102 protein-coding genes (2 of these 102 running past the window's edge) are annotated in these 113,418 nt (G+C 67.5%); 41 read left to right on the plus strand and 61 right to left on the minus strand.

What is annotated here, in order from left to right; translation table 11 throughout:
* The 4 genes from chrA to CAL26_RS13045 form a co-directional block, all read right to left on the minus strand.
* Positions 1 to 202, minus strand: the beginning of a protein-coding gene (gene chrA / locus CAL26_RS13030) for a chromate efflux transporter (protein ID WP_094847337.1). 983 nt of this gene lie to the left of the window's left edge; the window shows 202 of its 1,185 coding nt (coding positions 1-202); the start codon lies at positions 200 to 202; its stop codon lies off the left edge, out of view.
* Positions 203 to 261: 59 nt separating this feature from the next.
* Positions 262 to 591, minus strand: coding sequence for a hypothetical protein (locus CAL26_RS13035; protein WP_094847338.1), 330 nt, complete (start codon positions 589 to 591; stop codon positions 262 to 264).
* Between the two features lie 409 nt (positions 592 to 1,000).
* Positions 1,001 to 1,945, minus strand: a complete 945-nt coding sequence (locus CAL26_RS13040) for an ABC transporter substrate-binding protein (RefSeq protein ID WP_094847339.1) — start codon at positions 1,943 to 1,945, stop codon at positions 1,001 to 1,003.
* A gap of 13 nt (positions 1,946 to 1,958) precedes the next feature.
* A complete protein-coding gene (locus CAL26_RS13045) occupies positions 1,959 to 3,101 on the minus strand; it encodes an esterase (protein ID WP_218831548.1) in 1,143 nt (380 codons plus the stop codon).
* Between the two features lie 176 nt (positions 3,102 to 3,277).
* Here CAL26_RS13045 and CAL26_RS13050 point away from each other — a divergent pair, with 176 nt between their 5' ends.
* Entirely contained in the window at positions 3,278 to 4,312 is a 1,035-nt protein-coding gene (locus tag CAL26_RS13050) for a CorA family divalent cation transporter (protein ID WP_094847340.1), read from the plus strand.
* 14 nt (positions 4,313 to 4,326) lie between these two features.
* Here CAL26_RS13050 and CAL26_RS13055 read toward each other — a convergent pair whose 3' ends face one another.
* The 5 genes from CAL26_RS13055 to CAL26_RS13075 form a co-directional block, all read right to left on the minus strand.
* Positions 4,327 to 4,575, minus strand: a complete 249-nt coding sequence (locus tag CAL26_RS13055; RefSeq protein ID WP_094847341.1) for a hypothetical protein — start codon at positions 4,573 to 4,575, stop codon at positions 4,327 to 4,329.
* 83 nt (positions 4,576 to 4,658) lie between these two features.
* Complete coding sequence (gene ppk2, locus CAL26_RS13060) at positions 4,659 to 5,576, minus strand: polyphosphate kinase 2 (RefSeq protein ID WP_094847342.1); 918 nt, start codon at positions 5,574 to 5,576, stop codon at positions 4,659 to 4,661.
* Between the two features lie 54 nt (positions 5,577 to 5,630).
* Entirely contained in the window at positions 5,631 to 6,710 is a 1,080-nt protein-coding gene (locus tag CAL26_RS13065) for a mandelate racemase/muconate lactonizing enzyme family protein (protein ID WP_094847343.1), read from the minus strand.
* Between the two features lie 7 nt (positions 6,711 to 6,717).
* Positions 6,718 to 7,749: a Bug family tripartite tricarboxylate transporter substrate binding protein gene (locus CAL26_RS13070; RefSeq protein WP_094847344.1), complete on the minus strand. Its 1,032-nt coding sequence runs from the start codon at positions 7,747 to 7,749 to the stop codon at positions 6,718 to 6,720.
* Between the two features lie 85 nt (positions 7,750 to 7,834).
* Positions 7,835 to 8,725, minus strand: a complete 891-nt coding sequence (locus tag CAL26_RS13075) for a TauD/TfdA dioxygenase family protein (RefSeq protein ID WP_094847345.1) — start codon at positions 8,723 to 8,725, stop codon at positions 7,835 to 7,837.
* Between the two features lie 93 nt (positions 8,726 to 8,818).
* Here CAL26_RS13075 and CAL26_RS13080 point away from each other — a divergent pair, with 93 nt between their 5' ends.
* The 3 genes from CAL26_RS13080 to CAL26_RS13090 all read left to right on the plus strand — a co-directional run bounded on the left by CAL26_RS13080 (position 8,819) and on the right by CAL26_RS13090 (position 12,354).
* A complete protein-coding gene (locus tag CAL26_RS13080; RefSeq protein ID WP_094847346.1) occupies positions 8,819 to 9,742 on the plus strand; it encodes a LysR family transcriptional regulator in 924 nt (307 codons plus the stop codon).
* A 153-nt stretch (positions 9,743 to 9,895) separates the two neighbouring features.
* The gene (locus CAL26_RS13085; protein ID WP_094847347.1) at positions 9,896 to 10,915 is read left to right on the plus strand and encodes a hypothetical protein; all 1,020 of its coding nucleotides are present in this window, start codon (positions 9,896 to 9,898) and stop codon (positions 10,913 to 10,915) included.
* Positions 10,915 to 12,354, plus strand: a complete 1,440-nt coding sequence (locus CAL26_RS13090) for an MBOAT family O-acyltransferase (protein WP_094847348.1) — start codon at positions 10,915 to 10,917, stop codon at positions 12,352 to 12,354. Before CAL26_RS13085 ends, CAL26_RS13090 begins: the two co-directional genes overlap by 1 nt.
* Positions 12,355 to 12,386: 32 nt before the next feature.
* Here the strand turns inward: CAL26_RS13090 and CAL26_RS13095 are convergent, their stop codons facing one another.
* From CAL26_RS13095 to CAL26_RS13110, 4 genes are read right to left on the minus strand one after another with little or no spacing between them, the layout of a single operon-like run.
* Positions 12,387 to 13,217, minus strand: coding sequence for an anti-sigma factor family protein (locus CAL26_RS13095; RefSeq protein WP_094847349.1), 831 nt, complete (start codon positions 13,215 to 13,217; stop codon positions 12,387 to 12,389).
* Entirely contained in the window at positions 13,214 to 13,771 is a 558-nt protein-coding gene (locus tag CAL26_RS13100; protein WP_218831588.1) for an RNA polymerase sigma factor, read from the minus strand. Before CAL26_RS13100 ends, CAL26_RS13095 begins: the two co-directional genes overlap by 4 nt.
* A gap of 36 nt (positions 13,772 to 13,807) precedes the next feature.
* On the minus strand, positions 13,808 to 15,280 hold the full coding sequence (locus CAL26_RS13105; protein WP_094847351.1) for a YncE family protein: 1,473 nt from the start codon (positions 15,278 to 15,280) through the stop codon (positions 13,808 to 13,810).
* Positions 15,277 to 15,924: a DUF305 domain-containing protein gene (locus CAL26_RS13110; RefSeq protein ID WP_094847352.1), complete on the minus strand. Its 648-nt coding sequence runs from the start codon at positions 15,922 to 15,924 to the stop codon at positions 15,277 to 15,279. The genes CAL26_RS13105 and CAL26_RS13110 overlap by 4 nt, the downstream gene beginning before the upstream one ends.
* A gap of 207 nt (positions 15,925 to 16,131) precedes the next feature.
* Here CAL26_RS13110 and CAL26_RS13115 point away from each other — a divergent pair, with 207 nt between their 5' ends.
* Positions 16,132 to 17,079 carry a motility protein A gene (locus CAL26_RS13115; RefSeq protein ID WP_094847353.1) on the plus strand — a complete coding sequence of 316 codons (948 nt, stop codon included), beginning with the start codon at positions 16,132 to 16,134 and terminating at the stop codon, positions 17,077 to 17,079.
* Positions 17,076 to 17,954 carry an OmpA/MotB family protein gene (locus CAL26_RS13120; protein WP_094847354.1) on the plus strand — a complete coding sequence of 293 codons (879 nt, stop codon included), beginning with the start codon at positions 17,076 to 17,078 and terminating at the stop codon, positions 17,952 to 17,954. Before CAL26_RS13115 ends, CAL26_RS13120 begins: the two co-directional genes overlap by 4 nt.
* A 4-nt stretch (positions 17,955 to 17,958) precedes the next feature.
* On the opposite strand, the gene CAL26_RS13125 is transcribed toward CAL26_RS13120, so the two are convergent.
* Entirely contained in the window at positions 17,959 to 18,654 is a 696-nt protein-coding gene (locus tag CAL26_RS13125; protein ID WP_094847355.1) for an MBL fold metallo-hydrolase, read from the minus strand.
* A gap of 223 nt (positions 18,655 to 18,877) precedes the next feature.
* On the opposite strand from CAL26_RS13125, the gene CAL26_RS13130 reads away from it, so the two are divergent.
* Entirely contained in the window at positions 18,878 to 19,687 is an 810-nt protein-coding gene (locus CAL26_RS13130) for an alpha/beta fold hydrolase (protein WP_094847356.1), read from the plus strand.
* Between the two features lie 140 nt (positions 19,688 to 19,827).
* Here the strand turns inward: CAL26_RS13130 and CAL26_RS13135 are convergent, their stop codons facing one another.
* The 4 genes from CAL26_RS13135 to CAL26_RS13150 all read right to left on the minus strand — a co-directional run bounded on the left by CAL26_RS13135 (position 19,828) and on the right by CAL26_RS13150 (position 23,965).
* Positions 19,828 to 20,745, minus strand: coding sequence for a hypothetical protein (locus CAL26_RS13135; RefSeq protein WP_218831549.1), 918 nt, complete (start codon positions 20,743 to 20,745; stop codon positions 19,828 to 19,830).
* A gap of 116 nt (positions 20,746 to 20,861) precedes the next feature.
* Positions 20,862 to 21,863 (minus strand): Bug family tripartite tricarboxylate transporter substrate binding protein, encoded by a 1,002-nt coding sequence (locus CAL26_RS13140; protein ID WP_256988397.1) that lies wholly within the window; start codon positions 21,861 to 21,863, stop codon positions 20,862 to 20,864.
* Positions 21,864 to 21,989: 126 nt separating this feature from the next.
* Complete coding sequence (locus tag CAL26_RS13145; protein ID WP_094847357.1) at positions 21,990 to 22,802, minus strand: citryl-CoA lyase; 813 nt, start codon at positions 22,800 to 22,802, stop codon at positions 21,990 to 21,992.
* Positions 22,799 to 23,965 carry a CaiB/BaiF CoA transferase family protein gene (locus CAL26_RS13150; RefSeq protein WP_094847358.1) on the minus strand — a complete coding sequence of 389 codons (1,167 nt, stop codon included), beginning with the start codon at positions 23,963 to 23,965 and terminating at the stop codon, positions 22,799 to 22,801. Before CAL26_RS13150 ends, CAL26_RS13145 begins: the two co-directional genes overlap by 4 nt.
* Before the next feature lie 137 nt (positions 23,966 to 24,102).
* Here CAL26_RS13150 and CAL26_RS13155 point away from each other — a divergent pair, with 137 nt between their 5' ends.
* The gene (locus tag CAL26_RS13155) at positions 24,103 to 25,080 is read left to right on the plus strand and encodes a LysR substrate-binding domain-containing protein (protein ID WP_094847359.1); all 978 of its coding nucleotides are present in this window, start codon (positions 24,103 to 24,105) and stop codon (positions 25,078 to 25,080) included.
* 9 nt (positions 25,081 to 25,089) lie between these two features.
* Here the strand turns inward: CAL26_RS13155 and CAL26_RS13160 are convergent, their stop codons facing one another.
* From CAL26_RS13160 to CAL26_RS13170, 3 genes are all read right to left on the minus strand, one after another.
* Complete coding sequence (locus CAL26_RS13160) at positions 25,090 to 26,202, minus strand: amidohydrolase family protein (protein ID WP_094847360.1); 1,113 nt, start codon at positions 26,200 to 26,202, stop codon at positions 25,090 to 25,092.
* Positions 26,203 to 26,375: 173 nt separating this feature from the next.
* Complete coding sequence (locus tag CAL26_RS13165; protein ID WP_094847361.1) at positions 26,376 to 27,575, minus strand: NADH:flavin oxidoreductase/NADH oxidase; 1,200 nt, start codon at positions 27,573 to 27,575, stop codon at positions 26,376 to 26,378.
* Between the two features lie 99 nt (positions 27,576 to 27,674).
* A complete protein-coding gene (locus CAL26_RS13170) occupies positions 27,675 to 29,150 on the minus strand; it encodes an aldehyde dehydrogenase (RefSeq protein ID WP_094847362.1) in 1,476 nt (491 codons plus the stop codon).
* A 109-nt stretch (positions 29,151 to 29,259) separates the two neighbouring features.
* Here CAL26_RS13170 and gcvA point away from each other — a divergent pair, with 109 nt between their 5' ends.
* Positions 29,260 to 30,183, plus strand: a complete 924-nt coding sequence (gcvA, locus tag CAL26_RS13175) for a transcriptional regulator GcvA (RefSeq protein WP_179283349.1) — start codon at positions 29,260 to 29,262, stop codon at positions 30,181 to 30,183.
* A gap of 20 nt (positions 30,184 to 30,203) precedes the next feature.
* Here gcvA and CAL26_RS13180 read toward each other — a convergent pair whose 3' ends face one another.
* Positions 30,204 to 31,562, minus strand: coding sequence for an MmgE/PrpD family protein (locus CAL26_RS13180; RefSeq protein ID WP_094847364.1), 1,359 nt, complete (start codon positions 31,560 to 31,562; stop codon positions 30,204 to 30,206).
* Positions 31,563 to 31,771: 209 nt separating this feature from the next.
* Here CAL26_RS13180 and CAL26_RS13185 point away from each other — a divergent pair, with 209 nt between their 5' ends.
* The 9 genes from CAL26_RS13185 to CAL26_RS13225 all read left to right on the plus strand — a co-directional run bounded on the left by CAL26_RS13185 (position 31,772) and on the right by CAL26_RS13225 (position 40,921).
* Entirely contained in the window at positions 31,772 to 33,235 is a 1,464-nt protein-coding gene (locus CAL26_RS13185; RefSeq protein WP_094847365.1) for an FAD-dependent oxidoreductase, read from the plus strand.
* Positions 33,236 to 33,285: 50 nt separating this feature from the next.
* Positions 33,286 to 34,299: a Bug family tripartite tricarboxylate transporter substrate binding protein gene (locus CAL26_RS13190; protein ID WP_094847366.1), complete on the plus strand. Its 1,014-nt coding sequence runs from the start codon at positions 33,286 to 33,288 to the stop codon at positions 34,297 to 34,299.
* A 6-nt stretch (positions 34,300 to 34,305) separates the two neighbouring features.
* Positions 34,306 to 35,673 carry an MmgE/PrpD family protein gene (locus tag CAL26_RS13195; protein ID WP_094847367.1) on the plus strand — a complete coding sequence of 456 codons (1,368 nt, stop codon included), beginning with the start codon at positions 34,306 to 34,308 and terminating at the stop codon, positions 35,671 to 35,673.
* A 117-nt stretch (positions 35,674 to 35,790) separates the two neighbouring features.
* Positions 35,791 to 36,564: an ABC transporter ATP-binding protein gene (locus tag CAL26_RS13200; protein ID WP_218831550.1), complete on the plus strand. Its 774-nt coding sequence runs from the start codon at positions 35,791 to 35,793 to the stop codon at positions 36,562 to 36,564.
* A 14-nt stretch (positions 36,565 to 36,578) separates the two neighbouring features.
* Positions 36,579 to 37,349, plus strand: a complete 771-nt coding sequence (locus tag CAL26_RS13205; RefSeq protein WP_218831551.1) for an ABC transporter ATP-binding protein — start codon at positions 36,579 to 36,581, stop codon at positions 37,347 to 37,349.
* 26 nt (positions 37,350 to 37,375) lie between these two features.
* Positions 37,376 to 38,587: an ABC transporter substrate-binding protein gene (locus tag CAL26_RS13210; RefSeq protein ID WP_094847368.1), complete on the plus strand. Its 1,212-nt coding sequence runs from the start codon at positions 37,376 to 37,378 to the stop codon at positions 38,585 to 38,587.
* Between the two features lie 10 nt (positions 38,588 to 38,597).
* Complete coding sequence (locus CAL26_RS13215) at positions 38,598 to 39,467, plus strand: branched-chain amino acid ABC transporter permease (RefSeq protein WP_094847369.1); 870 nt, start codon at positions 38,598 to 38,600, stop codon at positions 39,465 to 39,467.
* Between the two features lie 9 nt (positions 39,468 to 39,476).
* Positions 39,477 to 40,397, plus strand: coding sequence for a branched-chain amino acid ABC transporter permease (locus CAL26_RS13220; RefSeq protein ID WP_094847370.1), 921 nt, complete (start codon positions 39,477 to 39,479; stop codon positions 40,395 to 40,397).
* Positions 40,398 to 40,417: 20 nt separating this feature from the next.
* The gene (locus tag CAL26_RS13225) at positions 40,418 to 40,921 is read left to right on the plus strand and encodes a GAF domain-containing protein (protein WP_179283351.1); all 504 of its coding nucleotides are present in this window, start codon (positions 40,418 to 40,420) and stop codon (positions 40,919 to 40,921) included.
* Between the two features lie 83 nt (positions 40,922 to 41,004).
* On the opposite strand, the gene CAL26_RS13230 is transcribed toward CAL26_RS13225, so the two are convergent.
* The 3 genes from CAL26_RS13230 to glf are packed head-to-tail and all read right to left on the minus strand — an operon-like array spanning position 41,005 to position 46,450.
* Positions 41,005 to 42,792, minus strand: coding sequence for an ABC transporter ATP-binding protein (locus tag CAL26_RS13230; protein ID WP_094847372.1), 1,788 nt, complete (start codon positions 42,790 to 42,792; stop codon positions 41,005 to 41,007).
* 3 nt (positions 42,793 to 42,795) lie between these two features.
* Positions 42,796 to 43,950, minus strand: a complete 1,155-nt coding sequence (locus CAL26_RS13235) for a beta-glucosidase (RefSeq protein ID WP_094847373.1) — start codon at positions 43,948 to 43,950, stop codon at positions 42,796 to 42,798.
* Between the two features lie 13 nt (positions 43,951 to 43,963).
* A complete protein-coding gene (gene glf / locus CAL26_RS28815) occupies positions 43,964 to 46,450 on the minus strand; it encodes a UDP-galactopyranose mutase (RefSeq protein ID WP_094847374.1) in 2,487 nt (828 codons plus the stop codon).
* A gap of 287 nt (positions 46,451 to 46,737) precedes the next feature.
* Between glf and CAL26_RS13245 the strand changes: the two genes are divergently transcribed.
* On the plus strand, positions 46,738 to 47,952 hold the full coding sequence (locus CAL26_RS13245; RefSeq protein ID WP_094847375.1) for a diguanylate phosphodiesterase: 1,215 nt from the start codon (positions 46,738 to 46,740) through the stop codon (positions 47,950 to 47,952).
* 37 nt (positions 47,953 to 47,989) lie between these two features.
* Here CAL26_RS13245 and CAL26_RS13250 read toward each other — a convergent pair whose 3' ends face one another.
* The 8 genes from CAL26_RS13250 to CAL26_RS13285 form a co-directional block, all read right to left on the minus strand.
* Entirely contained in the window at positions 47,990 to 48,982 is a 993-nt protein-coding gene (locus CAL26_RS13250) for a Bug family tripartite tricarboxylate transporter substrate binding protein (protein WP_094847376.1), read from the minus strand.
* A 27-nt stretch (positions 48,983 to 49,009) separates the two neighbouring features.
* Positions 49,010 to 49,942 (minus strand): SMP-30/gluconolactonase/LRE family protein, encoded by a 933-nt coding sequence (locus CAL26_RS13255; RefSeq protein WP_094847377.1) that lies wholly within the window; start codon positions 49,940 to 49,942, stop codon positions 49,010 to 49,012.
* Between the two features lie 53 nt (positions 49,943 to 49,995).
* Complete coding sequence (locus tag CAL26_RS13260) at positions 49,996 to 50,964, minus strand: Bug family tripartite tricarboxylate transporter substrate binding protein (protein WP_094847378.1); 969 nt, start codon at positions 50,962 to 50,964, stop codon at positions 49,996 to 49,998.
* Positions 50,965 to 50,992: 28 nt separating this feature from the next.
* Entirely contained in the window at positions 50,993 to 52,063 is a 1,071-nt protein-coding gene (locus CAL26_RS13265) for a cyclase family protein (protein ID WP_094847379.1), read from the minus strand.
* A gap of 15 nt (positions 52,064 to 52,078) precedes the next feature.
* On the minus strand, positions 52,079 to 52,990 hold the full coding sequence (locus CAL26_RS13270; protein ID WP_256988400.1) for a hydroxyacid dehydrogenase: 912 nt from the start codon (positions 52,988 to 52,990) through the stop codon (positions 52,079 to 52,081).
* Positions 52,991 to 53,031: 41 nt separating this feature from the next.
* Positions 53,032 to 53,715 (minus strand): RraA family protein, encoded by a 684-nt coding sequence (locus tag CAL26_RS13275; protein ID WP_179283352.1) that lies wholly within the window; start codon positions 53,713 to 53,715, stop codon positions 53,032 to 53,034.
* 72 nt (positions 53,716 to 53,787) lie between these two features.
* Complete coding sequence (locus CAL26_RS13280; RefSeq protein ID WP_094847382.1) at positions 53,788 to 54,798, minus strand: Bug family tripartite tricarboxylate transporter substrate binding protein; 1,011 nt, start codon at positions 54,796 to 54,798, stop codon at positions 53,788 to 53,790.
* A gap of 63 nt (positions 54,799 to 54,861) precedes the next feature.
* Positions 54,862 to 55,824, minus strand: a complete 963-nt coding sequence (locus tag CAL26_RS13285; RefSeq protein ID WP_256988630.1) for a Bug family tripartite tricarboxylate transporter substrate binding protein — start codon at positions 55,822 to 55,824, stop codon at positions 54,862 to 54,864.
* A gap of 102 nt (positions 55,825 to 55,926) precedes the next feature.
* Between CAL26_RS13285 and CAL26_RS13290 the strand changes: the two genes are divergently transcribed.
* Complete coding sequence (locus tag CAL26_RS13290; protein ID WP_094849854.1) at positions 55,927 to 56,664, plus strand: IclR family transcriptional regulator; 738 nt, start codon at positions 55,927 to 55,929, stop codon at positions 56,662 to 56,664.
* Between the two features lie 67 nt (positions 56,665 to 56,731).
* Here CAL26_RS13290 and CAL26_RS13295 read toward each other — a convergent pair whose 3' ends face one another.
* The 4 genes from CAL26_RS13295 to CAL26_RS13310 form a co-directional block, all read right to left on the minus strand.
* Entirely contained in the window at positions 56,732 to 57,652 is a 921-nt protein-coding gene (locus CAL26_RS13295) for a 2-hydroxyacid dehydrogenase (RefSeq protein ID WP_094847384.1), read from the minus strand.
* 63 nt (positions 57,653 to 57,715) lie between these two features.
* Positions 57,716 to 59,188, minus strand: a complete 1,473-nt coding sequence (locus tag CAL26_RS13300) for an FAD-dependent oxidoreductase (RefSeq protein WP_094847385.1) — start codon at positions 59,186 to 59,188, stop codon at positions 57,716 to 57,718.
* Between the two features lie 18 nt (positions 59,189 to 59,206).
* On the minus strand, positions 59,207 to 60,775 hold the full coding sequence (locus CAL26_RS13305) for an ABC transporter substrate-binding protein (RefSeq protein WP_094847386.1): 1,569 nt from the start codon (positions 60,773 to 60,775) through the stop codon (positions 59,207 to 59,209).
* A 39-nt stretch (positions 60,776 to 60,814) separates the two neighbouring features.
* Positions 60,815 to 61,450, minus strand: a complete 636-nt coding sequence (locus CAL26_RS13310; RefSeq protein WP_094847387.1) for a helix-turn-helix domain-containing protein — start codon at positions 61,448 to 61,450, stop codon at positions 60,815 to 60,817.
* Between the two features lie 143 nt (positions 61,451 to 61,593).
* On the opposite strand from CAL26_RS13310, the gene CAL26_RS13315 reads away from it, so the two are divergent.
* The 7 genes from CAL26_RS13315 to CAL26_RS13345 all read left to right on the plus strand — a co-directional run bounded on the left by CAL26_RS13315 (position 61,594) and on the right by CAL26_RS13345 (position 70,253).
* Positions 61,594 to 62,535: an ABC transporter permease gene (locus tag CAL26_RS13315; protein WP_094847388.1), complete on the plus strand. Its 942-nt coding sequence runs from the start codon at positions 61,594 to 61,596 to the stop codon at positions 62,533 to 62,535.
* Positions 62,532 to 63,398, plus strand: coding sequence for an ABC transporter permease (locus tag CAL26_RS13320; protein WP_094847389.1), 867 nt, complete (start codon positions 62,532 to 62,534; stop codon positions 63,396 to 63,398). The genes CAL26_RS13315 and CAL26_RS13320 overlap by 4 nt, the downstream gene beginning before the upstream one ends.
* Positions 63,391 to 64,437: an ABC transporter ATP-binding protein gene (locus CAL26_RS13325; protein WP_094847390.1), complete on the plus strand. Its 1,047-nt coding sequence runs from the start codon at positions 63,391 to 63,393 to the stop codon at positions 64,435 to 64,437. Before CAL26_RS13320 ends, CAL26_RS13325 begins: the two co-directional genes overlap by 8 nt.
* The gene (locus tag CAL26_RS13330) at positions 64,434 to 65,417 is read left to right on the plus strand and encodes an ABC transporter ATP-binding protein (protein WP_094847391.1); all 984 of its coding nucleotides are present in this window, start codon (positions 64,434 to 64,436) and stop codon (positions 65,415 to 65,417) included. The genes CAL26_RS13325 and CAL26_RS13330 overlap by 4 nt, the downstream gene beginning before the upstream one ends.
* An 85-nt stretch (positions 65,418 to 65,502) precedes the next feature.
* Positions 65,503 to 66,366: a DODA-type extradiol aromatic ring-opening family dioxygenase gene (locus CAL26_RS13335; protein WP_094847392.1), complete on the plus strand. Its 864-nt coding sequence runs from the start codon at positions 65,503 to 65,505 to the stop codon at positions 66,364 to 66,366.
* A 227-nt stretch (positions 66,367 to 66,593) separates the two neighbouring features.
* The gene (locus CAL26_RS28650) at positions 66,594 to 68,549 is read left to right on the plus strand and encodes an alpha/beta fold hydrolase (protein WP_256988402.1); all 1,956 of its coding nucleotides are present in this window, start codon (positions 66,594 to 66,596) and stop codon (positions 68,547 to 68,549) included.
* A 45-nt stretch (positions 68,550 to 68,594) separates the two neighbouring features.
* Positions 68,595 to 70,253, plus strand: a complete 1,659-nt coding sequence (locus CAL26_RS13345) for a PqiB family protein (RefSeq protein ID WP_094847393.1) — start codon at positions 68,595 to 68,597, stop codon at positions 70,251 to 70,253.
* Here the strand turns inward: CAL26_RS13345 and CAL26_RS13350 are convergent, their stop codons facing one another.
* Positions 70,254 to 71,972 carry an ATP-binding protein gene (locus CAL26_RS13350; RefSeq protein ID WP_094847394.1) on the minus strand — a complete coding sequence of 573 codons (1,719 nt, stop codon included), beginning with the start codon at positions 71,970 to 71,972 and terminating at the stop codon, positions 70,254 to 70,256. It lies immediately after the preceding gene.
* Positions 71,959 to 73,482 carry an ATPase domain-containing protein gene (locus CAL26_RS13355; RefSeq protein WP_094847395.1) on the minus strand — a complete coding sequence of 508 codons (1,524 nt, stop codon included), beginning with the start codon at positions 73,480 to 73,482 and terminating at the stop codon, positions 71,959 to 71,961. The genes CAL26_RS13350 and CAL26_RS13355 overlap by 14 nt, the downstream gene beginning before the upstream one ends.
* Positions 73,483 to 73,665: 183 nt before the next feature.
* Between CAL26_RS13355 and CAL26_RS13360 the strand changes: the two genes are divergently transcribed.
* Together CAL26_RS13360 and CAL26_RS13365 are read left to right on the plus strand one after the other, a co-directional pair.
* On the plus strand, positions 73,666 to 74,817 hold the full coding sequence (locus tag CAL26_RS13360; RefSeq protein ID WP_256988404.1) for a zinc-binding metallopeptidase family protein: 1,152 nt from the start codon (positions 73,666 to 73,668) through the stop codon (positions 74,815 to 74,817).
* A 54-nt stretch (positions 74,818 to 74,871) separates the two neighbouring features.
* Positions 74,872 to 76,548 (plus strand): VRR-NUC domain-containing protein, encoded by a 1,677-nt coding sequence (locus CAL26_RS13365; protein ID WP_256988405.1) that lies wholly within the window; start codon positions 74,872 to 74,874, stop codon positions 76,546 to 76,548.
* On the opposite strand, the gene CAL26_RS13370 is transcribed toward CAL26_RS13365, so the two are convergent.
* A complete protein-coding gene (locus CAL26_RS13370) occupies positions 76,532 to 76,834 on the minus strand; it encodes an ArsR/SmtB family transcription factor (protein ID WP_094847397.1) in 303 nt (100 codons plus the stop codon). The genes CAL26_RS13365 and CAL26_RS13370 overlap by 17 nt on opposite strands.
* A gap of 101 nt (positions 76,835 to 76,935) precedes the next feature.
* Between CAL26_RS13370 and CAL26_RS13375 the strand changes: the two genes are divergently transcribed.
* A complete protein-coding gene (locus tag CAL26_RS13375; RefSeq protein ID WP_094847398.1) occupies positions 76,936 to 78,039 on the plus strand; it encodes an NADH:flavin oxidoreductase/NADH oxidase in 1,104 nt (367 codons plus the stop codon).
* On the opposite strand, the gene CAL26_RS13380 is transcribed toward CAL26_RS13375, so the two are convergent.
* The gene (locus CAL26_RS13380; RefSeq protein ID WP_094847399.1) at positions 78,026 to 79,249 is read right to left on the minus strand and encodes an MFS transporter; all 1,224 of its coding nucleotides are present in this window, start codon (positions 79,247 to 79,249) and stop codon (positions 78,026 to 78,028) included. The genes CAL26_RS13375 and CAL26_RS13380 overlap by 14 nt on opposite strands.
* A 138-nt stretch (positions 79,250 to 79,387) precedes the next feature.
* Here CAL26_RS13380 and CAL26_RS13385 point away from each other — a divergent pair, with 138 nt between their 5' ends.
* Positions 79,388 to 80,365, plus strand: a complete 978-nt coding sequence (locus CAL26_RS13385) for a LysR family transcriptional regulator (RefSeq protein ID WP_094847400.1) — start codon at positions 79,388 to 79,390, stop codon at positions 80,363 to 80,365.
* 13 nt (positions 80,366 to 80,378) lie between these two features.
* Here CAL26_RS13385 and CAL26_RS13390 read toward each other — a convergent pair whose 3' ends face one another.
* From CAL26_RS13390 to CAL26_RS13450, 12 genes are all read right to left on the minus strand, one after another.
* Positions 80,379 to 81,887, minus strand: a complete 1,509-nt coding sequence (locus tag CAL26_RS13390) for a carotenoid oxygenase family protein (RefSeq protein WP_179283353.1) — start codon at positions 81,885 to 81,887, stop codon at positions 80,379 to 80,381.
* Between the two features lie 98 nt (positions 81,888 to 81,985).
* Positions 81,986 to 82,663 (minus strand): glycosyltransferase, encoded by a 678-nt coding sequence (locus tag CAL26_RS13395; protein ID WP_094847402.1) that lies wholly within the window; start codon positions 82,661 to 82,663, stop codon positions 81,986 to 81,988.
* Positions 82,660 to 83,244, minus strand: coding sequence for a class I SAM-dependent DNA methyltransferase (locus CAL26_RS13400; RefSeq protein ID WP_094847403.1), 585 nt, complete (start codon positions 83,242 to 83,244; stop codon positions 82,660 to 82,662). The genes CAL26_RS13395 and CAL26_RS13400 overlap by 4 nt, the downstream gene beginning before the upstream one ends.
* Positions 83,241 to 83,999 (minus strand): PIG-L deacetylase family protein, encoded by a 759-nt coding sequence (locus tag CAL26_RS13405; RefSeq protein WP_094847404.1) that lies wholly within the window; start codon positions 83,997 to 83,999, stop codon positions 83,241 to 83,243. Before CAL26_RS13405 ends, CAL26_RS13400 begins: the two co-directional genes overlap by 4 nt.
* Positions 83,987 to 85,069 carry an acyl-CoA/acyl-ACP dehydrogenase gene (locus CAL26_RS13410; protein ID WP_094849856.1) on the minus strand — a complete coding sequence of 361 codons (1,083 nt, stop codon included), beginning with the start codon at positions 85,067 to 85,069 and terminating at the stop codon, positions 83,987 to 83,989. The genes CAL26_RS13405 and CAL26_RS13410 overlap by 13 nt, the downstream gene beginning before the upstream one ends.
* Positions 85,070 to 85,187: 118 nt before the next feature.
* Positions 85,188 to 86,165, minus strand: a complete 978-nt coding sequence (locus CAL26_RS13415) for a Bug family tripartite tricarboxylate transporter substrate binding protein (protein ID WP_094847405.1) — start codon at positions 86,163 to 86,165, stop codon at positions 85,188 to 85,190.
* A gap of 1 nt (position 86,166) precedes the next feature.
* Positions 86,167 to 87,204, minus strand: coding sequence for a uroporphyrinogen decarboxylase family protein (locus CAL26_RS13420; protein WP_094847406.1), 1,038 nt, complete (start codon positions 87,202 to 87,204; stop codon positions 86,167 to 86,169).
* Positions 87,205 to 87,303: 99 nt separating this feature from the next.
* On the minus strand, positions 87,304 to 88,203 hold the full coding sequence (locus CAL26_RS13425) for a dioxygenase family protein (RefSeq protein ID WP_094847407.1): 900 nt from the start codon (positions 88,201 to 88,203) through the stop codon (positions 87,304 to 87,306).
* Between the two features lie 26 nt (positions 88,204 to 88,229).
* Positions 88,230 to 89,534 (minus strand): oxalate/formate MFS antiporter, encoded by a 1,305-nt coding sequence (oxlT, locus tag CAL26_RS13430; RefSeq protein ID WP_094847408.1) that lies wholly within the window; start codon positions 89,532 to 89,534, stop codon positions 88,230 to 88,232.
* A 143-nt stretch (positions 89,535 to 89,677) separates the two neighbouring features.
* Entirely contained in the window at positions 89,678 to 90,631 is a 954-nt protein-coding gene (locus tag CAL26_RS13435) for a 2-hydroxyacid dehydrogenase (protein ID WP_094847409.1), read from the minus strand.
* A 227-nt stretch (positions 90,632 to 90,858) separates the two neighbouring features.
* On the minus strand, positions 90,859 to 91,167 hold the full coding sequence (locus CAL26_RS13445) for a DUF3253 domain-containing protein (RefSeq protein ID WP_094847411.1): 309 nt from the start codon (positions 91,165 to 91,167) through the stop codon (positions 90,859 to 90,861).
* Between the two features lie 25 nt (positions 91,168 to 91,192).
* Entirely contained in the window at positions 91,193 to 92,014 is an 822-nt protein-coding gene (locus tag CAL26_RS13450) for an IclR family transcriptional regulator (RefSeq protein WP_094847412.1), read from the minus strand.
* A gap of 145 nt (positions 92,015 to 92,159) precedes the next feature.
* Here CAL26_RS13450 and CAL26_RS13455 point away from each other — a divergent pair, with 145 nt between their 5' ends.
* The 3 genes from CAL26_RS13455 to CAL26_RS13465 all read left to right on the plus strand — a co-directional run bounded on the left by CAL26_RS13455 (position 92,160) and on the right by CAL26_RS13465 (position 96,119).
* Complete coding sequence (locus tag CAL26_RS13455) at positions 92,160 to 94,142, plus strand: metallophosphoesterase (protein WP_256988406.1); 1,983 nt, start codon at positions 92,160 to 92,162, stop codon at positions 94,140 to 94,142.
* Positions 94,143 to 94,205: 63 nt separating this feature from the next.
* A complete protein-coding gene (locus CAL26_RS13460) occupies positions 94,206 to 95,195 on the plus strand; it encodes a Bug family tripartite tricarboxylate transporter substrate binding protein (protein ID WP_094847413.1) in 990 nt (329 codons plus the stop codon).
* A gap of 126 nt (positions 95,196 to 95,321) precedes the next feature.
* The gene (locus CAL26_RS13465) at positions 95,322 to 96,119 is read left to right on the plus strand and encodes a transporter substrate-binding domain-containing protein (protein WP_179283354.1); all 798 of its coding nucleotides are present in this window, start codon (positions 95,322 to 95,324) and stop codon (positions 96,117 to 96,119) included.
* An 18-nt stretch (positions 96,120 to 96,137) separates the two neighbouring features.
* Here CAL26_RS13465 and CAL26_RS13470 read toward each other — a convergent pair whose 3' ends face one another.
* Positions 96,138 to 97,013 (minus strand): helix-turn-helix domain-containing protein, encoded by an 876-nt coding sequence (locus tag CAL26_RS13470; RefSeq protein WP_094847415.1) that lies wholly within the window; start codon positions 97,011 to 97,013, stop codon positions 96,138 to 96,140.
* Positions 97,014 to 97,141: 128 nt separating this feature from the next.
* Here CAL26_RS13470 and allB point away from each other — a divergent pair, with 128 nt between their 5' ends.
* Both allB and CAL26_RS13480 read left to right on the plus strand, forming a co-directional pair.
* Positions 97,142 to 98,506 (plus strand): allantoinase AllB, encoded by a 1,365-nt coding sequence (gene allB, locus CAL26_RS13475; RefSeq protein ID WP_094847416.1) that lies wholly within the window; start codon positions 97,142 to 97,144, stop codon positions 98,504 to 98,506.
* On the plus strand, positions 98,499 to 99,923 hold the full coding sequence (locus CAL26_RS13480) for an MmgE/PrpD family protein (RefSeq protein WP_094847417.1): 1,425 nt from the start codon (positions 98,499 to 98,501) through the stop codon (positions 99,921 to 99,923). Before allB ends, CAL26_RS13480 begins: the two co-directional genes overlap by 8 nt.
* Here the strand turns inward: CAL26_RS13480 and CAL26_RS13485 are convergent.
* The 6 genes from CAL26_RS13485 to CAL26_RS13510 form a co-directional block, all read right to left on the minus strand.
* Positions 99,920 to 101,254, minus strand: coding sequence for a sulfatase family protein (locus CAL26_RS13485; protein ID WP_094847418.1), 1,335 nt, complete (start codon positions 101,252 to 101,254; stop codon positions 99,920 to 99,922). The genes CAL26_RS13480 and CAL26_RS13485 overlap by 4 nt on opposite strands.
* Positions 101,255 to 101,260: 6 nt before the next feature.
* Entirely contained in the window at positions 101,261 to 102,220 is a 960-nt protein-coding gene (locus tag CAL26_RS13490; protein WP_143277427.1) for a Bug family tripartite tricarboxylate transporter substrate binding protein, read from the minus strand.
* Between the two features lie 41 nt (positions 102,221 to 102,261).
* The gene (locus CAL26_RS13495) at positions 102,262 to 103,590 is read right to left on the minus strand and encodes an arylsulfatase (protein WP_256988408.1); all 1,329 of its coding nucleotides are present in this window, start codon (positions 103,588 to 103,590) and stop codon (positions 102,262 to 102,264) included.
* Positions 103,591 to 103,774: 184 nt separating this feature from the next.
* The gene (locus CAL26_RS13500; protein ID WP_094847420.1) at positions 103,775 to 104,686 is read right to left on the minus strand and encodes an NAD(P)-dependent oxidoreductase; all 912 of its coding nucleotides are present in this window, start codon (positions 104,684 to 104,686) and stop codon (positions 103,775 to 103,777) included.
* 66 nt (positions 104,687 to 104,752) lie between these two features.
* A complete protein-coding gene (locus CAL26_RS13505; RefSeq protein ID WP_094847421.1) occupies positions 104,753 to 106,060 on the minus strand; it encodes a cation:dicarboxylate symporter family transporter in 1,308 nt (435 codons plus the stop codon).
* 39 nt (positions 106,061 to 106,099) lie between these two features.
* Entirely contained in the window at positions 106,100 to 107,113 is a 1,014-nt protein-coding gene (locus CAL26_RS13510) for a Bug family tripartite tricarboxylate transporter substrate binding protein (protein WP_256988409.1), read from the minus strand.
* A gap of 116 nt (positions 107,114 to 107,229) precedes the next feature.
* On the opposite strand from CAL26_RS13510, the gene CAL26_RS13515 reads away from it, so the two are divergent.
* The gene (locus CAL26_RS13515) at positions 107,230 to 108,507 is read left to right on the plus strand and encodes a LysR family transcriptional regulator (RefSeq protein ID WP_094847423.1); all 1,278 of its coding nucleotides are present in this window, start codon (positions 107,230 to 107,232) and stop codon (positions 108,505 to 108,507) included.
* Entirely contained in the window at positions 108,504 to 109,379 is an 876-nt protein-coding gene (locus CAL26_RS13520; RefSeq protein ID WP_094847424.1) for an amidohydrolase family protein, read from the plus strand. The genes CAL26_RS13515 and CAL26_RS13520 overlap by 4 nt, the downstream gene beginning before the upstream one ends.
* A gap of 80 nt (positions 109,380 to 109,459) precedes the next feature.
* Here the strand turns inward: CAL26_RS13520 and CAL26_RS13525 are convergent, their stop codons facing one another.
* On the minus strand, positions 109,460 to 110,251 hold the full coding sequence (locus tag CAL26_RS13525) for a GntR family transcriptional regulator (RefSeq protein ID WP_094847425.1): 792 nt from the start codon (positions 110,249 to 110,251) through the stop codon (positions 109,460 to 109,462).
* A 216-nt stretch (positions 110,252 to 110,467) separates the two neighbouring features.
* Here CAL26_RS13525 and CAL26_RS13530 point away from each other — a divergent pair, with 216 nt between their 5' ends.
* The 3 genes from CAL26_RS13530 to CAL26_RS13540 all read left to right on the plus strand — a co-directional run.
* Positions 110,468 to 111,094, plus strand: coding sequence for a cadmium resistance transporter (locus CAL26_RS13530; protein WP_179283356.1), 627 nt, complete (start codon positions 110,468 to 110,470; stop codon positions 111,092 to 111,094).
* Positions 111,095 to 111,332: 238 nt separating this feature from the next.
* Entirely contained in the window at positions 111,333 to 112,775 is a 1,443-nt protein-coding gene (locus CAL26_RS13535) for an ABC transporter substrate-binding protein (RefSeq protein WP_094849859.1), read from the plus strand.
* 1 nt (position 112,776) lies between these two features.
* Positions 112,777 to 113,418: the 5' portion of an ABC transporter permease gene (locus CAL26_RS13540; protein ID WP_218831552.1), read on the plus strand. It continues 339 nt past the right edge of the window; 642 of the gene's 981 nt are visible here — the first part of the coding sequence; it begins with the start codon at positions 112,777 to 112,779; the stop codon falls past the right edge of the window.

Below are 113,418 nucleotides of genomic sequence, written 5' to 3' on the forward strand. Positions count from 1 at the left end.
CGATGGTCATGCCGACCTTGCTGCTGGCGGGGCCGGGCAGGAATTGGCTCAACGCGACGATATCGGAATACGTGTGTTCGTCCAGCCATTTGCGGCGTTCGACGAATTCGCCGCGAAAGTACCCCAGATGGGCAACCGGGCCGCCGAAGGACGTCAATCCAAGGCGCAGAAACAGCAGGAAAACGTCGATCCAGGCGGGCATCGTTGCAGGGTTTCAGTGGCGGTGCGTCTATATAGCACAGCCCCATGACCCCGCGACGGCTAAGGCCGGGTGGCCGTGGCCGATCCGGCGGCTGCGGTGGGGGCGCCCGCCGGCATGGCCCCGGGCTGCATCTCGATGTTCAGCCACCGGTCTCCCGGCTCGCCGCTGAGCGTTCGGGCCGTGCCGGGGAGCAGGTGGTACTCGGTGCGTTGCGTGTTCTCCGATTCCACGAACAGCACGATCTCCTGCTCGGTCGTGTTTGTCAGGTATATCTGCTCGGACGTCACGGAGAGGCTGGGCACGACCGCCGCGGCGGTCTGCGCGTTGGCCGCGCAAGAAATGGACAAGGCGAAGGCAAGCGCCACGGGGCGGTGCAAATGGCTGCGCATGATGTGGACCTCGATGTATCCAGCGATGGACCTACGGGGTGCGGCAGCGGCGCGAATAGGGCGACCGGCCGCGTTGTGTCGCGGCGCTGGCGCATAAGCAGCGACGGCACGCCAGGCCGGCGCCGATTACACAGCGCGTCCCGGCCGGGAACAATTGCGACTTCGCTCAGTGGGCCCTGACAGCGGGCCGTGGCGACCGTGCGAGGCCATCCCTTATGGCACATCCCTACGCCGACGCGCCCGGTTGCGACCTCCGGAAAATTCATGCTTTTATAAGTAAAAGGTAGCCAACCGCCCCGACGCCGGTCGCTTTTGGGGACGGCGGCCGCACCGGGCGAGGTGCGCACGGCGTGCAAAGCGCGTCCGGATGGCACGTGATGCACGAGAACGCCTGTGGGCATGCCGGCCCTTATCGCCCGGCGTCGCGGGCCACGCTGGTATCGAGCATCCGCGCCAGTTCCTGCCGCGTGCGCGGCGCGCGCTGCTGTACGCCCGCCGCCCAGGGCTCCATGTCGGTCAGCACCGTCATCAGCGATTCCGTATCCAGCCGGGCCGGAAAGCGGAATTGCGGCCATGCCTTTTCGATCACGGGCACGGGCGCGTTGACGGCCTTGGACAGGGCCGGCCAATACTTGCGCGGATGGGCGCTCAATTCCCCGGACACGTCGGCGATCGTCTTCACCGACCGCACCAGCGCCTCGCGCCGCCGCGGGTCATTCAGTACCGCCGTGGTCGTATTCAGGTTGAACCGCTCGAAGTAGGCGTGGGGCGGCTTGCGCGGATCCGTCATGACGATCGCATCCTTGCCGAGCTGGTCGATGGCGTTCTGCGGGTGAGGCTCCCACATCGCCATCGCGTCGGCCTGGCCCTGGACCAGGGCGGGCGGCATGGCTTCCGGTTCGAGCTTGACCGGCGTGACGTCGGCCAGCGTCAAGCCGGCCGATTGCAGCATGACGCGCAGGAAGTACTCGGAAGACGTCGCCGGCGTATAGGCGACGCGCTTGCCGCGCAGGTCGGCGATGCGGTGTACGCCGGCGCTGCGGCGGCCAACCATCCGGTAATGGCATTCGGCCAGCGTCAGGATTATCCGCAGCTGCGGCTGCAGCACCGCGCTGAGCGTCGCCTGGGTTTCGCTGCCGGTGGCGGCGTCGGCCTGGCCACCCACCAGCTGCGCCGACGCCGCGCGCCCGTTCGGCAGGCGCACCACGCGGATGCCGGGCGGATTGCCGATCAGCAGGGGGCCGCTTTCTATCGTGGTCTGGTTGACCGCGACCGGCATCAGGCCATCGTCGGCGCGCGCCGCCGACCACAGCGGGGCCGTCGCCAGCAGACCCAGTAATTGGCGTCTTTGCATCGTCGTCTCCTGCTCAACCGGCGGAACCCGCGGTGCGTGGGCGCGGCTGTTTTTCGATATTGCGGTCGATCCAATCCAGCAACCAGTCGGCGACCTTCAGGCTGTTGCGGTCCTGCATCAGCATGTGGGAGTTGCCGCGGAAGCCGACCTGCGGCAGTTCCACGAGCCGCGCGTTGCCGCCGGCCTTGGCGACCGCATCGATGAATTCGCGGCATTTCTGCAGCCGGGGCGCCCAGCGCGGGGCGATTTCGACGTTGTCGCCATAGACCACCAGGATGGGCAGCCGCGTGTAGGGCTTGAGATCGCCGGTCGCCGCGGGGCATACCGTCGGCTCGATCGCGACGATGCCGGCTATCCCCTCGGCACTGATCGCAGCCGTCTGGAAGGGGTAGACGCCGCCCTGCGAATGGCTCATCAGGATCGTGCCGCGCAGTTGCCGGGCCAGGGTCGACAGATTGGGCACGGTGGGATTGGGCGACGGCAGGGCCGCGAACCAGTCGGGCACCAGCTGCTTCCACAGTTCGGCCTGGGCTTCCAGGGGAAAGGCCAGGTTGGGGTAGGGCTTGGGATACTCCGGACCGAAGCGGAACACGGTCCAGGCTTCCTCATGCCCGGCCGCGAACAGGGCGGGCAGGGTGTCGGGCGCCGTCTTGCCCATCTTCACGCTATTGATGGCGGATGGATCGAAGGCCGAGCGCCCGCGCGCGACCTGGTCGATGGTGTACGTCGCGTAGCCTTTGCGGACGAAGTATTCCTGCCAACCCATGCGGCCGTCCGGCGTGGTTTCCCAGGTCTTGCCGGTCAGGCAGCAGCCATGGATCAGCGTGATGGAATAGCGCCTGGCGCGCGGCGGTATCTGGTAGCTGACGTACATCTGGTCGACGGTGATGGTGCCTTCGGCGCCGCGTCCGGGCGCCGTCGACAAGGTGTCCGAGCGCACCTCGCGGCCGCCGACGAAGAAGCTGCCCTGGGCTTGCAGGGTCAGCGGCTTGCCCGTGCTTGTGCTCGCGGGCGGGGCGGCCATGGCGCCGGCCATGGCCACCATGGCGAGCGCCGCCGTGGCGACCCGTGCCACGATCCCGCGCGCGGCGGCTTTCCACGCGACGCCGCGCACGGCGTCCTTCCATTGAATACCGAACGTCTCTCCAAACGTCATGGTCCTGTCTCCGTTGTTGTTTTCGTTATCCGCGGCGCCTGCGGCGCCGTCGGTACCCGCAAGGGTACAGTCGCCGGCTGACAACACACTTAGGGCGGATGCGTTGTCATACTGGCGTCATGGGGCAACGGTATTGATGGCGCCTGTTTCACCGACTCCCACCGGTACGCCGCCCCATGGATACTACCGTCCGCACGGATCCGCTCGCCAGCCGCAAGCGCTTGCTTACCCTTTCGGCCGGACCCGGGGGCCTGATCTGCGCCTTTCGTTTCGGTGGCGGACAGCCCGTGCGGCTGAACTGGGCCGACATCCAGGACGGCGCGCCCGCCGGGCCCGGGGAATTCACCTGGATCCACCTGAAGATCGCCGACAGCCGCATCCATGACTGGCTGGAGCACGCGCAGGATATTCCGGAGGCCGCCCGTCATTTCCTGGCGGGCCGCGACAGCCGTCCGCGCCTGCACGTCACCGACTACGGCGTGCACGGCCTGCTGGTGGACCTGAAGATGGACGCCGACGCGCAGGACGATGAAAAAGGCGTGCTGCATTTCTTCATGGACGGCACGCGCCTGATCACCGTGCGCACCCGCGCGCTGCGATCCACCGACAAGCTGCGCCGCCTGATCGAGGAGGGCGCCGACTACGATTGCACGCTGAATCTGCTGGCCGGTCTGCTGCAGTGCCTGCACGAAGGCTTCCAGGAAAAGCTGGAGGCCTTGACCGACGAGGTCGACGATATCGAGGCGTCCGTGCTGTCGGACCGGCGCGAGGCCGACCGCAGCGCGCTCAGCGCCGTGCGCCGCCAACTGGCGGAGTTTCGCCGCTACATCAATCCCGAGCGGAACATCCTCGGACGCCTGTGCACCCTGGGCCACGATTGGGCCGACAGCGATGCGCGCGACCACCTGGCGCAGGTCATCGACGGCTTGCACGGCCTGGCCGGCACCATCGACGCCCTGTACGAACGCGCCAAGCTGCTGCAGGAAGAGATCGCCTCGCAGATGGCCGAGGAGATGAACCGCAACCTGATGGTGCTGTCCGTCCTGACCGCCTTGCTGATGCCCGGCACCCTGCTGTCCGGCATCTTCGGCATGAACATGGCCGACGTGCCTGGGCTGCAGACCCCCGGCGCGTTCTGGTGGGTCCTGGGCCTGATGGGGGCGCTGGGCGCCGGGATGCTGTTGCTGCTGAAGAAACTGCGGCTGTTCTGACGCCCGGAACAGGCTCAGAACAGGTGCCGCAGCGCCCAGTACAGCAGGCCCGACAGCAGCATCGCGGCCGGCAGGGTCAGCACCCAGGCCAGCGCCAGGTTGCGCAGCGTGGCCAGTTGCAGCCCCGACCGGTTGGCGGCCATGGTGCCGGCCACGGTCGCCGTGACCGGGCCGGTCCGCTGGTCGAAGCGCGGCCGCGCGGCCTGGCGGTGCGCGGCGCCCTGCGAGGACGGCAGCGCCGCGGTGTCGGATGCGGTATTCATGGATGTACCTTTTCAGGCGGGGAAGAACCCGCGCGGCGCGCCGGCACCTGCCGCGTATGGGCGGGGCGGGCGGCGCGGGACGGTCAATAGCGTTCGGGGACCATCATCTCGGGCGGGACTGGATGACGGACGTAGTCGGCGTGGCGTTCGCGCGGCGGCAGGACGATGCCGGGACGTTCGACCTCGTGGTATTGCATCTGCGTCAGCAGGTGCGCGATGCAGTTCAGGCGGGCGCGCTTCTTGTCCACCGCCTGCACCACCCACCAGGGCGCTTCATCGATGTGGGTGCGTTCCAGCATGGTTTCCTTGGCGCGCGTGTAGGCTTCCCAACGGCGCCGCGATTCCAGGTCCATGGGGCTGAGCTTCCACTGTTTCAGCGGATCGTTGATGCGCCCCAGGAAGCGCAGGTGCTGCTCTTCGTCGGTGATCGAGAACCAGTACTTGATCAACTGGATGCCGGAGCGGACCAGCATCTTTTCGAATTCCGGCACGGTGCGGAAGAACTCTTCGTACTGTTCGTCGTTGCAGAAGCCCATGACGTGCTCGACGCCCGCGCGGTTGTACCAGCTGCGGTCGAACAGGACGACTTCGCCGGCGGCCGGCAGGTGCGACACGTAGCGCTGGAAATACCACTGCGTGCGTTCGCGGTCGTTGGGCGCGGGCAGGGCGGCCACGCGGCAGACGCGGGGGTTCAGGCGCTGGGTGATCCGCTTGATCACGCCGCCCTTGCCGGCGGCATCGCGGCCTTCGAAAAGGATCACCACCTTGTGCCCGGTGGCGACGACCCAGTTCTGCAGCTTGACCAGTTCGCCCTGCAGGCGGAACAGCTCGCGGAAGTAGGTGCGCCGCCAGGCTTTCTCCTCGTCCGTGGGCATGTGGGCCGGTTCGCCCTGCAGCTCCTCGAAGGTGCGGTCTTCCAGCTCCAGCTCGAGCTCTTCGTCGTAGTGGTCCGCCAGGTCACGGTGTATGCGCCGTACCAGTTCCTCGTCTATCCCGTTCACGTCCTGCTCCCTGTTTGCTGCAAGGGATGCTATGACGCTCGAATGACAACGAAGTTACCGCGGTGGCGTGTGAAAGGCCTGCTCCTGCACCAGGTGGTCGCGCAGCGCGGCACGGTCCACCGTTGGATGGTATCCGGCCGGCAGCAGGATGCCGCCGTCCTGGAAGCGCAACGGGTTTTCCAGCAGCCGTTCGCGGGCTTTCAGGAAGCCGTTCATTTCGCCGGCGTTGTCGATCGCCGCGACCGCGACGCAGGCTTCCATCCAGCAGGCGATTTCCAGCGACACCCCGTCGCCGAGCACCGGCACCATGCCCAGGGCGCGGATGCGCCCCAGCGCGGCGCACAGATCGTCCAGGCGGCCGATCTTCTTCAGCTTGAGCTTGACGTAGCCGACATTGGGAATGGCGCCGGCCCGGTCGATATCGTCGACCCCGTAGATGGACTCGTCCAGCATGACCGGGACCGTGGAACGTTCCGCCACCGCGGCATTGCCGGTCCAGTCGTCCGAGGCGCACGGCTGTTCGAACAGTTCTATCCCGGCCGGATCGAGGCGCGACGCGAAACGGATGCCGTCCGCGCTGTCGTAGCCGCGATTGGCGTCCAGCCGCAGGGTCGCGCGCCCGGCGGCGACGCGCTGGATGCGTTGCACGCGTTCCAGGTCCCGGCGCCAGTCGAAGCCCACCTTCACCTTCAAGGTACGGAAGCCTTGTTCGACCAGTTGCCCGATCTCGTCGCGCAACGCGTGTTCCTCGTCCTCCTGGCAGGGGGCGAGCAGGGGCACGGACGCATCCTCGCGCACCTGCAGCAGGGCGTGCCCGGCCAGCATGTCCAGCGCGCCATACATCGCGCTGCAGACGCCAGGCAGGCGCGCGGCATGGCCGTCGACCACCGTGCGTGCCTGCGCCAGCGTCATGCCGGGTATGCGGCGCCCCATGTCGAGCAGGGCCTGCCATGAATCGGCGCGCGATTCCGTGGTGTATCCCACGGACACCATGCATTCGCCCCAGCCCACGCCGCCGCCGGCGTGGATCTCGACGACGTACGGGTCGAACATCACTTTGTCGCCCGTCGACAGCTTGTAGGGCACGGTCAGGGGGAAGGCGACCTGCCGCACCGCGGCGTATTCCACTTTCATGCGGACGCTACTCCATTGTTTTGATGCCGGACGTGCGCACGATGCCGGCCCAGCGGTCGATCTCGCTCTTCAGGTATGCGGCGGAAGACGCGGGCGTGGAGTCCGCCGTGACCTCGATGACCAGGCTTTTCAGCTTGTCGGCGGTCGCCGGATCGGACAGGGCCGCATTGATGGCCTTGTTCAGCTTGTCCACAATGGGCATGGGCGTGTTCGCCGGCACGAACACCATGTTCCACGTCGATGCGTCCACGCCGGGAATGCCTGCTTCGGCGATGGTCGGCACGTCGGGCAATTCCGGCGACCGGTGATTGGCCGCGATGCCGATGGCTTTCAGCGAACCATTGCGCACCAGCGACATCGCCGAACTCGCCGTTTCGAAGGTGTAGAGGTGGCGCTTGGCGATCATGTTCTGGTGCGCCGGGCCGGAGCCGGTATACGGCACCACGAACGCGTCCACGCCCGCCTGGCGGTTGAAGAACTCCGTCACCAGGTGGGTGGCGCTGGCGTAGCCCGACGTCGCGTAGCTGTACTTGCCCGGCGCCGCCTTCAAGGTCGATACCAGTTGCTGGATGGTGGCGGGTCCATCGGGCGCCACCAGCACGAGCGCGGGACAGGACCCCACCAGCGCGACCGGCTGCAGGTCCTTGATGGCGTCGTACGCCAGTTTCCGGTACACGGACGGGGCGACCGCGATGGACGCGGTGCCGAACAGGATGGTGTATCCGTCCGGCGTTTCCCGCGCGGCCTGCGCCACGCCGATATTGCCCGCGGCGCCGCCTCGGTTCAGGACGATCACCGACTGGCCGAGCTGGCGGCCGAGCTTGTCGGCCAGCACGCGGGCGAAGACGTCCGTCGGGCCGCCCGGCGCGAAGGGAACGATCATGTTGATCGTGTGCTGCGGGTAGGCGTCGGCCCGGGCCGATGCGGCCGCGACGCCCAGGCACACGGCCAGGACGGCGTGCGCCAGAAGGCGCGCGGTCAGGGGCACTGGTAGGTGTGCGCACGGCCCGCGGCCGGGCAATGCCGCTTTCTTGTCCATGCTGCTGTCTCCTCTCGTTTCGCCGCCGCGAGGGCGGGGATGTCATCGCGGGCGCCCTCTGCGGGGCGCGCCGCCGCACGGCGGATCACGCCGCCAGGCGTTCGCCGATCTGCGTGCGATACATCAGGCGCCGGCTCGACGCGTCGAAGGCGTCGCGCTGGTGCATGGTGCAGCGGTTGTCCCACAGGATGGCATCGCCGACCTGCCAGATCTGCGTCCACTTGGCCTCCGGCCGCGTGGAGCGCGCCCACAGCTCATCGAGCAGGGCTTCGCTTTCTTCCAGCGGCAGGCCCACCAGGTAGGCGTTGCGGCGGCGCCCCAGGAACAGGCACTTGCGTCCCGTGACCGGGTGCACCTTGACCACGGGATGAATGGCGCCCACCGTATCGCGGGGATCGGTGACGCGCGCATAGCCTTCGCGCAGCTCTCCGGTGCTGTTGATGCTGGCGTCATGCACGCATTTCAGGTTTTCGACGCGCTGTTTCAGCGCGGGCGGCAGGTCTTCGTAGGCCTTGTACATATTGACGAAACTGGTGCCGCCGCCGGCCGGCGGGATTTCCAGCGAGTACAGGCAGCTGGCCTTGGGCGGCACGTCCTTGTAGGTCATGTCGGAATGCCATTCCGCCTCGCCCGCGCCCAGCCCGCCGATGGGCTTGCCGTCGACGATGATATTGGAAATCACGTTGATTTCCAGCGGCAGGTCATTGGTGCCGCCGCGTATCGAACCCTTGACCGGCCGCTTGTCCAGCGGCCCCAGGGCGCTGGAGAAGGCGATCAGGTGTTCGGCGGCCAGGCCGGGGTTGCCGCGAAAGCGCAGCACCAGGTGATCGGCCCAGGCCTGCTCGATCACCGCGAGCGCTTCCGCGGTTGGGGCGCGCCGCATGTCGTAGCCGACGATGTCGGCGCCCAGCGCGGCGCCGGTGGGGACCACGGTTATTTTGCTGCCTTGCGGTAAAGCGTTTGCCTGCGCGCTCATGGGGTGTCTCCTTGCGTGTGCCATGGAGCCACTGTAGTAAAGTCGGGTTGATTCGTGAATTTTCATTTTTCTATATATCTATTCATTAAATTTATGAGTATCACGATCAAGCAGCTCGAGGCATTCGTGGCCGTCACCAACACGCTGAGCTTCAGCAAGGCGGCCGCCATCGTGCATCTTTCGCAACCGGCGCTGAGTTCGAACATACGGCGGCTCGAGGAGACGATAGGCGCGCGGCTGTTCGACCGTGATACGCGCACGGTGGCGTTGACGGCGGTGGGCACCGAATTCGCCGCCATCGCGCGCGGCCTGCTGGATAACGTCGAGCATGGGCTGGCCCACATCCGCCGTCATGCCGCCGGTGAGCGCGGCAGCCTGTCGCTGGCAATGGCGCCGTCGCTGGCCGCCAGCTTCCTGCCAGGCATCATCGGCGCCTACGCGGCCGCCTATCCTCAGGTCGACCTGCGGCTGTACGACGTGCTGTCTGACGAGGCCGTGGAACTCGTGCGCACGCGCGCGGTGGACCTGGCCCTGACGCCGCGTCGGGACGACGCCAGCGACCTGTTGCAGCGCGACGTGCTCATGGATGATCTGGTGGTGCTGTGCGCCGACCGCCATGCGCTGGCGGCGCGTCGCGGCATCACCTGGGAAGACCTGGTCGCGTACCCGCAGATTGCCAAGAAGGGCGGCAGCGGCGTGCGCCACATCATCGACAGGGAATACCTGAAGCGGGGACTGTCCTTCGTGCCCGCCTACGAGGTCGAGCACGTGGCCACCATGATCGGCCTGATCGTCGCGGGCCTGGGCTATGGCGTGTTTCCGCGCTCGACCACCGCGTCCTTCAACATGGACGGTCTGGTGCTGCTGCCGTTCTCGGCGCGCGTGCGGCCGCGCAGGCGCATATCGGCGACGACCCTGAAGTCCCGGTCTCCCAATGCCGCGGTGGAGACCTTCGTGCGCCTCTGCCGTGAGAAAGCCAGGCAGGCGGCTCATGCGAATGCCGGATGGAAAGGATGAGCCGCGGCATGCCAGGATGCAGCCAAATCGCTGTACCTGACAAAATGTAAAGCGACCGGCTTGGGTAGCGCTCGATACGACTTGGCCGTTTTTGCGGCGGCCGGGGAGGAACGGCGACCTCCCTGGCTCAGGTCGAAAGGAAGCGCGTTCATCATGCAAGACGAAAACGTGGAGTCCCTGAGCGCCATGAGCATGGCGCTGGAGGGACAGGCGGCGGCTGCGCGCGCCGCCACGCCGGCCAGGGCGCTGACGCGCTTCCTGCTGATGGCGGCGGCGGTGTGGGTGCTGCTGGATGCCTGCTACCAGGCCCTGCCGCTGATCCGTCCCGGCGCCGACGTGGTGCTGGAAGCCAAGTTCGAGTCGCTGGTCAAGGCGCGCATGTTTTCTTCGGAAGACCGGGCGCGGATCCTGGTGTTCGGCAACAGCAAGACGCTGGCCGGCTTCCGGCCGGAACAGTTCGACGCGGCCTTCAAGCCGGGCGTGCATTCGTACAACCTGGGCCTGCCCGGCGACGGCCGCATCCTGCCGATACTGAATGCGGCGATCACGGCGGGGAACATCCCCACGCACGTCTTCCTGACCATCCCCTGGGACAGCAAGCCGCGGCCGACGCTGCTGGACAGGCTGCGCGACGACGAAACCATCCTGTACACGCTGATCCCGTTCCGCGACCTGCCGCGCGACCTGGTGGCCTTCGTCGCCACCAGCCATTTCGAATTCCGCCAGCGCTACGAGGAAGGGCGCCACGAGCGGGATCACATGCTGTCGCAGCGCGGCTGGTATTTCATCAAGGGGCAGAGCTTCTTCCCCAGCGGCGAGCTGCCCGATGACTATGCCATCCCGACCGATCATCCGGCGGAAATCCTGCCGCGCGACATTCCCGAGTCTTCGTTCGTGCTGGACGAACTGGAGCGCCTGTCGCGCCAGCACGGCTTCAAGGTGATCCTGGTGCCCGGCAATATGCGCATGCACGCGCAGGCCGCGCCGCCGGCGGCCGATGCCGGCCGCGACCTGGCCGTCGCCGGTCACCCCGGCATGCGCATCGTCGGACCCGACTACTGGATCTACCCGCCCAAGGATTACTCGGATGCCGTGCACCTGAATCCCCTGGGCGCGACGGCGTATACGAGCGATCTGGCGCGCCTGGTCGCCGACACCGGGCTGTTGAACTGATGCTATTCAACTCGTTCGAATTCTTCGCCTTCTTCGCCGTTTTCCTGGCCGTTTTCTTCGCGGTCCCGGCGAAGCGCCAGCCGCTCGTGCTGCTGGTGGCCAGCTACCTGTTCTACATGGGCTGGCGTCCGTCGTTCGCCATCCTGCTGGCCTTCACCACGGTGGTGGACTACACCACCGCGCTGGCCATGGAAAGGGCGCGCACGCAGGCGGCGCGGCGCCTGGCGATGCTGGCCGCCCTGGGCATCAACCTGGGCATCCTGGGTACGGTCAAGTACCTGGACTTCCTGATCTCCAACATCGTGGGGATCACGGGATTCTTCGGCATCGAGATCCCGGCCTATGCCCTGGGCCTGATTCTGCCGGTCGGGATTTCCTTCTACACCTTCCAGTCGGTGGGCTACACGCTGGACGTCTACAACCGCCGTATTCCGGCCGAGCGCAACTTCGTGACCTACGCGCAGTACGTGTCGTTCTTCCCGCAGCTGGTGGCCGGGCCCATCGAGCGGGGCGGGCACATGCTGCCGCAGTTCCGCCGCCGCCACGTATTCCGTTACGACAACCTGGTCAGCGGCGGCTGGCTGATTGGCTACGGACTGTTCAAGAAGATGTGTATCGCCGACGCGATATCGCCTTTCGTCGCCGGCATCTACGCGACCCCCGACGCGTATTCCGGCGGCTATCACGTGCTGGCCGCGCTCCTGTTCGCGGTGCAGATCTATTGCGATTTCTCGGGATATTCGGACATCGCCCGCGGCGCCGCGCGCATCATGGATTACGAGCTGATGATCAATTTCAGGCAGCCGTACTTCTCGGCCAGCCTGACCGAATTCTGGCGGCGCTGGCATATCTCCCTGTCGTCCTGGTTCCGCGATTACCTGTATATGCCGCTGGGCGGCAACCGGAACGGCGAAGGCGCGGCCGTGCGCAACATCGTCATCGTGTTCGTGGTGAGCGGCATATGGCACGGCGCCGCGTGGACCTTCGTGGCGTGGGGCGCGCTGCATGGCCTGGGCCTGGTGCTGGAGCGCTGGTTCCGCGACACCACCCTGAAGCGCTGGCTGGCCGACGCGCTGCCTGGCCTGTCGTCGATGGCCGGACGCGTGTGGATGCTGTTCCTGGTGCTGGCGGGCTGGGTGTTCTTCCGCGCCGGCTCGCTGTCGGATGCGGCCAACGTCTTCCGCCATCTGGGCGCGCCGGGGACGATGTCCTACGGCGTGTTCAATACGCTGGGGCTCTCCGCCTTCCAGAGCGCGGTGCTGGCGCTGTCGCTCGCCTTGCTGTTCGTCGTCGACTACCAGCTGGTCTATCGCCCGGAGCGCCTGCGGCGCCTGGCGGCGATCGCGCCCCTGAACACCGTGGCGGGGGTCGGCCTTGCCTATTACGTGCTGCTGTTCGGCGTCTTCGGCAGGACCGAGTTCATCTATTTCCAGTTCTGAGGCGCGCCGCCCCTTCGCAGCTTAATCGCCGCCTATCCTCGCCGGGGCGCGCCGTCCACCTGGCGCCGCACTTCGTCGGCCACCGGGTGGATGTCCGGCACGGAGGCCGGCGCCATCAGGCTGTAGCCCAATCCCTGGTCGGACCACGCATAGCCGGACACGTCGCCCTGCTTGTGGGCCGACATCGGCGTGTCGCCTTCCACCGCCATGGGGCGGACCATCATGGCGATGCGCGTGCCGTGCGTGTCGTTGTACAGGAAAAGCCCGGCAGGGCCGTGTTCGGTCGCGACGAGCCGGCCGCCCATGAAGCGATAGCCGGCGGCGTCCAGGTCGGGCAGGGCGATGCGGCGGTCCAGCCGTTGCGAGATCCACGCCACCAGCTGGGCGCTGTCGGTGGCGGGCATTTCGACGGGCCGCGTGGGGTCGGCGGCGTAGACCTGGTAGCTGGCGGCGGCTTCACGGGCCAGCGCGGCGATACCGCCCGCCGAGGCAAGCTCCTGCGTGGCGACGGGCGCGCCGATGCCCGGGCCCGCGGCGCCGCCGCGCAGGTTCCAGCCGCCGACGCCGCCGATGCCCAGGGCCAGCACGATGGATGCGGCGATGCGCCAGGGGATGCGGCGGCGCTGCCGGTACGCTTCCACCATGCGCGCCAGGTCGAGTTCGGGCGGGATGGGTTCTTCCATGACGGGCGCCAGCTCGTCGCGCAGGCGCCGGCGCAGGCCGGCGTGCTGGCGCATGCGGTCGGCGACCTCGGGGTGGCCGGCCAGGTAGGCCTCGACCTGGGCGCGCCGGGCGCCATGCAGCGCGCCGTCCACATAGGCGTGCAGGTCTTCTTCGCGGATGGGTGATTCGTCCCGCTTCATTTCACTCTCCGCAGCAGCGGGCGCCGGCGGTCGCGCGCGCCGTTTTCATTGTCCGCGTCATGCCGCGGGCCGGCGCTGTCGGCCACGCGCATGATGCGCAGCAGTTTCTCCCGCGCCCGCGCCAGCCGCGATGTGACCGTACCGGTCGGGATGTCCAGGACCCTGGCCGCTTCTTCATATGACATGTCTTCCACCGAGACCAGCAACAGCACGCTGCGCTGTTCGTCCGGTAATTGTTCCAGGGCGCGCACGACGTCCTTGTAATGCAAGGCATCGTCCTGTGCGGGCCGCACGGCCAGCACGGCTTCGTCCACGTCGTGCAGCGGCATGTCGGCCGCGCGCGGACGAACTCGTCGCAGATGATCCATCGCCATGTTGTGCAGGATGGCGAACACCCACTTGCGGGTGTCGCCGTCCTCGCGCCGCTGGCGCCAGCGCGCGATGACGCGTTCCAGGCAGTCCTGTACCACGTCATCGGCAACCGCCGGGTCGTGCAGCAGCGCCCTGGCATAGCGGCGCAGCGAAGGTATCAGCGGCTCGACGAGCCGCATCATATCGTCCACTTCAAGTCCTCGTTGCGTCGAACCGGGTCAGAGCGCCTGCACCTGCACCGGCGCGCCGGGCTTGCCGTCGACCTGCGGCGCGATCACCAGGTAGCGCTTGGTGTCCGTGGCGCCGGCATCCGACTGCACAACCTGGCGGATCGGGCCGATGGCGTTGACGATAGCCGATCCGGCAGGGTTGGTGGTGAAGTTCGCCAGGGGCTGCAGGGCGCCGCCGCCGTCGGCATGTTCGGCCAGCGCCAGCACGTAGGGATGGCGGGGCTCCAGGCCGGTCGCGGAGGCCTGCAGCACCTGCAGCAGGCCCTGGTCGAACAAGGTGACGGAAGTGGGCGGCATGTCGCTGGCCTGCGGTTGGCCGTCGCGGATCGCATGCAGGGCCAGATGGGCGGCCTGGCCGGCGACGCCCAGCGGCTGCAGGTTCTGCATGCCGTCGCCCTCGGGCACCGCGTCGGGCACGTAGGCGATGGCCTGCGGGGCCTGGCCGATTGGCACATTGCCGATCACCGTATTGGTGGCCGTGTCGATGGCGGCGAGCGCATCGCCGTTTTCCAGGCCCACGTAGACGCGCTTGCCGTCGCCGGACGGCCAGACGCCATGGGGCAGCTTGCCCACCGGTATGGTGGCGACCTGGCTGAAATCGTCGGTGCGGAAGACCTTGACCTGGTTCAGGCCGCCGATGGTCACATAGGCAAAACTGCCCTTGTCGTTGCGCGCGAAATTCACGTGGTTGGTGATGGGGCCGGTATCTATCGTCTTCAGCAGCTTGAAAGGCGGCCGCGCGTCGAAGACCTGCGTCTTGCCCACGTCCTTCAGCGTGAACCAGACCTGCTTGCCGTCCGCGGTGGCGGCGATGTTGGGGCAGAAGGGGCTGGCCTGCGGGACCTTGCCGACGATCTTGTGGTTGGAGACCTGCACGACCACGGTTTCAGGGTTGAAGGACGAACAGACGTAGCCGTACTTGCCGTCCGGCGAGAAAATCTGCATTCCCGGGCCGGCGGCCGTGGTGATGCGGGTCTTTTCCTGGTAGGTCCTGGCGTCGATCACCGACACGTAGTTCTCGCCGCGCACGGTCACCCAGACTTCCTTGCCGTCGGGCGTGTAGAAAGCCTCGTGCGGCGAGCGGCCGACGTAGGTCACGTGCTTGACGCTGTTGGTGGCCGTGTCGATGAAGGTCACCGAATTCGAACCGATGGAGACGACGGCCAGCGTGCGGTGGTCCGGCGAATAGCCCATCCCGTGCACCAGCACTTGTCCGCGATACAGGGGGCTGAAGTTGCCCGGCGCGGGGTCGCCCAGGCGGATGACGCCCAGCAGCCGGTTGTCCACCGGGTCGGTCACGGACACGGTGTTGGAGAACTGCTCGGCGGCGTAGACCCGGTCGCGGTGGCTGGCCGGCACGTCGGCGGCGGCGGCGGCGCCGGGCGCCTGGCCGGCATGCGAGGTCGCGGCCGCGCAGAGCAGGGCGGCGCTCACCATATTCAGGACAAAGGTGCGTTTCATTGCGTGGATACTCCTGCGGACATCGTGTGATGGTGGTGGGACATGGACATGGGCTCGGAAGCCGCCGCCGGGGTGGCGGCCTGGGTGGGGGTCTGGTTGGCTGTCTGGCCGGGCGCCGCGCTGGCCGGGGGCGCGGACGCGGGAGAGGCGCCCTGGGGGTGCGCGGGCGCGGCAGGCTGCGTCGGCGCGGGTGCCGAAGGCGGCAGCGGCTGGCCGAGCGCCAGGCGCATCGCGGCGATCTCCTGCTGCTGGTCGACGATGATTTCCTGGGCGATGCGCCGCAATTGTTCGTTGCGGCCGTAGCGCAGTTCCGCCTGCGCCATCTCGATCGCGCCCTGGTGGTGCGGAATCATCATGGCGACGAAATCCTGGTCGACGTCGCCGCTGGGTTTCGCTTCCATGCCGGCCATCATGCGGTCCATGGCGGCATTGTTCTCCGCCAGGAAGGCGGCTTCGTCGCCGCCGGCGGCGCTGGCGGCGGTCCCCAGCGCCAGTCCAGCCGCCAGGGCCAGGGCCAGGGCGGCCCCGCGCCGGGTGCGGGCAATGCGTATGGTCATCGCGTCCTCGTCTCGAAAGTGTGGGTCGTTACGGGGGTAGACGGATGCCGGGGCCGAATCCTTCCATCGGCGCAGGATTTTTTTCATTGGCGCCCGGGGCGGCGGCCAGAATCACCATCGAGGTAAATGGGGGCAGTATCAGCGGCCAGGGGCGATCGGCCGGTTTCGGGGGGTTTTAGGCCGTTTTTGCGCCCGTTGGGTCCGGGGCGGGCTTACTAGAATTGCCCTGTCTCGCCCGTCGCGCGGGACCTGGCCGGCCGGATGCCCGGGCCGGCTGCCTTCATGGGCCCCACAATGAATGCTTCAACCCTGATCGGTATCGCGGTCGCCCTCGTGACCCTGGCGGCCGCCATATTCACGTCGTCGCCCGACGCGATCGCCTTCGTCAATCTGCCCGGCCTGGGCATCGTGCTGGGCGGCACCGCCGCCGCGCTGTTCATCGGCTATCCGATGACGGAAGTGCGCCGGATCGCGCCGCTGCTGCGGCTGGTGTTCCGCAATGAAAAGCTGGATATGCAGCGCGACATCGACGAACTGGTCGCCCTGGCGCACAGCTGGGCCAGCTCGGACGTGCACAACGTCGAACGCGAACTGCAGAAGGTCACCAATCCCTTCCTGCGCACCGGCGTGCAGTTGATCATCGACAACACGCCCGAAGAGCAGATCATCGAACTGCTGCAGTGGCGCATCGCCCGCATGCGCGCGCGCGAGCAGGCCGAAGCGCAGATGTTCCGCACGATGGCCAGCTTCGCGCCCGCCTTCGGCATGCTGGCCACCCTGATCGGCCTGGTCAACCTGATGACGGTGCTGGGTTCGCAAGGCATGGACGTCATCGGCAAGCAGATGGGCATCGCCCTGATCGCGACCTTCTACGGCATCCTGCTGGCCAACCTGATCTGCAAGCCCATCGCGATCAAGCTGGAACGCCGCACCGAACAGCGCCTGGTGCTGATGAACATGATCCTGCAGGGCATATCCATGATGTCCGAGCGGCGCGGCCCGGCGGTGGTGCGCGAGACCCTGAATTCCTTCATGCAGAACCTGGAGGACGAGATCCGCGAACAGCCGCCCAGGAAGAAAGCCCCGGCCAAGGCCGCGGCCGGCGCCGCCGCCGCTGTCCCCGCGGCCAGCAGTCGCGGCGCGGCCCGCCAGGCGCCGGCCCGCACCGCGCCGAGCATGGGCGCACCTTCGATGGTGGATGCCGCCTCCCTGCGTAGCCGGGCAACGTCGCAACGGCCATGAGCTCGAATCCGACCCGCGCGTCGTGGATAGACATCGCCATACGGCGCAAGGCTGAAGAAGAAGAACGCCAGCGCCGCGAGCGCACCAAGACCGTACGGCGCAACCGCTACGAGCGCTGGCACGTGCCGGAGACCCTGGACCGGGAACCCGACAACTGGCTGATGACCTACCTGGACCTGATCACGCTGCTGCTGGCGCTGTTCGTGGTGATGCTGGCCTTGACGCGCATCGGCCCGGGCCCCGGCGCCAAGCCGCCGCAGGTCGCCGCCGGCGTCAGCCTGGCCAAGTTGCCGCCCGGCCCGGTCGAGCCCTGGGCCGCGGATCTGCCGCGGATACCGGAAGAATGGTCGCGGCTGCCCGACCCGCCGCCCGCACCGGTCGCCACCGCGCCGGCCGAACCGCTGGAACCGCCCGCCGCGCCCATCAAGATGCCGACCGCCGCGGAACTGGGCCTGGCCGACCTGGGCAAATCGGTGGACGTGCAGATCAACCGCCAGACGGTCAGCTTTCGCATCAGCAACGAACTGCTGTTCACCTCGGGACAGGCGACCTTGAGCAAGGAAGGCGGACCGCTGATCAAGAAGCTGGCCGATGTGATCAATCGCAGCAAGTACCCGGTTTCCGTGGAAGGCCATAGCGACAACGTACCCATCCTGACGCGGCAGTTCGCGTCGAACTGGGACCTGTCGACCAGCCGCGCGACGTCGGTGCTGCGCGAACTGGTGCACGATGGCGTCGACGGACAGCGCCTGCGCGCCGTGGGCTACGCCGATACCAAGCCGCTGGAAAGCAACGATACGCAGGCCGGCCGCGCCGCCAACCGGCGGGTGGAACTGATCATGCGCATCATGCCGGACAAGAACGCGCCGGATTGAGCGTTCAGACGCGGCCGCAGGCCAGGTTGGCCGGCACCGCGATATCCATCAGCTGGGGGCGGGGCAGGTTCAGGCCATTCATGATGGCGACGTATTCCGCTTCGGTCTTGCCGGCCAGGCGCGGGTTGTGATGCTTTTCCTCGCCTATCGTCGACGCCGTGCAGCCGCGGTAGTCGTGGGCCGGATAGACGATGGTGTCGTCGGGCAGCCGGAACAGCCGGTTGACGATCGAATCCCACGAACGGCGCGGGTCGCCGCCCTGGAAGTCGGTGCGCCCCGTGCCGCGTATCAGCAGGACGTCACCCGTAAAGACCGCCATCGGCCGGTCGGGATTCAGCACGAAGCTGAAGGATTCCTCGGTATGGCCCGGCGTGTAGATGCCTTGCAGCGCGATATCGCCGACCCGCAGGATTTCCCCGTCCACCACGCGCCGCGCCACGCAGTCGGCCTTGGTGTATTCGCCCATCACCGTGGCGCAGCCGGTCGCGTCCGACAGATCCGCCAGCGCCGTGATGTGGTCGGCATGCGTATGCGTGTCGATGGCATGCAGCAGGCGCACGTCGAGCTGGCGCAGCAGGCTGGCATAGTCCGGCAGACGTTCCTTGACCGGATCGATGATCAACGCCTCGCCGCCCGTGCCGGTGGCGATCAGATAGGTGTAGGTGGACGACGCGGCGTCGAAGAATTGGCGCAGGAGCATGGCGGGCCTCCGGAAATGCGGACGGGGTTTGGCTCATTCCCGTGGCTAGCTAATTCCTTTGGGAAATAAGCAAATTTCTAAAAATTATAAGCATGGGCCTGGGGGTGTCGTCAATGCCCGGCGCCGGTCCGGCTCTTTTACTATCTGACCCGGTGCCCGCCACACGCGGGCGCGCCGCGCTTCCAACAGCGTGGTGCCGCCGTACCTACAGGATACTCACCCAATGACCACGCCTGATACCCATTTCATCCAGGCCGGCGGCGCCGGCTTCGCCATCGTGGAGGACGGTCCGCCCGACGCGCCGTGCGTGCTGTTCAGCCATTCCGTCATGACCTCGCATGCGATGTGGCAAGGCCAGTTCGAACTGCTGCGCCAGGCCGGCTATCGCGTCATCGCCTACGATGCGCGCGGGCATGGCGCCAGTACGGTGACACCCGCGCCGTACAGCATGCGCCAGCTGGGCGATGACGTGATCGCGCTGATGGACGCGATGCGGATCGATATGGTGCACCTGGTCGGCCTGTCGCTGGGCGGCATGATCGGCTTCGATCTGGCCGGGCGGCATCCGCGGCGGCTGGCCAGCGCCGTCATCTGCGACGCCCGCGCCGATTCGCCGGCGTCGTTCGCCGCGCCCTGGGATGAGCGTATCGCACTGGCGCGCGCGCAAGGCATGCAGTCGCTGGCGGCGCCCACGATCGCGCGGTGGTTCGGGGCAGCGGGGCGGGAAACGGATGCGGCGCGCGCGGTCTATCGATTGATCTGCGAGACGCCGGTTGAAGGCTTTGCCGGCACGGCGGCCGCGTTGAAGGATTTCGATTTCCGCGATGGACTGGACGGCGTCGATCTGCCTGTAACCCTGATCTGCGGCGAGGACGACGGCGTGCTGCCGGCGGAGATGGCCAGCCTGGCCCAACGCATTCCGGGCGCCGTGCTGGAGATGATTCCCGCCGCGGGCCATTTGCCCAATATCGAAAACCGCGCCGCCTTCGATGCCGCCCTGATGCGGCATTTCGCCCGCGTCGCGGGCCGGTGACGGGACGCCAGCAGTTCGGCCGGATCCAGGGCTGGCGACCGGACGCGGCGCTTTGCCGGGGCGCGGACACCGGGCGGGAACGGGCGGGAACGGGCGGGGCAAGGAAAACGGGACGCCGCGGCGTCCCGTTTTCCTTGCGGTCACAACACCGAATCGCGCGTGCGGCCGCCGCGCGTGGCGGCATAGGTGGACGCGAACGCGCCGATCAACATCGAGAGGAAGGCCCACAGCGCGAATCCCACCGCGGCCTTGCGCGCCTGGTCGGCGGCCTCGCGGGCCTTCTGCGCCGCCTCGTCGGCCGTCTGCTTCGCGCGGTTCATCGCATCGTCGATGCGCTTTTCCGCGGTGGGCTGGTCGACGCCGGTCTGCGTGGCAATCACGCGCGCAACGTAGGTCTTGTCTTCGGGCGTGATGGAGCCGCGCGCGATGCTCACCGCGACGATGCGGCCGACCTCGGCCTTCGCGGCGTCACCCTGCGACGCATCGGGACGGTCGGAACGGAACAGGCTGTCGACGAAGTACTGCATCGACTGGCCCTGCATGCCGCCCGCGCCGCCGCCGTTGCCCGCCGTCGAGGCCGCCGTCGATACCGCGGCGGCGCCGACGCCGGACACCGCGTCCGCGCCGACCTTGGCCGCGCCGCTGACCGCCGACGATATGCCCGAGCCCAGCAGGAAGGCGCTGGCCACGGCCGCGACCGCCCACACCAGGAAACCGTGCGCGGTATCGCGGAAATAGACTTCATCGGTATGGACGTCGACCCACTTGGTGCGCATGCGGCCGGCGATATAGCCGCCCAGCCCGGCCGAAATGATCTGGATGATCACCAGCCAGATGATGACGCCGATGCCCAGCGTCTTGGCGGAAGCGCCTTCGCCGCCCCAGGGCGACATGGACGCGAAGCCGAAGCCGGCGCCGGCCAGCAGCAGCATCAGGTAGGTGGCGGCCGTGACGAACGCGCCCGCCAGGACTGCCCCCCACGATACCGCCGAGCCGTACGACTCGCGCTTGCCCAGGGATGCCGGCGTTACCCCGGTATGAAGATTGGTGCCTTCCATGGTAGACCTCGCTCACGACGTTGAAACGTGCGCCGCGTAGAGCAATCGGCATACCCACGACCATGGATGAGGAGGGCCCGGCCGGAATTCCAGGCCGGGCGACCTGCCGGATCCGCTTAATCCACCTGCGCGCCGGACTGCTTGACCAGGTTCGACCACTTGGCGAGTTCGTCGCGGCCGAAGGCGTCCAGCCCCGAGGCCGGGATGTTGCTTTTCTCCACGCCCTGGCCCTGCAGCTTGGCGGCCACGCCCGCGTCGGCCAGCACGCCGTTGGTCGCGTCGCGCAGCTTTTGCAGCACCGCCGGAGGCGTCCCGGCCGGCGCATAGACCATGAACCATGCGACCAGGTTGAAGTCGCTGCCGGTCTGTTCGGCGATGGTGGGCACGTCCGGCGCGGCGGCGCTGCGTTGCGCGCCCGAAGTGCCCAGCGCGCGCAGCTTGCCGGCCTTGATCTGCGGCAGGACGGCGATCGGGTGGTAGAACATGAATTGCACCTGGCCCGACATGACGTCGGTCAGGGCCTGGCTGCCTTCCTTGTAGGGCACGTGCACCATGGTGCCGCCCAGGCGGGACTTCAGCAGCTCGCCCGCCAGATGGCCCGACGTGCCCGTGCCGGCGGATGCGAAGCTGATGCCGGCGGGCTGCGCCGCGGCCGCCGCCAGGTCCTTCAGCGATTTGTAGGGCGAGGACGCGCTGACCACCAGCAGCGTCGGCGTCGACCCCGGCATGGCGATGGGCGCGAAATCGCGGATCGGGTCATAGCCCAGGCGGTGGTACAGCGCCTTGTTGATGGCGTGCGTGCCCACGGTGCCCATCACCAGCGTGTAGCCGTCGGGCGCGGCGCGGGCGACGAATTCCGTGCCGATGGAGCCGCCGGCGCCCGCGCGGTTCTCGACGATGACCGGCTGGCCCAGCGCTTTCGCCATGGCGTCGCCGACGATGCGCGCCACGCTGTCGGTGGTGGTGCCGGCGCCGAAGGGAACGATCATTTTGATCGGATGGTCCGGATAGTCGGCCGCCAGGGCGCGCGGCGGCGTGGCGAGCAGCAGGGCGCCTGCTGCCAGTGCGAGCGCCGCGAAGGCGCGCCGGCCGGCGGGATGTACCGATGCTTTCATCATGCTTGTCTCCGTTCTTGTGGTTGTTGGTATGGTTGTTCCTGCGAACGTGCTCGATCGCATTGATCGCATTGATCGCATTGATCGCGTTTGATGCGTTTGATCGCGTCGATCGCCCCCGTGATGCGTTCAGTGTTCCGACTTGCCGAACCCAGCCGGAACTTCGCCTTCATACCGCAGTTCGCGCGTCGCCTGATACGACAAGGCGAACCCTGCCGGCTGCTGGAATTCTTCGTTCAGATGGGCGATCAGGCCCGCGGCCCGCGCCAGCAGCGGCACGCCGCGCAGCGCCTGCAAGGGGAAGCCCACGCCCAGCAGCACCGCCGGGATGGCGGCGGAGACATTCAGCTTCAGTGCTTTGTTGATCACGCCCGGAATCTGGCGTTCCACCGCCTCGGCGATATCGACGTATTCCATGCCCGCGCCGCAGCCGCGCGCGACTTCGAACAGGCGGGCCACGCGCGGATCGCGTTCCTTGTGCAGCGGATGGCCGTAGCCGGGGATGGCCTTGCCTTCGGCGGCATAGCGCTTCAGGACGGCCTGCGCGGCGGCGTCGATGTCCACGCCCTGGGCCGCCGCCGTCTCGCGGATTTCCGTGAACAGGCGCCCGGCGGTTTCGGAAGCGCCCAGGATGACCGAGCCGCAGCCCAGCAGCCCGGCCGCCACCGCGCCCTGCAAGGCGTCGGGCGCGGCGGCCAGCGTCATGCGCGCCGCCTGCACGCTGGGCACGAAGCCGTGTTCGGCGATGGCGACCAGCGTCGCGTTCAGCACCGTGGTCGCGGCGGCGTCGGGACGCCGTCCGGTGACCAGCAGATGGAAGTAGTCGGTGAAGGAGATCTGGCCGATCAGGTCTTTGCACAGGTCTTCGCCGCGCACGACGATGGTGTGCTCGTCGGACGTGCAGATGGCGGTAGTGGGAATGGTGGCCTTGCCGATCTTCATGATGCGTCCTTCTCGGAGGTCGTGGCCCGCGCCTGTTCGAGTGCGGCGCGGATCTGCGTATTGTGTTCGCCCAGCAGCGGCGGCGGCGTCACGTCGACGGGGCGCTCGCCGTCGAAGCTGACGGGCGATCGCACGGTGCGCCAGGGTCCCAGCGTGGGGTGGTCGGCCTGCACTTCCAGCTGCATGTGCAAGGCCTGCGGGTCCTGCAGGGCTTCCGCCGTGTCGTACATGGGCGCGTGCGGCACGTCGTGCGCCGCCAGGCGGCGGCACCATTCGTCGCGGGTGCGCCCGGCGAAGACGCCGCCCAGGATCTCGATCAGCGCTTCCTGGTTGGCGATGCGGCCTTCACGCGTGGCGAAGCGCGCATCGGCCAGGATGTCGGGCCGCTCCATGGCTTCGGCCAGCCCGCGCCAGAACTTTTCCGGCGACGACATGTGCAGCGCGATCTTTTTGCCGTCGGCGCAGGCCAGCGCATAGGACTGCGATACCCGCGGCCGGCTGTAGGGGTCCATGATCTCGCCTTGCGCGAAGAAATGCGTGAAGGCGTCCAGGTTGAAGTGGCACATGGCTTCCAGCATCGACACCTCGACGACGCGGCCGACGCCGGTGCGTGCGCGTTCGACCAGCGCGCCCAGGATGCCGTAGGCGGCGTAGAAACCCGTCAGCGCATCGGCGATGGCCGGCCCCACCACGCGTGGATTGGCCGGATTCACCAGCAGGTTCAGGAAGCCGCTGGCGGCCTGCGCGACCGTGTCGTAGGCGGGACGCCCGGCGGCCGGCCCGGTCTGGCCGAAACCGCTGATCGCGCAGTACACCAGGCGGGGATTGAGTTCGCGCAGGCGTTCCGGCCCGGCGCCCATGCGTTCGGCCGCGCCAGGGCGGAAATTCTGGATATAGACGTCGGCGCCGCGGATCAGCTCGTCGAACAGCGCGGCGTCCTCGGCATTCTTGACGTTCAGCTCGATGCTGCGCTTGTTGCGGTTGTAGGTCTGGTAGTGCGGGCTGTACAGCCCGCCCTTGAAGGCGCGGAAAGGATCGCCGGTTTCCGGTTGCTCGACCTTGATCACATCGGCGCCCAGGTCGCCCAGCAGCATGCCTGCCGCCGGGCCGGTGATGAAGGTCCCTTGTTCGATGACGGTGATGCCGTCCAGTACCTTGGCCATGTGCGTGTTCGCCTCCAATCCTGACAGGTCGGCAGACTATCCGGCGCCGGTGAAAGATGGAAATGATTAATTTGACGATTTATTATTGACGTCATCGATCATTCGAACAGACAACAGCAAGCGCGTGGGGAGACGGCGTGGAACTGCGGCACCTTCGGTATTTCATCGCCCTGGCGGGCTCCCTGAATTTCACGCGGGCGGCGGAACGCGTGCACGTCACGCAGTCCACGCTGTCGCACCAGATCCGGCAGCTGGAAGAGGAAGTCGGCCAGCGGCTGTTCGAGCGGATCGGCAAGCGCGTCGTGATGACGCCCGCCGGCGAGTCCTTCGTGGCCTACGCGGCGCGCGCGCTCAAGGAAGTGGACATGGGCCTGGGCGAGCTCAAGCGCGATACGGCTTCCATGATGGGTGAAGTGCGCGTCGGCACCACCCACACCTTCAACCTGGAATTCATCCCGGATTGCGTGGCGCGCTTCCTGCTGCAGAGTCCGGCCGTCAGGATCGTGATCGAGGAGCTGCCCGCCGATGCCATCGCGGCGCAGCTGGAAGGCGGCAAGCTGGATTTCGGGGTGGCCTACCGGCCGGCGGCGTCCAGCGCGCTGCAGTTCGAACCCTGGTTCAACGAAGAGCTCGTGCTGGTCGTGGGTGAGCAGCATCCGCTGGCCGATCGCCGGCGCATCCGCATGATCGAGCTGCATCGGGAGCCGCTGGTGCTGCTGCCGCCCGGGTTTTCGACCCGGCGCATGCTGGATGAGTGCTTCGCGGCCGCGGGCGCCGAGCCCGTCGTGATCGCGGAAATGAATTCGATCGCCGCGATGGTCGGGCTGGCCGGACGCATGCAGGTCGGCACGATCGTCGTGGCCGGCGCGGCCGCGCTGAACCCGGCGCTGCGGGTGATTCCGCTGGAAAACCCCACGCCCATGCGCACGCCCGGCCTGCTGTTCAACAACGCGCTGCCGCAATCGCGCGCCAGCCTGGCCTTTGCCGCCTTGCTGCGGCGCGAGGCCATGTCGCGCGGCACGCGGCCGGCCCAACGGCCGGCCGCGCGCAAGCGCAAGACCGCGATAGCCGCCGCTCCAGCGCCGCGCGGCCGCGCCCGCCAGGCCGCGCGCTGACCCAGCCGATCACGTCAACCGCAATCCCAGCAGGCGCTGGGCATTGCCGCCCAGGATCGCCACGCGCTGCGCGTCACTGAGCGTCTTCGTGGCGAACACCTGGTCCACGGGATGATCCTCCCAGGGGATGGGGTGGTCGGTGCCCAGCACGACCTGGCTGGCGCCCACCTGGGCCACGAGGTGCCGCAAGGCTTCCGGCGTGAACACCAGGTTGTCGAAGTAAAGCTGGTTCAGGTATTCGGTCGGCTTCTTCTTCAAGACGATGTCGGGATTGCAGTTCTGCGGCGAAACGAAGCACGAGTGATCCATGCGGGGCGCATACGATCCCAGGTAGCCGCCGCCGTGCGCGGCCAGGATCTTCAGGCGCGGGTACTTGTCCAGCACGCCTTCGTAGATCAGGTGCTGCAGCGCAATGGTGGTGTCCAGCGGATTGCCGATCACATTCGACATCCAGCCGTTGCCCTTGAACCGCTTGGCCAGTTCGGGCGTGCTCTGCGGATGGATGAACAGCACGGCGCCCAGTTCCTCGGCCTTGGCCCAGACGGGATGGAATTTCGGATCGGAGAATTCCTCGCCATTCACGCTGCCGCCGATGGCCGCGCCGCGCAGGCCCTGCGTCTTGATGGCCGTTTCCAGCTCCTGCACCGCCAGGTCGGGGTACTGCAGCGATAGCGAGGCGAAGGCCGCGAAGCGCTGGGGATAGGCCGCGCACAGCTCGGCGAATCGCGTGTTGTGGATCTTGACGATGGCGGCAGAGGTATCGCGGTCCTTGCGATACCAGAAGGGATTGATGGACAGCACTTCCATGTCGATACCCATCGCATCCATGGCGGCCAGGCGTTTCCGGATGGCGTCCTGGTTGGACGCGGCGATGAAGTGCTCCGGCACGCCCTTCACCGGCGGCAGCACGCCCTTCGCGTCGGCGCCCATCAGGTCGACGGCGTCCTGGAAGTAGCAGTGCGCGTGCGTATCGACGGTGCGTACGCGCTTGCCGTTGACGGTGACGGGAAGATGCCTGGGCGCGGCGGGCGCCTGCGCGCGGGCTGCATCCAGCAGGCCGCACGAGCAGAAGCCCATGCCCAGGCCGGTGGCGGTTTTCAGGAAGGCGCGACGGGATTTCATGCTCTGTCTCCGATGTGTTTTTCGTTATGCGGTGCGCGTCAGCGCCCGCGTCGGAGATGCGAGGATACGGATAAATGCGAGGCTTGCCGCGCGATCCGTTGCGTGATGAGACCGCCGTCTGCGTGGAATACAACAGCGGCGTCCGCGGACAGGTTATTGAAAGGTGACCGGCGCTAGATCCTTTCGCTCAGGGCCTCGTCGCCGGGCGACGCGGGCGCGCCGGTGCGGTTCAGCGGCATGGCGGCGATGACTTCCCGCCGGATCAGCCGCACCGATTGTTCCGGCGGCAGCAGCCGATAGGCGTCCTGGCCCATCATGCGCACCGCCGCATGCACGGGCCAGTTCGGATTCCAGATCAGCTCGCGCGCCAGCGCGATCAGGTCGGCCTGGCCGGCCCGCAGGATGGCTTCGGCCTGTTCGGCCTCGGTGATCAGGCCCACCGCCATCGTGGGACAGCCGGTGCGGCCGCGCACCGCTTCGGCGAAAGGCACCTGGTAGCCCGGCACCCGCCGTACCACCGGCATGGCGGTATTGCCGGACAGACCGCCGGACGAGCAGTCGATGACGTCGACACCGCGATCGCGCAGTGCGGCGGCCAGCGCCACCGTATCGTCGATATCCCATATGCCGCCACGGCCATCCACCGCCGATACGCGGAAGAACAGGGGCAGGTGATCCGGCCAGGCGGCGCGTACCGTCTCCGCGACTTCAAGCGCGAAGCGCATGCGGTTTTCGCGCGACCCGCCGTAGCCGTCCTGCCTGCGGTTGGTCAGCGGCGACAGGAACTGGTGGATGATGTAGCCATGCGCGCCGTGGATTTCCAGGATCTGGTAGCCGGCATCCAGCGCGCGCGCCGCCGCTTCTTGCCAGTCCCGCAGGTGGCGCCGTATGTCGGAGGCGTCCATTTCGCGCATGCGGGGCCAGGCGGGCGGCGGCTCGCGCAAACTGGGCACCATGCAGGTCCAGGGCGGCGTGCCGGCATCCGCGCTGGCGTCGGTCAGCGGCGCCCAGTCCTGCAGCGCGCCATGGCAGGACCCCTTGCCGCCCGAATGGCCCAGCTGCACCGCGGGCACCGCGCCCTGTTCCAGGATGAATTCGTTGATGCGGCGATACGCCGCCACGTGGTCGTCGTTCCACAGGCCCGCGCACTCGTAGGTCTTGCGGCCGTGGGGCTCGATCGCGGTTTCCTCGCCGAAGACCACCGCCGCGCCGCCCACGGCGAACTTGCCGAAGTTGATCGTCTGCCACGCGCCCGGCCCGCCATCGACGGAATGGTACTGGCACATGGGCGACGCCACGATGCGATTGCGCAGCGTGACGGACCGCAGCGTCAGCGGCGTGAAGAGCAGGGGAACAGCCGGTGTGTTTTCCATATGCCTTCCAGGCGGGCGTTGCGGCTACCCGTCCGGCGCCGGCGCGCTTTGCAGCGTGCACGGGCGCCCGGCGGAGCGCGGGCTTGGTCAGCCCTTATCTTATTCGCCCGCGAAGATATTCGGCATCTTGAGGTCGGTGGATATCCAGACGCTTTTCGCTTCCATGAATTCCTTGACCGAGTCGATGCCGCCTTCGCGGCCGATCCCGCTGTGCTTCACGCCGCCGAAGGGCGTGGTGTAGCTGCTGGAGCGGTAGTTGTTGATCCACACCGTGCCGGCCTTCAGGCGTTCGGACATCAGCATGGCGCGATGCAGGCTGGTGGTCCAGACGCCGGCCGCCAGCCCGAAGCGGATGTCGTTGCCGATGCGGATGGCGTCTTCCTCGTCCTTGAATTTCAACACCGACAGCACCGGACCGAATACCTCTTCCTGGGCGATGCGCATGTCGTTGGTGACGTCGACGAAGATGGTCGGTTCGATGAATTGCCCGGCCCCGTAACCCGGCCCGGACAAGGTGCGCCCGCCCGCCACGCAGCGCGCGCCTTCCTGCTTCGCGACCTCGATATAGTCGCGGATCTTGTCGAACTGCGGCTTGGTGGTGATGGGCCCGATCTCGCTGGCGGGATCGGCGGGGTCGCCGATTTTCGCCGTCCGGGTGATCCCGGCCAGGCGCTCGACGAATGCGTCGTGGATGGATTCCTGCAGCAGCACGCGCGAGCCGGCCACGCAGGTCTGGCCCGTGGCGGAGAATATCCCGGCGATCACGCCCTTGACGGCTTGGTCCAGGTCGGCGTCGTCGAACACGATATTGGGCGACTTGCCGCCCAGCTCCAGCGACACGCGCTTGAGGCTTTGCGCGGCGGTGGCGTAGATCCGGCGTCCTGCTTCGTCGCCGCCCGTGAAGGCGATGCGGTGCACGTCGGGATGGCGGACCAACGGTTCGCCGACTTCCGCGCCGAAGCCCGTTAGGGTGTTGAAGACGCCCGGCGGAAAGCCGGCTTCCTCGAACAGCCGGGCCAGTTCGAACAGCGACGCCGACGTGTACTCGGACGGCTTGCAGACCACGGTGTTGCCGGCGCACAGCGCGGGCGCCATCTTCCAGGTGGTCAGCGGCAGCGACGAATTCCATGGCGTGATGCAGGCCACCACGCCCATGGGCTCGTAGCGGATGAAGTTGTAGACCTTGGGCCGGTCGATGGGCACGACCGCGCCCTGGATCTTGTCGGCCAGGCCGCCGAAGTAGTAGTAGTACTTGGCCATGTACTTCATCTGGCCCAGCACGTCGCGCGTCAGCTTGCCGTTGTCGCGGCATTCGACGGCCGCCAGATGCTCGGCGTCGCGTTCGATCAGCGCGCCCAGCCTGTGCAGCAGCATGCCGCGATCGCTGGCGGACATGGTCGACCAGGGGCCTTCGAAGGCGCGCGCCGCGGCGGTCACCGCGAGGTCGACGTCGTCCGCGTTGCAGCGTGGAATCTCGGCCCAGGCCGCTCCGGAGTAGGGGTCATGCGTTTCGAACCACGCATTGGACCGCGGGTCGCGCCACTCGTTATCGATGAAGAGCTGGTAGCGTTTCATGGGGGTGTCTCCGGATGTGCAGCCGTCCATTCTCTGGGTTGGCACCGATAAGCTCAAACGACTTCTTGTGCTACGCTGCATGACTCTGACTCATGGAAGCCCAGGCATCGTGGAACATCCATCCATGTCGCGGCTGCCGCCGCTGACCGCGTTGCGGGCCTTCGAATCGGCGGCGCGCAACCGCAGTTTCACCAAGGCGGCGCAGGAGCTTTTCCTGACCCAGTCGGCCATCAGCCGCCACGTGCGCAACCTGGAAGAACTGTTCGGCATTCCGCTGTTCTATCGCAACCATCGCGCGGTGACGCTAACCCCGGATGGCGAGGCCTATATGCGCGACGTCGTCGATGCCTTCGCGCGCATCGATCTGGCGACGCGGCGGCTGAAATTTTCTGGCCGGCAGAACGTGTTGAACCTGCAGGCCTTCTCCACCTTCGCGATGTATTGGCTGATCCCCAGGCTGGGGCGCTTCCAGGAAATCAATCCGGAAATCGAGGTGCGGCTGACGGCGTCGGTGGCGCCGCTGGATTTCGAACATAGCGACATCCATGCGTCGATACGCGCGGTGGCCGGGCGCGTGGACGACGGCATCCGCAGCGACAGGCTGTTCGATTACCGGCTGATCGCCGTGGGCGCGCCGTCGATGGCGGCGGCCTGGCCCTTGCGCGCGCCGGGCGACCTGAAGAATGCGACGCTGCTGCACTCGCTGGCCCGCCCGGAAGACTGGGGCGTATGGCTGCGCGCGGTCGGCGCGGAGGACGTGCCGCTGGAAGGCGGCATGAAGTTCGAGTCCTCGGCGATGGCATACCGCGCGGCGGAGCAGGGCCTGGGCGTGGCGCTGGCGCAGAGTTTCCTGGTGCAGGGGGAACTGGCCAATGGGACGCTGCGGCGGATATTCCCGCACGAAGTGGCGTCGGAACGCACCTACTACCTGATGAGCTCGCCACGGCATTGCGGCGATCCGGCGCTGGAGCTTTTCCGCGGCTGGCTGCTGGACGAGATCGCCGCGGCCACCGCGCAGCCGGCGGCCGCGTAGGGGTCAGCGGGCGGAAAGCTTCAGGCGGAGACGCTCGCCAGCCGCGCCTGCACGTGCGCATAGGCGCCGCCATACGAACCCTGGTAGAGCGCGGCCACGCCGCCATGCGGATCGTCGGCGCCCATCAGCCTGCGCGCATGCTCGATACCCCAACCGCGCAGGTCCTGCATCGAGCGCCTGGCTTCATGGATCATCGCGCCGCCGCGCCAGATGCGCGCGCCGATCACGGCGTTCCTGAGCCCCGTGGGCGCGTCGCGATCCATGCGCAGCTCGATCCGCGGGAACAGCGCGGCCACCGCCGGCGCGGGCGCCCACGGGCCCGCAGGCCCGGAAAACGCCGCGTAGGAGATGTCGCCGGCGCCGGCGATCGCGGCCACGGCCTGCGCGCTGTTGCGCGCCTGGCGCAGGTCCCTGGGAGCCGGGCAATCCAGGTGAGGCACCCAGGGCATGTCGATCTCGATGCGCTCGACCGGGCCGCCGTCGACGACTTCTTCCAGGATCGCCACCAGCAGGTTCAGGTAGATGTTGCAGGGATAGCGCTTGAAAACCAGCGCTTCGGCCGCCTTCGGGCCGGCGGCCGCCAGGCGCGCGGCATCGACGTGGTCCTGGCCGAACAGCGTGCCCAGGCCGCGCTGGAAATCGCGCGATGCTTCCCAGCCCCGCGCGGCCAGCAGCGCCGCTTCCAGCCCATGCAGCGCGCCCCAGCCGAAGTGCGTCATGCCTATCATCGACGCCGCGCTGTTGACCGCGAGTCCGGACGCGCGGGTCAAGGCGATGGCCAGCGCGTTGACGCAGGCCTGCGGCGGCAGGCCCAGCATGCGCGCCGCGCTGGCCGCGGCGGCGAGCGTGCCGAAGACGCCGGGGCTGTGGAAACCCACGCCCGGCCGCGTTCCCGTGATGGCGCCCCGGAAGCGCCATGCCGCGTCGACGCCCGCCAGGACGGCGGAACCGATCTGGGCATCGGCATCGGCATCGGCATCGTGCGCCGCGGCCTGGGCGGTGCCCGCGGAAAGCCGGCCGGCCTGCGCGCGAACCAGCTTGTGCGCCGCGCAGGCTGCCAGGGTGGCGGGCAGCACCGTATGCGACGGCCCCGGATCCATGGGGTCCAGGTCGGAAGCCCCCGCCAGCGTCCCGAGATGGCCGATGCGATCCAGCGGTTCGAGCAAGCCGCCGAGCATGCCGTCGATGCGGCCGGCGGTATCGGCCGCATCGCCCCTGGCCCGGAAAGGCCAGACCCAGCGCTCCCGCTCGATACCGAACAGCGTGCACAGCAGGGAAGCCCGGATGCCCTGGTCGATCGCGGTCCTGGCCGCCGGCGTTTCGTCGTGGATGTCGGCGTGCGCGACCGAGGCGCCCAGCTCCAGAAACTCATGCTGCATCGCTGTCTCCTGTCTTCCGCTTGATGCGTTCTTGATGCGATTTTGATCCGATCCAGCGCTGACTATACACAGCAACTACGCCTGTCCCAGCACGATATCTACGCACGCTTCGCATAACTCCCACTCATGCAAACCGGCAAAAATATCGATTGAGGCCCCCGCCGAAATCACCAACACTAGCCGCATATTTCATGACCAGGAAAACGCATATGGTTGCGCAAGAAGAATCCCGCTTCGATGTGGTGGTGGTGGGTTGCGGGGTGGCGGGCCTGAGCGCGGCGGTGGCCGCCGCCGAAGCCGGCGCCAAGGTCGCCCTGCTGGAAAGGTCGACCTACGAAGAGCGAGGCGGCAACACCCGATATACGGAGGCCTACCTGCGCATGAAGAGCGAAACGGAGCTCGCGCACGACTTCGAATCGCTCCTGATCGACAACAGCGGCTATTACATCCAGCCGGACTTCGCCGAATCCACCGTGCGCGACTATGAGAACTGGTCGCCGGTCGTGAAGGCGCTGCCGTTCACGGATCCGGAGCTGATCTCCACCTTCACCGAGTCCGTGCCCGACGCCATCGCGTGGCTGAAGGCCCACGGCATCAGCTTCGGCGAAGCCGGCTTCTACGGCCTGACGCCGCGTCCGTCGCCGCGTATCGCGGTCAACGGCGGCGGCCTGCAGCTGGTGGAAACCATGACGGCCTGCGCCGAAAAGGCCGGCGTGCGCTTCTTCTACGAGATGACCGCCTACGAGCTGCTGCAGTCGGAAGACGGCAAGGTCCGCGGCCTGAAGGCCACGGATACGGCCAACGTGCCGCACCGCTTCCATTGCAATGCCGTCATCCTGGCCTGCGGCGGCTTCCAGGGCAATTCGGAAATGGTCATCCGCTATATCGGCGCGAAGGGACGTTATCTGCGCCCGGTCGCCCCGGGCGGCTATTACAACAAGGGCGAGGGCATCAAGATGGCGCTGCGTATCGGCGCGGCGCCGTCGGGCGACTTCGCGGAATACCACGGCCAGCCCATCGATCCGCGATCAAGCGCGTCCGAAGCGCTGGTCATGGTGTATCCCTATGGCGTGCTGATCAATCGCGACGGCAAGCGCTTCATCGATGAAGCCCCCGGCACCATCGATGCGCACTACGAAGAAACCATCCGCCTGATCGCCGAGCAGAAGAAGGGCATCGCCTACTGCATCCTGGACGACAAGATCAACCGCATCCCCAATTGGAAGCGCTGCGTGCGCAGCGACCAGCCGCCGGAAACGGCGCCGGACATCGCGTCGCTGGGCAGGAAGCTGGGCTTCGACGGCGAGGCCGCGCAGCGCACCATCGACGAATACAACCGCGCCTGCGGCGCGGGCACCTTCAATCCGGAAATCCTGGACGGCCTGGCCACCAGCGGCCTGTCGCCGCGCAAGTCCAACTATGCCGTGCCGCTGGATACGCCGCCTTTCCACGTCTATCCGATCATTTCGGCCAACACCTTCACGCTGGGAGGATTGAAGGTGAACGCCAACGCGCAGGTGGTCAAGAACGAAGGGTGCATACTGCCGGGCCTGTACGCCGCCGGCGAGACGATGGGCCTGTACTACGGGCGTTATCCGGGGGCCACGTCCGTGCTGCGGGGCGCGGTGTTCGGCCGACGGGCAGGGGAGCACGCCGCCACGCATGCCACATAGCGGCAGCGCGGCGCGCAACAAAAATCAATTCAAAAACAACGGAGACAAGCATGTTGAACCGACACTACAAACGCCGGGCCGCACTGGGCCTGGGCGGCGTACTCGCCATGGCCGCCATCGCCGTATCGACGGCGGCGCACGCGCAGCCCCAGGGCAATTATCCTGACAAGCCGATACAGCTGATCGTGCCGTATTCCGCGGGCGGTCCCACCGACGTGGCGGCGCGCGTCATGGCGCAGGCGCTGTCGCAGCGCATCGGACAGAACATCGTCGTCATGTCCATGCCGGGGGCCGGCGGCGTGATCGGCACGGATGCCGTCAACCGCGCCAAGCCGGATGGCTACACCTTGCTGTTCGCCGTGAATTCGATGGCGATCTTCCCGTATACGCGCTCGGCTAAAAATCCCTTGCCATTCGATCCCAACGGCTTCGCGCCCATCGGCAGCGTTGCCGAGTCGGCGCACGTCATCGTCGCCAACAAGAACCTGGGCATCAAGACCATCGCCGACCTGGTCGCCGCCGCCAAGAAGAAACCCGACGTCTACAGCTTCGGTTCGGCCGGCATAGGCGGCACCACACACCTGCCCATCGCCTTGTTCGCGCACCGCGCCGGCATCAAGCTCCTGCACGTGCCGTACAAGGGCGCCGCGCCGGCGATGTCCGACACCATGGCGGGCGTGGTCTCCATTTCCGGCCCGGGTTATACGGACGCGGTAAAGGCCGCCATCGACAATGGCACGCTGGTGGCGCTGGCGACGACGTCCGCCAAGCGCCTGCCTTTCCTGCCCAATGTGCCGACACTGGCGGAGCAGGGCTATCCCGACATGGTCTTTCCGATCTGGTACGCGATGTTCGCCCCCAAGGGGACGCCCGACAATGTGGTCGAAAAATTGAATGCGGCGTTGAAGGCGATGGCAAGCGATGCGGCGTACCAGAAGCAGCAGGCCGCGCAGGGCAACGTCGTCACCTATATGACGCCGCCCCAGGTGGCCGGCATGCTCAAGACCGACATCGCGAAGCTGGGCACGCGGCTGAAGGACGCCGGCATCAACCTGGAGGAATAAGGCCTCATGGACGCCAATAGCGGCAAGGATGCATCGCTGACGCGCCTGCTCGTCGAACGCGCGCTGGCGCTGCGCCACGATGCGCTGCCCGCCGACGTGCGTATCGTCGCCCGCGACTGCCTGGTGGACTGGCTGGGTTGCGCGTTCGCCGCGCTGGACGAGCCGGTCAGCGGCATCGTCGACGCCTTGGCCCGGGAAGAGGGCGGCCATGGGCAGGCGACCGTCCTGGGCCGCGCCTGGCGCGGCACGACGGCGCAGGCCGCGCTGGTCAATGGCACGATGTCGCACGCGCTGGACTACGACGACGTCAACCTGTCGGTGCCGGGCCATATGTCGGCGGCCATCCTGCCGGCGCTGCTGGCCCTGGCGGAACAGCGCGGCCGCGCGCCGGCCGACGTGATCGCCGCCTTCGTGGCGGGCTATGAGTTCGCCTGCGCCATCGGCACCCTGGTGGAACCCGCGCACTATGCGAACGGCTTCCATGCGACCGGCACCATCGGCTGCCTGGGCGCCGCGGTGGCATGCGCCCATTTGATCGGGCTGTCACCCGTCCAGGCCAGCCATGCGGTCGGCGTGGCCGCCACGCAGGCCGCCGGCCTGAAGGCCATGTTCGGCAGCATGGCCAAGCCCCTGCACGCCGGCCTGGCGTCGCAGGGCGGATTGCGCGCGGCGCTGCTGGCTGAAAAAGGCTTCGTCAGCAGGACCGACATCCTGGAATGCCGCCAGGGGTATGCCGCCGTGCACGGCCAGGATTTCCACGTCGGCCTGGCGACGTCGCCGCCCGCCAGCGGCTTCCATATCCTGAACAACCTGTTCAAGTTCCATGCGGCCTGCTACAGCACGCACTCGACGATCGAGGCCATCGCCGCGCTGCGTTCCGCGCATGGCATCGCGGCGGATCAGGTTGCCCGTATCGAGGTCGTGGCGGGCGAGGGCTGCTCCATCTGCAATATCCAGGCGCCGGCCACCGCGCTGGAGGCCAAGTTCAGCCTGCGCGCGACCGCGGCCTTCGCCATGTTGGGCATCGACACGGGCAGCCTGCGGACCTGGGAGCGGTTCAGCGATCCGTCCGTCGCCGCCATGCTGGCGAAGGTCGCGGTCAGGCTGGTGCCGGGGATGAGCCTGAGCGATTCCACCGTCACGATCCTGCACGGCGCCGACATGTCGTCCACGCTGACCTACGACTGCGGCGTGCCGATCGACGACAAGGCGGCGCAGTCGGAGAAGGTTTTCGCCAAGTTCCGCGCCGTCGCGCAACCCGCGCTGGGAGAGGCCGGCGTCGCCGAGGTCCTGGCGCGGATGGCGTCCTTCGACCGACAACCGGATCTCAGGGAACTGATGCGGCGGTGCGCCGCGCCAGGGGGAAATCCCTAATGATCGACTGATTGCGGCACCGCCGAAAACGCGACTAGTATATCCAGGATATTGGATCCAATCCTTGGCGAGCGCGGCAGGGTCCTGTCGCCGCCCGCCTGTCGCAGGAACCGGCCGGTGCTGAATATCAGGCAGTTGAATGTCCGCTTCGGCGGTCTGCGGGTGCTGAACGACGCGACCTTCACGGTCCGTGAAAACGCCATCACGGGCCTGATCGGCCCCAATGGCGCCGGCAAGACCACGCTGTTCAATTGCATCACCGGCCTGCTGCCCGCCGCGCGCGGATCGGTGGAATTCCACGGCGATCCCATCCTGGGATGGCGGCCCGACCGCATCGCGCGCGCCGGGCTGGTGCGCACCTTCCAGCTGGCGCGCGGCTTTCCGCGCATGTCGGTGTTCGAACACCTGATGCTCTATGGCAAGCACCAGCCGGGCGAAAGCCTGCTGGCCGCCTGCCTGGGCAGCGCCGACGCCCGCGGCCGCGAGGCGGCGCTGCGCGAACAGGCCTTCCAGGTCGCCCGGCGGCTGAAGCTCGATCACGTGCTGGACCACCTGGTGGTCGACATATCCGGCGGCCAGAAGAAGCTGCTGGAGATCGGCCGCGCGCTGATGGCCGAGCCGCGCATGCTGTTGCTGGACGAACCCATGGCGGGGGTCAATCCCACGCTGGCCCGCGAGATCGCCGAGCAGCTTGCCCGCCTGCGCGAGGACGGCCTGACCGTGCTGCTGATCGAGCATGACCTGGAGCTGGTGCGGCTGCTGTGCGACGACGTCGTGGTCATGGCCGAAGGCGCTTTCCTGACGCGCGGAGGCTATGACGACGTGATCGCCAATCCCGCGGTACAGGACGCCTATCTGGGCCGCCGGCACGCGGCGAGGGCGGCGCAATGACGGCGGCGAACACGGTGACGACCAACACGGCGACGACGAACGCGGCGGCGGCCCCCTTGCTGCGCGTGCGCGGCCTGGCCGGCGGCTACACGCCCACCGATCGCGTGGTCAAGGGCGTGGACCTGGATATCGCGCCGGGCGAGCTGGTCGTGGTGGTGGGACCCAACGGCGCCGGCAAGTCCACCTTGCTGAAACTGATCGCCGGCCTGCACCACATGGCCGAAGGCAGCATCGAGCTGGAAGACCGTCCCCTGGCGGTGCAGACGCCGCTGGCCCGCGCGCGCGCCGGCATCGGCTTCGTGCCACAGGAAAACAATGTCTTCGGCGGCCTGACGGTGCGCGAAAACCTGGAAATGGGCGCCTACCTGCACGGCGGCGGCGAAGAAGCCCGCATCGACGCCATGTACCAGCGCTTTCCCGTGCTGCGCGACAAGCGGCGCGCGGCGGCCGGCACGCTGTCCGGCGGCCAGCGGCAGGTCGTCGCCATGGCCATGGCGCTGATGGGCGAGCCCCGCATGCTGCTGCTGGACGAACCGTCCGCGGGCCTGTCGCCCGCCGCCTGCGAGGTCCTGTTCGACACCGTGCGCGAACTGGCCGACGGCGGGCTGACCATCCTGATGATCGAACAGAACGCGCTGGCCGCGCTGGATATCGCCGATCGCGGCATCGTCATGGTCAGCGGCGCCAAGCGCGCCGACCGCGCCGCGCGCGACCTGGCCGCTGACCCGGAAACCCGCCGCATGTTCCTGGGCGGCGCCGACCAACATCACCCGTCAGATCGCTGACATTCAGAGCTTCGAGGATCTCCGCCATGTCCAACCTTCCGTACCGCCGCCGTTTCCTGAAACTGGCCGCCGCCGGCGCCGCGCTGGGCGCGCAGCCCTATATCCTGCGCGGCGCCTACGCGCAGGCCACGGACCCCATCATGCTGGGCGCGCTCTCGCCGCTGTCGGGCTCGGGCGCGCAATACGGGCCGCCGATGCAGCAGGCCATCGCCGCCGTGGTCGACGAAGTGAATGCCGCCGGCGGCGTGCTGGGGCGGCAGATCAAGCTGGTGCGCGAGGACTGCCAGACCAACCCCGAGGCCGCGGTGCGCGCGGCGCGCAAGCTGATCGACGTCGACAAGGTCGTGGCCATCATCGGCGTCTGGTCGTCGCCCGTCACGCAGGCCGTGGCGCCCTTGTGCTGGGAAAGCAGGACGGTGATCGCCTGCGCGTCGGGCGCCGACAACCTGACGCACCTGCCGCACCAGGGCTACCTGTTCCGCACCCAGCCGACGACGACGCTGCAGGGCCGCAAGTTCGGCGAGTTCGCGCTGGCGCAGGGCGCCCGCAAGGTGGTCTACCTGTCGCCGCAGACGCCTTTCGTGCAGTCCATGACGGAGAACATGGCCAAGGCGATGGCCGCCGCCGGCGGCACGGTCACGACCGTCGTGTACGAAGACAAGAAGGCCAGCTACCGCACCGAAGTGGACAAGGCGCTGGCCAGCAAACCCGACATGCTGGTGCTGGGCGGCTACGTGGCCGACACCTCGGTGCTGGTGAAGGACCTGTACCGCGCCGGTTATCAGGGCAAGATGCTGTCGTACGCCTATACGGTCAACAAACAGCTGATCGAATCGGTGCCCAAGGACACGGTGGAAGGCATCTTCACCATCGCGCCTTCGCCGGCGGCGGACGGCACCGCGTACGCGCGCCTGAAGAAGATCGTGAATTCCGACAGCCCCGATCCCTACACCGCGCAGTCCTATGACCATGCGAACCTGGTCATCATGGCGATGGCGCAGGCCAGGGCGGCGTCCGGCGCGGCCATCAAGGACGCGATACGCAAGCTGACGGCCGATGGCGGCCAGCGGGTGGACAACGCGGCGGCCGGCATCAAGATCCTGGCTGGCGGCGGCAGCATCGACTACGTCGGCGCCAGCGGCCCTTGCCGTTTCACCGATATCGGCGACGTCGCCGAGGCCAGCTTCCGCTACGAGCAGGTCAAGGACGGCAAACCCGTGCTGCTGAAGATCGCTTGAAGGACCACCCGTGACGGAGCTGTTGCAAGCGCTGGCGAATGGGATCATCGCCGGCGCCACCATCGCCTTGCCCGCGGTAGGCCTGTCCATGATGTACGCGGTGCTGCGGTTTCCCAATTTCGCGGTGGCCGGGGTGGCCAGCGTCGGCGCCTACCTGGCCTACCTGGCCAACGTGCGCGCCGGGCTGCCGCCGGTCGCGACCATACCGGTGGCCTTCGCCGGCGCCGGCCTGGTAGGCCTGGCATGCGACTGGATAGGCATGCGGCGCCTGCGGCGCGTGCCGTCGTCCGATGGCGGCCTGACCGTGGCCATCGTGTCGATCGCCATCATGCTGGCGCTCGAGGCGATTCTGCGCTTCGCCTTCGGCAATGACCTGCGCAGCTTCGACGTGCCCATCATGCGCGACGTGAGCGTCGGCGGCATCCGGGTCAGTCCGCAGCAGTTCGCCAACCTGGGAATTGCCGTGGCCGTGACGGCCTGCCTGTTCCTGTACTTCCGCTATACGCGCATGGGCAAGGCAATGCGCGCCGTGGCCGACAATCCGACGCTGGCCCGCCTGAAGGGCATCGACCCGGACATCATCGCGGGGCTGACCATCTTCCTGGGCATGGGACTGGCTGGCGTGGGAGGCGCCTTGCTGGGCATCGACACCAGCATCGACCCGCTGACGGGCAGCCGCTTCCTGCTGACCTTCTTCGCGGCCAGCGTGCTGGGCGGCCTGGCCAGTCCGGCGGGCGCGGTGATCGGCGCGGTGGCGATAGGCGTGGCCGAGGAGGTCGCGCTGATCTGGCTGCCACCGACCTATCGCAGCGCGGTGGGCTTCGTGGCCATCTTCGTCTTCCTGACTTTCCGACCGCAGGGCCTGATGGGCCGGCGCTGAGGCACAGCCATGCTTTCCTATCTGGCGTTCTCTCTTACATTGGCGGCCGTGTACTGCCTGCTGGCCCTGGGCCTGACGGTGATCTGGGGCTACACCGGCATGGTCAACCTGGGCATCGTCGGCTTTTTCGCCGTGGGCGCGTATGCGTCGGCCATCGTCACCACGCAGCTGGGCTGGCCCATCCTGGCGGGCTGGATCCTGGGCGCGCTGGCCGCCGGCGCGGCGGGCGTGGTGATGACGTACGCGACGCGCGGGCTGCGCGGCGATTACCTGGCCATCGTGACGCTGGGCTTCGCCGAAACGGTGCGCCTGGTGGCGCTGAACGAGAACTGGCTGACCAAGGGGGCGGAAGGTATTCCCGGCATACCGGGCCCGATGAAGGCCGAACTGGGGCCATGGTTCAACACCGCGTATCTGCTGGTGGCCTGGCTGATCGCCGCGCTGGCCGCCTGGCTGCTGGCGCGGATCGCCGCGAGTCCCTACGGCCGCGTGCTGCGCGCCATCCGCGACGATGACGTGGTCGCGCTGGTCGCCGGCAAGAACGTGCCGCGCTACAAGGTGGCGGCGTTCGCCATCGGCACCGCGCTGGCCGGCCTGGCCGGCGCCTTGTATGCGCATTTCACTTCCTACATCGCGCCCGACCTCGTCGCGCCCTTGCTGACCATCTACGTGTTCCTGGCAGCGACGGCCGGCGGGAACGCCCGGCCCATGGGCGCGGTGGTGGGCGCGCTGCTGGTCATGGCCTTGCTCGAAGGCACGCGCATGCTGGCGGCGTTCACGTCGGCGTTGTCGGCGGTGCAGGCCGCGGCCCTGCGCGATTTCATCATCGCCGCCGCGCTGGTCGCCATCCTGCAGGTGCGCCCGCAGGGCATCCTGCCCGAACGCATACGGCCGGCGGGCGCCGACGGCCATCGTCCCAAGCACTCATAGGTAACCATATGGAGTCCGGAATGGAATCGAGAGCATTGGAATTACTGCATCAATCGTGCACCGCGGCCGCGGTGCGAGGCGGGCGCGAAGGGTTGTTTCGCGGCATCGACCAGGCGCTGGGCGAACTGGTGGGGCACAAGCTGTTCACTATCCTGTACACCTCGCCGGACGCGCAGCAGGTGATCCGCCTGTACAGCAATCAACCGGAGGCCTATCCGGTCAGCGGGGCAAAGAAGATGGGGCCCACGCCATGGGGCGACCTGGTCATCACGCGCGGCCAGCCGTATATCGGCAATACCGAGGACGACATCAAGTGGGCGTTCTTCGACCACGAACTGATCAAATCGCTGGGTTGCGACTCGGTGCTGAACGTGCCCGTGGTGATCGAGGGCCGGACGCTGGGCACCTTGAACCTGCTGCACCAGGCCGGATGGTACGAGGACCGGCACGTGCCCATCGCCACGCCGTTCGCCTACCTGCTGGCGCCGCTGTTCGAGGCGGTGCGGCGCGACGCCGGCGCGTGACCGGGCGGGTCAGGGCGTCGACCTGAATGGACGCCGGAGCGCCTGACGCCGGGGGCGGGGAAACGCGCCCCTGCGACGCCGGCCTACTGCATCGACAGGTTTTCCTCCAGCGGTTCCTGACGGCTCTGCATATGCCAGAGCGTGGCGAACAATCCGCCACGCTCGCGCAGCACGTCGGGCGGGCCGTCTTCCACCAGGCGGCCCTCGTCCAGCACGATGATGCGGTCGAAGGACGACAGCGTCGACAGGCGGTGCGCGACAGCCAGCACCGTGCGGTTGCGCATCAGGCCGTTCAAGGCCTGCTGCACGCGCACCTCCGACCGGCTGTCCAGCGCCGACGTGGCTTCGTCCAGCAGCAGGATGGGCGCGTCTTTCAGGAAGGCCCGCGCCATGGACAGGCGCTGGCGCTGTCCGCCCGATAGCGAGGCGCCGCGTTCGACCAGCAGCGTCTGGTAGCCATCCGGCAACCGGTCGATGAATTCGTCGCAGTGCGCCAGCCGGGCCGCTTCGTAGACCTCTTCGTCGGTCGCATCCGGCCGGCCATAGCGGATGTTCTCCATAATGGTGCGGCGAAACAAGGGCAGATCCTGCGGCACCACCGCGATGGCCCCGCGCAGGCTGTCACGCGTCAGCCCGTCCACGGGCTGGCCGTCCAGCCGGATGCTGCCGCGGCTGACGTCGTCCAGGCGCTGCAAGAGGTTCAGCAGGGTGGACTTGCCGGCGCCGGATGCGCCGACCACGCCGACCTTCTGCCCGCCGGGAATGCACAGGTCCAGGCCGTGGAAAACCTGGTGGCCGTCCGGGTAGGCGTAGTGGACATCATGCAGTTCGATCCGGCCGCCGCGCGGTTGGTAGACGCGCGCGTCTGGCAGGTCCTTCATGCCGTGCGGCTGCGCCACTACGCCCAGCATCTCGCCGATCACGCCGAACTGTTGCGCGGTGCCCACCAGGGCCAGGGCCAGGTCGCGCGAACCGTGCAGGATGCGAAAGGCCAGGGCGCTGACGACCACCACGTCGCCCGTCGTCATGACGTCGCGGCGCCAGGCGTACAAGGCCCAGAACAGCATCGACCCGGCCATGACCCACAGGCAGATATCGTGCAGCACGCGGGCCTTCTCCAGGTACATCCAGCTGCGGCGCTGCGCGTGGGCCTCCTGCTCGACCTGCCACTTCAGGCGGTCATGTTCCTGCCGGTGCGCGGTGAATGCCTGCACCGTCCAGATATTCGATACCGTATCGATGATTTCGCCGCCCACCCGCGACGCGTGCATGCCATAGGTTTCGTGCAACTTGCGGCCGCGTATGCCGAACAGCACGATCACCAGGGCCACGGTCGCCACGAATAGCGTCAGCGCCATGGCCAGTTTCCAGTCTATGGTCAGCAGCACCACCGTCGCGCCGATGAACTCCACGCAGGGCGGCGTCACGTTCCAGGTCATGGTTCCGTAGATGGAGGCGCTGGCCGTCGCCGTGGCCGATATGCGATTGCCCAGCGCGCCCGTCAAGTGGCGCCTGAAGAAGGGCAGGGAGTGTCCGGTCAGGTGATCGAATAGATCGATGCGCATGTCGGCGCAGGACGCCACGATGGTGCGGCAACCCAGCCAACCGGCCGACCGCCACAAGGTGCTTTCCACGCCGATCAGCACCAGGAAGAAAACCAGCGGATGCCAGATATCCGCGCGAGCCCGGTCGGGTTCGGCCATGGCGTCGACGATCAGCTTCATGCCGTATTGAACGGCGACGGCGCAGCTCGCCGCGCTGACGATCAGCAACGCGAGACAGGCGAAGCTGCCCGGCCTGGCCTTGACGTAATGGAACAGGAAGGGAAGCGGACGGGAGGGAATGGGCCGGGCGGACATGGCGAAGGGCATCGATCAATGCGCGCGCTTGGAGGCCTCGACAGGGACGGGGACGGGCGCTTCGGATAGCTCGCGGAAGCGGCGCTGTTGCCGGAACAGCTCGGTGGCCGTCGCCATATCGACGGGGCGGCGTCCCTCGGCATCGGCGAAGCCGAGCAACCCGGTCGGACAGTGCCTGTCGTCCTCCCAGCCGGGATAGTCGGTGATCGGATACAGGCAGATGCCCAGGATGGGCAGACCCTGCGCCATCGCGGCCGCCGTTTCGTCGCAGACATAGCGCAGCCAGCCCGCGCGCCGTTCGCCTTCGGCGCCGGTTTCGGCGATCAGGATGGGTCGTTCGTAGCGTGCGTGGACCCGCGCCAGCATGTCGCGCAGGGGCAGGTAGCCCGGCGTGTCGCGATGGATGGTCGGCCCGTTCAGATACCACTGGTTGTGCGGATAGAAGTTGACGCCGATGATGTCCAGGTACTCGGTCGCGCCGCCGAGCTCCGGCGCCATGCTGCCGCGCACCATGTCCCATCCCTGGTACTGGGCCAGCGTACAGTGGTGGGCGGCGGCGCGATCCTCCGGCGTGGCCGTCGCGACGCGGATCATGGGGTCCGCCAGGACGAAGCGGGCGCGGACATCGACCTGCCGGATGGCTTCGATCGCCGCCACGGTGCAGGCCGCGAGTTGGCGTTTGAGCTCATCGCCGCGGCCCGTTCCGCAAGGCGCGAAGTGGTTCATTTCGCCGCCTGCCCAGGCCCAGTAGGACAACTCGTTCACCGGGCAGTAGAAGGGCGTGCCCGGGCAGCGTTCGCGTATCAGGGCGGCGGCCCGCGCGGCATAGCGGGCGAAACGCTGCGGAAACCCCGGGCTCCAGATATCGAGGTGTTCGGGCCAACCGTAATGGCACAGGTCCCATATGACCTGCGTTCCGCCGCGCACGGCGGCATCGATCTGGCCGACAGCGCTGGTCCAGTCGAAGCTGCCGTCCTCCCGTTCGATGCGGTGCCAGCGCAGGCCGTCGCGCACGGTCCGGATGCCGCAGGCGGACAGCGCCTGGAAGTCGGCCAGCGCGTGGCGCGCATGACCGGTACTTTCCAGCAGGTCCAGGCGCCGGCCGTCCGGAAACTTCAGCGTCGAGCACTCGAATCCGCCTTGCAGGAAACTGCGAAAAACAGCCGTCATCGGTCCGCCCCCGTCATGCTACCGCCTGGGCCGCCAGCGCCGGCCCGGCGCGATGTTCGGCCTCGATGCGCCCATACGCCGCCAAAGCCTGCGCGACCACCTGGTCCATGTTGTAGTAGCGATAGGTAGCGAGCCTGCCGACGAACAGCACGTGCGGACGCTCGTCGGCCAGGGCCTGGTAGCGGCGGTAAAGTTCGGCATTCTCCGGCCGCGGGACCGGATAGTAGGGGTCGCCTTCGGCGCTCGGGTATTCGTAGGTGACGCTGGTGCGGGGATGGCGTTGCCCGGTCAGATGCTTGTATTCGGTGATGCGCGTATAGGGCACTTCTTCCGCCGGATAGTTGACCACGCCGACCGGCTGGAACTGCTCCTGATCGTAGGTTTCGTGCCGGAAGACCAGCGAGCGATACGGCAACGCGCCGTGGCAGTAATCGAAGTACTCGTCGATGGGGCCGGTATAGACCAGCCGCCGCGCCGGCACGGCGCCGCGCAGTTCGCGGTAGTCCGTTCCCAGGCATATGTCGACGTTCGGGTGGTCCAGCATCTGCTCGAACATGCGGGTATACCCCTGGTCCGGCATGGCCTGGAAGCGATCCGTGAAATAGCGGTCGTCATGAGACGTACGGGTGGGCACGCGCGCGGTGACGCTCTTGTCCAGCTGCGACGGGTCCAGGCCCCATTGCTTGCGGGTGTAGCCGCGAAAGAAGCGCTCGTACAGATCCCTGCCGACCTGCGACACCACAACGTCTTCGGCGGTGCGGATCTGCACATGCGTTTCGGCGCGCGCGGCCAGGAAGGCCTGGGCGGTTTCGCTGGTGAAGGGCCGTCTGTACAGCGTGGACAGCGTCGTCAGATTGATGGGCATGGGCAGGAGCATGCCATCGACGCTGGCGAGCACGCGGTGTTCGTAGGGACGCCAGCCGGTGAACCGCGACAGATACTTCACGACCTGGTCGGCATTGGTATGGAAGATGTGCGGGCCGTAGCGGTGGACGAGCACGCCGGCATCGTTGACGAAGTCGTAGGCATTGCCGCCTATGTGCGGGCGGCGATCGATCACCAGCACGCGCTGGCCCAGGCCCGCGGCCAGCCGTTCGGCCAGCACGCAGCCGGCGAACCCGGCGCCGACGACCAGATAGTCGTAACGCGCCGTGGGCGAGCGGGACGTGCGCGGCGTCCGGGTGGGCTGCATCGGCTGCGTCGGCTGCGGCGCGCCTTCTCTGCCGGCGCTCCTGCCGTGCATCGGCACCACCGGCGCCGCGTTCGCGGGGGATGCCCCGGCCTGCGCTTCGGCGAGCCTCCCGGCAAGCCTCCCGGCAAGCCTCCCGGCAAGCCTTTCGGACATGTCCCGCCAGGTGCGGTCCCACGACATGCCCGCGAGCGCACGGTCCGCCTGGGCGGCCACCACGGCGGGCGCCAGCGCATCGCGCAGCGCCGCTTCGGCGGCCTGTACGAAGCTTTCGGCGTCATCGGCGATGCGCACCAGTGGGCAAGCGCCATAGCCGCGCTCGACGTCGGCGATGCGCGTGCTGACCACCGGCCGCCCGGCGGCGATGAACTCGGGTGTCTTGGTCGGGCTGATGTATCGCGTGGACTCGTTCAGGGCGAACGGCATCAACGCCGCATCCCATCCCGACAGGTAGGCGGGCAGGTCGTTGTAGTCCTTGGGCCCCAGGTAATGGATGTTGGCGGCGCGCGGCAGCGTCGCCGGATCGATCTTGACGACCGGACCGATCAAGACCAACTGCCAGCCGGGACGCGCCGCGGCGACGCGCGCCACCAGTTCGCAGTCGAAACGCTCGTCCAGGACCCCGTAGAAGCCCAGCCGCGGGTGCGGTATCGCGGCCTGGTCGGCAGGCTCGTCGCCGCACGTGCGGGCGCGGCGGAAATGCTCCACGTCGACGCTGCTGGGAAAGGCGTGGACGTTACGGTGTTTCCCACGCTTGGCCTCGTACAAGCTGTGCCCGCCCGTGAACACGATGTCGGCGCGCGCCAGCAGTTCGGCTTCACGCGCCGTAAGTTCCGGCGGCGCGCCCCGAAATGCGGAAAGCTCATCCATGCAGTCGTACACCACCGTGCCGGCCGTCAGGTGGCCGGAGTAGCCGAGCGCCATGGGCGTGTAGTACCAGAGCAGCGCGGGCCTGATGGCGTCATCCGCGATGACGGTATCGAGCAGGCGCTGCAGCGTCGTCTCGGTTTGCTGCGCGTCCATGCCGGCGGGCAGCCGGGGCACCAGCACCGCAATGCCGCCATCGACGATGCGCCGCTCCAGCCATGCCTCGCCGCCATCGGCGGCCAGGGGCTCCTCGAAGTAGTACACCCGATGCGATCGCGCAAACCGCGACAGCAGATGCTGCGGGCGCTGGTAGACGAAATGCCAACGCAGATGCGAGAAGCAGATCAGATCGGGACGCGCGGGCTGTTGCGGTGCGGGGCCGGTCGCGAGCGTCCAGGGCCGTGCGGTGTCGTCGTCGACACGCTGGGGAGCTTGGGGATTCATGATCGCCTCGAGGTGATGACGGATGGGAAATGCCGTGCGAATGAGAAGCAGGATGCTGGCCGCGGTCCACGGACGGGGCGCTTGGGCGCGCGGATGTGGCCGCCCCTCGACGCAGCCGGCATGCCCAACGTGAAGCCGCTGCCTGTTCGAAGGTTGCGGGATATCCTCACTACAACGCGAAGTAAGTCATACTCAAGCTGGTCAAGGTAATATGAAGCACACTCACAAAACCTGCTCGAGCAGGGGCGGTGCAGGGAGCAATCTTGGCGTTTGCGGGAGGGGATCACATGCTATCGACGCTCATCTACCGCAGCCGCATACGCGGAAGCCTGTCCGCGGAAGAGCTGCATAAGCTGGCCGATGCGGCGGGCCGACGTAATCAGTCCCTGCAGGTGACCGGCATCCTGCTGTTCGATGGCGAACACTTCTTCCAGGTGCTGGAAGGCCCGGACGATCAGGTGGATGCGCTCTACAAATCGATCCTGCGCGATCCGCGCCACACCCAGGTCGTCCGCCTGCTGCGTGACCACGCGCCGTCGCGCCGTTTCGGCGGACATGCCATGGAGCTCTTCGACCTGCGCCTTTATCCCGCCGGTACCGTCCTGGACGCGCTGCTCGCCCGCGTGACGGCGCGCACCAGGCAGACCTACGACGACAGGGTGCTGAAGATCATCAAGGCCTGTGCCGCAGGCGAATGGAAAGACCATTTCGTCGAAGGCAGCGATGCATCGGAATGGACGTTCGCGCCGGGCGGCGACGTTTTCGGCGCGGCGGGCGGCGTACCGATCGCCGGCCAGCCCTGCCAGTTCGCTTTGCAGCCCATCGTCGATCCGCTGCGCCGAGAGGTCAGCTCGCTGGAAGCACTGATCCGCAGCGCATCCGGCGGTTCGCCCGAAGCCTATTTCGCCTCCATCCCCAAGAACAAGCTTCACCAGGCGGACCTGGACGCGAAGGCCTACGCCTTCGCGCTGGTCAACAGCATAGGCATCGGCGACTGCAAGGTGTCCGTGAACCTGCTGCCCATGTCGCTGGTGGCGGTGCCTGGCGCGGTCGATATCCTGCTGGAGCAGCTGGCACGCAACAACCTGGCGCCCGAGCAGCTCGTGGTCGAGGTGACGGAACAGGAGTTCATCTCGCGCCTGGACGGTTTCACCACCGCCATCACGCAATTGCGCCGCGCCGGGATCGGCCTGGCCATCGACGACTTCGGCGCCGGGTTCGCCGGCCTGTCGCTGCTGGTCGAATTCCAGCCCGAGAAGCTGAAGATCGATCGCAAGCTTATCCACGGCGTGCACGCCGACGGACCGCGCCAGGCCATCGTGCGCTCGATCGTCCAGTTCTGTGTTTCGCTCGGTATCACGATCGTGGCCGAAGGGGTGGAAACCGCGGAAGACTGGTGCTGGCTGCAGGCGGCGGGTATAGAAAGGTTCCAGGGCTATCTGTTCGCCCGGCCGGCGTTGAACGGCGTCGCGCCCATCTGGTGGCCCAGCAGGAAATGCTAGGGCCCGCGGGCGCGGACAGCCGCACCCCGGGCCTTGCTCAGTCCTGGCGGATGTTGCCCCTGCGGATGACGTCCGCCCATTTGGCGTCTTCTTTCTTCAGGTACTCGGCGAATTCGGCCGGCGTCGAGCCCACCGGCTGTACGCCCAGGTCATTGAAGCGCTTGCGGACGTCATCTTCCTTCAAGACCTGCACCAGGGTGTCGTGCAGCTTCGCCGCGACGTCATTCGGCACGCCGGCCGGCACGAACACGCCGTTCCACTCGTAGACCTCGTAGCCCGGGATGACCGTTTCGGCCACGGTCGGCACGTCGGGCAGCCGCGGCGAGCGCTGCGGCGAGGAAATCACCAGCGCGCGCACCCGGCCGGCTTCGACCAGGGGAAAGGATGCCGCCACCGTGCTGAACATGAAGTCCACCTGGCCGGTCATCACGTCGGTGATGGCCGGGCCGCCGCTCTTGTACGGCACGTGCACCATGTCCAGGTTCAGCTTCTGGCGGAACAGCTCGGACGCCAGGCGCTGGACGGTGCCGCTGCCGCCGGAGGCGAAGTTGATCTTGCCCGGATGCGCCTTGGCCTGCGCGACCAGGTCGTTGACATCCTTGTACTTGGAGTCCGCCTTGACGATCAGGATGTTGGGCGCCAGCGACACCAGCGACACGGGCTGCAGTGCGGTGCTGGTGTAGGGCATCTGCGGAAACAGATGCGGGTTGATGGAGTAGGGCGTGGCGTCGTACAGCACCGTATAGCCATCGGGCGCGGCCTTGGCCACATACGCCGCGCCTATGGTGCCGCTGGCGCCGGGACGGTTTTCCACCACGACGCTGGTATTCAGCCTGGCTCCCATGCGCTGGGCGAGCAGGCGCGCGAGCGCGTCCGCCGAACCGCCGGGGGCGTAGGAAACCACCATGGTGATGGGACGCTCGGGGTATGCCGCATGGGCGGTCGCGGCGGCTCCCAGTGCCGCCGCCACGGCGACAGCGCGGGCCGCGTGCAGGATGGACGATGAAAGTTTGGTTCGGATGGCTGACATGAGTGTCTCCTTTTTGATGTGTGGGGCTTACCTGCCGGGCAAGCCTTGCAGCCGCGACAGCGGCAACCCCGCGTTGGGCGCCGACGCGGTAAGAATGGAACCGGACACCGATTCGGTGCAGTAAAGCGTGCGGCGCTCCGGCCCGCCGAATGCGATATTGGTGGTCGACATGCCCTTGGGGCTGCGCCAGATGGTGATCGGCTCGGCACGATGATTGAGTAGCCAGACGTAGCCCAGGCCCGGATTGCAGACCAGCAGGTTGCCCGCGCCGTCGACGGCAAGGCCGTCCGGACCGCTGGGACCATAGGACGTGAAGAACTGGCTGACCTTGCTGACGCTGCCATCGGCCATCAGCGGCACGCGCCACACGCAATTGCCGCGCGTCACCGCCAGGTACAGCACGCGGCCGTCCGGCGACAGGGCCACGCCATTCGGGCTGGGCACATTGTCCAGCAGCAGGTCGAGCTGGCCGTTCGGGCGCAGGCGATACAGGCGTCCGCCGGGATCGTGCAGTCCGCTCTGGCCCTGGTCGGTGAAGTACAGGTTGCCCTGCGCGTCGAAGATGAGATCGTTCACGCCGCGAAAGCGTTCGCTGTTGCGGCGTTCCAGGTAAGGCGCGACCTTGCCGGCCGCGATGTCCAGCAGCATCAGACCGTTCTTGTAATCGGTGATCAGCAGGCGGCCGGCATCCAGGAACTTCATGCCGTTGGGCTCGCCGTCGTACTCGACGATCAGGGTCCATGCGCCGGCCGCGTCGATCCTGAAGATCCGGCCCCAGGGGATGTCGGTCACGTACAGGTTGCCGGCGTCGTCGAACACCGGCCCTTCCAGGAAGGAATCCGTCACGGCGCCGCCGCGATTGGCATCGGCCCAGGCGCTGCGGCGCGCCTTGCGGTATGCGTCGGGCATGGCGGTCCATACCTCGAAGTCGACGACTTCGGGCGGGTTGATCAGGAACATGGTGCTTCTCCGTAGCTGTGCGCGCGCGCCGGCGGGCCAGCGCGCGGAGGGCGTTACTCCGCCTTCAGGCCCAGGTCTTTGGCCAGGGTGCTGTATTCGTCTATCTCGTGCGCCATCTGCGACTGGAAGGCGTCGCCGCAGGTGCTGCGCGGCTGCATGCCCAGCGCGTCCAGGCTTTTCGCGGTGCCCGCCGCGGACGCATAGGCGGCCGCGACCTGCTCGAGCTTCTGCCGCGCATCGGCCGGGATGCCGGCGGGGGCGAGCACGCCATACCAGGCTTCGGCGGCGTAGTCTTTCACGCCGGCCTGGGCGAAGGTCGGCACGTCGGGCAATTGCGGCAGGCGTTGCGGGGCGGCGACGGCCAGCGCGGTCAGCTTGCCGGCCTCGACCTGCGGCAGCACCGAACCCAGGGTGGCGAACGAGCTATCGACCTGTCCGCCCATCAGGTCCGACACCGCCTGCGCCGCACCCTTGTATGGGATGTGATTCATCGACGTGCCGGTCAGCCGCAGGAATTGTTCGGTGTAGAAATGGCCGGAGCTGCCGGTGCCGGGCGTGGCGAACGTGTGCTTGCCGGGTTCGGCCTTGAGCCGGGCCACGAATCCGTCCAGCGTCTTCACGGGCATTGACGGCCCGACGACCAGTACGGTCGGGCTGACGGCCACGGCGCAGATGGGCGTGAACGAGCGCAACGCGTCGAACTTCACGCGGTCGCTGTAGAGCGCCGGAATCATGGTGTGATTGGTCGCACCGAACAGCAGCGTATAGCCATCGGCAGGCGCCTTGGCGACGGCCTCCGCCGCCAGGATGGTATTGGCGCCGGGCCTGTTTTCCACGACGAAGGTCTGGCCCAGTGCCTGACCGGCGTAGGAAGCGAAGGATCGTGCCACCACGTCCGTGGGGCCGCCGGGAGAGAAACCGACGATGATGCGGACGGGCTTATCCGGATAAGCAGCCTGTGCGGTCGCGCTCCCAGCGACGAGCAGCAGCGCCGCGGCCAGGAAAGGGCGGGCGAGTTTCATGTTGTCTCCTCAACGGTTTGCCGTTCGGCTATACCGTGGCGATGGGGGTTGCCGGCGATCCTGCGGCGCCGGGTAAGCGTAAGGGGGGTGCGGTCAACAGGAAGCGGCTGCGGCCGTTGGCGCGCAGCCAGCGCGCGAGCGGCGTCAGCCACCACAGTTCGCCCAGGTGGATCCCGTGCTTGAACAGGCAGTGTTCGTGCAGCGGCAGGCGGGGACCGCGCATGGGCTGTCCCTGCTGGCCGAACTTGACCGGCTGCACCAGTTCGACCGCCGGGTTGTCGGAAATCAGGCAGGCCAGCCGGCTGTCGACGATCCACTGCAGCAGCTTCGCGTCATTGCCGTCCAGGCCGCTGCCTGTCGCGTGCAGATGGGCGACGTCCGGCTTGCCGCGCATCGACATCAGCATGTCGCCGAAGCCGGTATGCAGGCAGACCATATCGCCGGGCTCGATCGCGATGCCGTCCGCGTCCAGCATGCGCATCAGCGCGTCGTAGCCGACCGCCTCCCGCTTGCGTCCTACGTGGTGCTCGAGGTCGATCAGCACACCCCGACCCTGCGCGCCGTGTTCCGCGAGCTGCTCGATGCCGAGCGCGTTCGCGGTCGGTCCGGGAAATCTCGCCCAGTCCGTGACCGCCTTCGGATCCTCCGGCGCGGCGTGCAGGTCCACGCCCGCGCGAAAGCCGTTGTAGAACACCGCCTCGTCGACGCCGTCGGCATCGGCGTCGAAGCGGCTGCCCATGTGCGCCAGGCTGTCCCACTGCGTGGAGTACTGCGTGTTCATCAGCAGCACGTCGTCGCAGACCACGTCGGTCAGCGCGGGATCTTCGCTGGCATAGGACCAGCAAAAGCCCTGCGCACCGGCGCTCTTGCCGTCGCGCAGCGTGGCGTAGCGTCGCGGCGGCAGACGGCGCGGATTCAGCGCCATGCCGCCGGGCAGGTCCAGGGGAAGCGACAGGCAGAAGGTCTGTCCTGCCCGCACCTCGGCGATGCCTTGCAGCACCTTGGCGCGGTCGACCAGATTCATGCGCCCGCGTTGGTCGTCATCGCCGAATTCGCCCCAGGAACTGCCGGGCGGCGCCTGTTTCCATCGTTTGGCCATGGCTTGGTTTCCAGGTCAGGCGTGCGCGGCCTGCTGCCGCAGGACGGCCAACGCGTTTTCCGCCGCGCCCACGCCCATCTTGACGTAGGCTTCCTGCGTCACGCCGCCGATATGCGGGCTGAGGATGATGTTGGGCTCGGCCTGGAACGGGTGGCCGGCGCGCATGGGTTCGGTGGCGAAGCTGTCCAGCCCGGCGGCGCGCACCTTGCCGTCGCGCACGGCCTGCAGCAGGGCCTGCTCGTCGATCAGCCCGCCGCGCGCCGTGTTGACGACGAGCACGCCGGGCTTGCACAGGGCCAGCGTCTGCGCGTTCACCATGCCGCGGTTTTCCTCGGTCAACGGGCAGTGCAGGGAAATCGCGTCCGACTCGCGCCAGATCGTCGCCAGGTCCACGTTGGCGATGTCGGCGGGCAGGTCCTTGGCATACGGATCGAAGCCGATCACGCGCATGTCCATGCTGGCCGCGATGCGGGCGACCCGGCGGCCGATGGCGCCCAGGCCGATCAGGCCCAGCGTCTTGCCGGCCAGCTCCGCGCTCTTGTGGGTGGCCTTGTCCCAATGGCCTGCCCGCATGCGGCTGTCGAGCGAGACCACCGACTTCGCGCAGGCCAGCAGCAGGGCCACACTCTGCTCGGCGACCGCCGCCGCGTTGGCGCCCGCAGCGGCCAGTACGGCGATACCGCGCGACTGGGCCGCGGCCTTGTCGATGGTATCGGTGCCGCTGCCATGCTTGGAGATCACCTTCAGCGACGGCGCGGCTTCCATGGCGGCCGCACCGACCTTGCTGTAGCGCACGATGATGGCGACGGGATCGTGTTGCCGGCACAGGGCCACGATGTCGTCTTCGGTCGGCGTCTTGCCGGCGTAGACGACGTCGTAGCCGTCCAGCAACGCCACCGCCTGTGGCGCCAGGTCGGCCGCGGTCACGAGGATCGCCGGGCGCCCCGTATGAGTTTGCGCGGCGCTGCTCAAAGCGTTTCTCCTTCCTTCAGCACGCCGGCCGTGCGCAGCGCGGAGGCGAGCCACTTGGCAGCCGTATCGCCGCCCTTGATCGCGGCGATACGCGCGGCTTCGTCCTTCACCTTCTTGTCGGCTGACGGCAGCAGGCCTTCGATCTGGTCGCGTTCGATCACCACCACGCCGTCGTTATCGCCGATCACGAAATCGCCAGGGTGCACAGTGACGCCGCCCACCGTGACGGGATGGCCGATGCGGCCGCCGATGTTCTTGGTGGGACCGTTCGGATTCGTGCCGGCGGCGAAGACGGGGTAATCCATCTCGACGATTTCCAGGCTGTCGCGCGCCGCGCCGTCGATCACCACGCCTGCCAGGCCCAGCTGCTTGCAGGCCGTCATCATGATGGTGCCCATCAAGGCGGAGCTCAGGTCGCCCTTGCCGTCGATGACCAGCACGTCGCCAGGCTTGGCCAGCGACATCGCCGCGTGGATCATCAGGTTGTCGCCTGGACGCACCTCGACCGTGAAGGCCGGGCCGGCCAGCTTCATGGACGGATGCAGCGGCCGGATGCGGCCATGCATGGCGCCGCGGCGTCCGTTCACGTCGGCCAGGATGGCGGGTTGGAAGCGCGCGGCCTGCTCGACGATGGCGGCGGAAACGCGGGGGAAGTCCTTGACGATGTCGGGGGTGCTCATGGTGATACCTCGTGGCTTGAGAACGGGTCGGCGCCCGTGGATGGCGTATAGGGGTTCAGGCCTCGCAGGGGTTCAGGCCTTGATGTGGGCGGCGCGGATCAGGCGGCCCCACTTTTCGAAATCGGCGCGGCGCAGCGCGTCCAGGTCGGCGGGCGAACCGCCGGCCAGCGTGATGCCGAGCTGGTTGGCCAGTTCGACGACCGCGGGCTGGCGCAAGGCGTCGCCGATCGCGGCGTTCAGGCGCGTGACGATCGGCGCGGGCGTGCCGGCGGGGGCGAACACCGCCTGCCACTGCTCCACGACGAAGTCCTTGTAGCCTTCCTCGGTCATGGTGGGCGTATCGGGCAGGGCGGCCAGGCGCTTGGCGGACGTCACCGCCAGGGCGCGCAACGCGCCGCTCTTGACGTGGGGCAGGGCGGCGGCGGCCGGCGCGAACATGAACTGCACCTGTCCGCCCAGCGTGTCCTGCAGCGCGGGCGTGTCGCCTTTGTAGGGAACGTGCAGGAACTTCGCGCCGGTCTGCTGCTGCAGCAGTTCGCCCTGCATCTGCAGGATGGTCCCCGTGCCGCCCGAGGCGAAGGCCAGCTTGCCCGGCGATGCCAGGGCCGCCTGCACCAGATCCTTCAGCGTGGCATAGGGTTGCTTGGCGCCCACCACCAGGATGTGCGGAATGGTGCCGATCGTGATGACGGGCACGAACGACGCGATCGGATCGTAGGGAAGCTTGTCCATCATGTGCGGCGCGATGGCCTGCGGTCCGATGGAGGTGCCCAGCAGGGTCAGGCCATCGGGCGCCGCGCGCGCGACCAGCGCCGCGCCGATGGTGCCGGTCGCCCCAGGCTTGTTCTCGACGATGACGGTCGTCGCCAGCGAGCCGTTCAGCTGCTGCGCGATGCTGCGGCCCAATACGTCGGTGCTGCCGCCCGGGGGATAGGGCACGACCCAGGTGATGGGCTTGCCCGCCGGCCACGCGTCCTGCGCGGCGGCCGCGGCGCGGGCGCCGACCGCGCCAGCGGCCAGCATCGCCGCGGACGCCAGAAAGCGCCTGCGGCCGTTCTGCGGGGAAGTCGTCGATGTCGTCATGATGTCTCTCCGTTCTATTTGTTTTGCCTGTCGGGCCAGGTCCCGGCGGGCCGGGACACGTCCTCAATCGATACGCGCACCGGATTCCTTGACGATCCGGCCCCAGCGGACGCGGTCGTCATGGATCAGCTTGCCGAACGCTTCCGGCGTGCTGCTGCGCACGGCAGCGCCCTGCGCCTGGAACAACTTGCGCGTCGACGGCGCTTCCAGCGCGGCGTTGAGCGCCTTGTTGAGCGTGGCGACCACGTCGGCGGGCAGCCCCCTGGGCCCGGCAAGACCGAACCAGGTCACCGCGTCGAAGTCCTTGAATCCCGATTCCGCGAAGGTCGGCACGTCGGGCAGGTCGTCCGTGCGCTGCAGGGACGTCACGGCCAGCGCGCGCATGGCGCCGCTGCGTATGTGGCCGATCAGGGTCGGGACCGACGACATATACATGGCGATCTGGCCGCCGATCAGGTCAGTGGAGCCCTGGGCCGCGCCCTTGTAGGGCACGTGCGTCAAGCTGATGCCCGCGTCTTTCTGGAACATGACGGTCGCCAGGTGGGCCACCGTGCCATTGCCGGAAGTCGCCACGTCCAGCGAGCCCGGCTTGGCCTTGGACGCCGCGACCACGTCGGCCAGCGTCTTGTAGGGCGAGTTGCTGGCCACCACGAGGACCAGCGGCGCGTCGGCGACCAGGCCCACGGGTGTCAGGTCGCGTTCCGGGTCGTAGGGCAGCTTCGCATAGAGCGTCGGGTTGATCGCCAGGTTGCTGGTCTGGCCGATCACCAGGGTGTAGCCGTCGGGCGCCGACTTGGCGACCAGGTCCACGCCCAGGTTGCCGCCCGCGCCGGGCCGGTTTTCGATGACGAAGGTCCAACCCTTCATGGTTCCCATTTCGTTGGCGACCTGGCGCGCGAGCGCGTCGGTGCCGCCGCCCGGTGGGAAGGGCACGATCAGGCGGATGGGCTTGTCGGGATAGGCCAGGGCGGCCGTGGCATGCAGGGCGCAGACGCCCACGAAGATAGCCGCGCAAATACGACGCATGGATTTCATCGTTGTCTCCTATGTTTTATCTATGCGGCGCATTGTGGTGCGTTGTTCCACGTAATACAATGACGTTTCATGGAACGAGACATGTATCACGGTATGAAGCAACCCGATTTACCTGATGAGGAAGGCGCCGGCCCTGAAGATGGCGTGATCGCCGTACGGCGCGCGATGCGCATCCTGGAAGCCTTCGGTGTGGAAGACGCTTCCCTGTCCCTGGCGGAGTTGAGCCGGCGCACCGGCTGCCACCGATCGACGGTGCTGCGTCTGGCGCGCACGTTGGCGATGGACGACTACCTGGCACAGCGGCCCGACGGCAACTGGCGCCTGGCCAAAGCAGCGGGTTGGTTGGGCGCCTGCTACCAGGCCACGTTCAATGTGCTCGAAGTGGTGCAGCCGGTATTGCGCGAGCTGTCCGACGCCACGGGCGAAAGCGCCACGTTCTACGTGCGCGAAGGCAAGCAGCGGATTTGCCTGGCCCGTGTGGAGGGTCCCAGGTCGATACGCCATCACGTACGCGTGGGCGCGGCCTTGCCCCTGCACCTGGGCAGTCCGGGGCGCGTGCTGCTGGCGTTTTCGGGCGAGCCCGACGAGCCTTATGAATCGATACGGCGCACGGGCTACATGATGTCGCTGGGCGAGCGCGATGCGGAAGTCTCCAGCATCTCCGCGCCGGTTTATGGCATCAATTGGAGCCTGGTGGGCGCGATCTGCATTTCGGGCCCGCTATCGCGGTTGACCGAGCAGGTGCTGCTGGACAACAAGGACCACATCCTGTCCGCGGCCAGCAAGCTGTCCCGCGCGATGATGGGCGTGCGCCAAGGCCAACTGCGCTAGGCCGCGGGGGCATTGCGGCATCGATGGCGTGGCCGCGCCGGGAGCCCTGTGCCAGGTGCCCTGTGCATCAATACCCGCGTTGCCGGTCCACCTGCCCGAGCAGCGCCTGTCCCGCGCGCGCCCGGGCGATATTGGCGGCTACGTGCGCGGCGGCCGTGCCGGGGTGCGTCATGCTCGCGTTATGCGGCGTGATGGCGATATCCGCGCGGGCCCAGAACGGATGCTCGGCCGGCAGCGGTTCGACGCGGAATACATCCAGCGTGGCGCCCGACAACTGGCCCGCGTCCAGCGCGGCCAGCAGGTCGGCTTCGACCAGATGCTCGCCACGGCCTACGTTGATCAGGTACGCGCCGCGCGGCAGGCGGGCAAACGTCTCCGCGCAGAGTATGTTTTCAAGCTCCGCGGTCAACGGCAGCAGGTTCACCAGGATGTCCGTCCGCGCGAGGAACGCTTCCAGGCCTTCTTCGCCCGCGTGCGCGTGCACGCCCGGCAGCGTCTTGGCCCGCCGGCTCCAGCCGTCCACCTCGAAACCCAGTCCCTGCAAGGCAAGCGCGCAGGCAGTGCCCAGCTCGCCCAGGCCCATGATGCCGACGCGGCTTACGCGCGCTTCCGGCCGACGCCATGCATGTTCCCGCTGGAATGACCGCATGTCGTCCCAGCCGCGATGCCGCTGCAGCACCGCCATGCAGACGTACTGGACCATCCCGGTGGTGAGCGAGGGATCGACCATGCGCGCCACCGGCAGGTGCGCGGGCACGGTGGGATCCTTCAGGATGTGGTCTACGCCGGCGCCCAGCGAAAACACGGCGCGCAGATTCGGAAAGCCCGCGATCACGCCGGGGTCGGCGGCCCAGCTCAGCACGAACTCCACGTCCTCGGCCGGTCCCGTATCCGGCCAGACGCGCACCTCAAGATCGGGACAGGCGTGCCGCAGGGCTTCGACCCATTGCGCGGTGGGGGCGGTCTTGCGTATCAATACGAGGCTCATGGCAATCGCTCGTTCATGGGGCGGATTTGATAGCGGGTTCGCTCGCGGCTTGGGTCGCGGACGTCATCGCACGCCATACAGGCGCTGCGCCTGCCGCTGGTATTCGGCCATTTCTTCATCGACGCGCGCCGCCGGCCAGCCCAGCGCCCGGCCGAGTTCGGCGGCGTCGGTGGCGATATCCGCCAGGCCCAGGTCGGCATCCCAGAGACGGCCGCGGCGGCGCGCCAGGTAATCTTCCAGCGTCACCACGTGCTCGTCGGCCGGTGTGCGCGACCAGTTGTCCGGCAAGGCCGTGGCGGCGGCGGCCGCCGGCGGACCGAGGCGCGCCTGCAAGGTCTGCAGCAGATCCGCGCCCGTGCGGCGATGCGCGCCCAGCGAGCCGTTGCTCAAGGCGTAGGCGCCCGGCAGGCCGTCGTCGGCCAGATCGTAGATGCGGCGCGAGCGATGCCCCATGGGCAGCGCGGGGTCGAAGGTCAACGGCCGGATGCCGGCCCACGTCGAGACGATATCCCGCCGTCCCAGCTTCAATGCCGGGAACAGGTGATTCACTTCGCCGAGGATGAAGTCGACGTCGTCGCGGTCGCAATGGACGTCGTCCAGATCGCCTTCGTACAGGGTCTCGGTCGGCCCGAAGAAGTGCAGGTCGCGCCAGGGCATGCAATAGAACGGCCGATTGCGCGTGGACATCGCGGCGAAGCCCTGGCCACGGCAGGAAGCCGGCAGGCGGAACACCAGATGCGCGCCCTTGGTGCCGGTGATCTTGCGCGTCACGGGTTTGCCGGCGAGCGCATTGACCTGGTCCACCCACACGCCGCCCAGGTTCATCACGGCGCGCGCGCCGACGGTCGCCTCGCCGCCATCGACCGCGTCGCGCAGCCCGACGATCCACTGGCCGTCCTGCTGGCGCAGGGACGTCGCCGCGGTGTAGTTGCGGACCACCGCGCCCATGGCCTGGGCCTGCATCGCCAGGTCCACCACGGCGCGTTCGGGCCAGTCGAACTGGTACTCGGTGTAGGACGCGATGCTGGCGATGCGTTCGGGTTGCGCGAGGAAAGCCAGGAAGGGATTTTCGGCACGGGCCTGCGCGGCGGAGCTGCGGCGATAGTCCAGCGGCACCTTGCCGTCGGAGACCGCGCCCAGGATGCCGAAGGCCACGTCCACCATCCAGGGCGCATAGGGCCCATCCTTGAACAGGGGATAGTGCATCCGCAAGGGCTTCAGGCCGGCCTTGCCGGATCGCACCAGTTCGCTGCGCACGGCCATCGAGCGCTTGATGGTGCGCACCGCGTCCAGGAAGCGGCCCGGATGGCGCAGGAAGGTGGTCACCGGGCCGCCCGGCATCAGGTAGCGCAACCCGCAATGCAGCAGGCGGCTGGAGCGGGCGCTGGACCCGGAGCCGTAATCCGCCTTGTCGACGAGCAGGACGCGGTAGCCGGCCTGCGCGGCCGCATGGGCGGTCGCCGCGCCGTTGATGCCCGCGCCGATGACCGCGATGTCGAAATCCCGGCCCTCCAGGGCCTGCAATGCTGGACGCATGATGATGGAGACGCGCGGTTATTTGTTCAGGGACGTTTTCTCGGTGATCAGCGGACCGTAGGACAGGGACCCTTGCAGGTCATAGCCATAGTCCAGTGATTTGCGGCTGGCCCAGACGATCTTCTGCTCGAACAGCGGAATGGCGCACACCGCGTCGACGATCTTCTGCTGCGCCTGTTTCCACAGCGCCTTGCGCTTTTCCAGGTCCAATTCCTTGCTGGCCGCGGTGATCTCGGCGTCGGCGGCGTTGCAATGCGAGAAGTTGGCGGCGGCGGTGGGCTGCCCGATGGCGCTGCTGGAAAGATAGAACTCTTTCAGGTAGTTGTCCGCGATGGGAAAGCGCGACGACGCGTAGATCACCAGGTCGCTGAGGTCCTTGCGGATCTGCTGGTGGTAGGTCGCGTGCTCGACGACGTCCATGTCCATCAGCACGTTCACTTTCTTCAGCTGCGCCTGGATGATCTGCGCCGGGCCGAGGGTCGCGGCGTTCTGCGTCTGGATGACCTTGAAGCTCAGGCCGTCGGGGTGGCCGGCTTCCTTGAGCAGGGCGGTGGCCTTGGCGGGGTCGTAGCCGGGCAGATGCACGCTCGGATCCGCGCCCAGCGTGGCGGTCGGGATGACGGTGGGCGAGTCCGCGGCCACCAGCTTGCCCTTGAAGAGCACGATCCGGCTGGGGTCGATCGCATAGGCGATCGCCTGCCGCACGCGCAGGTCGTCGAAAGGCTTGCGCGACGTATTCAGGAAAGCCAGCCCCTGGTAGGCCGGTTCGATGATGTCCAGCTTGGTGTCGGCGCGGTCCTTCATGCGTTCGGCCCAGCGCTGGTCCTGCCGGCCATAGACCAGGTCCAGCTCGCCGGACTCATAGGCCAGGTCGCGGCTGGCGTCGGAACGGATGTAGCGGTAGACGATCTGGTCGAGCTTGGGCGCGCCGCGGAAATACTGCTTGTTGGCCTTGAAGGTCACCGACTGGCTGGCCTGGTAGGCCTCGAACTCGAACGGCCCGGTGCCCACCGGCTGCAGGCGGAAGTTGTCGCCGCGCTGTTCCACCGCCTTCTTGCTGACGATGAAACCGCCCTGGTAGCCGACGAGCGTGTAGAGCAGGTCCGCGGACGGCGACTTCAGCGTGATGCGCACCGTGCGCGGGTCCGCGGCCTCGACCTTTTCGATATTGGCGAAGTCCGCCGCGAAGGAGGACGTCTTGGGATCGCGCGCCCGGTCCAGCGAGAACACCACGTCCTCGGCGGTCATCTTGCCGAAGCCCGCGTGGAACTGGACGTCCTGGCGCAGGGTGAAGGTCCAGACCTTCTTGTCGGCCGAGACATCCCATTTTGCCGCCAGATCGGGCTCGATGCTTTCCAGCGATACGGAACCTGGCTTGAAACGGGTCAGGCCGTTGTACAGCCACGGCATGAGGATTTTTTCCTGCGTGGCGGACGCCCGGTGCGGGTCCAGCGTGGCGAGGTCGGACGCCGCCATGCCGACGTTCAGGACCTGGGCGGCGAGCGCCTGGGCAGGTGTCAACGTGGCCAACCCCGCGCCCAGCAGAGCGGCGAACAGCGCGGCGTTCTTGATGCGTGCAATCGACATAACGGCTTCCCCTTGGTTTATGCGTGGTGATGACGATGGTTATTCGGCCGGCGCCGCGGGCGGCGCGGATTCCTGCAGCGGCAGCGCGGCGACCACCCACAGCACTTCGGCCTTTTCCTGGCCCGGATTGCGCCAGCGGTGCGGTGCCTTGCTGTGATACCGGAAGCTGTCGCCGGGATGCAGCGTGAAGCTTTTGTCCTCGATCCAGAGTTCCAGCGTGCCGGACAGCACCAGGCCGACCTGTTCGCCGCGCTCGATGGTGAACAACTCCTCGCCGGTCGAGCCGCCCGGTTCGATATACGCCCGGTACACGTTGATGCCGGCCGAAGGCTGGGGCGTGAGGATGACTTTCTCGATGCCTTTTTCCGGCGCCTTCAGCGCGGGATGGCTGCCGGCGCGCGCCACCACGCCTTTTTCGTCGGCGGCCGGCGAGTTGCCGAATTCCAACAGGGTGGTGCTGGGGATGTTCAGGGCGTCGGAAATCACCCTGAGCATGCGCACCGACGGCGAGCTGATGCCGCGTTCCACCTGGCTGAGCAGGCCCACCGAGATCTGGCACATCTCCGACAGCTTGGAGATGGACAGGCCCTGTTGCTTGCGCGCCCGGCGGATCTGCTGGCCCAGCCACAGGTCGGCGACGCTACGGGCTTCATAGGAAGCGGAGGTGGGAGGCATGAGGCTCGAAGGGTATTGGGACAGGCGAATTCTTCCATTCGTGATGGAATCACGCAAGTGAAAATTTCATATTGACGATGGCTTCATGTGGATGGCAGTATTCACGCATTCCCGGTTCCGGCTCCCGCGTTAGGAAAAAACCCGTGTTGCTGTATGTGCTGAAACGGCTGTTGATGGCGGTGCCCACGCTGCTGGGCGTGCTGACCATCGTCTTCGTCATCGTCCGCATCGCGCCCGGCGATCCGGCGATCGTCATCCTGGGCGAGAACGCGACGCGCGAGGCGATCGAGCAATTGCACCGGCAATTGGGACTGGACATGCCGCTGTGGCGGCAGTACCTGGATTTCATGGGATCGGTGCTTACCGGCGACCTGGGCCGCTCCATGATCACCAACCGGCCGGTGCTGTCGGAAGTGGCGCGGGTGCTGCCTTACACCATCGAATTGACGCTGGCGGCCATCGTCATCGGCATCGTGGTGGGCCTGCCCCTGGGCGTGATCGCCGCCCGCTACCGCAACCGCGCGCTGGACTTCATCATCCGTTGCGTGTCGCTGCTGGGGCTGTCCTTTCCCGCGTTCATCTCCGCCATCCTGTTGCTGCTGCTGTTTTCCATCCAGCTCAAATGGCTGCCAGTGATCGGCGAGGCCAGCTATGCCGATCCCGGCAAGCGCGCCGCCGCGCTGGTGCTGCCGGCCCTGAACCTGGGCCTGATCATGGTGGCCTACATCACCCGGGTGACGCGCTCCAGCATGCTGAACGTCATCGGCGAGGACTACATCCGCACCGCGCGCGCCAAGGGCGTCCCGGCGCGCTTCGTGGTGTGGCGCCACACGCTGCGCAACGCGCTGATTCCCATCGTCACCGTCATCGGCCTCTACCTGGGCGTGCTCATCGGCAATTCCGTGCTGACGGAAATCGTCTTCAACCGGCCCGGCCTGGGCAAGCTCATCGTCATCGCGCTGAACTCGCGCGACTATCCCACCCTGCAGGCCATGCTGGTCATCTACGCCTTCGTCATCGTGCTGGCCAATCTGCTGACCGACCTGATGTACGGGGTCATCGATCCCAAGGTGCGCAACCAATGAGCGCTATCGCCGTTTCCTCGCCGTCGCGCGCCGCGCGGCTGCTGCGCCTGTGCTGGCGCCGCAAGGCCGCCAGCGCGGGCGCCATCGTCACGCTGCTGGTCATCCTGGCGGCCGTCTTCGCGCCCTGGCTGGCGCACATGGATCCCAACGAGCAGGACATCGCCGCGCAGCTGATGGGCCCGTCCGCCGAGCACATGCTGGGCACGGATACCTACGGACGCGACGTCTGGGCGCGCATCCTGTACGGCGCGCGGGTGTCGCTATTCATCGGCGTGGCGTCGATCGCCGTGGCCATGGTGGTCGGCGGCCTGCTCGGCCTGATCGCGGGCTACAAGGGCGGGCGCACCGACCGCGTCATCATGGCGGTGATGGACATGCTGCTGTCCTTTCCCAGCCTGGTCATGGGACTGCTGGTGGTGGCGGTGCTGGGGCCGTCGATGGTCAACCTGATCATCGCGATCTCGTTCACGGCGATCGCGCCCTTCGCCCGCATCGCCCGCGCCCCGACGCTGGCCGTGCGGCAGCGCGATTTCGTCGAGGCGGGCAGGGCGCTGGGGTATTCGGACCTGCGCCTGATGCTGCGGCACATCCTGCCCAACATCCTGGACGAGATCCTGGTGCTGGGATCGCTATGGTTGGCCACCGCCATCCGTACCGAGGCGTCGCTCAGCTTCATCGGCCTGGGCGTGCGGCCGCCCACCGCGACCTGGGGCGGGATGATCCGCGACGGCTTCGAGAACATGCTGGATGCGCCATGGCTGGTGATATTCCCCAGCATCGCCATCCTGATCATCATGATTTCGCTGAACCTGCTGGGCGACGGGTTGCGCGATGCCACCGATCCGAAACTGCGCAATGAATAATTTCACTCACGAGGCCGACGCGCCGGTCCTGTCCGTCACGCGCCTGACGACCGAATTCCGCGTCAAGGGGCAGTGGCATTCCGCGATCCGCGACCTCAGCCTTCATGTGGGCCGCAACGAAACGCTGGCCATCGTCGGCGAGTCCGGTTGCGGCAAGAGCATTACCGCGCTGTCGGTCATGCGCCTGATCAATCCGGCGCAGGGCAGGATCGCCGGCGGCCAGATCCGCCTGGACGGGCAGGACCTGCTCGCGCTGTCGGAGCCGCAGATGGAGAAGGTGCGCGGCAACGCCATGGCGATGATTTTCCAGGAACCGATGACCTCGCTGAATCCGGTCATGACCATAGGCAGCCAGATCGCCGAGTCCGTGCGCTTTCATCGCCGCGCCTCGCGCGAACAGGCACGCGCGCGGGCGCTGGAACTGCTGGAGTGGGTGCGCATCCCGGCGGCGGCGCGGCGCTACGACGATTATCCGCACCAGTTCAGCGGCGGCATGCGCCAGCGCGTCATGATCGCCATGGCCCTGGCCTGTGAGCCCAGGCTGCTGCTGGCCGACGAGCCGACGACGGCGCTGGACGTGACGATACAGGTGCAGATCCTGGCGCTGTTGGCCGAACTGAAGGCCACGCGCGACATGGGCATGGTGTTCATCACGCACAACCTGGGCGTGGTCGCGTCCATCGCCGACCGCGTGGCCGTGATGTACGGCGGCCGCGTCATCGAGCAGACCGACGTGCAGTCGCTGTTCGATCGGCCGACGCATCCCTATACCGAGGCCCTGCTGCGTTCCATGCCGCGCGTGGATCGTCCGCGCGCGGACCTGCAGCCCATCCCCGGCCAGGTGCCGCCCATCACGGTGGAAACGCCCGGCTGCCGCTACGCCGATCGCTGTCCGCTGGCGCAGCCGCGTTGCCGGCAGGCGGTCCCTCCGCTGGCGCCGGTCGGCGGCGATGTCCGCCACCTGGCGCGCTGCTGGGTCCGCGCCGATGCCGTCGACGCGGACGTCGACATCGACACCCGCCAGGAGGCCTCGGCATGAGCGCGCACGCATTGCTGGAAGTACGCAACCTGTCCAAGGAGTTCGTCGTCAAGCAGGGCTTCCTGGGCGGCAAGAAGGCCGTCCTGCAGGCCGTGCACGACGTATCGTTCGAAGTGCGCGAAGGCGAGGCCTTCGGCATCGTCGGCGAATCCGGCTGCGGCAAATCCACCGCCGGCCGCAGCCTGCTGCGCCTGATCGAACCGACGTCGGGCGAAGTCCGCTACAAGGGCGAGAACATCGTCGACTTCGACCGCGCGCGCCTGCAGGCCCTGCGCCGCGAAATACAGATTATCTTCCAGGATCCCTATGCGTCGCTGAACCCGCGCATGACCATAGGCGCGACGCTGGAAGAACCCATGCTGCTGCATGGCGTGGCCACGCGGGCGAACGTCCGCGCCAAGGTGGAAGCCGCCTTGCTGGAAGTCGGGCTGCCGGCGCAGGCCATGAGCAAGTATCCGCATGAGTTTTCCGGCGGCCAGCGCCAGCGCGTGGGCATCGCGCGCGCGCTGGCGCTGAATCCGCGCCTGATCGTGGCGGACGAACCGGTATCGGCGTTGGACGTCTCGATCCAGGCGCAGGTGCTGCTGCTGATGGAAGCCCTGCAACGCAGCCGCGGACTGAGCTTCGTATTCATTTCGCACGACCTGGGCGTCGTGCGCCACTTCTGCAACAACGTCGCGGTGATGTACCTGGGCCGGGTGGTGGAAAAAGGCCCCGTGGATCCGTTGTTCGAGGAACCGCTGCATCCCTACACGCAGGCCCTGCGGGCGGCCTCGCCGGTGCCCGATCCACGGCAGAAGATCACCATCGCCAAGATAGACGGCGACATTGCCTCGCCGCTGTCGCCGCCCGGCGGCTGCCACTTCCATCCGCGCTGTCCCAAGGCGATGCCCGTCTGCAAGGCGGAATACCCGGCCATGCGCACGGTCGCGCCCGGACGCCAGGTGGCGTGCCATCTTTATCCGGCGCCGAATCCCTGACTTGCGCGGCCGGGCCGGGCCGTTACACAATGCCCTGATTCGCCGGCGGCGCCGATTGCGCCGCCCCTTCGTTCAGGTTCAAGACATGACGACCACCGCCACCCCGGCCGCCCCCCGCATGCCCGTCTATTTCCTGTCGCATGGCGGCGGGCCCTGGCCCTACATGCAAGGCCAGATGCGCGAGCGCTATGCGGTGCTGGAGCGATCGCTGCGGGACATACCCGCGCAACTGCCCGCGCCGCCCAAGGCGATCCTGGTGGTGTCGGGCCATTGGGAAGAACCGGAGCTGACCGTGTCGTCCTCGCCCCGGCCCGGGATGATCTACGACTACTACGGTTTCCCGGATTACCTGTATCACATCAGCTATCCCGCCCCCGGTTCGCCCGAATTGGCCGAACGGGTGCGCAAGCTGTTGACCGATGCGGGCTGGCCGGCGCACAGCGATCCGGACAGGGGCTACGACCATGGCACCTTCAGCATGCTGGCGCCCATGTACCCACAGGCGGATGTTCCCGTTGTGCAGCTGTCCATGATGGCGGACATGGACCCCGCGCGCCACATCGCGGCGGGCCAGGCCCTGGCGCCGCTGCGCGACGAAGGCGTACTGATCCTGGGCAGCGGCCTGAGCTATCACAACCTGCGCAACTGGGGGCCGGGCGCGGCCGCGCCGTCGGCGGCCTTCGATGCATGGTTGCGCGATGCGCTGCTTGATGCAACGCCGCAAGCACGGCGCCAGGCGCTGACGCAATGGGAGCAGGCGCCCGGCGCACGCCAGGCGCATCCCCGCGAGGATCACCTGATCCCGCTCATGGTGGTGCTGGGCGCCGCCGGGGACGATCCGGCCACGCGCATCTACAGCGAGGAATTCATGGGCGCCATCGCGGTGTCCAGCTACCGCTTCGGCGCGGACCGCACGTCCAGCCGCGTCGACCTGCCGGCCGCCGCATAAGGCTGCCGTACCGCGGTACGCCGCGGGGCACTTGCGGCGAATCGCGGGAACCATTAAGGTCATTGGGCGAAATCCGTCCGCGGGGGCGATTCGCGACACCAAGCGGCCGACAGAAGCCAGCCAGTGTGACAGCCCGTTTGACATCCGGTTTGCCAGCCGGTGTGCCATCCGGCCTGTCATCCGTCCGTGCGCGTTCGTCCTTGATGGATCTTCGTGGAGCCCCCGCCATGTCCTTGCGTGGATTGCTAGCCAGGCCGCTCGCCGGCCTGTTCGTCCTGTCGGTTTTTTCCGCACTGGCCGCTGCCGTCGCGTCGCCCGCCATGGCGGCCCCGGATGCCGCGCCCAGTGCGGTCCCCAGTGCCGCGCCCGCCGCCAAGCCCCCGCTGGTCCTGGAAGACGAAGGCAGCTTCTTCGTCGGCGGCCGCGAACGGGCTTCGGAAACCCTGTCCTTGACGCAGAAATACGATCCGCGCGGCACCGTCACGGTGGACCAGATGTACGTGCAATACCAGGTCCCCGTGAACGCCAAACCCTATTCGATCACGCTGATCCATGGCTGCTGCCTGACCGGCAAGACCTGGGAAACCACGCCCGACGGCAGGATGGGCTGGAACCAGTACTTCGTGCGCAAGGGCTACGCCACCTACACCATCGACCAGGCCGGCCGCGGCCGGTCGGCGACGGATATCTCGGGCATCAACGCCGTGCACCTGGGCAAGGCCGCGCCCGACAGCCTGCCGGCGGTGTTCGCGGCCGGGCATGAAGCGGCCTGGACCATTTTCCGCTTCGGTCCGAAGTACCCCGAGGCCTACGCGGACACGCAGTTTCCCGTGCAGGCGCAGGCCGAACTCTGGCAGCAGATGGTGCCCGATTGGCTGACCGCCTTGCCCACGCCCAACCCGACGGTCGCCGACCTGTCCAAGCTGGCGATCAAGCTGAAGGGCACGGTGCTGATGAGCCACTCACAGTCGGGCATCTATCCGTTCCAGACCGCGGCGTTGAACAAGACGGGCGTGGCGGGCATCGTCGCCGTCGAGCCCGGCGAGTGCCCCAAGGTCGAAGAAGCCCGGGCGCTGGTGGGCATTCCCATCCTGGTCGTCTTCGGCGACCACGTGCAGGAGTCCAGCCGCTGGGCGCCGCGCTTCAAGGCCTGCCAGGACTTCATCGCCGCGTTTACGTCCGCGGGCGGCACGGGTGAGTTCATGAGCCTGCCGGCCATGGGCATACACGGCAACTCGCACATGATGATGCAGGACAGGAACAACCTGCAGGTCGCCGACCTGATCCTGGGATGGATAGACCGCAATGTGGAAGGGGCAGGGCGCACGGCGTCCGCTGCCGCCGCCACGCCGCCCACTGCCGGCAATGGCAATGGCAATGCCGGCGGCACGGACGCCGCGCGCCATCATGTGCTGGTGCAAGCCGCGCCCGACGTCCGTATAGACGTGATCGAGGAAGGCGCCGGCCGTCCGCTGGTGCTGCTGCCATCGCGCGGCCGCGGCGCGGAGGATTTCGACGACGTCGCGCGCCGGCTCGCGGGCGAGGGCTACCGCGTCCTGCGCCCGCAACCACGCGGCATCGGCCAGAGCACGGGCCCGATGGACAACATCACCCTGCACGACCTCGCCAACGACGTCGCGGCGGTCATCCGGGACCAGGTGCGTGAACCCGTGGTGATCGTCGGCCATGCCTTCGGCAACTGGGTCGCGCGCACCGCCAGCGTCGACCATCCGGAACTGGTGCGCGGCGTGGTCATCCTGGCGGCCGCCGCCAAGCAGTATCCGCCCGGCCTGAGCGAACACGTCGACCGCAGCGGCGACCTGTCGCTGCCCGACGCCGAGCGCCTGAAGTCCCTGCAGTACGCCTTCTTCGCGCCCGGCCATGACGCCAGCGTCTGGCTGACCGGATGGTATCCACGCGTCAATGAAAGCGAACGCCTGGCCGGCAAGGCGACCAGGCAATCGGATTGGTGGTCAGGCGGCAGCGCGCCGATGCTAGACTTGCAGGCGGGCGACGATCCCTTCAAACCGGCCGCCACGCGCACTGAAGTCAAGGACGAATTCGGCGACCGCGTAACCATGGTCGTCATCCCCGGCGCGGGCCACGCGCTGGTACCGGAAAGCCCGGCAGCGGTCGTGGATGCGATCGCCAGGTGGGAAAGGTCGCTGCCGTCCCAGCAATGACCGCGGGCATGCGTGCGGTGCATGCCGGCCCGCAAGGGGGCACGCATGGCGCAGGAAAACGATACCGGCGACGGGCCGGCCATCGGCGCACCCACGGTCACGCGGAAAGCGCGCCGGATATCCTGGATATGGGCCGTGCCGGTCGTCGCATTGCTCGCGGGCGCCGGGCTCGTGTTGCGCGCCTGGCTGGAGACCGGCCCGACCATCACGATCACCTTCCGGACGGCCGACGGGCTGGAGGCCGGCAAGACGCAGATCCGCTACAAGGAAGTGAACGTCGGCCAGATCGACGGTATCCGTCTGGCCGACGATCGTTCGCATGTGATCGCCACGGCCAGGCTCGCGAAAGAAGCGGCGTCGCTGGCGCAGCAGGGCACGAACTTCTGGGTGGTGCGCCCGCGCCTTGGATTCAGCGGCGTATCGGGACTGGGCACGCTGTTTTCCGGCGCGTACATCGGCGTGGACGCGCCCGCGAAGCCCGTGGCCGGACATCCCAGGACCGACTTCATCGGCCTGGAGACGCCGCCCGAAGTCCTGCAGGACAGGCCCGGCCGCAGATTCAACCTGCAGGCGGCGACGCTGGGCTCGCTGGACATCGGATCGCCCGTGTACTACCGGCGCATCGCGGTCGGCCAGGTCATCGGCTACCAGCTGAACGGCGATGGCCGGCACGTCGACGTGCAGGTCTTCGTCGACGCGCCCAACGACCGCTTCGTCAATGAGGCGACACGCTTCTGGAATGCCAGCGGCGTGGATCTTTCCATCGATGCGCAAGGCTTGCAGGTGCGCACGCAGTCGATCCTGGCGGTCGCGCTGGGCGGCCTGGCCTTCGAAGACTTCGGCGGCGGGGATGGCACTGCGGCCGGTTCACCCGACCGACGCTTTCCCATCTACGTCAACGAGCAGGCGGCCCGCGCGAAACCCGACGGCACGCCGCTCGCGGTGCGATTGAGGTTCAGCCAGTCGGTGCGCGGCTTGAGCGTGGGCGCGCCCATCGATTTCCATGGCATCGTGCTGGGCCAGGTCGACGCGATCGACATGCGGTTCGATCGCGCGGGCGCGCAGTTCTATCCGGTGATCAGCGCGACGATATTCCCCGACAGGCTGGGCCCGGTCGCCCAGGTGGTGCACGAATACGCCGGTCCGGATCCCCGGCATCCCAGCGGCAGGCTGCTTGCCCAACTGATCGAGCGCGGCGTGCGCGCGCAGCTGCGCACCGGCAATCTCCTGACCGGGCAGCTCTACGTGGCCCTGGACGAGTTTCCGCGGGCGCCGCCGGTTGCTTTCGCCATGTCCATACCGGTGGACATCCCCACGGTGCCGAACAACCTGGACCAGCTCCAGCAGCAGCTTGCCAGCATCGCGGCGAAGATCGAGAAGATTCCCTTCGACCGCATCGGCGACGACCTGCGCGCGACCCTGTCCAGTGCGAACCGCCTGATGACCAGGCTGGATCGCCAGGTCGCGCCCGAGGCCCAGGCGGCCCTGCGCCAGGCCACGCGCGCCATGAGCCAGATCGCGGCCCTGATGGGCACGGATGGCGGCCCCGTCGCCGACCTGCAGCGCACCTTGAATGAACTGGGCCGCACGGCACGCTCGCTGCGCGCCCTGTCGGACTACCTGCAGAGCAATCCGGAAGCCTTGTTGCGCGGCCGCTCGCCCGACCCGGCCGCCAGCAACCGGCGGCCGGCCGAGGTCCCGTGATCAGGACATGGTGGACCTGGAGCGGCCGGCCAGGGCATTGGCGGGCGCGTTGCATCCACTCAGCACCGTGCGCAGCACGCTGCCCAGGTCCTCGAGCCGATACGGCTTGGGCAGCAGCGGGATGCCGTCGCTTTCCGCCGCGCGTGCTTCCTGGCCCATGAAGCCGGTGGTCAGCACGATGGGCAGGGCGAAGCGGCGGGCGCGTATCTCGCGCACGAGCTCCAGCCCGCTCATCCCGCCCGGCATCATGATGTCGGAAAACACCACGTCGATACGGCGGCCGTCCGCCAGCGCGCCCAGCGCCGCGGCGGGACTGGCGACGCGGGTGGCTTCGAAACCCAGCTGCGCCATCATCTCGCCCACCAGCGCCGCGACTCCGTCGTCGTCCTCGACGACGAGCACGTGGGCGCACGATGGTGCCGCGTCGACCGCGTTGCCCGCCACGGGTTGCGCATCGGACAGCGGCTTGAGGCAGCGCGGCAGCAACAGCCGGACGGTGGTGCCCCGGCCCAGCTGCGTGTATATCCGCACGTCGCCGCCCGATTGGCGCGCGAACCCGTAGGCCTGCGCCAGGCCCAGGCCGGAGCCTTTGCCGACGTCCTTGGTGGTGAAGAAGGGCTCGAAGACGCGGGCCTTCACTTCCTCGGTCATCCCGGTCCCGGTATCGACGACGGACAGGCCGACGAAATCGCCCTTGAGGACGCCGTCGTCCACCGCGGGCATATTCTCGGCGCGGATTTCAATGGTGCCGCCCGTGGGCATGGCGTCGCGGGCGTTGACCGCCAGATTGAGCAGGACCAGTTCCAGTTCGCCAGGATCGACTTCCACCGGCCACAGGCCGGCCGGCAGCCGCAGCCCGACCTTGATGTCGCCCCGCAGGCTGCGATCCAGCATCTCGCGCATCCCGTCGATCTGCCGCACCAGGTCGACCGGTTCCGCTTGCAGCGGCTGCCGGCGCGCGAACGCCAGCAACTGGCGCGTCAGTCCCGCGCCCCGTTCGACGGCTTGCTGCATGGCCTGCATCAGGCGCGCGCGGCGGTTCGGATCGGCCTGGCGGTCGAACATCTGCAGGCCGCCGGAGATCACCATCAGCAGGTTGTTGAAGTCGTGCGCCACGCCGCCCGTGAGCTGGCCCAGCGCTTCCATCTTCTGCGCGTGGCGCAGCGTTTCCTCGACCCGGGCGCGTTCCGTCATCTGCTGGCGCAGCTGGGCATTGGCGGCCTCCAGTTCCATGGTGCGGGCACGCACGGTGTCTTCCAGTATGGCGGCGGCCTCTTCCTGTTCGCGCAGCAGCGCCCGCGTCTCGTATTGCCGCATGCGCGCGCGCACCGCCGCGTGCACGGCGCTGGTCAGCGTGATGGCCTGGACGGGACGCTCCAGCAAGGAGACGTTGCGCAAGGCCGCGACCATCTTCTGCCGCCATGCCGCCACCGCGGGTTGCTGGACGCGGCTGGTCAGCACGACGAAGGGCAGGTCCGACCATGCGGGCTGCGCGTATACCCATTCCGACATGGCCTGGAGGTGCGCGCCGAACAGGGCCTCTTCGGTCACGCACACGGCCGCCACGCCTTGCGACACGCTGGAGAGGACTCTCTCCATGCTGGCGCTCACTTCGACATCCAGTCCGGACCGGTGCAGCAGCGCGGCCGATGCCGGTCCGTCCCGCCCGATGGGGGCATAGACGACGACACGCGCCTCGCGATCGTCAATCGGCCCCATCGAGCATGCCTTGCATCAGAGGAAGACTGTCGCCGTTGTAACTCGGCGTGCCGGCGAAGATGCCGCTGAACGCGCTCAGGGGCGGGCCCAGATGGATACCCCCGGCGCCCAGCCGGAACTCCCGTATCGTGTGCTCATGCCGGCCCGCGCGCTTCTTGACCACCGATATGGCGCGGCGCACGGTGCCCGCGTGTTCGAAGTACCGCAGCATCAGGACACAGTCGCTCAGATAGCTGATGTCCAGCGGCGTGTCGGCCGTGCCCATCAGTCCGTGCTGCGCCAGGACCAGGATGGTGTTCACGCCTTGCTGCCCCAGGAAGGTGAGCAATTCGTGCATCTGCAGGATCAGGAAGCGGCCGTCCGGCATCGCGTTCAGATAGCCGTTCAGGCTGTCGATCACCACGGTGCGGGCGCCGTCTACCTCGACGTCATGCCGCACGAGCGCGGCGAATTCGCCCGGCGAGAGCTCGGCGGGATCGATCTGCTGCACGCGCAGCAGGCCGCTGTCGAACGCGCTGTCGATGCCCATGCCCAGGCTTCTGGCGCGCGCTTCCAGCGTGCCGCGTCCTTCGTCGAAGGCATAGACGACCGCATGCTCGCCCCGTTGCGTCGCGGCAATCGCGTACGACAGCGCGACCGACGACTTGCCGATGCCGGCCGAGCCCACCAGCAGGGCGTTGGTGCCGCGCTCCAGCCCGCCGCCCAGGAGCTCGTCCAGCTCGCCGTTGCCGCTGGAGATCTGTCCCTGCGCATAGGGCGTATGGTGCTCCGCCGCCACCAGTCGCGGATAAACGGCCAGTCCGCCTTTCTTGATGGTGAAATCGTGATAGCCGCCGCGGAAATCGATGCCGCGCATCTTGACCACGCGCAGCCGCCGCCGCTGGGCGCCGTAATCGATGGCAAGCTGCTCCAGCGACAGCACGCCGTGCGAAATCGAGTGCAGCTGCAGGTCCACGGAATCCGACGATAGGTCGTCCAGGAGGATGACCGTGCATTGGCGGCTGGAGAAGAAATGCTTCAGCGCCAGCACCTGCCTGCGGTAGCGCAGCGGCGTCTGGGCCAGCATGCGCAGCTCGGAGAGGCTGTCCAGCACCACCCGCGACGGGTTGATGGCCTCGACCTGGTCGACGATCAGCTTGGTGGTTTCGTTCAGCTCGACTTCGGCGGGGTGCAGGACGGTGAGCTCGCGCTCGGGATCCAGCGTGCCTTCCTGGGGCACGAGCTCGAAGACATCGATACCGTCCAGCGTCCAGCCGTGGCGCTTCGCGACCAGTGCGAGCTCCTGCCGGGTTTCCGACAGCGCAATGTAGAGCACACGCTCGCCCTGGCGGGCACCTTCCAGCAGGAATTGCATGGCGATGGTGGTCTTGCCGGTGCCGGGATTGCCTTCATAGAGATACATGCGATAGCGGTCCAGGCCGCCGCCCAGGATATCGTCCAGGCCCACGCTGCCGGTGGATATCCGCATGCTGTCTTCGTTTTCAAAGTCGACGCTATTCTTATCACCCATGGCGTTCCTTTGCGTTAACGGGTCGGTTTCAGCGTACTGCAAAAGGCCAGTCGCGCCAGCGCCGCGCTCTGCCATCAGGTGTTAATTGGCAACGGTGATTGACCGCCCGTCTCGAGGTTCACATAGTGCCATGTCGCCGCAACCAATGCATGAAGGATGTTTCGATCCGTGAACGAACTAGCCATGGAATCCAATCCCGCGGACGAAGGTCTCGTGACACCGCGCGCTTACCATTGCGCGTGCGGGCACCGGATTTTCTTCCGCAACAGCCAGTGCCTGGCATGCAGGCGGCCGCTGGGCTATGTGCCGTCCCGGCTGCGCCTTTTCCCGCTGCGGCCTGGCCCGCAGGTGGACACTTGGCGCATCATCGGCGACCCGGACGATATCGGCACGGTCTATCGGCGCTGCGAGAATTTCGGATTGGCGGCCGCCTGCAACTGGTTGGTCGAACCGGAAGACGGCGCCTACCGCAACCTGTGCCGCGCCTGCCGGCTGAATCGCACGATTCCCGACCTGTCCGTCGCGCGCAACCTGCCGCTATGGCAGAGCATGGAGGCCGCCAAGCGCAGGCTGGTGTCGCAGTTGATCGGCCTGGGCCTGCCGGTGGCGTCCAAGGTATCCGAAGACCCGGCGCGCGGCCTGGCCTTCGACTTCCTGACCAGCATCCCGGGCCAGCCGCGCGTGTTGACCGGGCATGACGACGGCATCATCACCATCAATCTGGAAGAGGCCGACGACGCGGTGCGCGAACGCGTCCGCATCCAGATGCGCGAACCCTACCGCACGCTGCTGGGCCACTTCCGCCACGAGGTCGGCCACTACTACTGGCAGCGCCTGGTCGTGGGCACGCCCTGGGAAGCGCCGTGCCGCGTCCTGTTCGGCGACGAGCGCCAGGACTATGCCGCCGCGCTCCAGGCCAATTACGACCAGGGACCGCCACTGGACTGGCCCCAGCATTACGTCAGCGCGTACGCCAGCATCCATCCCTTCGAGGACTGGGCCGAAACCTGGGCGCACTACCTGCATCTGCGCGACACCCTGGACACCGCGGAAAGCTATGGCATCGCGTCCGCGACGTCAGACGAGGAAATCACCGGCTTTCACGCGGCGGACCTCTGGTGGCCGGACGCGCCGAACGCGGAAGCGTTCCTCGACATGCTGAAGCGCTGGATAGGCACGACCTGGGTCATGAACGAAATGTCGCGGGCAATGGGCCTGCGAGATTTCTATCCCTTCGTGCTGCCGCGGCCGGCCGTGGCCAAGCTGCACTTCATCCACTGTGTCATCTTCGACCCGTCCGGCGCCGGGATCCCGACGGCGGGGCAGGGCGGCTAGGACCAATGCCACGGGCGCTGGCTATACTGTGGATATATCCAGCAACATCCGATCATGCCCGCCGCGATCCTGCCCAGGCTCGACCCTGGATCTCCCGATATCCGCTACTACTACCTGCGCAATTTCCGCTTCGCGCTGGACTGGATACTTGCCCGCTACGACGACGTGCTGGGCGAGGAAGAACGCGGTTTCATCGCGGCCTTCGCCGCCATGCCGCGGCCGGCCCAGGCGCTGATGACCCGCATGCTGATGCGCCGGGGACCGGTGTTCCGGGGCAGCACCCTGCGCTATGACGAAATAGGCTGCCCCGTGGCGGCTTCGCGCGACCTGGTGGCGCAAGGGTGGGTGAATGATGCACCCGTATTGCCGCTGGAGGACGCCGCCAGGCTGCTCCGGCGAGCCGAGCTGTTGCGGCTTTTGCCGGCCGACATGCGCCGCCCGGCGTTGAGCAAGGCGGGGATGGTGGAGTGGCTGCGGCTGAACGCCGCGTCGCCGCGCGCCTGGACGGAATGGGACGACAGCGGCGACTTCGCCATCGGCATCCGCGTGGCGCCGCTGATCGACCGCCTGCGCCTGATGTTCTTCGGCAACCTGCGCCAGGCGTGGTCGGAGTTCATCGTGGCGGACCTGGGGATCGTGCAATACGAGCGCGTGGCCTTTCCCGATTCCGCGCGTGCCTTCCACACGCGCGCGGACGTCGACGCCTATCTCTGGCTGCACGAACGCAGGCAGCGGCTCGAGGACGGCACGCAATCCGCCGCGGCGCTGCTGGAGGAAATCCTGCCCGCGTCCTTCGTATCCCCTTGGCTGCGCCACCGCCACGCCAAGCTGCGGTTCCTGATCGGACGGCAGCTGGAACGGCAGGCCGATTGGGATCTGGCGTGCCGGGCCTACGACGGCTGCGGCCATCCCGAAGCGCGCCAGCGATACGCGCGGGTGCTGGAGCTGCAAGAGCGCCACGCGGAAGCGCTGCGGTTCGCCCTGCAGGCCACGCGCGCGCCGCTCAACGAAACCGAAGCGCAATCGCTCGCCCGCCTGGTTGCCCGCCAGGAGCGCCGGCTGGGCCTGCCGCGCGCCAGGGAGCCGGCCGCGCGGGACATACCGGTCGACGTGCTGACGCTACCGCATCCGGCTCAGCCGCGCGCGGTCGAACACATCGTGCGCGAGCATCTGGACGCGCCGCAGGCCCCGGCCTTTTACGTCGAGAACACGCTGATCAATTCGCTGTTCGGCCTGCTGTGTTGGGAGGCGGTATTCCAGCCTCTCCCTGGCGCGTTCTTCCATCCGTTCCAACGCGGCCCGGCCGACCTGCACGCGCCGGACTTCCATGCCAGGCGCGGGGATGCCTTCGGCGCGCGGCTGGCGCGACTGGACGACGGCAGCTACAAGCGCGCCATCCTCGCGACCTTCGAAGCCAAGATGGGCATACAGTCGCCCTTCGTATTCTGGGGCGCGCTCGATCACGCTTTGCTGGCGCTGGCCCTGGATTGCATCCCGGTCGCGCACCTGAAGGCCTGGTTCACCCGCATCCTGCGGGACGTTGCGTCGAATACTTCGGGCCTGCCGGACCTGATCCGCTTCTTTCCGGCCCGCCATGCCTACGAGCTGGTGGAAGTGAAAGGGCCAGGGGACCGGCTGCAGGACAACCAGCGACGCTGGATGGCATACAACGCCGCGCATGGCGTGCCGGTGCGGGTGTGCCGGGTGCGGTGGCTCAGCCCACCTGCTTGAGTATCGCGTCCACCAGGCCAGGGAAGCGCGTGTTCAGCTCCGCCCGGCGGAGCGTGTTCTGGTGCACCGTGCCGGCGACGCTGGTGCGCACCAGGCCGGCTTCGCGCAGGATGCGGAAATGATGGGACATGCTCGATTTCGGGCGGCCGCCGTCGAGCTCGCCGCAGGTGGCTTCCTCGACGCGCGACAGGTGCCGGACGATCTCCAGCCGCACCGGATCGCTCAGGGCATGGAAGATACGCTCCAGCACGAAGTCTTCCGGGGAGGGGTGGTTGTACGCGCGCATACTGCGGATTGTAATGTTCTTTTTACGTAATTTCGATAATTATCGAACTACGGTACTATAACGCCGTTATCCGACCACGCTCACCCACGGAATCCGACGGAATGTCCTCGCTATTCACTCCCTTCAAGCTCAAAGACGTCACGCTGCGCAACCGCGTCGCCGTCCCGCCCATGTGCCAATACAGCGCCGAAGACGGCCTGATCAATGACTGGCACCGCGTGCACCTGGCGGGTATCGCGCGCGGCGGCGCCGGACTGGTCATCGTCGAGGCGACGGCGGTCTCGCCGGAAGGCCGCATCACGCCCGGATGCACCGGCATCTGGAACGACGAGCAGGCCCAGGCCTTCGCGGCGGTGGCGGCCTCGATCAAGGCCGCGGGCGCCGTTCCCGGCATCCAGATCGCCCACGCCGGCCGCAAGGCCAGCGCCAACCGCCCCTGGGAAGGCGACGATCACATTCCGGAAGGCGATCCGCGCGGCTGGCAGACGATCGCGCCGTCGGCCATCGCTTTCGGCGGCGGGCTGCCCAAGGTGCCGCGCGCCATGACGCTGGACGACATCGCCCGCGTGCGCCAGGACTTCGTCGCCGCCGCCCGCCGCGCGCGCGACGCCGGCTTCGAGTGGCTGGAACTGCACTTCGCGCATGGCTATCTGGGCCAAAGTTTTTTCTCGCCGCATTCGAACCAGCGCGACGACCAATACGGCGGCAGCCTGGAAAACCGCAGCCGCTTCCTGCTCGAGACCCTGGCCGCCGTGCGCAAGGTCTGGCCGGAAAACCTGCCGCTGACCGCGCGCTTCGGCGTCATCGAGTTCGACGGCCGCGACGAGGAAACCCTCGCGGAGTCCATCGAGCTGGTGCGCAACTTCAAGCGCGAAGGCCTGGATATGCTGAGCGTCACGATGGGCTTTTCGACGCCCACCGCGAACATCCCCTGGGCGCCGGGGCTGCTGTTGCCGTATGCGGAGCGTGTGCGCCGTGAAGCGGATCTTCCCGTTTCGTCGGCCTGGGGCATCGATACGCCGGCCCTGGCCGATGGCGCCGTCAGGAATGGGCAGCTGGACCTGGTCATGGTCGGGCGGGCCCACCTGGCCAATCCGCATTGGCCTTACCATGCCGCCCGCGCATTGGGCGTCGACCGTCCTTCGTGGACGCTGCCGGCGCCTTACGCGCATTGGCTGGAACGCTATTCGGTCAAGCAGGACTGAGCCGGACCGCGGCGCCCGCCCGCAGCCTGAGCACCAGTGCCAGCAGGGCGGCGGCCGTGGCCACGAAAGTGACGCCGGTCCAGCCGAAGTTCGCCAGCGCCATGCTGGCGAGCGCGCCCCCCAGCGCCATGCCGACGAATACGCCCACCATCAGCACCGCGTTGAGCCGGCTGCGCGCGGCGTGGTCGATGCCGTAGACGATGGTCTGGTGCGAGATCAGCGCGATCTGGATGCCCAGGTCGAAGCCGACGGTGCTCGCGCCCAGCAGCCACAGGGCGCCGGTGGGCGGCAGCATCGGCATGACCGCCATCGCCGCGAAGGACAGCGTGGTCAGTCCCGCGCCCACGCGGCTGACCATGGCCGGGCCGCGGCGATCGGCCATGCGTCCCGCCAAGGGCGCGGCCAACGCACCCACGGCGCCCGCGATACCGAACGCGCCCGCCACGCCGGGTCCCATATTGAACGGCTCGCCATGCAGCATGATGGCCAGCGTCGACCAGAAGGCGCTGAACGCGAGCGACAGCAGGCCTTGCGACAAGGTGGCCAGGCGCAGGGTCGGATGCTTGCGCCAGAGCTCGCCGACGGAGCGCAGCAGCGCGGCGTAGGGCAGGCGCGTCGTCGGCGCGAAGGCCGGCAGGCCGCGCCACAAGGTCAGGCCGAGCAACAGCACGGCCGCGGCGGCCACGTAGAACATCGCGCGCCAGCCGAAATGCTCGGCGACGATGCCGCTGATCACGCGCGACATCAGTATGCCCAGCAGCAGGCCGGTCATGACCGTGCCGACGGTCTTGCCCCGTTGCGCGGGTTGGGCCAGATGGGCGGCCGCGGGGACGATGTCCTGCGCCATGGTGGCGGACAACCCGATGATGAAGCTCGCGGCCAGCAGCGCGGCGATCGATGGCGCGACGCCGCTGGACAACAGGGCCAGGCTCAGGATGACGGCCTTGACCAGGATGATCTTCTTTCTGTCGTAGCGGTCGCCCAGCGGCGCCAGGAACAGGATGCCGGCGGCGTAACCCAGCTGGGTCAGGGTCGGCAGGAAGCCCACGCTCCTGTCGCTGGCGCCGATCGCCGGCGCCAGGACGCCCAGCATGGGCTGGACGTAGTACAGCGACGCGACGCTCAGGCCGGCGGCGACGGCGAGCAGCAGCAGGAGCGTGCCCGACATGGGCCGGGTGTCGCTTTCATGCGCGGATGGAATGGCAGTCATGGTGGTGTCCGGTAAATGGTGCGGTACGGCATTGTGGCCTCCGGGGAAGGCCGTTGGTAGACGGCGATACCGTACATCGGTTATACGTCATATGCATAACTGCGCCCGCCTTCTATCGCCCCCATCGACCACCGACCCATGGCCCGTCTACCCAAGACCCGGATCCCGCCGCCGACCCGCACGCCGGACGCCGCCGACAAGGGCGGCTCTGACCGGCTCACCTTGATCGATACCTTCGTGCGCATCGTCAACGCCGGCAGCCTCAGCGCCGCCGCCGAACAACTGGGCGCCACGCAGCCGACGGTCAGCCGCCGCCTGCAGGCGCTGGAGCGCGCCGTCGGGGTACGGCTGATCCAGCGATCCACCCACGGCATGCAGCTGACCGAAGACGGCCGCCGCTGCTATGACCGTGCCGAAGAACTGATCGCCTCCTGGCAGGCGTTCGACAGCGAGGTGCGCGGGGCAGGCCAGCAGCCGGTCGGCACCTTGCGCGTCGTGGTCGCCCATGCCTTCGGCCAGCAGCGTTTCGTGCGGCCGCTGGCCACGTATATGGAGCGTTACCCCGGCATGCGGGTGGAATGGCTGCTGCACGACCACATGCCGGATTTCGTCGCCGACGGCGTCGATTGCGCGATCCGCGTGGGCGAGGTCGCCGACGAGTCGGTGGTGGCGATCAAGCTGGGCGACGTCCCGCGGATCATCGTCGCCGCGCCCGGACTGCTGCCCGACGGCGTCGTGCCCGACGACCCGCGCCAGTTGGCAGGGCTGCCCTGGCTGGCCTTGCGCACCTTCTACCGCGATGAAGTCGCGCTGAGCCACACGGTCACCGGCGAAACGGTGCGCGTGCCGTTCCAGGCGCGCATGTCCACCGACAGCCTCTACGCCCTGCGCAGCGCCGCCATCCTGGGCCTGGGCGTCGCCGTGGCGTCGACCTGGATATTCGAGGAAGACCTGCGCGAAGGCCGGCTGCGCCAACTCGCCCCGCAATGGCGGGCCAGCGCGCTGCCGCTTTCGCTGGTCTATCCCGCCAGCCGCCTGCAACCACGCCGGCTGCGCGCCTTCATCGACACGATGCGCGAGGAGCTGGGCATGTGGCTGGGGGCACCATCTTCCTGAATCGAGCCATGGCTCACACCGGTGTCCAGCTCCCATGCAGCCCGGCCGGGACGCGCCGGGGTAGCATCACCGTGGCAACCGGTTCCGCCGCCAGGTTGCGGGCGTCCAGGATAACGAAATGCCCGCGCTCGTCGCCTTCGACATGGACGAAGCTCAGGATGTAGCCGTCCGCTTCGCCTCCACCGGCGGGATCGGCGACGAAAACCGGCTCGCAGACCGTCTGGCCTGGCGGGAAGCGGTGCACCACTTTTTCGCCGGTGTCCAGGTCGTAGCGGGCGAACGCCTCGAAAGCGCCTATCTGCGGCGGGTGAGCCGGATAGGCGGCGCGCAGTCCCACGTAGCCGTAGCGCGCGCGGCGGCCGACGCAGGCATCATTGATGCGGCCGAATTCGCAGGCCTGGTCGTCGAGCGCCCGGTCGTCCACCTGCTTGCTGTCGACGTCTATCGTCAACCGATGCAGCTCCAGGCGCTTGGACGGGGCGGTCAAGGAGAAAGCGTCGTACCAGGGCACGACCAGCTCGATGCGGCCGCCTTCTTCATATGCGTTCACCGTATGCCAGTTGAAGAAGGGCGGGCCGGGCACCCACTTGATGTCCTTGCTGTCGACCGCATCGCGCGGGATCAGCGCGATGCGGGTACCCCGGTCCGGTTCCCACTGCGCGGGCGGCCCCTTGCCCGACATGTCGAAAACCAGCGGCGCCACCACGGCGACGACATACCGTTCGGTGATGGCGACGTCATGGACGATGGCGGGCCACGGCGACGAGAATGCCACGCGTCGGTCCAGTTGGCCGCTCCGGTCGGCGCGCAGATAACGCATCATGCTGGTGTGCAGGTCGTACTCCACGGACAGCAGTTCGCCCGTCTGAGGGTCCGCCTTGGGATGGGCCGACATGAAGCGCGGCAGCGCCCCGCCATAGTCGAACGCGCCGACAGTGGCCAGTTCACGGTCCATCTCGTAGGGCGCGCCGCCTTCGTACAAGGCGAGGTAACGTCCGGCGTGGTGCACGATGTTGGTATTGGCCAGATTGGCGTGCGGCGGCGGGCCGAAGGACGTGTTGTAGATGCGGTGTCCGGCCGCTCGCTCTTCGGTCAGCTCCTTCGTCGCCACCCAGCGATTGCGATAACGGGCGCGGCCCCCATCGAGATAGATGGCATGGACCATGCCGGTGCCGTCGAAAGGATAGGCGTAGTGCGCCGCGGGCTCGAAAGCCGGATTGGGCCCATTGCGCATGAATACGCCGCTCAGCCCGGCCGGGATCTCGCCCTGGACGGGCAGGTCGCCATCGTCGCGTTCGTCGAAAACCGGCGCGAAGGCGCGGGTCAGGGCAGGGCTGGTGCTGGTCCAATGCGCCATCGGGCCTTCTCCGGCGGTCTCGGGCGATGCGCCCGCGGGGGCCGCCCGGGCATGACCTCCAGGCAGCGGCAGCGTGGCGGCCGCGATGCCGGCGCCGGCCCGCTTGATGAAGCCTCGGCGGCCGCGGCTGGTTGGGTCCTGGCGGTCTGGGTGTGACGTTTTCATTGTTCCACCTCTGCGGCGACGGGGACAACCGGCGCGTGACGCCGGACGCGTGCCATCGAGTATGCGCGCCTTCGCGAAGAAATTCATCGCGGAAAGGATTACGCCGCCTTTTCGGTGCTGTCCCAGCCCGCACGCAGGGCGGCGGCGAAACCTTCATCGACCCGGGAGTAGGGACGGGCGCTGGTCCATACGCGCGGCCGCGCGCTCCAGGCGATGGCTTCGCCCGCGCGTTCGAGCCGTTCGACCAGGTCGCGGTCCTCATGGCAGCTCAGCGACCGGAAGCCGCCGGCGCGCAGATAGGCCGCGCTGTCGATTCCGAGATTGGCGCCGTGGATATGCCGATGGCCATCGCGGTCCCGGTAGTTGGATTGGAAATGCCATCGGGCGGCAAGCGCCTGCGCGCCATGCGCCGACCAATCCGCCACGCCCACCGTGCCGCATACCGCCGCGGCGTCCAGCGCGAGCTGGTCCACGAGCCAGGACGGCGACACCGTCGTGTCGGCGTCGGTGAAGGCCAGCCACCTGGCGCCCGCCGCGATCAGGAATTCGGCGCCGATGGCGCGCGCCCGGCCGACGTTGCGACAGTCCACGCGCAACTGCGCCACACGCCAGGATGCGGCGTATTCGGCGGTGCGATCCGCGCAGCTGTCGAGCACCAGCGCGACGATCACCGGCTCCTTGCGCAATTCCGGATGCAGGGCCGCCGCGTGTATGGAGGCCAGGCAGGCGCTCACGGTCGCCTCCTCGTTGTGCGCGGGTACGCAGACGCCGATCATCGCTCATCCTTTTCCGGTTTTCGCCAGATATCGAGTTGAAAACGTTCGTCCTCATGGCGCAGGACGCGCACCAGCCCTCCCAGCGCGTCGATGCACGCATGCAGTGCGTCCGTGCGATGCAGGCGGTCGTCGAAATCCCCGGTGTAGTGGCACATGACCCATTCGCCGCCGGGCGCCAGCGCCGCGCGGCAGCGTTGCAGGAACCCGTCCATGTCGTCCGCCGGGATGTAGTACGCGAGCTCCGACACCACGATCAGGTCGCAGGCCTCATCGGGCTGCAGCGGCCAGTCGCCGGGCAGCCGGCCCACGTGACCGCGCACATGGTCCAGGCCGTCTTTCCCCATGCTTTCCATGCAGAGCGCCATGGCCGTTTCGGATCCGTCGACCGCGATCAGCGACCCGGTCCGACGGGCCAGCTGGCGCGTCATTTCGCCGTTGCCGCAACCGAGTTCCAGGATGCGGCCATAGCGTTGCCGCGGCAGCGCGGCCAGCAGCACGGCACGCTTGCGCTGCTCGTACCACGACGTGCGCACGTCCCAGGGATCGGCAGACTGCCGGTACAGCGCTTCGAAGTGGTTCATTCGATCAGCACTTCGTAGGGCCGCTCCAGCCTTTCCAGCATGGCGGCGGTCAGCACGGGCGGCTTGCCGGTGGAGGGGTCCGCCTGCAGCTGGGAGCGAAAGCACATCACGGCGCGCCGCCTCAGGACCATCGCGTCCGCGCTCACGCGCACGGCCAGGGCCTGATCGGTGGGAAATGCGCCGGTTTCGGGCGCCATCCAATGCCACGCCCATATCGGCGCTTCCAGGAAGCGGCCGCCGCGCGACTTGGCGGCGCGAAGCGCCGCGCGCGACGCGGCTTCGTGATCCGGATGGCCGTCCCACCGCCAAGGCGCGATGACCGTGTCGCGCGGCCCGACGGACCGGGCGATGCGCGCCGCGATGTCATCCTCGAAGTCGGTCACGCCGCCATCCGGGATGCCGAGCGGATGCCTGGGGGTGCCCGGCGCGATCAGCGCCAGGGCCCGCATGCTTTCGCGCAGGCGCTCCTGCGCCAGGGCGGGCGGGTCCCAGAGCGCCGAGCCGGGATGGCTATGCTCGCCATGAGTGATCGCCCAGATGCATAGCTGTACGCCATCCAGGTAGGCCTCGCGCATAATGCCGCCGCAACCCAGGATCTCGTCGTCGGGATGAGGCGCGACGATATGCAGCGTGCCGCCCGACCGCACGAGATCCGCCGCGCGACCCTGCCGCAGCGAACGGCGATCGAGCCAGTCGCGCCATTGCGCTTCCGGCGTGCCCGCGCCATGGATCAAACGGTCGCTCAGAGCATCCATGGCGTGGCATCCTCCGACGTCTGGAGCAGCGCCAGGCCATGCGCCGCCAGGTCGCGTTCCGCATGGCTCTGCCGCAGGTAGATGGGCAGGTCGGCCAGCAGGCCAGCCAGGGTCACGTCCTTGCAGAAGGGCGCCGGGCCGAGCGCGCGCGGGGCGCGTTCCAGCACGGCCAACGCGGCCTGTTCGACGGCCAGCCGGGCGCGCCGCACGGCGCACGCGTGCGATCGCCGCGGTGCCTCGTCGATGGCTCGCGCGCAGTCGCGCAGTTGCAGGCCTGCCTGCGCCAGCATGACATCGACCGCGCCCAGGTGGGCCAGCGCATGCGCGTCGTCCGGACGGCGCCGCACGCCGCGCCGCAGGGCATCGGCCAAGGCGGCGGCCGCGCCGTACCAGCAGGCCGCCACGCCGGCCGCGCCATGCATGAAGCCGGGACGCTCCACGTAGGCGCCCGGCGCGCCGACCAGCACCGCGCGGGCGTCGCGAAACTCGACGTCCACGCTATCCGTCGGCCCCATGCCGACCGCCTGCCAGCCCTGGTCGCTGATCCGCACGCCCGCATCGTCCATCCGCACCGCCGCCAGGCAGGCCTCGCCTTGCGAATTCCAGACGCTGATCAAGGCGCGCGTGACGGCGGCCGCGCCGGAGCACCAGGGCTTGATGCCGGACAGGCGCACGCGCCGGCCATCGGCATCGTCCGCGGCGGCGGTCACCCGCATGCCGGGGGGCTCGGCACACCAGGTGGCCCAGACGTCCGGCGGCTGGACTTCGTGCCAATGATGCAATTCATGCAGGATGGCCACCGCGTCGAGATGGCCTTCGACCAGCTTGGCCAGCGGCAGGCTGTGGCGCCCGACGTCGGCCAGGATGCGCCAGCGGGCCAAGGTGTCGCCGCTGCCGGGAAAGGGTACGGTATGGGTCAGCGCGCAGGCGAGAGTCTGGAAGATGCCGTCGATGTCGGCGGCGCCGCGGCTGCGGCCCGCGGCCTCGCACAAGGCATCGAGATTGGCCGGCGGCGCCAGGGCCGCGCCGGGGCGCAGGCAATCGGGGCAGGAATTGCTGATATCGAGCATGCGTGCCATCGCCATGTGATTGAACGCGATGGCAGGGCACAGCAACACGCATGCCTGAGCATGCCCTGGCCAGCGCGGTCATCGCGCCGGCCAGGTTCGGGGGATCAATCTCGGGGACTCAATTCACCGTGATATTCGCCGACTTGATCACCTGCGACCAATGCGCGGTGTCCCGGGCGACGGTCTCGCCCAGTTGTTGCGGGTTCTGGTAATTGACCCGCACGCCGGCTTCCTCGGCGGTCTTGATGACGGCAGGCTCCTGCAGTCCCTTGCCCAGCGCGGCGCTGATCTTTTCGATCACCGCGTCGGGCGTGCCGGCCGGGGCGAACAGGGCCACCCATGCATCGAGCTCGAAGCCGGGGAAGCCTTCTTCCGCGGCGGTCGGGACGTCGGGCAGCATGGGGTGGCGCGCCGCGCCGGCAATCGCGATGGCACGCAGGCGGCCGTTCTGGATATGGCCGATGACCGAAGGCGGGGTGGTGATGAACAACTGCACGCGGCCCGACAGTACGTCCTGGATGGCCGGGCCCGAGCCCTTGTAGGGCACATGGACCATATCGGTGCCGGTCATCTGCTTGAACAGCTCGGTGCCCACGTGCGGCACCGAACCGCTGCCCTGCGACGCATAGTTGATCTCGCCCGGGTGCGCCTTGGCGTAGGCGACCAGCTCCTTCAGGTTGTGCACGGGCAGCGAGGGATGCACCGTCACCACGTGCGGCGATACCGCCACCATCCCGACCGGCTTGAAGGACTCCGCGTTCCAGCGCAGGCCATTGAACATCGAGGGATTGCCGGCGTGGTACATGGAATACGAGGCCAGCAGGGTATAGCCGTCGGGACGGGCCGCGGCCACCAGCGCATAGGCGATGTTGCCGCTGGCACCGGCGCGATTGTCGATGATGACGGGTTGACCCAGTCTGGTCCCCATCTGCTCCGTGGTCAGGCGCGCCGCCAGGTCGACGATGCCGCCGGGCGGCACCGGTACGATGATGGTAATGGGATGGTTGGGGAAATCGGGCTGGGCGTGGGCAGGCGTCAGCGCGGTGGCCAGGGCGAGAAGCGCCCCCAGGGGCGCGAGCAAGCGGGTGCGGAACATGTCAGTTGCCACCCGCCAGTTCTTCGCGAACGAGCCTGGCGCCATCGGCCATGGCCTTCATCTTGCCGAAGGCGACTTCGCGCGGCAGGTACTTCAAGCCGCAGTCGGGCGCCACGATGATGCGTTCGGGCGGCACGTGCGGAAACGCGCGGCGGATACGGGCGGCGACGACTTCCGGGGTTTCGATCTCGTTGGTCGACAGATCCAGCACGCCCAGCATGATCTGCTTGTTCGGCAGCGTTTCCAGCACGGCGCAGTCCAGCTTGGATTGCGCCGTTTCGATCGAGATCTGGTGGGCCGAGCAGCCGCACAGCTCGGGCAGGAAGGAATAGCCGGCCGGGCGCGCATGGATCACCGCCGCATAGCCGAAGCAGATATGCACCGCCGTCTTGCCTTCGACGCCTTGCAGGGCGTGGTTCAGGACTTCGACGCCGAACTCGCGCGCCTTTTCCGGACGCGCCTGCATATAAGGTTCGTCGATCTGCACGACGTCCGCGCCGGCGGCGAACAGGTCGCGGATTTCCGCGTTCACGGCCTCGGCATAGTCATGGGCCAGCTCCGCTTCCGAACCGTAGAAGTCGTTCTGCGCCTGCTGCGCCATGGTGAAGGGGCCGGGCACCGTGATCTTGATCTGGCGGCGGGTGTGGGCGCGCAGGAATTCGACGTCGCGCACCTGCACGGCGTGCTTGCGGCGGATCTTGCCGACCACGCGCGGTACCGGGTTGGGGTGGCCGCTGCGGTCCAGCGCCGTGCCGGGGTTGTCGATGTCCACGCCTTCCAGCGCGGTGGCGAAGCGGTTCGAATAGCTTTCGCGCCGCATTTCGCCGTCGGTGATGATGTCCAGGCCGGCGTCTTCCTGGTCGCGGATCGCCAGCAGGGTGGCGTCGTCCTGCGCCTGCTCCAGCCACTCGGGGGCGACGCGCCACAGTTCCTTGGCGCGCACGCGCGGCGGGAAGCGGTCGCCGAGGCGCTTGCGGTCGATGAGCCAATCGGGCTGGGCATACGAGCCGACCAGCGTGGTGGGAAGCAGCAGGGACATGGAAACTCCGGGAAATGATGCCGAAATATGAAGAAAACGCAGACCCCGATTTATATGCGATACAACTTGAAATCGGTTTGCCGCCAACTTGAGCCGAATTCAGGTTGCGCGCGCGGGCGACAGGCGGAAGTCGTATTCGGCCGTCCAGTAGGGCGTCTTCATCTCGCGCCCATCCGGCGCCCGCCCTGGCCCGTGCGGCTGGAATTCGACGATCAGGCTGTCGCGCACGCCGTACACCACGTCGGATTCGATGTATGGGCTGTTCGCGACGAAGATGTGCGTGGTGATGTCCACGTGTCCCGGCGCCGATACCTTGAAATGGATATGCCCGGGCCGGTTGGGATGCTGGCCGATGCCCGACACCATCCTGCCGACCGGCCCATCCATGGGGATGGGGTAATAGCTGGGACGGATGGACCAGAAGGAATAGCGGCCTTCGGCGTCCGTGCGCAGGCGCGCGCGTGCCAGCATCTCGGCCTGGCCCTCGATCTGCATGTCGTAGACGCCTTCACCGTCGCCTGACCACACGTCCAGCAGCACGCCGGCCATGGGCTGGCCCGAGACATCGGTGACGCGGCCATGGTAGTAGGCGGGTTCGCCGCGCACGCCCTCGGCGATGTTGCTGCCCAGTTCGCGTTCCGGCGCGCCTTCCCAGTAATACGGGCCTTGCACGGTCGCCTCGGTGGCCGGCGTGGCCTGCATGCCGTCCGGCGCCGCCGCCGAAGCCCTGGCCTGCGCCAGCATGACCACCTGCATGGAAGCGCCCAGCGTATCCGACAACAGGATGAATTCCTGCCGCTTGTCGGTACAGGTCTTGCCGGTGGCCGTCAGGAACTCGATCGCCGCCATCCATTCCTCGGGGGTCAGGTCGACCTCGCGGATGAACTCGTGCAGCTTGGTGACCAGCGTCGTCATCAGCACCCGAAAGCGCGGATCGGGCGCCTTGGCGACCCGTTCGAGCACGGTGCGGGTAAGTTGCAGCGGGTCGGGCTGTGACATGAGGTCTCCCTGTGCGTGTTTCGGGTTCATAGATGTCCATCGCGCCGCGCGGCCTCGATCCAGCGCACGCGCATCGGCTTGAGGACCAGGATGGCGAGCAGGGCGGCGGCGACGTCCAGCGCGATGATGCAGTGGAAAACGATATCCCAGGAGCGGGTTTTTTCGAAGAGCAGGGCGGCGATCGGCCCGCCCAGCACCGAGCCGACCGCGGTGGCGATCAGCAGGTAGCCGAAGTTGCGCGCCGCGTGGCGCGTGCCGAAGACGTCCGCCTGCAGCGAAGGAAACAGCGAATAGATCTCGCCCCAGCCGAAGAACACCACCGCGGACAGGACCACGAAGGCCACCGGGTTGGTGCCCAGCTTCAACAGCAGGTAAATGGAAAGCGCTTCCAGCAGGAAGGCCAGCAGCATGGTGGGTTCGCGGCCGATCCGGTCCGATACCCAGCCGAAGAAGGGGCGGGTCAGGCCATTCGCGGCGCGATCCAGCGTCAGGGCCAGCGGCAGCGCGGCCATGCCCAGCACCAGGGTGCCGGACGTGATGCCGAAATGGGAGGCCAGGGCGCCCAATTGCGAGATCGCCATCAGGCCGCCGGTCGCCACCATCGCCATGATGGCGAACATCAGCCAGAACAGCGGCGTGCGCAGCATCTGCCGGGGCGTGTAGCCGATCGGCCCGGCGGCCGGCGCCACCAGCTCGGGGTGCTGCCGCTGCGAGGACGCGTCGACGCGCTTCATGCCCAATGCCGACAGGGTGATGATGGCCGCCAGGGCGATGCCGAACATGACCAGCGTGTCGCGCAGGCCGCTATCGCGCAGGCTCGCCGCGATCGGAAAGGTGGTGACGATGGCTCCCAGGCCGTAGCAGCCCGCCACCATGCCGACGGCAAAGCCGCGGCGCCGGGGGAACCACTGCACCATCAGTTCGACGACGGCCACGTAGACCCAGCCGGTGCCTATCCCCGACAGGACGCCATAGGTGACGTACAGCACCGGCAGCGAGGTCACGTAGGCGGAGCTGACCCAGCTGAGTCCGACCAGCAGCCCGCCCAGCATGACGATGGTGCGCGAGGACACGCGGGCCGCCAATTCGCCGTGGAGGGGCCCGATGCCGCACTGGAAAATGCTGAAAAGCGCGAAGGTCACCTGCAGCGCGGACAGCGAGACGCTGAGCGTGGCCTGCATGGGCTGCACGAACAGCGCCCATACGTATTGCGGGCTGGAGATCGCCAGCATCGCGATCATGCCCAGGGCCAGTTGCAGCCAGGGCGTGCTTGCACTGCGTCCCAGCGGCAGTGCGTCCAGGGACGACGTGGAAGGGTTCGGCGCCGACATATTGTCTCCCGCGCGGAGGCCTGAAGGACCTCTCGTATCGTGTCAGGGGGGTGTCGGAGCGAAGACTAAACGTTGTGCCTGAATGGCAGAAATGATGAATATCGTCGGTTATCAGTGATGGCATCGATGGATGCCATCGCACCTCAGTTCACCCGGGAGAGCGGCGGCTTGCCGGCGAAGTGCGCCTCGGCGTTTTCCAGGAAGCGCACCACCAACGCATGGATCGCCTGCGGCGAGGCGCCGCCGACATGCGGGGTGATCACGGCGTTTTCGAATTCGAGCAGGGGCGCGGGCGGCGCGGGCTCGTTCTCGTAGACGTCCAGCGCGGCCGCCCAGATGCGCTTGTGCCGCAGGGCGTCGGCCACGGCATCCGTGTCCACCAGCGTCCCGCGCGCGACGTTGACCAGCACGCCGTCGGGCCCCAGCGCTTCCAGGACCTGTCGGTCGACCGCATGGTAAGTGGCCTGGCCACCCGGCGCCGCGATGACCAGGAAGTCGCACCAGGCGGCCAGGCTGGCCAGGTCGTCGAACCAGCGATACCCGGTAGCGTCGTTGCGCGTTCGGCTGTGATAGCCGATTTCCATATCGAAGCCCGCGGCCCGCCTGGCCACGGCCTTGCCGATGGCGCCCAGGCCGAAGATGCCCATGCGACGGCCGGACACTTGCGGCGGACGCGGGATGTCGTCGCGCCACAGCCCCTTGCGCACGCCCGCGTTCAGGAAGGGAATGCGGCGCACGGCTGCCAGCAGTATCGCCATGGCGTGGTCGGCGACGGCATTGGCATTGCTGCCTGCCGCGTTGCACACCGGGATGCCGCGTGCGCTGGCAGCCGCCAGGTCGATGTTTTCGTAACCGACGCCCAGGGTGCAGATCAGCTCCAAGCGGGGCAGCGCGGCGATTTCCGTCGCCAGCAGCCCATTGGTGCCATTCGTCAGCACCACGCGGATGTCCTGCCCGCGCGCGGCGATCTGGGCGTCACCGTTGCCACGATCCGCGCCCAGGTTTTCATTGGGCGCGTAGATCATCTCGAAACTTTCCGCCATCAGGGCGCGATGTTCTTCGGACAGGAATACAAGGACCAGGAGCAAGGGTTTCATCGTGGGAAGGCATGGATGGCTGGTTGACCCGCGCGCCGGCATGGACGCGGTCTCGGACTGTTATCATTGCGGCCAATAAAAAACAAGAAATCCTGGCCTGGAAGCGCTCGAAATCATGGATTGGGTACCGATAGTCTTCATCACCTTCAAGGTTCTCGTGTTCGGCACGGGCATGTTCTTCGCGATCAAATGGCATCGCGACCAGGCGAAAAAAAAGAAATGAACGTCTAGCCCGGAGCCCGCGTTTTCACGCGGGGCGCCGGGATATCCGCGAACGATGGCCCGCGCCGCAGGCGGATCGGGCCGTGGTCGATATCGTCGGGGTCCAGCGTGGTTTCGCCCTGGGTGATGACGATGTACCCCTGACGCGCCATGCGCGCGGCGGTGTTCCTGATCGCCGGCATCAGGTCGCGCCACGCATCGCCATCGCCGCCCAATGCGCGCGCGGCGTCCGACGGACAGATGGACGATGCCTCGGCCCTGCGCTTGAGCAGGTCCGCTATGCAGTGTTCGATCTCTGGCGTTGTCGGGCTCATCGCCGCAGCTTAGCGTCCCTTGCGCCTAGCCGTCGACCATGCCCAGCCGGTAGTCCAGGTTGCGCACCAGCGATGCGATGCGCGGGCCCAGGACCTGGCCGACGTAGCCATCATCCGCCGCGTCGATCTGGATAGTCACGCTCATCGCCAGCGGCATGCCGTTGGCACGGTAGCGCAGGGGAACGGCGATCCCGCAGATATTCGGTTGCCAGTCGCGCTTGACCACGACGAAGCCGTCCCGGGCGATGTCTTCGTAGGCCGCCGCCAACGCCGGCGAAAAGCGCTCCCAGTCCGCCGGATGCGCCTGCGCGTAGCAGCTGCAGATCAGCTTCCGTTCCTGGGGCGTGTGGGCATACATCAAGGCACGGCCCATGGCCGTGCGCAGCAGCGGCCGCGTCGAACCGATATCGGGCCGGGTGCCGCTGGAATCGCGGTCTTCCACCGTTTCCACATAGACCACCTGCAGGCGGTCGCGCACGCCTAGCGACACGGGGCCGCGCGCGAAGCGGGCCAGTTCGACCATATCGTGCGCGGCGAGCTGCCGCAGCGTCAGGTCCACCAGCAAGGGATAGCCCAGGCTCAGGACGGCGGGGCCGAGCGAATACCGGCCCGTGCGCTCGTCACGCCGCAGCAGGCCCATTCCCACCAGCGTGAACGTCAGGCGGGTGACCGCCGGCCGGCTCAGGCCCAGGGCGTCGGCGATTTCCTTGTTGCCCAGGGATGGTTGGGCGGGCGTGAACTGCCGCAGCACCTCCAGGCCATTGAACAGGGTGGACGCGAACTGCGGATGGGCAAGCAGGTCTTCGCGTGGGCCGAGCTCGTAATGCGGCGGCGTTTTACGGTTCATCGATGCCTGGGGAAATGAGGATTGACAGTGCAGGGGCACGATATTTAAAGTGCCCGCACGATAAACGATCTCCAATACCGATATTGTGAATTCAATTGACCAAGAGCGCAAGCGCCGCGCAGCCCGCGAGCCCCGCGGCGCCAGATTGTTTTCCTTCGCCGTGGTGGCGGACACGCATGTGAACGAGGACGAACACACCTGCGCGTCGCCATTCGCCACCAATGCCCGGGCCAACGCACGGGCGCGGCATGTGTTCCAGGACATCGCCCAGTTGGCCACAGCGCCGGATTTCGTTATCCACCTGGGCGACATCGTCCACCCCGTGCCGGGCTTGCCCGCGTTCGACGAGGCCGCGCGCAGGTTCAAGGAGATGGCGGCGGTGCTGCCCATGCCGCTGCATGTGGTGCCCGGCAATCACGACGTGGGCGACAAGCGGGTGGACTGGATGCCCGCCGACGTGGTCTGCGCCGAATACCTGGACAAGTACCGGGCGACGTTCGGCGAAGACTATTACGCCGTGGACCAGGGCACGGTGCGCTTCATCTACCTGAACGCCTTGTTGTTCAACTCGGGGTTGGCGGGGGAGTCGGATCAGATGGCGTGGCTGGACGAGCAGCTCGCCACCGCCACGGGGCGGGTATTCATATCGCTGCATTACCCGCCGTTCCTGCATCGGCGCGACGAAAAGGGCTCCTACGACAATATCGACGAGCCGGGCCGCGGCTGGCTGCTGGAACGCATGGCGCACGAACGGGTGGAAGCCGTGTTCTGCGGCCATGTCCACAATTTCTGGTACGAGACAGTGGGCAACGCGGAGCTGTACATGCTCCCTTCCACGGCCTTCCTGCGCCACGACTTCTCCGAGTTCTACCGCGTGCCGCCCATGGACGAATACGGGCGGGGCGACGTCAACAAGTTCGGCTACTTCGTGGTCGACGTCTACGAGCAGGGCCATGCGGCGCACCTGGTGCGCACGCGCGGCCGGTCCGTCGAAGAGCACGCCACATCCGCCGCGCGCGATGCCGTGCCGCACATCCTGGCGCATACCAAGACGGCGAGCGCATGCGGCATCGCCGCGGAAATGCGCCACCCCTGGGCCGAGGTGGTTGAGATCCCGTGCACCGGCGGCGTACAGGAGTTCGGCCGCAAGCCGGCGCGCAACGACTATCCCCTGATGGCCATGTGGGAGATGGGCCTGCGCACGCTGAAAATCCCGCTGCAGGACCTGGCGGGAGAAGAAACCCTGCGCCGCGCCAGGATGATGAGCGACGTCGGGCATGGCTTCGTCACCACCTGCCTGGGCTGCCCCGATCCGCGGTTGATCGAAGGCGCCGCGCGGGCGGGGGTCCGCATCGACGCGCTGGAATTGAACCTGACGCAGGCGCGGCTGGCGCAGTCGGCCGACCGCTTGCGTGCGCTGCGTGGCGCCAGCGACGCGCAGCTGATCTACGCGAAGATACGCGGCGTCGATGACGACAAGCATTTCGACGGCAAGCACTACAGCCATTTCGTGAATACCGGCATGCGCCCGGCCGAACTCGCCGGCGCCGACTGGCTGCGGGAGTCCGTCGCGGCGGGGTGGGTGGATGGATATACCGTCAGGCTGGATTGGGGCACGGATGTCCACGCCGCGCACCGATCGCTGTCCCGGCAGGCACAGGACGACGGCTGCGTCATCTGGGGCGCGGTGAAGCTCGCGCATGAGCTGGCCAGTGCGAACGAGGACGACCTGGCGATCGCCGCGCTCGTGGCCGATGCGTATATCGCCGCCCGCATGGACCAGGGCGTGCATTACGCCTTCGACACCTTCATGGACGTCGATCGTGGCTACTTTCCGCGCAACGGGTTCATCGATCGCCGCTATGACCCGCGTCTCGCGGCGCGCGTCCTGGCGGCGCTGAACGCGCTGCTGCCGCATGGTCGCATCCATGCCGTCGACGTGACCGGCGCGGCCGGCGCGAAGCGCATCGATATGCGCATCGGCGACGAGGCTTATCACCTGGTTTCCGGGCCCCGCCCGGCGGCCGAGGCATTGCTGGGCGGCCTGGCGCCGCGCCCGCACACGATCGATCTCATAGAAGACGGCGGGGAGGGGGCAGGGGAGATCATGCGGCTGATCCGGCCATGATCGGGTCATAACCCGTCCATCACGCGCCCAGGCGCGGTTCATACATTCCAAGGGGAAAAAAAGATGAAGTGGTTCAAACGCAATGCCGCCGCCTTGCTGGGCGTGTTGTCCGTCTGCGCGGTGGGGGCGGCGGCGGCCGAGCCCGCAGCCGCGAAATTCCATCCTACGCAACCCGTGCGCGTGGTCGTCGCCTACGTCCCTGGCGGCGCCACCGACCTGATCGCGCGCATCATGAGCGAAAAGCTGGGCAAGCTGTGGAACCAGCAGGTGGTGGTGGAAAACCGCCCCGGCGCCGGCGGCATGATAGGCGCGGACAACGTGGTCAAGGCCAAGCCGGACGGCTATACGCTGCTGCTGGGCTACACGCCCGAGGTGTCGATCAACAAGCTGGTCTACAACAAGATGATGTACGACCCCTTGGCCGACCTGACGGCGATATCGCTGGTCGCCGAGGCGCCGCTGGTGCTGGTCAGCGGCCCCAAGCTTCCTGTGAAGAGTTTCAAGGAATTGCTCGCGCTGAAGGGACAGCATCGGTCGATCGCGTTCGGATCGCCCGGCACGGGCGGCCAGCAGCATCTGGCGGGAGAACTGCTGCGGGTGCGCACGGGCCTGGACATGCTGCACGTGCCCTACAAGGGCACGGGCGCGGCCGTCGCGGACCTGGTCGGCGGGCAGATCGACGTCTTCTTCGCGACCACGCCGCCCTTGCTGGGAAATATCCGGGCCGGCAAGCTGCATCCGCTGCTCGTGACCGGCCCCGTGCGCCAGCCGCTGCTGCCCAACACGCCGACCGTCGACGAACTCGGGCTGAAGGACTTCCACCTGAGCAACTGGTTCGGCGTGTTCGGGCCGGCGGGAATGGACAAGCAGGTGACGGCCGGGATCGCCGCGGACGTCGCGGCGGTGCTCGAGGATCCCGCCACCGTCAAGGCGATGGAGGACAACGGCCTGACCATCCATTATCTGCCGCCCGATGGTTTCCGGCAGTTCATCGCCAAGGAGATGGATTTGTACACGGGCATCATCGCCGCCACGGGGGTGCCCAAGCAGTAGCTTGTCTCATTTTTTGAGACGATGCGCGAAATCTGATCTGGCGCCAGGCCGCGGCGACCGGGAGAATGCGAGGCAGGGGCAAGGCTGTCATAAACATGCCCCATGACTCTATCCTGGGGAAAATCCATGCGTCTATCCGCTTCTTCCTGCGCGGCGGCCCTGTTGGCCGGCCTGTGCGCCTTCGCGGCTCCGGCCCACGCCGATCTGCTCGACGACATCAATGCCCGCGGCGTCGTGCGGGTCGGCATCATGACCGACTATCCGCCTTTCGGCAGCGTGGACCAGCAGATGAAGCCGCGCGGCTACGACATCGACATGTCGGCGCTGCTCGAAAAGGCCTGGCACGTGCGGGTCGAATTCGTGCCCGTGACCGCGCCCAACCGGGTGGCGACCCTGCAGACGGGTAAAGCCGACGTCATGCTGAACATCGGCCGCAGCGAAGAGCGCGCCAAGGCCGTGGACTTCACCCAGCCCTATGCCCCGTACTACATCGGCATCTATGGCAAGCCGGGCAGCGCGCCGATCCATGGCGTGGCCGACCTGAAGGGCATGACCGTGGCGGTGACCAAGGGCGCCATCGAGGAACGCCTGCTGACGGAGCAGGCCAAGGACGCCAGGCTGTCGCGATACGACGACAACGCGAGCACCATATCCGCTTTTTTCAGCGGCCAGGCCAACACCATGGCCATCGGCAACGTCATCGCCGTGGCCCTGCGGCAGAAGGGTTCGCCGCCATTCGAGGAAAAGCTCATCCTGCTGAACTCGCCGGTGCACGCCGCCGTGCCCAAGGGTGAAAAGCGCCTGCTGGACAAGATGAATGCCTTCCTGTCCAGCATCAAGGCGGACGGCAGCCTGAACGCGATCTCGGAAAAGTGGATGCAGCAGCCGTTGTCGCCCGACCTGCTGCAGGCGGGCGCCAAGTAAGAGCGGTCGGAAGGGTGGTCAAGCGCGGGCCAGGATGCGGCGCCGGACGAAATCGGCGGCGCGCTGGCCGGTCATGACCTCGGACCACAAATCGTTGGCCAGCTGGCGGTGCAGGCGCAAGGCTTCGGCATCCTGCGAGATCGTGCCGATCCCCCGCCACACGTTCAGCTGCGGGCCCACCCGAAACGGGCTGGTCAGCGAAAACGTGGTGTCCGCCTGGCGTATGACGGAAAAACTCGTCGTGGGCAGCCTGTCGAAAAGTATGCCGATCTGCACGCCCATCGGCGGGGATTCCAGCAGTTGAGCCACATGTTCCAACTCATGGAGCACCATGTTCCGATGGGCTTCCCGCAGCGCCGGGCTGGCGTCCTCGTCCTCCAGCCCCTGTTCGCTGAACTGGACGAGTTCCGGCAGCGACAGCACGTTGGTGATGGCGGGACGGCGTTGCAGGTACTGCGCCTTGCGCAATTTGAGTATCGACATGAGCGCGTCGATGTCGGTGCGCGCGCGGGCCGGACGCCGTGTGGCCGTGGCACGCGTGGACAGCGCCTGCCGCAGCAGCGTGTCGTAGCCGTCGGACGTCAGCAGGTACACGATGGGGCCGAAAGCCACGAAGATATGTTCGGCGCGCGCCTCGATCTGGCGCAGCCGCTCGAAGTACGCCAGCGCCGACGCCACGTACTCGACGCCGACGCCCAGCAGGGTTTCGAGCGGCACGTCCAGCAGCCGCGCCACGCGCATCAGCACGTCCAGCCGGCCTATGCCCTGCGCCTCCATGCGGTAGACGGAGGCGCGCGACACGTTCAGGCGTACACCCAGCGCATCCGCGCTCAGTCCCGCGCCGATGCGGTACGCGCGCAGGCGCATGCCGATTTCCAGCAACTTCGGATCCATGCTTCGCGACGTTTCCTCGATGATGCCCGGATCGCGCCGGTCTCACCGGATGCGACAGGAACAGTTCGGAAGCTTATAGAGCACGCCATGTCGAAAGTAAATCCACATTCACACCAGGAGACCGCGCCATGGTGGATCTGATCATCGCGGGTGGCCATGCTGTCATCGGCGACGCGGTCGTGCAGGCCGACATCGCCATCGACGCGGGGCGCATCGTCGCGATCGGCGCATTGACCGGGCTGCCCGGCGCGCGCAGGGTCATCGATGCCGAAGGCCTGCACGTGCTGCCCGGCGCCATCGATTGCCACGTGCATTTCCGCGACCCGGGCTCGACCTACAAGGAAAACTGGCGGACGGGGTCGAGCGCCGCCGCGGCCGGCGGCGTGACGACCGTGATGGACATGCCCAATACGGATCCGCCCACCGCCAATCGCGAGGCGCTGGTGCGCAAGCGCGAGCGGGCGGCGGCCTTGTCCCTGGTCGATTGGGGCCTGTACGGCGTGCTCGACAGCAGCAGCCTGCCGCATCTGGAGGCCCTGGTCGAAGACGGCATCGCCGGCTTCAAGTGCTTCATGACGGAGAACACCGGCGACCTGGAGTCGCCGGACGACGGCGTGGTCTACGAAGGCCTGGAGCGCCTGGCCCGGCTGGGCGTGCGCTGCTCCGTCCACGCCGAGAATGCCGCCATCATGCAGCATCGCCGGCGCCAGTTCATCGAAGCGGGGCGCACCGACGCCCGCGCGCACGAGGAGTCTCGCCCCGAGGTCTGCGAGATCGAGGCGATCGGGCGCGTTACGGCGCTCGCCCAAGCGGCGTGCGCGGCTGTGCACATCGCCCACGTGAGCTCCGCCGGCGGCGTGCAGGCCATACGGCATGCACTGGCGCAGGGCGTCGACATGACGGCGGAGACCTGTCCGCACTACCTGCTGTTCGGCCTGCCCGAGATCGACAGCCTGTCCGGGATGGTCAGGGTCAATCCTCCCATACGGGGCGGCGCGCACGCCGACGCGTTGTGGGCCGCGCTGCTGGACGGCACCATAGGCATGATCGCCACCGACCATGCGCCGCATACCGAGGAAGAAAAACGCAACCCGGATATCTGGCAATGCTGCCGCGGCATGATAGGGCTGGAAACGCAGATGCCCGTCATGCTGACCGAATCGCAGCGCGGCCGGATGAGCTTGCCGGCATACGTGCGCTGGAGCGCGCTGGCCCCGGCGCTTGCCTGGGGGCTTTATCCGCGCAAAGGGCACATCGGCGTCGGCGCCGATGCGGACTTCGCCATCGTCGATATGGAAGGCGCGTATCGGATCGACCAGTCCGCGCTGCATTCGCTGAACCGCATTTCGCCCTGGCACGGGCGTTTCGTCACGGCGCGGCCGGTGCACACCCTGGTGCGCGGGAACGTGGTGATGTGGGACCGGCGCGTGGTCGGCGAGCCGGGATGGGGCAGGGGGATCGCCCCCGACTGGCGCAGGTCGTCCCATGGATGAAGCCGGCTGCGCGATGCGTCGACTCTGCCAGTGGGCGTCCGCCACCAGGCCGGATGCCGTTCCGGCCGACGTGGCAGAGCGCGTCGCCATGGTCGCCGCCGATACGATCGCCTGCGCGTTGGGCGCGGCGGACGATGCGGAGCTACAGGCCTGGACTCGCGATGCCGGAGGCGGCGTGTCCACGGGCGGGATGTCCGCCGTTGCAGTACCTACCAGCGATGCGCGCAAGGCTGGTTACTCCCTGCGCGCCTGCACCGTCCTCGGCCAGCCGGACCTGCGCCTGCCGCCGGCCAGCGCCGCCGCGCGCAACGCCATCGCCGCCAACTGGATGCAGCTGGACGAAGGGCATCATCACCTGATGTGCCACGCTGGCATCTATTGCGTCCCGGCGGCGCTGGCCGAATGCGAAGCCGCCCACCATGACCTGGGGCTCTTCCTGCACGCCATCGCCCTGGGCTACGAAGTGACCTGCCGCCTGGCCCGCGCCTGGACCTTCGGCGCCGCCCCCGTCCATCCGCATGCCTTGTGGAGCGGGCTGGGCGCGACCGCCACGGTCGGCATCCTGCGCGGGCTGGACGGCGATACCCTGCACCAGGCGTTGCTGCATGCCGCCACGCTGGCCGCGCCACGGCCCTTCGCCATCGTGGCCGATGGCGGCCTCGCCGCCAATCTCTGGGTCGGTGCCGGGGTTGAACATGCGTTCACGTGCGTCGCCTGGGCGCAAGGCGGGCTGCCCGCGCCCGATCATGCCCTGGCGCGCCTGGGTGACATGCTGCATGTACACGCCGATACCTCGGCATACACGGCCGACCTGGGCGACGCCTGGGCCATCCGCCAAAACTATTTCAAGGTGCTGCCCTGCGCCGGCCAGAGCCATGCCTCGCTGGAAGCTCTGATGGAAGTCCGCGCGAAAGTATTGGCGCGCGCATCGGGCGCGTGCGACGAATCGGTCCATATCGACGCCGAGGTCCACGACTTCGCGGTCGGCATGGACCAGCGCGACGTCCGGACCAGCCTGGCGGCGCGCTTTTCCATCCCCCATCTGCTTGCCGTCGCCTGGCTGCATGGCAGGACCGACGCCGACGCACTGGGCGCCGGCTTCCTGCGCGATGCGAGCGTGGCCCGTCTGCGCCATGCCATACGGCTGCGCCCGCTGCGGCCGGCGCTACCGCCGCCGCATCACCGAGCGGCACGGGTGACGGTGACGCTGCGCGACGGGTCGTCGATCCAGGCCGACTGCCCGGCCCCGCTGGGCAGCCAGGCACGGCCGCTCACGGCGGCGGACGTGGGCAGGAAGTGCGCCGAGCTGCCGCGCGGACATCATGTCGCCTTGCTGGATGCGTTATTGCGTCCTGATCGGGCCAGTCACGCCGCACGCGCCATGACGATACGAAGCCTGGTGCAATCCGACGGCTAGAACGTCGCCTGCGGCAATTGCCGCTTGTCGAACACCAGGTGCGCCTGCGCGTCCTCCGGAATGGGCGGCAGGCTGGCGTCCCACGCCCGCCACGCCTCCATCAGTTCCGCCAGCTTGCCCGGTTCCCGATCGCGCAGGTTGGCCCGCTCCCGTTCATCCCTGGACAGGTCGAACAGGTAGGGGATCCCTTCCACCTGGAGAAACTTCCAGTTGCCGCGGATCAGGGCACGTTGGTCACGATGCTTCATTCGCCAGCAAAGATCGCGCTGGACGGCCGGCGCGTGCCCGCGTAGCGCTGGCAGCAGCGATACGCCGTCCAGCGGGTAGCCTGGCGCCGCGCCCACGCCGGCGGCATCCAGGAAGGTCGCGGTCCAGTCCATGGTCATGTGCGGCAGGTCGCTGAGCTCGCCACGGGGCAGGCCATTCGGCCAGCTCGCCAGTACCGGCACCCGTATGCCGCCTTCCAGCAGGTCCATCTTCTGGCCCACGAAGGGCCAGTTGTTGGAAAAACGTTCGCCCCCGTTGTCGCTGGTGAAGACGATGAAGGTGTCGTCCAGGACGCCTTTCTTTTCCAGGGCGGCAACGATCCAGCCTATGCCTTCGTCCATGTGATGGATCATGCGCTGATAGGTGCGTATCGAGCCGCCGTCCAGGTGCTTGCCTATGCCGGCGATGCGCCGGGATTCGTCGGCGTCCTCGCGGGTCAGCCATGGCCAGTGCGGCGCGCTGTAGTGCAGGCTCAGGCAGAATGGCCGCGCGTCATCCGCGGCGTCGATGTAGTCGCAGGCGCGCCGGCTCAGCAGGTCGGTCAGATAGCCCTCGCGTTCGATGGGCTGGTCGTTCTCCCACAGGTCGGGCCGGCCGCGCGGATCGCAATGGGCGAAGTAATCGGATCCGCCTGCGTGGAAGCCGAAGAAATAGTCGTATCCGGATTTCGTGGGCCCGAAGAGCGGCGGCGGCCCCAGGTGCCATTTACCGATCAATGCGGTGTCGTATCCCGCCGCGCCCAGCAGGGAAGGGAATGTCGGATGCTCCGGCGGCAGTCCTAGCACCTTGTCGTCCCGCATGACCGTGGGCAGGGGCTCTTCGGCGCCGCCGCGCAGCCGGTACTGCCACCTGCCGGTGATCAGCGCGAAACGGGTGGGCGAGCAGACGGCGGAATTCGAATAGCCGCGCGTGAAGCGCACGCCGCGTTGCGCAAGCCGGTCCAGGTTCGGCGAAATATTGGCCGGCCTGTTGCGTTCGTCCATGGCGCCGGTACAGCCGAGGTCGGCATAGCCCAGGTCATCGGCCAGGATGAAAATGAAATTGGGGCGTCTGGATGGTGTCATGCCGAGCTACTGCAGGACGATGTTCGCTTTTTTGGCGATCATGCGGGATTGTTCGATGCTGGCGCGGGCGAAGGCGGTGGGATCCTGGGCGTCCTTGCCTGGGGCGTCCAGTCCGCTTGCCTTGAGCAGCGTCAGGATCTGCGGCGTTCGCAGCGCGTCGTCGACCGCCTGCCTGAATTTCAGGGTGACGGCATCCGGCGTACCGGCCGGCATTGCCGCGACGTACCACTGGGTCAGCTTGAAATCGGCGATGCCCGCTTCCTGGAAAGTCGGCACGTCGGGGAGCGAAGCGACCCGGTAGGGTGAAGTCACCGCATAGGCGATCAGCTTGCCGTCCAGCACCTGGGGCAGGACGGTGGACACGCCCAGGAAGCCCAGGTTGACCTGTCCGCCCATGACGTTGGCCAGGGCCTGGGTGCCGCCCTTGTAGGGGACATGGACCATCTGCGCGTGCAGCGCCAGGTTGAACATGGCGCCGGCGATGTGCTGGCCGGTGCCCACGCCTGAACTTGCATAGGTGTAGGTGGCGGGCGCCTTTTCGATGGCCGCCCGCAGCAGCTTGAAGTCGGCAGGGCCGTTCCTGCTCCCCACCATGACGACCGCGCCTTCGGCAAGGGTGGCGACGCCGACCAGCTTTTCGCCGATTTCCAGGCCATCGTCCTCGCGCAGGATGGGCCCGGGAACAGTGACCAGGGTGTAGCCGTCAGGCTTGGCCCTGGCCACCGCCGCGAGCGCGATCGCTCCCGCGGCGCCGGCCTTGTTTTCGACGACGATGTTCTGCTTCAGCGTCGCGCCGACCTGCTGGGCGATCGCGCGCGTGATGACGTCCACCGATCCGCCGGCGCTGAACCCCACGAGCCAGGTGATGGGTTTTTCGTCCGGCCACGCCGGCTCGGCGCGCGCCACCGCCGTGGTGGTGGCGGCCACGACCACGCTGGCATGAATCAGCATTCTGGAAAGCTTCAATTTCGACCCCTTGGATTATTTGTATCTTGGTGACGCCAGGCTCAATCTTCCTGCCCGGGCGGCGTATTCGGAAAGGCCTTCACGCTGTCGTTGAACGCCTTGACCAGTCTCAGCATCGGCCCCATGACCCAGGTATTGAACACCAGGACATCGGTTTCTTCCTTGGGATCGCGGGTGATATTGAACAGGTAAGGCGACTCCAGCTTTCCTTTGCCTTCGTTCACCTCGGGCTCCCAGTAGAAATGGAGTTTCCAGTCGCGCCATTTGACGGCGCGCAGTTCCTGCTTGATGTAGAACGGAAAACCCTCGCGCGCCGACTTGGGGTTGCCGTCCGCGCTCGTCAGGAACGATAGCTGGTCGACACCGTCGATGGGACGGTCGGTCGGGACTTCTGCGCCCGCCACCTTCGCCAGGGTGGTGAAGATATCCGTTACGTGCATGATCTCATTGCTGATCCTGCCAGGCCTGATCCTGCCCGGCCAGCGTGCGATGAAGGGCACGCGCAGGCTGCCTTCCATGGCGGTGTGGTATGTCCCGCGCCACGGCCCCGCGGTACCGCGATAAGGCGCCCGGAACTCGGGCCCGTTATCGCTGCAGAAAATGAACAGCGTGTCCTCCGCGACCCCCAGGCTATCCACCGCGTCGATGATCTGCCCGACGCGATGGTCCATTTCCATCATGGAATCGGCGAAGTCGCCGTTGCCCGACCTGCCGGCGAAGTCGGGATGGGGAAGGGTGGGGAAATGCAGGTGGATCAGGGGCAGGTACAGGAAGAACGGGACGCCGCGGCCGTGGTTGTCCTTCATGAACGCAACGGCGCGATCGACCAGGTCGGCATCGATGCCCCGGCGGGAATCCAGGTCGTAGACCTTGATCTTCTCCGATGGATTTCCCGCCTGGCCGGCCATGATGTAAGGAATGTCCGCCACGTCGGGATCGAACCCGACCGTCGAGGTGAACTGGCTTTCGTCGGTCGTGCGGGGTATGCCGAACCATTCATCGAAACCACGATCCGAGGGATAGCGTCCGGGTATATCGCCCAGGTGCCATTTGCCGTAGTGCGCGGTGGCGTAGCCCTGCTTTTTCAGCAACTGCGGCAGAGTGACTTCCCAGCGCGTCAGCCCCTGCGGAAGGCCGGGCGGCACGCTTTGCAGGCTCCCTGTCCTGATGGGATGGCGCCCTGTCATCAGCGCGGACCGGGTCGGCACGCAATCGCTTTCGACATTGAAATTCTGCAACAGCAGGCCCTGGCGGGCCAGCGCGTCGATGCGCGGCGTCGGCGCGCCACGCAGGGCGCCGCCCCCGTAGCAGCCCAATTCGCCCCAGCCGAGGTTGTCGGCCACGATCAATACGATATTCGGCGCTGCCAAGATGATTCCCGTGGATGCCATGGATACCCGGGAATATAGGAGCCCAGACGCCGTCGTTCATTCCCGCTCGTGCAGGATTCGATTCCTGACGGGAATTCTCGGGGTTAGTCCTGAAGGCTTTACCTGCCTGGCCCGTCGATGGGCGCGACCGGGCTACGCGATCGCGTGGCGAGACCGTTCGTCGTCAGCCGGCGTCCGGTCCGGCCAGCAGCTCACGCCAGCGCGGCAGTCGCCCCTTGGGATCCAGCTCGGCATGCAGGGACGCGCCTTTGCGGGCGAGCGCTTCCTGGATATCGGCGATGGAGGTGGCCAGGCCCGGATTCATGCCGATTTCCGTCAGCATCGCGGCGGCCTCCCGCATTTCCTCCGAGCGGCGTTGGCCGTGTTCCGAGACGCGGCCGATCAGGTAGGCTTCGTAGCCGTCATCCCAGCCGACGCTGGGAAAACTGGCGGCCATCGACGCCAATACGCGGTCGTCCACGCCGAAGTGGCGCGCGGCCAGCATGGACTGCACGCACATGGCCTCCATGCCCTTGATCATGATGCTGCGGCACAGCTTGATGGCGGAGGCCAGGCCGATGTCGTCGGCCACGGCTTCGCTGCGCATGCCCAATGCGTTGAGGCGCGTCGAGATGGCACGCGCCGACGGCCCGCCCAGCAACATGGGCACGCGGACGCCCTGCGGCGGAACGGGGGCCATGACCGCGGATTCGACGTAGTCGGCGCCGTGTTGCCGGATCAACACGCTGTTCTGCTGCTTGACCTTGGGAGAAACCGAATTCAGGTCGATGAAAACCTGGCCCGGCTTCATCAGGGGCGCGGCGCTGGCCGCGACGGCGCCGGCCTGGCTGGCGGTCACGGCCGAGAACACCAGCTCGGCGCCCGCCAGGCAGTCCGCCAGGGACGCCGCCACGCGGGCGCCGCTGTTCTTCGCCCGGGTGGCGATCGCCTCGCGTGTGGCAGGATTCTCCAGCTTGATGTCATGGATGGCGACAGGGCAGCCTTGCTCGGACAGGGCCTTGGCGAAGATGGGGCCGACTTCGCCGAAGCCTACGATGGCCACGGCGGGCGGGTTGTTGCGCTTGGGTTCTTGCATGCGATGTGCTCCGTTGTGTCTTGAGGGATCGCGAGTCCGCGTATCCCAAGGATGTGTCTGGGTAAATCAGGCGGGATCGCGCCCCGGCACGGCGGGACGCGGCGCGTCGCCGGTCTCGCGCATGGGTTGGCCGCGCAGGCAGGCGTCGAACTTGTTGCGATCGAACATGCCTTCCCACTTGGCCAGCACCAGCACGGCGACACTATTGCCGATGACGTTCACGGTGGACGTGGCGATCGCCAGAATGCGGTCGATGCCGAAGAGCAGGCCGACACCGCTCAGGGGCAGGGCGCGGGTGGATTGCAGCGTGGCGGTCAGCTTGACCAGCGCGCCCCCGGCCGCGCCGGCGCCGCCCTTGGACGTGACCAGCATGACGGCCAGCAGGGCCAATTGCTGCGACAGCGGCAAGGGGGTGTCGGTGGCCTGTGCGATGAAGCCGATGCCGCAGGCCATGTAAAGACAGGCGCCGTCGATGTTGAAGCTGTAGCCCGCCGGCAGCACGAAGCCGACGACCGCCTCGTCGCAGCCGGCCTGCCCGAGCTTGGAGACCAGCCTGGGAAAGGCGGCCTCGCTGGCGGCCGTGCCCATGGCGATCACGGCTTCGTCCTTGATCAACGCCAGGATGCGGAAGATCGACAATCCGGCCAGCCCCGCCACCAGTCCCAGCACCACGAAAACGAAGATCAACGCGCTGGCGTAGTAGGTCAGGATGTAGCGCAGCAGATAGAGCAGGGTGCTGCCGCCATAGCTGCCCACGGCCGAAGCCATGGCGCCGAAGGCGCCCAAGGGCGACAGGCGCATGATGAAGCCCAGCATCTTGAACACGACGGTCTGCGCTTCGCCGATCAGTTTCAGCGCGATCCAATCGGGTTTGGCGGTCAGGCTCAACGCCGTCCCGGCCAGCAGCGAGACGAACAGCACCGGCAGGATATCGCCGCTGACGAACGCGGAGACCAGCGTGTGCGGGATGATGGACAGCAGGAAGTGCGTCAGCGTGAAATCCGCCGAGGCGGCCTTGATCAGGCCCGCCGCATGCCCCGCGGACGCGTCCAGCGCGGCCGCGTGCAAACCATCGCCGGGCCGCAGGACGTTCACGACCGTGAAACCCACCAGCATGGCGATCGTGCTGACCACCTCGAAGTAGAGCAGGGTCTTGATCCCCAGCCGGCCCAGCTTGCGGAAATCCCTGATGTGCCCGATGCCATGCACCACGGTACAGAAGATGATGGGACCGAGCATCATCTTCAGCAAGGCGATGAAGGCCTCGCCCAGCGGCCGCATCTGGACCGCGCGCTGCGGGTCCAGCAGCCCGAACACGATCGCCACCGCGATCGCGATAAGGACCTGCACGTACAGCTTCTTCAGCGTCTTCACTGTCGGGCTCTCCCGGGGATGGGGCGTGGCAGGGCTGCGCTATTCCGGCTTGATGCCGGCCAGCTGGGCGGCCGCCTTGGACCGCGCGTATTCCGCGCGCAGGAACTCGGCGAAGCCGGCGGACGTCCTCTCCGACGCGGTGGCTTCTTCCATGCCCGCATCGCGCAGTTTGCCGGCCACGGCGGGCATGGCCAGGCTTGCCGCCAGCCCGCCCTGCAGGCGATCCAGTATGTCCTTGGGCGTCTTGGCCGGCGCGAGCAATCCGACGTAGCTGGAAGCGGTGAAGTCCTTGACGCCGGATTCGATCATCGTCGGGATCTCCGGCGCGATCGCCGAGCGCTGCGCCGCCGCCACCGCGAGGATGCGCACCTTGCCGGCGCGGTGCAGGGGCAGGGCGGTGGAGAGTTCCGTCATCGTGGCGTCCAGCGTGCCGCCCACCAGATCCGGTATCAGGGCGCCGCCGCCTCGATACGGTACGTGCGCCAGGTTCACGCCGGCGGCGGCGTCCAGCCGCATCAGGGTCAGATGGGTCGCGCTGCCGACGCCCGAGGTGCCGGTGTTGATGCGGCGCGTCTTGGATAGCGCAAAGAGCTCGGCCAGCGTGTGGGCCGGCAGGCTGGGCGTGACGACCAGCACGTGCGGCACGTAGCCCACCATGCCCACGGGCGCCAGGTCGCGCAGCGGGTCGTAGGGCAGATGCAGCTGGACGAAAGGGTTGACCGTCATCGGGCCATTGGAGGCCACCAGCAGGGTGTAGCCGTCGGGCGTGGCGCGAACGACCATATCGGCGCCGATGCTGCCGCCGGCGCCCGGCTTGTTCTCCACTACCGCCGACACGCCCAGTGTCTGGGTCAGCCCGGCGCTGACCACGCGCGCCGTCGTGTCGACGTTGCCGCCAGGTGCGAAAGGGACGATCAGGTGCAGGGGGCGGTCCGGAAAGCCGGCCGCGCGGGCAGCCGGCACGAGCGCGGCGGCCAGCAGGCCGGCGCCGCCCAGCGCGAACGCGCGCCGGGTCATCGACCGCTGCCTTTGGTTTTTATGGGGGGCGTCCATGATGTCTCCGATGTTGTGTTCTATTTGCGTCGAGTATCGGCTGCATGGCGAACGGACGGGTTGCCTTGTACGGCGATCGCCGTTCTAATATTTTTATTTTGGTGTTGCGGCACAGCATGGAATATCCGAATGGCGCCGATGGCGGGCTGAGCCTGCATCATCTGCACGTGTTTACGTCGGTGGCCCAGGCCGGCGGCGTGCGCCGGTCCGCCGAAGCGCTGTTCCGGGCTTCTTCGGCCGTCACCCGCGCCGTGGGCCACCTGGAGCAAAGCCTGGGCGTGGCGCTGTTCGAACGCAAGGCCACCGGCATGCTGCTGACGGCCGCCGGCGAAGCCGTGCTGGCGCGTGCCCGGCGCATCGAAGCGGAACTGGACGCCGTGCGGGACGAAGCCCTGGCGCTGCGGCGCGGGCAGGGCGCCGCGAGCAGCGTCGCGGCCACCGCGGCGCTGTTCCATACACGGCGACTGACCAGCGCGGCCATGCTCGCCGACGTGCATCACATGTCCACCGTCGCGCACGCCTGCGGGCTGACGCAGCCCGCCATCAGCGCGTCGCTCGCCAAGCTCGAAAAGAACCTGGCGCAGCGGCTGTTCCAGCGCACGGCGCGCGGCATGGTCCCCACGCCGGTGGGCGAGCGCTGGGTGATCCGCTTCAAGCGCGTATTGGCGGAGCTGCGCAACATCCAGGCGGATATGGCGGCCCTGAACGGCGCCCTGGAAGGCGTGGTGACCGTCGGCGCACTGCCGATGATCCGCACGATCGTGCTGCCGACCGCCATCGCCAACGTGCTGGCGCGCCATCCCAGGCTGCGCATCCGCACGCTGGAAAGCCCGTATGGGGACCTGTGCGCCCGGCTGCTGAGCGCCGAGGTCGACTTCATCCTGGGCGCGCTGCGGCCGCTGCACGATACTTCCCTGAGCACCCGCCTGCTGCTGCACGAGGATATCGTGCTGATCGCCCGCGCCGGGCATCCGCTGGCGCGGCGCCCTGTCGCTTTCGACGATCTCGCCCGCTACCCCTGGGTGCTATCGCGCGCTTCCACGCCGCTGCGCGACCAGCTCAACGATTTCTTCCGCCGCAAGGGGCAGCCGCTGCTGGTGGCTGCCGTGGAAACGGCGGACCTGGCGCTGCTGCGCGGTCTTCTGCTGCATTCCGACATGCTGACGGCGCTGTCGGTCCACCAATTGCACTACGAGTTCGAGGCGGGTGGCCTGGTCACACTGGATTTCGCCCTGGAAGGCATGCGGCGCGAGATCGGCGTCACCACGCGCACCGGCGCGCAGCTGTCGCCCGGCGCGCGCGAACTGCTGGACGAGATATCGCGCCTGGCCGTTACCATGGCGGTGGATGGCGCGCGTATCCCGCGCATATCGACAACAAATGAGGCGACATGAAGACCGTTCCACCCCCGCACCCCGACCCCAGCAAGCCCGCCTACGTCCTGCCGCCCGGCAGTTGCGATACCCACGTGCACGTCTATGGCCCGGTGGCGCGCTTCCCCTACGCGGCCGATCGCGCCTACGACCCGCCGGAGGCCCCCATCGAGCGCTTGCAGGCCCTGCATCGCCTGCTGGGCGTCGAGCGCGCGGTCATCGTGCAGGCAACCGTGCACGGGACCGACAACGGGGCGATGCTCGACGCCATCGCACGAGCGCCGGAGCGGTATCGCGGCGTGGCGCTGGTGGCGCCCGATGTATCCGACGAAGAACTGCGCAGGCTGCATGCCGGCGGCGTGCGCGGCCTGCGCTACAACTTCATGCCGCACCTGGGCAAGTCGGCGGACCCCGAAGAGGTGAGGGCGATGGCGGCGCGCATCGCGCCGCTGGGTTGGCACATCCAGGTCCACGTCACGGCGGCTCACCTGCCGGCGATACGCGGCTTCCTCGAATCGCTGCCGGTGCCGTTCGTCATCGACCATATGGGGCGTCCCATGGTGGAAGACGGCCTGGACCAGCCGGCCCTGGCCTGCCTGCTGGATGTGCTCGGCCATGAACGTGCGTGGGTGAAGATCAGCGGCCCGGAACGCATATCGGCGCTGCTGTCCCGGCAGGCGCAACCCTATGCCGATGCCGTGCCCTTCGTGCAGCGCATCCTGCGGGCCGCGCCCGGGCGCGTCGTCTGGGGTACGGACTGGCCGCACCCGAACGTGCGCGAAGTGCCGGACGACGGCAAGCTGGTGGACCTGCTGCCGTCGTACACGGATGACGCCGCCGTGCTGGAAAACGTCCTGGTGGCCAACCCTTCCCGTCTTTACTGGTACGACTGAAGGGATGACTGAACGTACGACTGAAGGTAGATTGAAGTTGCGCCTGAAGCCGGCGCGAAGCCGGCGCGGACCTCGGGGCCTCAGGCCTTGCGCGTGGTTTTCGCCGGGCGCTTGCGATCCAGGCGCAGGCGATACTGGAATTCGCCGCCCTTGAAATAAAGATGCTCGTAGTCGACGGGCCGCAGGGCGTCGTCATACGTCAGGCGCTCGACCCGCAGGGCCGGTTGCTCTTTTTTCATGCCGAGCGCGCGGGTGATGGCCGCCGGCGCGGGAATCGCCTCGATACCCAGGTCGGCGCTGCCCAGCGCGACGCCGCAGTCGTTCTCCAGGATAAGGAAGATGTCGCGCGTGACGAGATCCGCGCGTTGCAGTTTTCTTCCCAATGCCTCGGGCAGGAACGTGACCTCGTACGACGTGGGTTTCCGATTCAGCAGGCGCACGCGATGGATCTCGGCCACGGTGCTGCCTTCGTCCAGCGCCAGCCTGGACGCCACCTGGGCGTTGGCCGGGACGAAGTCGAAGGACACGACATGGTTCAGGATTTCCTGTTCGTCGCCCATGGCTTCCGCGAAGCCCTGCAGGGACGTAATGTTCTGGACCGCCTTGGGCTGCGACACGAACGAGCCCTTGCCATGTACCTTGAAGATCAGGCCTTCCTTCTGCAAGTCGCCCAGGGCCTGCCGGATGGTGATGCGGCTGACCTCGAACATCTCCTGCAGTTCGCTTTCGGACGGCACCCGGCTGTGCGGCGGGTACTGGCCGTTCAGGATACCCGCGCGCAGGGTGTCCTTGATCTGTTGGTAAAGCGGGACATGGGAATGTGCCCCGAGCGCGGCGTAGCTGGTCTGCGGATTCGATGGGCGGGCGGGCATACGGGGTTCTGTGCGTGCAGGCTGGACTGCGAATTGTATCCCCGCGCCTGTCCCAGGGGCGGACGGGTCCGGGGCGAGTCCGGATTATGTCATAACTTGATATGCCAACAGTCGCCCAGGTGCCGTTGACACTCACCATAACACGTCATAACATGTGTCCGATGACATGAGGACCCGGCGCGAGGCAGGGGAACATGCGTCGGTTGGGAGATGACGTTGGATACCTTGTTCGCCTTTCCGGCGGCGGCGGCAGCCGCCTATCTGTCGACGAACATCGATGGCTTCGCGCTGCTGCTGGACTTCTTTGGCAACGAACGCTATCGCGCGTCGGAGATCGCCGCGGGCCAGCTTGCCAGCGTGGGCATCCAGCTGGCGATCTCCATCGCGGTCATGAATCTCGGCGGACTCAGGGACGCGCCGTTCATCGGGCTGGCCGGGATCGTGCCGCTGGTAGCGGGGCTTCGGCGCATCGCCGCGTGGCTCGGCGACCGCGCTCCTGCGCAGGCACCGCCGCAAGCGATGCGGCAAGGCGCGCCCGACGGCGGTGTCGAACGACTCGCGCTCGTCACCACCATCGCGACCTGCGGCGCCATCGACAACGTGCTGGTGTATGCGGGGCTGTTCGTCGGACATGGCGCGGCCGACGTCGCCAGCGCATCCATCGTCTTCGCGGTCATGGCGGCATCGTCATGCGTACTGGCATTCATCGCGGCGCGGTCGCGCATGTCGCTGCCCGGACTGCGGACCGCGGCAACCCGCATTGCGCCGGTCATGACGACAGCCATCGGCGCGGCGCTGCTCATACGTTTCGGCACCTTCGGATGGATCTGGTCGTTGGCCTGACCAGATGCACCAAGCCGAAACCACCATGCACCACGCAACGCCGTGCGGCACCGTTGTGGAGCGCGAAATAGCAAGTTGAGCCGGGCAGCATCGGTGGATCAAGGGGAAGTCGGATTGGCACGGGTTTTGCATGACTGAACAGTGCTTGTACTGACGAGTTATATCCACTGATGTTGTCCCTGTCCGACATGGGCGGCGCATCGCACCGTTCATGCCGATCAATCACCAAGGTTGCGTCATGAGAATCAGAGATTGGATCGACCATGCGTCACGCAGTGCTTTACCCCTGGCCGCGGCGGCGGTGCTGATGTGCGCGGGCGCCGCACATGCGGAAACCATCGAGATCGGCATCGGAACGCAGGACACGACGACCAATACGGTCACCGGCGGCGTCGTCCTAAAGCAGCTGAACCTGCTGGACAAATTCTTGCCTCGCACTGGCAAGTACAAGGACGTTACCTACAAGGTGACCTGGCAGAACGCGACGTCCGGACCGCCCATCACCAACGGCATGGTCGCCGGCAACCTACAGATCGGCATGATGGGGGACTACCCGCTGCTGGTGAACGGCGCCACCGGCCATGCGACCGGCAACGATACCGAACTGGTCGCGGTGATCGCCTATAACGCGCACGGTGGCGGCAACGGCCTGGTCGTGCCGAAGGATTCTCCCTACTACGATCTCGAGGACCTGAAAGGCAAGCGCGTCTCGGTGCCGTTCGGCTCGGCCGCGCACGGCATGCTGCTGGCCGCCCTGCAGAGCCGCCACCTGCCGCCCGACTACTTCGCGCTGGCCAACCAGTCCCCGGAAGTCGGCAGCACCAGCATCCAGGAACATCGCATCGACGGCCATGCGGACTTCGTGCCGTTCGCGGAATTGCTGCCGTTTCGCGGCTATGCGCGCAAGATCTTCGATGGCGTGGAGACGGGCCAGCCGACGTTCCACGGGGTGGTCGTGCGCAAGGACTTCGGCCAGAAGTATCCGGAAGTCGTCGTCGCCTACATCAAGGCCTTGATGGCGGCCAACGATTGGATGCGGCAGAACCCCGAGCAGGCGGCCGAACGCATCCAGTCGTGGACGAAGGTGGACAAGGAAGTGGTCTACATGTTCCTCGGCCCCGGTGGCATCCACACCCTGGACCCGACCATCAAGCCGAAATGGGTGGACGCGCTGAAGCAGGACTACGCCGTGCTCAAGAAGCTGAATATGGTGAAGGACCTGGACATCGACAAATGGGTCAATGATTCCTTCGTGCGGCAGGCCTTCAAGGAGTCGGGCCTGGATTACGACAAACAACTGGCCAGTTTCGACAATTACGCGGTGCGGGGCAGGGACCCGGTGTGCGATACCGACGTCACCGACCCATCGCAGGCGGGCCAGATCTGGGTGCAGGGCGTATCCATCGTCTCGTTCAGTACGGCCGCGTGCACCTTGCGCGGCGTGAACCAGTATCGCGCCCAGGGCAAGAAGCTGGACGCGGTGTACCTGACCGACCGGGCGCTGGGGATCAAGGTCTTCGCCAACGACGCCTTCTACACGCAGGGCGCGAACGATGCGGGCCAGCCGCTCATCGAGGCCTATCTGCTCAAGCGCGACGCGGAGGCCAGCGCACGGAAATCGCACGCCAAGGTCATCGGCTACGAGCAGGCGCTGCAAGCGGTAAGCGCGGGGGGGAACTGAGATGGCGCACTCCTTCGACATGAATGTCCGCGACGCCCGCGACGACATCGGTTCGTCGGCCAGTCCGGCACTGTCTTCGCGCATGCCATCCGAGTCGCGGCCATCGGAGCCGCGACCTGCCGGCCAGGCCGGCGTTCAGTCGCCGGCCGCCGGGCCCCGCGAGCGCCGCCGCGCGGCGCCGGCCGTCGCGGCCAGGGCGCGCGCGATCGCCGTCAGGCTGGTGCTGCCGGCCGTGTCCATCGGGATCCTGCTGCTGGTGTGGTACCTGGGCACGCGCTACCGCGTGGAGTTCTATGTGCGGTTCAAGAATGTCCCGACGCCCATGGATGTCCTGCGGGAAGCCACGAACGTGGTGGGGACGAACGCATACGCGGTCAACGTCCTGAACAGCCTGCGGCGCATCCTGGTGGGATTCGTGGTCGCGCTGGTGTTCGGCGTCGGCTTGGGCTTGCTGATCGGCCGCTATGGCGCCGTCCGGCGGCTCTTCATGCCCGGGCTGGAAGTGCTGCGGCCCATCCCGGCGATCGCCTGGGTGCCCATGTCCATCATGCTGTGGCCGACGACCGAATCCTCCATCGCGTTCATCACCTTCATCGGCGCTTTCTACCCGATCCTGCTGAACACGGTGGACGGCGTGGAGTCG

Source organism: Bordetella genomosp. 9 (genome assembly GCF_002261425.1).
GTDB lineage: Bacteria > Pseudomonadota > Gammaproteobacteria > Burkholderiales > Burkholderiaceae_B > Bordetella_C.

Bases quoted from the DNA above. Each gene is read 5' to 3' on its own strand.
- CAL26_RS13365 (WP_256988405.1), top strand. From the start codon at position 74,872: ATGCCCGCCGCGATCCTGCCCAGGCTCGACCCTGGATCTCCCGATATC.
- CAL26_RS13410 (WP_094849856.1), bottom strand. From the start codon at position 85,069: ATGCTCGATATCAGCAATTCCTGCCCCGATTGCCTGCGCCCCGGCGCG.
- CAL26_RS13065 (WP_094847343.1), bottom strand. From the start codon at position 6,710: ATGAAAGTGGAATACGCCGCGGTGCGGCAGGTCGCCTTCCCCCTGACC.
- CAL26_RS13385 (WP_094847400.1), top strand. From the start codon at position 79,388: ATGGCCCGTCTACCCAAGACCCGGATCCCGCCGCCGACCCGCACGCCG.
- glf (WP_094847374.1), bottom strand. From the start codon at position 46,450: ATGAATCCCCAAGCTCCCCAGCGTGTCGACGACGACACCGCACGGCCC.
- CAL26_RS13145 (WP_094847357.1), bottom strand. From the start codon at position 22,802: ATGAAGATCGGCAAGGCCACCATTCCCACTACCGCCATCTGCACGTCC.
- CAL26_RS13375 (WP_094847398.1), top strand. From the start codon at position 76,936: ATGTCCTCGCTATTCACTCCCTTCAAGCTCAAAGACGTCACGCTGCGC.
- CAL26_RS13070 (WP_094847344.1), bottom strand. From the start codon at position 7,749: ATGGACAAGAAAGCGGCATTGCCCGGCCGCGGGCCGTGCGCACACCTA.
- CAL26_RS13080 (WP_094847346.1), top strand. From the start codon at position 8,819: ATGAGTATCACGATCAAGCAGCTCGAGGCATTCGTGGCCGTCACCAAC.
- CAL26_RS13390 (WP_179283353.1), bottom strand. From the start codon at position 81,887: ATGAAAACGTCACACCCAGACCGCCAGGACCCAACCAGCCGCGGCCGC.
- CAL26_RS13105 (WP_094847351.1), bottom strand. From the start codon at position 15,280: ATGAAACGCACCTTTGTCCTGAATATGGTGAGCGCCGCCCTGCTCTGC.
- CAL26_RS13510 (WP_256988409.1), bottom strand. From the start codon at position 107,113: ATGGACGCCCCCCATAAAAACCAAAGGCAGCGGTCGATGACCCGGCGC.
- CAL26_RS13320 (WP_094847389.1), top strand. From the start codon at position 62,532: ATGAGCGCTATCGCCGTTTCCTCGCCGTCGCGCGCCGCGCGGCTGCTG.
- CAL26_RS13085 (WP_094847347.1), top strand. From the start codon at position 9,896: ATGCAAGACGAAAACGTGGAGTCCCTGAGCGCCATGAGCATGGCGCTG.
- CAL26_RS13360 (WP_256988404.1), top strand. From the start codon at position 73,666: ATGGAATCCAATCCCGCGGACGAAGGTCTCGTGACACCGCGCGCTTAC.
- CAL26_RS13050 (WP_094847340.1), top strand. From the start codon at position 3,278: ATGGATACTACCGTCCGCACGGATCCGCTCGCCAGCCGCAAGCGCTTG.
- CAL26_RS13230 (WP_094847372.1), bottom strand. From the start codon at position 42,792: ATGCCCTTCGCCATGTCCGCCCGGCCCATTCCCTCCCGTCCGCTTCCC.
- CAL26_RS13355 (WP_094847395.1), bottom strand. From the start codon at position 73,482: ATGGGTGATAAGAATAGCGTCGACTTTGAAAACGAAGACAGCATGCGG.
- CAL26_RS13420 (WP_094847406.1), bottom strand. From the start codon at position 87,204: ATGTCCCTGCTGCTTCCCACCACGCTGGTCGGCTCGTATGCCCAGCCC.
- CAL26_RS13165 (WP_094847361.1), bottom strand. From the start codon at position 27,575: ATGGAAAACACACCGGCTGTTCCCCTGCTCTTCACGCCGCTGACGCTG.
- CAL26_RS13100 (WP_218831588.1), bottom strand. From the start codon at position 13,771: ATGATGCGGCTCGTCGAGCCGCTGATACCTTCGCTGCGCCGCTATGCC.
- CAL26_RS13035 (WP_094847338.1), bottom strand. From the start codon at position 591: ATGCGCAGCCATTTGCACCGCCCCGTGGCGCTTGCCTTCGCCTTGTCC.
- CAL26_RS13150 (WP_094847358.1), bottom strand. From the start codon at position 23,965: ATGGCCAAGGTACTGGACGGCATCACCGTCATCGAACAAGGGACCTTC.
- CAL26_RS13120 (WP_094847354.1), top strand. From the start codon at position 17,076: ATGAGCTCGAATCCGACCCGCGCGTCGTGGATAGACATCGCCATACGG.
- CAL26_RS13480 (WP_094847417.1), top strand. From the start codon at position 98,499: ATGGATGAAGCCGGCTGCGCGATGCGTCGACTCTGCCAGTGGGCGTCC.
- CAL26_RS13160 (WP_094847360.1), bottom strand. From the start codon at position 26,202: ATGAAATCCCGTCGCGCCTTCCTGAAAACCGCCACCGGCCTGGGCATG.
- CAL26_RS13225 (WP_179283351.1), top strand. From the start codon at position 40,418: ATGGAATCGAGAGCATTGGAATTACTGCATCAATCGTGCACCGCGGCC.
- CAL26_RS13040 (WP_094847339.1), bottom strand. From the start codon at position 1,945: ATGCAAAGACGCCAATTACTGGGTCTGCTGGCGACGGCCCCGCTGTGG.
- CAL26_RS13125 (WP_094847355.1), bottom strand. From the start codon at position 18,654: ATGCTCCTGCGCCAATTCTTCGACGCCGCGTCGTCCACCTACACCTAT.
- CAL26_RS13450 (WP_094847412.1), bottom strand. From the start codon at position 92,014: ATGAACCGTAAAACGCCGCCGCATTACGAGCTCGGCCCACGCGAAGAC.
- oxlT (WP_094847408.1), bottom strand. From the start codon at position 89,534: ATGTCGGCGCCGAACCCTTCCACGTCGTCCCTGGACGCACTGCCGCTG.
- CAL26_RS13515 (WP_094847423.1), top strand. From the start codon at position 107,230: ATGGAATATCCGAATGGCGCCGATGGCGGGCTGAGCCTGCATCATCTG.
- CAL26_RS13275 (WP_179283352.1), bottom strand. From the start codon at position 53,715: ATGAGCACCCCCGACATCGTCAAGGACTTCCCCCGCGTTTCCGCCGCC.
- CAL26_RS13045 (WP_218831548.1), bottom strand. From the start codon at position 3,101: ATGACGTTTGGAGAGACGTTCGGTATTCAATGGAAGGACGCCGTGCGC.
- CAL26_RS13520 (WP_094847424.1), top strand. From the start codon at position 108,504: ATGAAGACCGTTCCACCCCCGCACCCCGACCCCAGCAAGCCCGCCTAC.
- CAL26_RS13330 (WP_094847391.1), top strand. From the start codon at position 64,434: ATGAGCGCGCACGCATTGCTGGAAGTACGCAACCTGTCCAAGGAGTTC.
- CAL26_RS13405 (WP_094847404.1), bottom strand. From the start codon at position 83,999: ATGGATGCTCTGAGCGACCGTTTGATCCATGGCGCGGGCACGCCGGAA.
- CAL26_RS13255 (WP_094847377.1), bottom strand. From the start codon at position 49,942: ATGTTCCTGATCAACCCGCCCGAAGTCGTCGACTTCGAGGTATGGACC.
- CAL26_RS13295 (WP_094847384.1), bottom strand. From the start codon at position 57,652: ATGAGCCTCGTATTGATACGCAAGACCGCCCCCACCGCGCAATGGGTC.
- CAL26_RS13055 (WP_094847341.1), bottom strand. From the start codon at position 4,575: ATGAATACCGCATCCGACACCGCGGCGCTGCCGTCCTCGCAGGGCGCC.
- CAL26_RS13250 (WP_094847376.1), bottom strand. From the start codon at position 48,982: ATGTCAGCCATCCGAACCAAACTTTCATCGTCCATCCTGCACGCGGCC.
- CAL26_RS13210 (WP_094847368.1), top strand. From the start codon at position 37,376: ATGTCCAACCTTCCGTACCGCCGCCGTTTCCTGAAACTGGCCGCCGCC.
- CAL26_RS13140 (WP_256988397.1), bottom strand. From the start codon at position 21,863: ATGATGAAAGCATCGGTACATCCCGCCGGCCGGCGCGCCTTCGCGGCG.
- CAL26_RS13245 (WP_094847375.1), top strand. From the start codon at position 46,738: ATGCTATCGACGCTCATCTACCGCAGCCGCATACGCGGAAGCCTGTCC.
- CAL26_RS13500 (WP_094847420.1), bottom strand. From the start codon at position 104,686: ATGCAAGAACCCAAGCGCAACAACCCGCCCGCCGTGGCCATCGTAGGC.
- CAL26_RS13535 (WP_094849859.1), top strand. From the start codon at position 111,333: ATGAGAATCAGAGATTGGATCGACCATGCGTCACGCAGTGCTTTACCC.
- CAL26_RS13465 (WP_179283354.1), top strand. From the start codon at position 95,322: ATGCGTCTATCCGCTTCTTCCTGCGCGGCGGCCCTGTTGGCCGGCCTG.
- CAL26_RS13415 (WP_094847405.1), bottom strand. From the start codon at position 86,165: ATGTTCCGCACCCGCTTGCTCGCGCCCCTGGGGGCGCTTCTCGCCCTG.
- CAL26_RS13110 (WP_094847352.1), bottom strand. From the start codon at position 15,924: ATGAAAAAAATCCTGCGCCGATGGAAGGATTCGGCCCCGGCATCCGTC.
- allB (WP_094847416.1), top strand. From the start codon at position 97,142: ATGGTGGATCTGATCATCGCGGGTGGCCATGCTGTCATCGGCGACGCG.
- CAL26_RS13395 (WP_094847402.1), bottom strand. From the start codon at position 82,663: ATGATCGGCGTCTGCGTACCCGCGCACAACGAGGAGGCGACCGTGAGC.
- CAL26_RS13130 (WP_094847356.1), top strand. From the start codon at position 18,878: ATGACCACGCCTGATACCCATTTCATCCAGGCCGGCGGCGCCGGCTTC.
- CAL26_RS13445 (WP_094847411.1), bottom strand. From the start codon at position 91,167: ATGAGCCCGACAACGCCAGAGATCGAACACTGCATAGCGGACCTGCTC.
- CAL26_RS13305 (WP_094847386.1), bottom strand. From the start codon at position 60,775: ATGTCGATTGCACGCATCAAGAACGCCGCGCTGTTCGCCGCTCTGCTG.
- CAL26_RS13325 (WP_094847390.1), top strand. From the start codon at position 63,391: ATGAATAATTTCACTCACGAGGCCGACGCGCCGGTCCTGTCCGTCACG.
- CAL26_RS13435 (WP_094847409.1), bottom strand. From the start codon at position 90,631: ATGAAACCCTTGCTCCTGGTCCTTGTATTCCTGTCCGAAGAACATCGC.
- CAL26_RS13170 (WP_094847362.1), bottom strand. From the start codon at position 29,150: ATGAAACGCTACCAGCTCTTCATCGATAACGAGTGGCGCGACCCGCGG.
- CAL26_RS13280 (WP_094847382.1), bottom strand. From the start codon at position 54,798: ATGACGACATCGACGACTTCCCCGCAGAACGGCCGCAGGCGCTTTCTG.
- CAL26_RS13335 (WP_094847392.1), top strand. From the start codon at position 65,503: ATGACGACCACCGCCACCCCGGCCGCCCCCCGCATGCCCGTCTATTTC.
- CAL26_RS13260 (WP_094847378.1), bottom strand. From the start codon at position 50,964: ATGAAACTCGCCCGCCCTTTCCTGGCCGCGGCGCTGCTGCTCGTCGCT.
- CAL26_RS13190 (WP_094847366.1), top strand. From the start codon at position 33,286: ATGTTGAACCGACACTACAAACGCCGGGCCGCACTGGGCCTGGGCGGC.
- CAL26_RS13300 (WP_094847385.1), bottom strand. From the start codon at position 59,188: ATGCGTCCAGCATTGCAGGCCCTGGAGGGCCGGGATTTCGACATCGCG.
- CAL26_RS13425 (WP_094847407.1), bottom strand. From the start codon at position 88,203: ATGTCACAGCCCGACCCGCTGCAACTTACCCGCACCGTGCTCGAACGG.
- CAL26_RS13195 (WP_094847367.1), top strand. From the start codon at position 34,306: ATGGACGCCAATAGCGGCAAGGATGCATCGCTGACGCGCCTGCTCGTC.
- CAL26_RS13290 (WP_094849854.1), top strand. From the start codon at position 55,927: ATGAAGCAACCCGATTTACCTGATGAGGAAGGCGCCGGCCCTGAAGAT.
- CAL26_RS13470 (WP_094847415.1), bottom strand. From the start codon at position 97,013: ATGGATCCGAAGTTGCTGGAAATCGGCATGCGCCTGCGCGCGTACCGC.
- CAL26_RS13095 (WP_094847349.1), bottom strand. From the start codon at position 13,217: ATGAAGCGGGACGAATCACCCATCCGCGAAGAAGACCTGCACGCCTAT.
- CAL26_RS13310 (WP_094847387.1), bottom strand. From the start codon at position 61,450: ATGCCTCCCACCTCCGCTTCCTATGAAGCCCGTAGCGTCGCCGACCTG.
- CAL26_RS28650 (WP_256988402.1), top strand. From the start codon at position 66,594: ATGTCCTTGCGTGGATTGCTAGCCAGGCCGCTCGCCGGCCTGTTCGTC.
- CAL26_RS13115 (WP_094847353.1), top strand. From the start codon at position 16,132: ATGAATGCTTCAACCCTGATCGGTATCGCGGTCGCCCTCGTGACCCTG.
- CAL26_RS13285 (WP_256988630.1), bottom strand. From the start codon at position 55,824: ATGCGTCGTATTTGCGCGGCTATCTTCGTGGGCGTCTGCGCCCTGCAT.
- CAL26_RS13400 (WP_094847403.1), bottom strand. From the start codon at position 83,244: ATGAACCACTTCGAAGCGCTGTACCGGCAGTCTGCCGATCCCTGGGAC.
- CAL26_RS13370 (WP_094847397.1), bottom strand. From the start codon at position 76,834: ATGCGCGCGTACAACCACCCCTCCCCGGAAGACTTCGTGCTGGAGCGT.
- CAL26_RS13090 (WP_094847348.1), top strand. From the start codon at position 10,915: ATGCTATTCAACTCGTTCGAATTCTTCGCCTTCTTCGCCGTTTTCCTG.
- CAL26_RS13135 (WP_218831549.1), bottom strand. From the start codon at position 20,745: ATGGAAGGCACCAATCTTCATACCGGGGTAACGCCGGCATCCCTGGGC.
- CAL26_RS13350 (WP_094847394.1), bottom strand. From the start codon at position 71,972: ATGGGGCCGATTGACGATCGCGAGGCGCGTGTCGTCGTCTATGCCCCC.
- CAL26_RS13265 (WP_094847379.1), bottom strand. From the start codon at position 52,063: ATGGCCAAACGATGGAAACAGGCGCCGCCCGGCAGTTCCTGGGGCGAA.
- CAL26_RS13345 (WP_094847393.1), top strand. From the start codon at position 68,595: ATGGCGCAGGAAAACGATACCGGCGACGGGCCGGCCATCGGCGCACCC.
- CAL26_RS13220 (WP_094847370.1), top strand. From the start codon at position 39,477: ATGCTTTCCTATCTGGCGTTCTCTCTTACATTGGCGGCCGTGTACTGC.
- CAL26_RS13380 (WP_094847399.1), bottom strand. From the start codon at position 79,249: ATGACTGCCATTCCATCCGCGCATGAAAGCGACACCCGGCCCATGTCG.
- CAL26_RS13525 (WP_094847425.1), bottom strand. From the start codon at position 110,251: ATGCCCGCCCGCCCATCGAATCCGCAGACCAGCTACGCCGCGCTCGGG.
- CAL26_RS13235 (WP_094847373.1), bottom strand. From the start codon at position 43,950: ATGACGGCTGTTTTTCGCAGTTTCCTGCAAGGCGGATTCGAGTGCTCG.
- CAL26_RS13180 (WP_094847364.1), bottom strand. From the start codon at position 31,562: ATGCAGCATGAGTTTCTGGAGCTGGGCGCCTCGGTCGCGCACGCCGAC.
- CAL26_RS13185 (WP_094847365.1), top strand. From the start codon at position 31,772: ATGGTTGCGCAAGAAGAATCCCGCTTCGATGTGGTGGTGGTGGGTTGC.
- CAL26_RS13485 (WP_094847418.1), bottom strand. From the start codon at position 101,254: ATGACACCATCCAGACGCCCCAATTTCATTTTCATCCTGGCCGATGAC.
- CAL26_RS13075 (WP_094847345.1), bottom strand. From the start codon at position 8,725: ATGAGCGCGCAGGCAAACGCTTTACCGCAAGGCAGCAAAATAACCGTG.
- CAL26_RS13460 (WP_094847413.1), top strand. From the start codon at position 94,206: ATGAAGTGGTTCAAACGCAATGCCGCCGCCTTGCTGGGCGTGTTGTCC.